The 115,343-nt window shown below is 45.0% G+C and carries 102 protein-coding genes (1 of these 102 running past the window's edge); 37 read left to right on the plus strand and 65 right to left on the minus strand.

The window, feature by feature from the left end:
• Positions 1–1,125, minus strand: a 1,125-nt coding sequence (locus AC1DP6_RS18185) for a DPP IV N-terminal domain-containing protein (protein WP_477056106.1), incomplete at its 3' end; no start/stop codon positions are given.
• 128 nt (positions 1,126–1,253) lie between these two features.
• Positions 1,254–2,213 (minus strand): hypothetical protein, encoded by a 960-nt coding sequence (locus tag AC1DP6_RS18190; RefSeq protein WP_477056107.1) that lies wholly within the window; start codon positions 2,211–2,213, stop codon positions 1,254–1,256.
• Between the two features lie 150 nt (positions 2,214–2,363).
• Here AC1DP6_RS18190 and AC1DP6_RS18195 point away from each other — a divergent pair, with 150 nt between their 5' ends.
• From AC1DP6_RS18195 to AC1DP6_RS18245, 11 genes are all read left to right on the plus strand, one after another.
• Positions 2,364–3,629, plus strand: coding sequence for a dihydroorotase (locus AC1DP6_RS18195; RefSeq protein WP_477056108.1), 1,266 nt, complete (start codon positions 2,364–2,366; stop codon positions 3,627–3,629).
• Positions 3,630–3,635: 6 nt separating this feature from the next.
• On the plus strand, positions 3,636–4,172 hold the full coding sequence (locus AC1DP6_RS18200) for a DUF4199 domain-containing protein (RefSeq protein ID WP_477056109.1): 537 nt from the start codon (positions 3,636–3,638) through the stop codon (positions 4,170–4,172).
• 15 nt (positions 4,173–4,187) lie between these two features.
• On the plus strand, positions 4,188–5,186 hold the full coding sequence (locus tag AC1DP6_RS18205) for a glycosyltransferase family 2 protein (protein ID WP_477056110.1): 999 nt from the start codon (positions 4,188–4,190) through the stop codon (positions 5,184–5,186).
• Positions 5,187–5,217: 31 nt separating this feature from the next.
• A complete protein-coding gene (locus tag AC1DP6_RS18210) occupies positions 5,218–6,351 on the plus strand; it encodes a glycosyltransferase (protein ID WP_477056111.1) in 1,134 nt (377 codons plus the stop codon).
• A gap of 80 nt (positions 6,352–6,431) precedes the next feature.
• Positions 6,432–7,457 (plus strand): GHMP family kinase ATP-binding protein, encoded by a 1,026-nt coding sequence (locus AC1DP6_RS18215; protein ID WP_441573998.1) that lies wholly within the window; start codon positions 6,432–6,434, stop codon positions 7,455–7,457.
• 27 nt (positions 7,458–7,484) lie between these two features.
• On the plus strand, positions 7,485–8,060 hold the full coding sequence (locus AC1DP6_RS18220) for a D-sedoheptulose-7-phosphate isomerase (RefSeq protein WP_477056112.1): 576 nt from the start codon (positions 7,485–7,487) through the stop codon (positions 8,058–8,060).
• Positions 8,060–8,755, plus strand: coding sequence for a nucleotidyltransferase family protein (locus AC1DP6_RS18225; protein ID WP_477056113.1), 696 nt, complete (start codon positions 8,060–8,062; stop codon positions 8,753–8,755). Before AC1DP6_RS18220 ends, AC1DP6_RS18225 begins: the two co-directional genes overlap by 1 nt.
• The gene (locus AC1DP6_RS18230) at positions 8,752–9,273 is read left to right on the plus strand and encodes a D-glycero-alpha-D-manno-heptose-1,7-bisphosphate 7-phosphatase (protein WP_477056114.1); all 522 of its coding nucleotides are present in this window, start codon (positions 8,752–8,754) and stop codon (positions 9,271–9,273) included. Before AC1DP6_RS18225 ends, AC1DP6_RS18230 begins: the two co-directional genes overlap by 4 nt.
• Before the next feature lie 26 nt (positions 9,274–9,299).
• Positions 9,300–10,271, plus strand: coding sequence for a hypothetical protein (locus AC1DP6_RS18235; RefSeq protein ID WP_477056115.1), 972 nt, complete (start codon positions 9,300–9,302; stop codon positions 10,269–10,271).
• Between the two features lie 253 nt (positions 10,272–10,524).
• Positions 10,525–10,896 (plus strand): VOC family protein, encoded by a 372-nt coding sequence (locus AC1DP6_RS18240; protein ID WP_441574004.1) that lies wholly within the window; start codon positions 10,525–10,527, stop codon positions 10,894–10,896.
• A 9-nt stretch (positions 10,897–10,905) separates the two neighbouring features.
• Entirely contained in the window at positions 10,906–11,331 is a 426-nt protein-coding gene (locus AC1DP6_RS18245; RefSeq protein WP_477056116.1) for a hypothetical protein, read from the plus strand.
• Between the two features lie 51 nt (positions 11,332–11,382).
• Here AC1DP6_RS18245 and AC1DP6_RS18250 read toward each other — a convergent pair whose 3' ends face one another.
• The 9 genes from AC1DP6_RS18250 to AC1DP6_RS18290 all read right to left on the minus strand — a co-directional run bounded on the left by AC1DP6_RS18250 (position 11,383) and on the right by AC1DP6_RS18290 (position 24,514).
• Positions 11,383–13,134 carry a RagB/SusD family nutrient uptake outer membrane protein gene (locus AC1DP6_RS18250; RefSeq protein ID WP_477056117.1) on the minus strand — a complete coding sequence of 584 codons (1,752 nt, stop codon included), beginning with the start codon at positions 13,132–13,134 and terminating at the stop codon, positions 11,383–11,385.
• An 18-nt stretch (positions 13,135–13,152) separates the two neighbouring features.
• Complete coding sequence (locus AC1DP6_RS18255; protein ID WP_477056118.1) at positions 13,153–16,623, minus strand: SusC/RagA family TonB-linked outer membrane protein; 3,471 nt, start codon at positions 16,621–16,623, stop codon at positions 13,153–13,155.
• Between the two features lie 137 nt (positions 16,624–16,760).
• Positions 16,761–17,870 carry a FecR family protein gene (locus AC1DP6_RS18260; protein WP_477056119.1) on the minus strand — a complete coding sequence of 370 codons (1,110 nt, stop codon included), beginning with the start codon at positions 17,868–17,870 and terminating at the stop codon, positions 16,761–16,763.
• 51 nt (positions 17,871–17,921) lie between these two features.
• On the minus strand, positions 17,922–18,518 hold the full coding sequence (locus AC1DP6_RS18265; protein WP_477056120.1) for an RNA polymerase sigma factor: 597 nt from the start codon (positions 18,516–18,518) through the stop codon (positions 17,922–17,924).
• Between the two features lie 167 nt (positions 18,519–18,685).
• A complete protein-coding gene (locus tag AC1DP6_RS18270; RefSeq protein WP_477056121.1) occupies positions 18,686–21,223 on the minus strand; it encodes a DNA gyrase/topoisomerase IV subunit A in 2,538 nt (845 codons plus the stop codon).
• A 17-nt stretch (positions 21,224–21,240) separates the two neighbouring features.
• Positions 21,241–21,645 carry a hypothetical protein gene (locus AC1DP6_RS18275; protein WP_477056122.1) on the minus strand — a complete coding sequence of 135 codons (405 nt, stop codon included), beginning with the start codon at positions 21,643–21,645 and terminating at the stop codon, positions 21,241–21,243.
• Positions 21,642–22,544, minus strand: a complete 903-nt coding sequence (locus tag AC1DP6_RS18280; protein ID WP_477056123.1) for a DUF1835 domain-containing protein — start codon at positions 22,542–22,544, stop codon at positions 21,642–21,644. The genes AC1DP6_RS18275 and AC1DP6_RS18280 overlap by 4 nt, the downstream gene beginning before the upstream one ends.
• Before the next feature lie 99 nt (positions 22,545–22,643).
• Positions 22,644–24,413 (minus strand): toprim domain-containing protein, encoded by a 1,770-nt coding sequence (locus AC1DP6_RS18285; protein WP_477056124.1) that lies wholly within the window; start codon positions 24,411–24,413, stop codon positions 22,644–22,646.
• Positions 24,377–24,514 carry a DUF3924 family protein gene (locus AC1DP6_RS18290; RefSeq protein WP_477056125.1) on the minus strand — a complete coding sequence of 46 codons (138 nt, stop codon included), beginning with the start codon at positions 24,512–24,514 and terminating at the stop codon, positions 24,377–24,379. Before AC1DP6_RS18290 ends, AC1DP6_RS18285 begins: the two co-directional genes overlap by 37 nt.
• 372 nt (positions 24,515–24,886) lie before the next feature.
• On the opposite strand from AC1DP6_RS18290, the gene AC1DP6_RS18295 reads away from it, so the two are divergent.
• Positions 24,887–25,036 carry a hypothetical protein gene (locus tag AC1DP6_RS18295; RefSeq protein ID WP_441574014.1) on the plus strand — a complete coding sequence of 50 codons (150 nt, stop codon included), beginning with the start codon at positions 24,887–24,889 and terminating at the stop codon, positions 25,034–25,036.
• A gap of 339 nt (positions 25,037–25,375) precedes the next feature.
• Here the strand turns inward: AC1DP6_RS18295 and AC1DP6_RS18300 are convergent, their stop codons facing one another.
• Positions 25,376–26,044, minus strand: coding sequence for a response regulator transcription factor (locus AC1DP6_RS18300; RefSeq protein WP_079468073.1), 669 nt, complete (start codon positions 26,042–26,044; stop codon positions 25,376–25,378).
• A 47-nt stretch (positions 26,045–26,091) separates the two neighbouring features.
• Positions 26,092–29,193: a sensor histidine kinase gene (locus AC1DP6_RS18305; RefSeq protein ID WP_477056126.1), complete on the minus strand. Its 3,102-nt coding sequence runs from the start codon at positions 29,191–29,193 to the stop codon at positions 26,092–26,094.
• A gap of 146 nt (positions 29,194–29,339) precedes the next feature.
• Between AC1DP6_RS18305 and AC1DP6_RS18310 the strand changes: the two genes are divergently transcribed.
• Together AC1DP6_RS18310 and AC1DP6_RS18315 are read left to right on the plus strand one after the other, a co-directional pair.
• On the plus strand, positions 29,340–30,443 hold the full coding sequence (locus AC1DP6_RS18310) for a WD40/YVTN/BNR-like repeat-containing protein (RefSeq protein ID WP_477056127.1): 1,104 nt from the start codon (positions 29,340–29,342) through the stop codon (positions 30,441–30,443).
• A gap of 237 nt (positions 30,444–30,680) precedes the next feature.
• On the plus strand, positions 30,681–33,083 hold the full coding sequence (locus AC1DP6_RS18315) for a glycoside hydrolase family 31 protein (protein ID WP_477056128.1): 2,403 nt from the start codon (positions 30,681–30,683) through the stop codon (positions 33,081–33,083).
• 670 nt (positions 33,084–33,753) lie between these two features.
• Here AC1DP6_RS18315 and AC1DP6_RS18320 read toward each other — a convergent pair.
• The 19 genes from AC1DP6_RS18320 to AC1DP6_RS18410 all read right to left on the minus strand — a co-directional run bounded on the left by AC1DP6_RS18320 (position 33,754) and on the right by AC1DP6_RS18410 (position 53,561).
• Positions 33,754–34,332 carry a toxin-antitoxin system YwqK family antitoxin gene (locus AC1DP6_RS18320; RefSeq protein ID WP_477056129.1) on the minus strand — a complete coding sequence of 193 codons (579 nt, stop codon included), beginning with the start codon at positions 34,330–34,332 and terminating at the stop codon, positions 33,754–33,756.
• 120 nt (positions 34,333–34,452) lie between these two features.
• Positions 34,453–35,361, minus strand: coding sequence for a DUF4382 domain-containing protein (locus AC1DP6_RS18325; RefSeq protein WP_477056130.1), 909 nt, complete (start codon positions 35,359–35,361; stop codon positions 34,453–34,455).
• A 317-nt stretch (positions 35,362–35,678) separates the two neighbouring features.
• Complete coding sequence (gene glgB / locus AC1DP6_RS18330; protein ID WP_477056131.1) at positions 35,679–37,613, minus strand: 1,4-alpha-glucan branching protein GlgB; 1,935 nt, start codon at positions 37,611–37,613, stop codon at positions 35,679–35,681.
• Between the two features lie 246 nt (positions 37,614–37,859).
• Positions 37,860–39,665, minus strand: coding sequence for a DEAD/DEAH box helicase (locus AC1DP6_RS18335; RefSeq protein WP_441574021.1), 1,806 nt, complete (start codon positions 39,663–39,665; stop codon positions 37,860–37,862).
• A gap of 79 nt (positions 39,666–39,744) precedes the next feature.
• Positions 39,745–41,052: a 30S ribosomal protein S12 methylthiotransferase RimO gene (rimO, locus tag AC1DP6_RS18340; RefSeq protein ID WP_477056132.1), complete on the minus strand. Its 1,308-nt coding sequence runs from the start codon at positions 41,050–41,052 to the stop codon at positions 39,745–39,747.
• Positions 41,053–41,273: 221 nt separating this feature from the next.
• Entirely contained in the window at positions 41,274–42,155 is an 882-nt protein-coding gene (locus AC1DP6_RS18345; RefSeq protein ID WP_477056133.1) for a cupin-like domain-containing protein, read from the minus strand.
• A gap of 211 nt (positions 42,156–42,366) precedes the next feature.
• The gene (gene ftsY, locus AC1DP6_RS18350) at positions 42,367–43,329 is read right to left on the minus strand and encodes a signal recognition particle-docking protein FtsY (protein ID WP_477056134.1); all 963 of its coding nucleotides are present in this window, start codon (positions 43,327–43,329) and stop codon (positions 42,367–42,369) included.
• Between the two features lie 255 nt (positions 43,330–43,584).
• Positions 43,585–43,758, minus strand: a complete 174-nt coding sequence (locus tag AC1DP6_RS18355; RefSeq protein WP_079468085.1) for a DUF4295 family protein — start codon at positions 43,756–43,758, stop codon at positions 43,585–43,587.
• Positions 43,759–43,832: 74 nt separating this feature from the next.
• Positions 43,833–44,015, minus strand: coding sequence for a 50S ribosomal protein L33 (gene rpmG, locus AC1DP6_RS18360; protein ID WP_133810271.1), 183 nt, complete (start codon positions 44,013–44,015; stop codon positions 43,833–43,835).
• Between the two features lie 30 nt (positions 44,016–44,045).
• Positions 44,046–44,282, minus strand: coding sequence for a 50S ribosomal protein L28 (rpmB, locus tag AC1DP6_RS18365; protein ID WP_133810272.1), 237 nt, complete (start codon positions 44,280–44,282; stop codon positions 44,046–44,048).
• 194 nt (positions 44,283–44,476) lie between these two features.
• The gene (locus AC1DP6_RS18370) at positions 44,477–45,064 is read right to left on the minus strand and encodes a carboxymuconolactone decarboxylase family protein (RefSeq protein WP_477056135.1); all 588 of its coding nucleotides are present in this window, start codon (positions 45,062–45,064) and stop codon (positions 44,477–44,479) included.
• Between the two features lie 106 nt (positions 45,065–45,170).
• Entirely contained in the window at positions 45,171–45,725 is a 555-nt protein-coding gene (locus tag AC1DP6_RS18375) for a peroxiredoxin (protein ID WP_133810274.1), read from the minus strand.
• 424 nt (positions 45,726–46,149) lie between these two features.
• A complete protein-coding gene (locus AC1DP6_RS18380) occupies positions 46,150–47,055 on the minus strand; it encodes a serine hydrolase (RefSeq protein WP_477056136.1) in 906 nt (301 codons plus the stop codon).
• Positions 47,056–47,417: 362 nt separating this feature from the next.
• Complete coding sequence (gene bshB1, locus AC1DP6_RS18385; protein WP_477056137.1) at positions 47,418–48,146, minus strand: bacillithiol biosynthesis deacetylase BshB1; 729 nt, start codon at positions 48,144–48,146, stop codon at positions 47,418–47,420.
• A 35-nt stretch (positions 48,147–48,181) separates the two neighbouring features.
• Complete coding sequence (locus AC1DP6_RS18390) at positions 48,182–48,679, minus strand: hypothetical protein (protein ID WP_441574028.1); 498 nt, start codon at positions 48,677–48,679, stop codon at positions 48,182–48,184.
• A gap of 46 nt (positions 48,680–48,725) precedes the next feature.
• Positions 48,726–49,349 (minus strand): DUF4294 domain-containing protein, encoded by a 624-nt coding sequence (locus AC1DP6_RS18395; RefSeq protein WP_441574029.1) that lies wholly within the window; start codon positions 49,347–49,349, stop codon positions 48,726–48,728.
• A 79-nt stretch (positions 49,350–49,428) separates the two neighbouring features.
• Positions 49,429–50,430: an alpha/beta hydrolase gene (locus AC1DP6_RS18400; protein ID WP_477056138.1), complete on the minus strand. Its 1,002-nt coding sequence runs from the start codon at positions 50,428–50,430 to the stop codon at positions 49,429–49,431.
• A gap of 136 nt (positions 50,431–50,566) precedes the next feature.
• A complete protein-coding gene (ccsA, locus tag AC1DP6_RS18405) occupies positions 50,567–53,050 on the minus strand; it encodes a cytochrome c biogenesis protein CcsA (RefSeq protein ID WP_477056139.1) in 2,484 nt (827 codons plus the stop codon).
• A gap of 112 nt (positions 53,051–53,162) precedes the next feature.
• Positions 53,163–53,561, minus strand: coding sequence for a cytochrome c maturation protein CcmE domain-containing protein (locus AC1DP6_RS18410; RefSeq protein WP_441574032.1), 399 nt, complete (start codon positions 53,559–53,561; stop codon positions 53,163–53,165).
• 237 nt (positions 53,562–53,798) lie between these two features.
• Here AC1DP6_RS18410 and AC1DP6_RS18415 point away from each other — a divergent pair, with 237 nt between their 5' ends.
• Genes AC1DP6_RS18415 through AC1DP6_RS18425 form a run of 3 tightly spaced genes read left to right on the plus strand, consistent with a single transcriptional unit; the run spans position 53,799 to position 56,774 of the window.
• Positions 53,799–54,842, plus strand: coding sequence for an agmatinase family protein (locus AC1DP6_RS18415; protein ID WP_477022615.1), 1,044 nt, complete (start codon positions 53,799–53,801; stop codon positions 54,840–54,842).
• Between the two features lie 16 nt (positions 54,843–54,858).
• Entirely contained in the window at positions 54,859–55,446 is a 588-nt protein-coding gene (locus tag AC1DP6_RS18420) for a hypothetical protein (RefSeq protein ID WP_477056140.1), read from the plus strand.
• A gap of 32 nt (positions 55,447–55,478) precedes the next feature.
• Positions 55,479–56,774 (plus strand): radical SAM family protein, encoded by a 1,296-nt coding sequence (locus tag AC1DP6_RS18425; protein WP_477056141.1) that lies wholly within the window; start codon positions 55,479–55,481, stop codon positions 56,772–56,774.
• Positions 56,775–56,871: 97 nt separating this feature from the next.
• On the opposite strand, the gene AC1DP6_RS18430 is transcribed toward AC1DP6_RS18425, so the two are convergent.
• Both AC1DP6_RS18430 and AC1DP6_RS18435 read right to left on the minus strand, forming a co-directional pair.
• Complete coding sequence (locus tag AC1DP6_RS18430; protein ID WP_477056142.1) at positions 56,872–57,753, minus strand: AraC family transcriptional regulator; 882 nt, start codon at positions 57,751–57,753, stop codon at positions 56,872–56,874.
• 111 nt (positions 57,754–57,864) lie between these two features.
• Positions 57,865–59,103: an MFS transporter gene (locus tag AC1DP6_RS18435; protein WP_477056143.1), complete on the minus strand. Its 1,239-nt coding sequence runs from the start codon at positions 59,101–59,103 to the stop codon at positions 57,865–57,867.
• 144 nt (positions 59,104–59,247) lie between these two features.
• Here AC1DP6_RS18435 and AC1DP6_RS18440 point away from each other — a divergent pair, with 144 nt between their 5' ends.
• The 3 genes from AC1DP6_RS18440 (at position 59,248) to AC1DP6_RS18450 (ending at position 63,179) form a co-directional block, all read left to right on the plus strand.
• Positions 59,248–60,135: a hypothetical protein gene (locus AC1DP6_RS18440; RefSeq protein WP_477056144.1), complete on the plus strand. Its 888-nt coding sequence runs from the start codon at positions 59,248–59,250 to the stop codon at positions 60,133–60,135.
• A gap of 133 nt (positions 60,136–60,268) precedes the next feature.
• Entirely contained in the window at positions 60,269–61,777 is a 1,509-nt protein-coding gene (locus AC1DP6_RS18445; protein ID WP_477056145.1) for a DUF5723 family protein, read from the plus strand.
• 112 nt (positions 61,778–61,889) lie between these two features.
• Entirely contained in the window at positions 61,890–63,179 is a 1,290-nt protein-coding gene (locus AC1DP6_RS18450) for a bifunctional folylpolyglutamate synthase/dihydrofolate synthase (RefSeq protein WP_477056146.1), read from the plus strand.
• A gap of 1 nt (position 63,180) precedes the next feature.
• On the opposite strand, the gene AC1DP6_RS18455 is transcribed toward AC1DP6_RS18450, so the two are convergent.
• The 5 genes from AC1DP6_RS18455 to fbp all read right to left on the minus strand — a co-directional run bounded on the left by AC1DP6_RS18455 (position 63,181) and on the right by fbp (position 66,858).
• The gene (locus AC1DP6_RS18455; protein WP_477056147.1) at positions 63,181–63,732 is read right to left on the minus strand and encodes an NUDIX hydrolase; all 552 of its coding nucleotides are present in this window, start codon (positions 63,730–63,732) and stop codon (positions 63,181–63,183) included.
• An 18-nt stretch (positions 63,733–63,750) separates the two neighbouring features.
• Positions 63,751–64,278 (minus strand): YfiT family bacillithiol transferase, encoded by a 528-nt coding sequence (locus AC1DP6_RS18460; RefSeq protein ID WP_477056148.1) that lies wholly within the window; start codon positions 64,276–64,278, stop codon positions 63,751–63,753.
• 9 nt (positions 64,279–64,287) lie between these two features.
• The gene (locus tag AC1DP6_RS18465) at positions 64,288–65,052 is read right to left on the minus strand and encodes an ABC transporter ATP-binding protein (RefSeq protein ID WP_441574043.1); all 765 of its coding nucleotides are present in this window, start codon (positions 65,050–65,052) and stop codon (positions 64,288–64,290) included.
• 141 nt (positions 65,053–65,193) lie between these two features.
• On the minus strand, positions 65,194–65,685 hold the full coding sequence (locus tag AC1DP6_RS18470; protein ID WP_477056149.1) for a CAP domain-containing protein: 492 nt from the start codon (positions 65,683–65,685) through the stop codon (positions 65,194–65,196).
• 162 nt (positions 65,686–65,847) lie between these two features.
• On the minus strand, positions 65,848–66,858 hold the full coding sequence (gene fbp / locus AC1DP6_RS18475) for a class 1 fructose-bisphosphatase (RefSeq protein WP_441574045.1): 1,011 nt from the start codon (positions 66,856–66,858) through the stop codon (positions 65,848–65,850).
• A 140-nt stretch (positions 66,859–66,998) separates the two neighbouring features.
• Here fbp and AC1DP6_RS18480 point away from each other — a divergent pair, with 140 nt between their 5' ends.
• The 3 genes from AC1DP6_RS18480 to AC1DP6_RS18490 all read left to right on the plus strand — a co-directional run bounded on the left by AC1DP6_RS18480 (position 66,999) and on the right by AC1DP6_RS18490 (position 71,127).
• A complete protein-coding gene (locus tag AC1DP6_RS18480; RefSeq protein WP_477056150.1) occupies positions 66,999–68,267 on the plus strand; it encodes an aspartate kinase in 1,269 nt (422 codons plus the stop codon).
• Positions 68,268–68,341: 74 nt separating this feature from the next.
• Entirely contained in the window at positions 68,342–68,617 is a 276-nt protein-coding gene (locus tag AC1DP6_RS18485; RefSeq protein WP_477056151.1) for a hypothetical protein, read from the plus strand.
• 65 nt (positions 68,618–68,682) lie between these two features.
• The gene (locus AC1DP6_RS18490) at positions 68,683–71,127 is read left to right on the plus strand and encodes an outer membrane beta-barrel protein (protein WP_477056152.1); all 2,445 of its coding nucleotides are present in this window, start codon (positions 68,683–68,685) and stop codon (positions 71,125–71,127) included.
• 3 nt (positions 71,128–71,130) lie between these two features.
• Here the strand turns inward: AC1DP6_RS18490 and AC1DP6_RS18495 are convergent, their stop codons facing one another.
• The 22 genes from AC1DP6_RS18495 to AC1DP6_RS18600 all read right to left on the minus strand — a co-directional run bounded on the left by AC1DP6_RS18495 (position 71,131) and on the right by AC1DP6_RS18600 (position 97,377).
• Positions 71,131–72,570, minus strand: a complete 1,440-nt coding sequence (locus AC1DP6_RS18495) for an NADH-quinone oxidoreductase subunit N (protein ID WP_477056153.1) — start codon at positions 72,568–72,570, stop codon at positions 71,131–71,133.
• Positions 72,557–74,008, minus strand: coding sequence for an NADH-quinone oxidoreductase subunit M (gene nuoM, locus AC1DP6_RS18500; RefSeq protein ID WP_477056154.1), 1,452 nt, complete (start codon positions 74,006–74,008; stop codon positions 72,557–72,559). Before nuoM ends, AC1DP6_RS18495 begins: the two co-directional genes overlap by 14 nt.
• A gap of 23 nt (positions 74,009–74,031) precedes the next feature.
• The gene (gene nuoL / locus AC1DP6_RS18505) at positions 74,032–75,921 is read right to left on the minus strand and encodes an NADH-quinone oxidoreductase subunit L (RefSeq protein ID WP_477056155.1); all 1,890 of its coding nucleotides are present in this window, start codon (positions 75,919–75,921) and stop codon (positions 74,032–74,034) included.
• A 15-nt stretch (positions 75,922–75,936) separates the two neighbouring features.
• Positions 75,937–76,245 carry an NADH-quinone oxidoreductase subunit NuoK gene (gene nuoK, locus AC1DP6_RS18510; RefSeq protein WP_133810298.1) on the minus strand — a complete coding sequence of 103 codons (309 nt, stop codon included), beginning with the start codon at positions 76,243–76,245 and terminating at the stop codon, positions 75,937–75,939.
• On the minus strand, positions 76,242–76,772 hold the full coding sequence (gene nuoJ, locus AC1DP6_RS18515; protein ID WP_477022632.1) for an NADH-quinone oxidoreductase subunit J: 531 nt from the start codon (positions 76,770–76,772) through the stop codon (positions 76,242–76,244). The genes nuoK and nuoJ overlap by 4 nt, the downstream gene beginning before the upstream one ends.
• Complete coding sequence (gene nuoI, locus AC1DP6_RS18520; protein ID WP_441574053.1) at positions 76,769–77,284, minus strand: NADH-quinone oxidoreductase subunit NuoI; 516 nt, start codon at positions 77,282–77,284, stop codon at positions 76,769–76,771. Before nuoI ends, nuoJ begins: the two co-directional genes overlap by 4 nt.
• Positions 77,285–77,295: 11 nt before the next feature.
• On the minus strand, positions 77,296–78,246 hold the full coding sequence (gene nuoH, locus AC1DP6_RS18525) for an NADH-quinone oxidoreductase subunit NuoH (protein ID WP_441574054.1): 951 nt from the start codon (positions 78,244–78,246) through the stop codon (positions 77,296–77,298).
• Positions 78,247–78,250: 4 nt separating this feature from the next.
• Entirely contained in the window at positions 78,251–80,944 is a 2,694-nt protein-coding gene (nuoG, locus tag AC1DP6_RS18530) for an NADH-quinone oxidoreductase subunit NuoG (RefSeq protein WP_477056156.1), read from the minus strand.
• Complete coding sequence (gene nuoF / locus AC1DP6_RS18535; RefSeq protein WP_477056157.1) at positions 80,931–82,205, minus strand: NADH-quinone oxidoreductase subunit NuoF; 1,275 nt, start codon at positions 82,203–82,205, stop codon at positions 80,931–80,933. Before nuoF ends, nuoG begins: the two co-directional genes overlap by 14 nt.
• A gap of 2 nt (positions 82,206–82,207) precedes the next feature.
• A complete protein-coding gene (gene nuoE, locus AC1DP6_RS18540) occupies positions 82,208–82,672 on the minus strand; it encodes an NADH-quinone oxidoreductase subunit NuoE (RefSeq protein ID WP_477056158.1) in 465 nt (154 codons plus the stop codon).
• 11 nt (positions 82,673–82,683) lie between these two features.
• Positions 82,684–84,429, minus strand: coding sequence for an NADH-quinone oxidoreductase subunit C/D (nuoC, locus tag AC1DP6_RS18545; protein WP_477056159.1), 1,746 nt, complete (start codon positions 84,427–84,429; stop codon positions 82,684–82,686).
• 114 nt (positions 84,430–84,543) lie between these two features.
• The gene (locus AC1DP6_RS18550; RefSeq protein ID WP_477056160.1) at positions 84,544–85,182 is read right to left on the minus strand and encodes an NADH-quinone oxidoreductase subunit B; all 639 of its coding nucleotides are present in this window, start codon (positions 85,180–85,182) and stop codon (positions 84,544–84,546) included.
• Between the two features lie 50 nt (positions 85,183–85,232).
• Positions 85,233–85,652, minus strand: a complete 420-nt coding sequence (locus tag AC1DP6_RS18555; protein ID WP_477056161.1) for an NADH-quinone oxidoreductase subunit A — start codon at positions 85,650–85,652, stop codon at positions 85,233–85,235.
• 318 nt (positions 85,653–85,970) lie between these two features.
• A complete protein-coding gene (locus AC1DP6_RS18560; RefSeq protein ID WP_477022640.1) occupies positions 85,971–86,414 on the minus strand; it encodes a CBS domain-containing protein in 444 nt (147 codons plus the stop codon).
• Between the two features lie 241 nt (positions 86,415–86,655).
• Positions 86,656–88,470: a glycoside hydrolase family 35 protein gene (locus tag AC1DP6_RS18565; protein ID WP_477056162.1), complete on the minus strand. Its 1,815-nt coding sequence runs from the start codon at positions 88,468–88,470 to the stop codon at positions 86,656–86,658.
• Between the two features lie 154 nt (positions 88,471–88,624).
• Positions 88,625–90,322 carry a GMC oxidoreductase gene (locus AC1DP6_RS18570; RefSeq protein WP_477056163.1) on the minus strand — a complete coding sequence of 566 codons (1,698 nt, stop codon included), beginning with the start codon at positions 90,320–90,322 and terminating at the stop codon, positions 88,625–88,627.
• Positions 90,323–90,406: 84 nt separating this feature from the next.
• On the minus strand, positions 90,407–92,104 hold the full coding sequence (locus tag AC1DP6_RS18575; protein WP_477056164.1) for a GMC oxidoreductase: 1,698 nt from the start codon (positions 92,102–92,104) through the stop codon (positions 90,407–90,409).
• A gap of 32 nt (positions 92,105–92,136) precedes the next feature.
• Complete coding sequence (locus AC1DP6_RS18580; protein WP_477056165.1) at positions 92,137–92,712, minus strand: gluconate 2-dehydrogenase subunit 3 family protein; 576 nt, start codon at positions 92,710–92,712, stop codon at positions 92,137–92,139.
• 190 nt (positions 92,713–92,902) lie between these two features.
• Positions 92,903–93,652, minus strand: a complete 750-nt coding sequence (locus tag AC1DP6_RS18585; RefSeq protein WP_477022645.1) for a L,D-transpeptidase family protein — start codon at positions 93,650–93,652, stop codon at positions 92,903–92,905.
• Between the two features lie 263 nt (positions 93,653–93,915).
• Positions 93,916–94,731: a hypothetical protein gene (locus AC1DP6_RS18590; RefSeq protein WP_477056166.1), complete on the minus strand. Its 816-nt coding sequence runs from the start codon at positions 94,729–94,731 to the stop codon at positions 93,916–93,918.
• Positions 94,732–95,038: 307 nt separating this feature from the next.
• Complete coding sequence (hppD, locus tag AC1DP6_RS18595) at positions 95,039–96,169, minus strand: 4-hydroxyphenylpyruvate dioxygenase (RefSeq protein ID WP_441574068.1); 1,131 nt, start codon at positions 96,167–96,169, stop codon at positions 95,039–95,041.
• Between the two features lie 50 nt (positions 96,170–96,219).
• Complete coding sequence (locus AC1DP6_RS18600) at positions 96,220–97,377, minus strand: homogentisate 1,2-dioxygenase (RefSeq protein WP_477056167.1); 1,158 nt, start codon at positions 97,375–97,377, stop codon at positions 96,220–96,222.
• 120 nt (positions 97,378–97,497) lie between these two features.
• On the opposite strand from AC1DP6_RS18600, the gene AC1DP6_RS18605 reads away from it, so the two are divergent.
• The 6 genes from AC1DP6_RS18605 (at position 97,498) to rpe (ending at position 104,865) form a co-directional block, all read left to right on the plus strand.
• The gene (locus tag AC1DP6_RS18605) at positions 97,498–97,638 is read left to right on the plus strand and encodes a hypothetical protein (RefSeq protein ID WP_477056168.1); all 141 of its coding nucleotides are present in this window, start codon (positions 97,498–97,500) and stop codon (positions 97,636–97,638) included.
• Between the two features lie 729 nt (positions 97,639–98,367).
• Positions 98,368–100,812, plus strand: coding sequence for a bifunctional aspartate kinase/homoserine dehydrogenase I (gene thrA / locus AC1DP6_RS18610; RefSeq protein ID WP_477056169.1), 2,445 nt, complete (start codon positions 98,368–98,370; stop codon positions 100,810–100,812).
• A gap of 75 nt (positions 100,813–100,887) precedes the next feature.
• Positions 100,888–101,814, plus strand: a complete 927-nt coding sequence (locus AC1DP6_RS18615) for a homoserine kinase (RefSeq protein WP_477022651.1) — start codon at positions 100,888–100,890, stop codon at positions 101,812–101,814.
• 20 nt (positions 101,815–101,834) lie between these two features.
• The gene (gene thrC / locus AC1DP6_RS18620; RefSeq protein WP_477056170.1) at positions 101,835–103,130 is read left to right on the plus strand and encodes a threonine synthase; all 1,296 of its coding nucleotides are present in this window, start codon (positions 101,835–101,837) and stop codon (positions 103,128–103,130) included.
• A gap of 24 nt (positions 103,131–103,154) precedes the next feature.
• Positions 103,155–104,165, plus strand: coding sequence for a tetratricopeptide repeat protein (locus AC1DP6_RS18625; protein WP_477056171.1), 1,011 nt, complete (start codon positions 103,155–103,157; stop codon positions 104,163–104,165).
• 34 nt (positions 104,166–104,199) lie between these two features.
• Positions 104,200–104,865, plus strand: coding sequence for a ribulose-phosphate 3-epimerase (rpe, locus tag AC1DP6_RS18630; protein WP_477056172.1), 666 nt, complete (start codon positions 104,200–104,202; stop codon positions 104,863–104,865).
• Here rpe and AC1DP6_RS18635 read toward each other — a convergent pair.
• Both AC1DP6_RS18635 and AC1DP6_RS18640 read right to left on the minus strand, forming a co-directional pair.
• Complete coding sequence (locus AC1DP6_RS18635; RefSeq protein WP_477056173.1) at positions 104,846–105,235, minus strand: response regulator; 390 nt, start codon at positions 105,233–105,235, stop codon at positions 104,846–104,848. The two genes, rpe and AC1DP6_RS18635, sit on opposite strands and share 20 nt — an antisense overlap.
• A gap of 9 nt (positions 105,236–105,244) precedes the next feature.
• Positions 105,245–107,893 (minus strand): PAS domain-containing sensor histidine kinase, encoded by a 2,649-nt coding sequence (locus AC1DP6_RS18640; RefSeq protein ID WP_477056174.1) that lies wholly within the window; start codon positions 107,891–107,893, stop codon positions 105,245–105,247.
• Between the two features lie 262 nt (positions 107,894–108,155).
• Here AC1DP6_RS18640 and purE point away from each other — a divergent pair, with 262 nt between their 5' ends.
• From purE to AC1DP6_RS18660, 4 genes are all read left to right on the plus strand, one after another.
• Complete coding sequence (gene purE / locus AC1DP6_RS18645; protein WP_441574077.1) at positions 108,156–108,611, plus strand: 5-(carboxyamino)imidazole ribonucleotide mutase; 456 nt, start codon at positions 108,156–108,158, stop codon at positions 108,609–108,611.
• Between the two features lie 98 nt (positions 108,612–108,709).
• On the plus strand, positions 108,710–109,666 hold the full coding sequence (locus tag AC1DP6_RS18650; protein ID WP_441574078.1) for a PhoH family protein: 957 nt from the start codon (positions 108,710–108,712) through the stop codon (positions 109,664–109,666).
• Positions 109,667–109,930: 264 nt separating this feature from the next.
• The gene (locus AC1DP6_RS18655; protein WP_441574079.1) at positions 109,931–110,413 is read left to right on the plus strand and encodes a nuclear transport factor 2 family protein; all 483 of its coding nucleotides are present in this window, start codon (positions 109,931–109,933) and stop codon (positions 110,411–110,413) included.
• A 227-nt stretch (positions 110,414–110,640) separates the two neighbouring features.
• Positions 110,641–111,180: an inorganic diphosphatase gene (locus AC1DP6_RS18660; protein WP_208116220.1), complete on the plus strand. Its 540-nt coding sequence runs from the start codon at positions 110,641–110,643 to the stop codon at positions 111,178–111,180.
• An 81-nt stretch (positions 111,181–111,261) separates the two neighbouring features.
• Here AC1DP6_RS18660 and AC1DP6_RS18665 read toward each other — a convergent pair whose 3' ends face one another.
• Complete coding sequence (locus AC1DP6_RS18665; RefSeq protein ID WP_477056175.1) at positions 111,262–112,035, minus strand: C40 family peptidase; 774 nt, start codon at positions 112,033–112,035, stop codon at positions 111,262–111,264.
• 92 nt (positions 112,036–112,127) lie between these two features.
• Between AC1DP6_RS18665 and AC1DP6_RS18670 the strand changes: the two genes are divergently transcribed.
• The 4 genes from AC1DP6_RS18670 to AC1DP6_RS18685 all read left to right on the plus strand — a co-directional run bounded on the left by AC1DP6_RS18670 (position 112,128) and on the right by AC1DP6_RS18685 (position 114,807).
• Entirely contained in the window at positions 112,128–112,703 is a 576-nt protein-coding gene (locus AC1DP6_RS18670; protein WP_441574081.1) for a sigma factor-like helix-turn-helix DNA-binding protein, read from the plus strand.
• On the plus strand, positions 112,693–113,778 hold the full coding sequence (locus AC1DP6_RS18675; protein ID WP_477056176.1) for a zf-HC2 domain-containing protein: 1,086 nt from the start codon (positions 112,693–112,695) through the stop codon (positions 113,776–113,778). The genes AC1DP6_RS18670 and AC1DP6_RS18675 overlap by 11 nt, the downstream gene beginning before the upstream one ends.
• A 73-nt stretch (positions 113,779–113,851) precedes the next feature.
• Positions 113,852–114,433: an RNA polymerase sigma factor gene (locus tag AC1DP6_RS18680; protein ID WP_477056177.1), complete on the plus strand. Its 582-nt coding sequence runs from the start codon at positions 113,852–113,854 to the stop codon at positions 114,431–114,433.
• A gap of 17 nt (positions 114,434–114,450) precedes the next feature.
• Positions 114,451–114,807, plus strand: a complete 357-nt coding sequence (locus AC1DP6_RS18685; protein WP_477056178.1) for an anti-sigma factor family protein — start codon at positions 114,451–114,453, stop codon at positions 114,805–114,807.
• Between the two features lie 98 nt (positions 114,808–114,905).
• Here AC1DP6_RS18685 and AC1DP6_RS18690 read toward each other — a convergent pair whose 3' ends face one another.
• Positions 114,906–115,343, minus strand: partial view of a nucleoside deaminase gene (locus AC1DP6_RS18690; protein ID WP_477056179.1) — the 3' portion only. It continues 42 nt past the right edge of the window; 438 of the gene's 480 nt are visible here — the last part of the coding sequence; its start codon lies off the right edge, out of view; its stop codon occupies positions 114,906–114,908.

The following is a 115,343-nucleotide window of genomic DNA, read 5'->3' on the forward strand; positions in this document are numbered from 1 at the left end:
CACTAGTTCATTTACCACCCAATCACCCGCTGTAATTTGTTTTAACTGCTGCCCCTGGGTATTATAGAGATACAAATGCTGGTATCCGCTACGTTCACTGAACCAGATAAACTGATCTGGCTTGCCAGGTACAAAAGTAAGTGGATGCCTAGGATGTACATATTTGGCGTCTGTTTCTTCAAACAGTGTTTTCACCAGTTCGCCGGTAACTGCGCTGTATTGATTTAGCCACAGATGGTTCTGTTCCCGGTTCAGTAATCCTATATAAACGGATTGCTGGTCAGGCGACCAGGTAACACAGGTCAGGTAATGATCTGCGGGTTCACCTGTTTTCAGGAAAATAGTCTTTTGGGTAGATGGCTGATAAATGCCCAGGGTCACTTCGTGCGACTTACCGCCCGCCATAGGGTATTTAATGTTATTGGCATGTGCAGGCGTAACAGACCAGTCAATGATCGGATAATCATTCACCATGCGCTGATCCATGCGGTAAAATGCCAGCAGATCGCCTTTCGGAGAAAAGAAAATGCCTTTATCGATGCCGAATTCTTCCCGGTGAACGCTTTTACCGTTCACGATATTTTCATCTGCATCGTTGGTCACCGCCTGAACTGCATTGTTAGCAGTGCGAATAAAAAGATTATTTTTTACGGTCCAGGCAATCTGACCGCTTTGTGTATTGACCGTGATATTTTCAGCAGCAGCCGGCAATTCACACCAGTGACTGAATTGCATCACGCCGTTTTGCAGGATACCTTTGAACAGGTCGTTGCCAATGCTAAACCATGCGCTGCTGGCGGAAATCCAATGCAATGGAGGTAATCCGCGTAAGGGTTTGGCCGAGAATAATTGCTGATTAAGATCCGTCAACCTCAGCAAAGTATCTGCTTTAATACTATTGCCTGCGGGTGTACTCTTTACCCAGGCAAAGCTACCATTTGCTGCTACTACGCTGGTGTAGGCGTTTTGCTCCGGAATCCATTCAAATTGTCTTAATCTTTCAGGCGCCAGTTGCTGGCGAAGTCCATTGGTTGCTTCGGCCATCGTATACTGACGTTGCTGGGCCTGTATATACAGCCCACTCATCATCGATCCTGTCAAAAGCAATAGGAAAGCTTTCTTCATCTCTCTTTTTGGGAAGCTAAATTAAGGAATAGCGATTAGCTTTTAGCCATTAGCTTTTAGCTTTTAGCAAAATGCAGCGGAGATGAACATTTATATGTTCTCCGCTGCATTTTGCTAAAAGCTAAAAGCTAATGGCTAAAAGCTACCGGGCTAATGTTCCTTCTTACCCATTCTTTTTCTTCGGGCAACAGGTAATCGGCTCTTTTTTCTGTAATCCAGGAAAAAGTTTTTTTGATATCTGATTTAACGGTACGGAACTTAAAAAGGAATTCCATGCCGAGCATGAGGTCTGTGAACCCATTCTTCACCGTTTCTATGGTCATCCGGGCACTGCTGCGCCTTTTGGATAACAGCTCCGTAATGCGGGCAGTAACGGCTTGAATGGCATTTTCATCCGCATATTTATAAATGGCTTCCATTGCCTCAAATTTCAATTGTCCCCGCAGGAGGTAACGCATGTAAAACATCGCTTCCTTTTCTTTCTCAATATCCGCCATGGCAGCAAAAGCGAGACTTTTAACATCCTGACGGTGATATTCCAGTAAGCGGCGCAAGGAAGGAACACTTTTTTGGGTACCTACTTTATGCAGTAATAAAGTGATATAGTAGATATCGTATTCATTCATGGTCCGCTTTAACAGCGACAGCGCCCAGTCTTCCACTGCCGGATTATTAGTACCCCTGAGGGCAAGCAGAGCGGAACGGCGGATATTATTATTAACAGATAAAGTATTGTTGAATAAGGGCTCCAGATTAATATATCCCGGAATAGTAAGCCCACGTTCGAGGTCCTGTTGAATAGCGGTGATCATATCAGCATCCTGCTCTACTTTGAGGCGATCCAGCAAAAAGCGGATCACTTCGGAATCGTTGGTGTTTCTGGAGAGCTGGGTGATGATAAAAAAGGCGGCGCGGCGTTTATCTTTGTCGGGCTCCTGATCAATATATTGGTACAGCAGGGGAATATAAGCGTGATTAGCGAGTTGTTCCGCTTCGCGAAGTGCCTGCCAGCTGGTTGTCTGGCCATTATGCAATTGTTCCGAGCGGTCGCATATCCGAGCTACGAGGTTRGTAAGGTAGTCAATCATCAGTAGTTATTTTGATCTGCTACCCCTGCATTTTCAATTATCATACCAACCTGAACAACGATCCGAAAAGTACGAACGGCCGGCTTCAACAATTAACAGTTTTATGTTACATTTGCCCCTGTATTTTCGGACAGGTATAGAACGTAAAGCATGCACATATTACTCAAGAACGTAAAGATTATAGCGCCTTCCTCACCCTTGCACGGGCAGCAAAAAGACATTTCCATTCAAAACGGCATCATTCAACAGGTAGCTGATAACCTCGAAGATGCCCGAGCAACGGTCATTTCAGGTAGCAACCTGCATGTTTCCGCCGGATGGATGGATGTTTTCGCACACTTCTGCGACCCCGGTCAGGAACATAAGGAAGATCTGCAAAGCGGCATAAAAGCAGCAGCCACCGGTGGTTATACTACCGTGATGATTGTGCCTAATACCCAGCCCGCACTGCATACCAAACCGCAAATCGAATACGTGCTGAGCAGATCGCGCCATTCGGCCGCTACTGTTCTGCCAATTGGCGCAGCTACCAAAAACCTGGAAGGCACCGGTCTTGCAGAAATGTATGAAATGCAGCAGGCAGGAGCCGTAGCCTTCTCTGATGGCCTCAAACCATTACAGTCGCCCGGATTAATGCTGAAAGCTCTCCAGTACATCAAAGCTTTCGACGGCACCCTCATACAGTTACCGGATGACCAGAGCATTTCTTCACATGGACTCATGAACGAAGGCATCTATTCCACCCAGCTCGGAATGCCCGGCAAACCCGCCCTGGCAGAGGAACTGATTATACAACGTGATATTGAACTCGCTAAATATACCGACTCCCGCATTCACTTTACCGGCATCAGCACCCGCAAATCAGTGGAACTGATTGCTGCGGCTAAAGCAGACGGCATAAAAGTAACCTGCTCCGTTACGCCTTACCACCTGTCGCTGACGGATGCCCACCTGGTTAATTACGATACCCACCTGAAGGTAAACCCACCGCTGCGTACCGCAGATGATGTAAAAGCCCTCCAGGAAGCCGTATTACACGGCACCATCGACTGTATTGCCACCCATCACCTGCCGCAGGACTGGGATGCCAAACAGGTGGAATTTGAATATGCCAGAAATGGAATGATCGGCCTGGAAAGCACCTTTGGTGTGATCAGACAATACCTGCCCCAGTTACCACTGGAACAGCTCATTAATATGCTGACTACCCACCCCCGTAAAATATTCGGTCTGCCTCAGCCTGTGCTGCAGGAAGGCGCTACGGCCAATCTTACTATATTTGATCCGGAAACCAGCTGGCAGTTTACTACCGCCCACATTGCTTCCCGGTCCAAAAATTCAGCGTATATTGGCGAACAACTGAAGGGTAAAGTACATGCCACTGTGAATGGTCCCGTTTTTCATATAAATAATTAACCTGGTATGCAGCAAAAATCTAACCCTGGCCTGAAATGGGGCCTGGTCGGCGGTATTATCTTAGTATTTTTAAATGTACTGACCTATATTGCCGGTCCCACTATATTATTTTCCTGGTGGAACAGCGTTATACAGCTGGCTGTCTTTATCGTGATTGCAGTACTGGCTGGAAAAGAAAGAAAGAAACAACTGGGTGGATATATCAGTTTTAAAGAAGCACTGCAACCAGTGTTTACTGCTTTTATCATTGGTACCGCCATCATTACTGTTTATCAGTATATCCTGTATAAATACATAGATCCGCACCTGGTAGATGCCTTAAAGCAAAACCTGCTGGAATCTACAGAAAAGTGGATGCATAAGTTCAAAGCACCACAGGAGGAGATAGATAAACAATTAGACGAACTGGCTAAAACAGACTTTAATGTAGGCCTTGCAAAATCGTTCATGGATTTCCTGAAAGGAATTATATTCTATTTTGCGGTGGCAGCCATTATTTCACTGATCATACGTAAGAAACCGGCCGAAGGGCAACACTTATAATACTATTCTATTAAGATGAACATATCCATAATCGTTCCTTTAAAAAACGAAGAAGAATCGTTACCTGAACTCGCCGCATGGATTGAAAGAGTGATGGATGCTCATCATTATACCTACGAGGTATGGATGATAGATGATGGTAGCACTGATGACTCCTGGGGTGTCATTCAGCAACTGGCTGCGCAAAACCCATATATAAAAGGCATCAAATTCCAGCGCAACTACGGTAAATCAGCCGCATTAAACGAAGGTTTCAGTGCAGCCCAGGGAGATGTAGTCATCACCATGGACGCTGACCTGCAGGATAGTCCGGATGAAATACCTGAATTATACCGCATGATTATGGAAGATGGTTATGACCTGGTGAGCGGCTGGAAAAAGAAACGTTACGACAATGCCTTTACTAAAAACCTCCCTTCTAAGTTATATAACTTTACCACTACCCGTATGAGCGGCGTAAAGCTGCACGATATGAACTGTGGCCTGAAGTCCTATCGCAAAAAAGTGATCAAGTCAATAGAAGTATACGGTGAAATGCACCGCTATATTCCTGTTATCGCCAAATGGAACGGGTTCCGTAAAATCGGCGAAAAAGTAGTGGAACACCGTGCCCGTAAATACGGCGTTACCAAATTCGGGCTGGAACGTTTTATCAACGGCTTCCTGGATCTGGCCACCATTATGTTTATCGGCAAATTCGGCAAACGCCCGATGCACCTGTTCGGCGCCCTGGGCTCTCTGTCGTTTTTTGTGGGTTTTGTGATTGCTCTTTACATGGCCATTGCCAAAATATTTTTTGATAAAGTGAATATGACAGACAGACCTCTCTTTTACCTGGGGCTGCTGTGCATGATTATTGGTTCCCAATTGTTCCTCACCGGTTTTATCGGTGAACTGGTAACCCGCAATGCTACCGAGCGTAATTCTTATCTCGTGGAAGAACGCATGGACCACACCAGTAATGTTACGGATGACGATTTACAGCTGTCGAATCTTCATGATCGCCGGCTTTAATCCTGTAATTCACTATTCGTAATTTGTAACTATGGCTAACAAAAAGAAAATACTTATTTTAGGTACAGCCTATCCTTTCCGGGGTGGGCTGGCTGCTTATAACGAGCGACTGGCAGAAGAATTACAGCAAACAGATGACGTGGAAATATGGACGTTTACCATCCAGTATCCCAAGTTGTTTTTTCCTGGTAAAAGCCAGTTCTCTACTGATCCTGCCCCCAAACATCTTAAGATCAGACGCCTGATCAATTCCGTCAATCCACTGAACTGGTTAATTGTGGGTCGTAAGATCCGGAAAATGAACCCGGATATTATCATCACCAAATACTGGTTGCCTATCATGGGGCCCGCACTGGGATCGCTTCTGCGACTGGGAAAACGCAGGCATACCAAAGTAATTGCTGTACTTGATAACGTAGTCCCACATGAAAAACGCCCCGGCGATGTAGCTTTTACTAAATATTTCCTGAAGCCGGTAGACGCTTTTGTGGCAATGAGCCAGTCTGTACTTAACGATCTCCGGGTGTTTGAGCCTTCAAAAAAAGCATCACTCATCCCCCATCCTATTTACGATAACTACGGCGCACTCATCACCAAAGAAGCAGCCCGGGCACAACTGAAACTTCAGCCAGGCAAGCGCTATATCCTGTTTTTTGGTTTCATCCGTCAATATAAAGGGCTGGACCTCCTATTGGAAGCCATGGCAGATGAACGCATGAAAAAACTGGATATACACGCTATTGTAGCCGGCGAGTATTATGAAGATGCCGCTCCTTACCTGGAACTGCTGAATAAATTACAACTGGGCGACCGGGTGCTCATGCACACCGATTTCATTCCCAACGAAGCTGTTAAAAATTATTTCTGCGCCGCCGACCTGGTGGTACAACCTTATAAAAGTGCTACCCAGAGCGGTATTTCACAGATCGCTTATCACTTCGAGAAACCAATGGTAGTAACCAATGTAGGCGGATTGGTAGAAATGGTGCCGGATGGCGTAGTGGGATTCCAGGCAGAACCCAACCCCGCTTCTATTGCTGCCGCTATTGAAAAATATTTCCTGGAAAACAGGGAAGCCGATATGGTAGCAGCACTCCGTATAGAGAAACTACAATATTCCTGGAGCCGTTTGGCGAAAGAAATTCATACATTGGCAAGCATTTAGCTATCAGTGGCTGGCTTTTTGATAAATACTGCCAACTAACAGCTAATCTAATATCTAACAGCTAAAAGCTAACAGCTCGCATGATCTACAGAAGCAAAGCACCTTTACGTATAGGCCTTGCCGGTGGTGGCACAGATGTAAGTCCGTACTCGGATTTATATGGTGGCGCCATTCTCAATGCTACCATCTCTTTATATGCCCGTGCATCTATAGAGCCCTCCACTGACGGCAAAATTATTTTTGAATGTGCCGACAGAAGAGAAAGTGCTTCCTATGATGCCGTATATCCTTTACCGTTAGATGGTAAACTGGATATCCTGAAAGGCGTGATCAACCGGGTACAAAAAGATTATGGTTTATTACCGTCTACCGGTTTTAAACTCACCACTTTTGTAGACGCTCCTGCAGGCTCTGGTCTCGGTACTTCTTCTACCCTGGTGGTGGCCGTACTCGGCGCTTTTGCCGAATGGCTGAAGCTACCACTCGGAGAATATGACATGGCACACCTGGCCTATTCTATTGAGCGGGAAGACCTCCAACAGGCCGGTGGTAAACAGGATCAGTATGCAGCTACTTTTGGAGGCGTAAACTTCATGGAGTTTTACAAAGGCGATAAAGTAATTGTAAATCCACTCCGTATCAAAGAGATCAATCTCCATGAGCTGGAAAACAACCTGGTATTGTTTTACACTTCTACCAGCCGCCTGTCTTCTACCATCATCTCCGAACAACAAAAAAATGTAACCGATAAAAAAGATGCTTCCATTGAAGCCATGCACCAGCTGAAAGAACAGGCGGTGATGATGAAGGAAGCCCTGTTACGGGGTACTATCGACAAAATCGGTGAAATCCTGAACTACGGTTTTGAAAATAAAAAGAAGATGGCCCAGGGCATTACCAACCCTCAACTGGATGAAATATACGATGCAGCCCGCAAAGCCGGCGCCAGCGGAGGTAAAATTTCAGGTGCCGGTGGTGGTGGTTTCATGATCTTCTATTGCCCTAAAAACACCCGCTTCGCCGTGGTAGACGCATTAAGTGGTTTTGGTGGTGATGTAAAACGCTATACCTTTACTAATCACGGCATTCAAACGTGGAGTATTTAAGGTTACACCAAATCAAAAAATCTACTGATGAAACAACATATTATCAATAAGCTCCGGGAAAGTATCACTGTAAAAGAAGCCATTTGCCAGGATGAGCCACTATTGAACACCATAAAACTGGTAGCAGATACCATTACGCATAGTCTGCAAACAGATCATAAAATCCTTTTCTGTGGTAACGGCGGCAGCGCTGCCGATGCACAACACCTGGCAGCTGAATTTTCTGGTCGCTTTTATAAAGACCGTATGCCACTGTATGCAGAAGCGTTACACTGTAACTCTTCCTATATGACCGCAGTAGGTAACGACTACGGCTACGACCAGGTATATGCCCGTATCCTGAAAGGGATAGGCCGCCCCGGTGATGTACTGGTAGCCATTTCTACTTCTGGCAACTCCGGGAATATTCTGGAAGCCATCAAAGTAGCAAAGGAACAGGGTATGATTGTAGTGAGCATGACAGGTAGCACCGGTGGCAAAATGAAAGCCGGAAGCGACTATCTGATCAACATCCCTTCCAATGATACGCCGCGTATACAGGAAGCACATATTACCGTAGGACATATCATTTGCGAAATAGTAGAAAATAACCTGTTTGGATAATGACCAGTGAATGTATTGTACTCGCCGGAGGCTTAGGAACACGCCTGCGCAGTGTAGTGGCCGATAAGCCAAAATGCATGGCCCCTTTGGGAGAACATCCTTTTTTATATTACCTGTTACAATACCTTCACAAACAAGGCATTACCCATGCGGTGTTGTCGCTGGGTTATTTATCTGAACAGGTGATCGGCTGGTGCAACAGTATGGATTTACCATTACGTGTATCCTTTACCGTAGAACAGGAACCACTGGGAACCGGTGGTGGCATTCTTCACGCCCTGCCTGCTTTAGAAGGCAAAGAAGTGTTTATCGTAAACGGAGATACTTATTTTGATGTAAACCTGTCCGCATTTCATCAGTTTCATGCGGCACATCAAAGTCACCTGTCATTGGCACTGAAACCCATGCAACAATTTGACCGCTACGGCAGCATCGAACTGGATGCCCGGGAGCGAATCAGCGCTTTTCATGAAAAGCGGTTCTGCGCCGCCGGATTGATCAATGGCGGTATTTATCTCACCACCACTGACTTTTTAAACAGCTTGTCTTTGCCGGAAAAATTTTCTTTTGAGAAGGAAGTCCTGGAGCCTGGCGCCGCTGCCGGCAACTTATACGGCTTTATCAGTGATACTTATTTTATAGATATCGGTATTCCGGAAGATTATGAAGCAGCAAAAAAAGTATTGGTATCATGACGTTATTTCTCGACAGAGATGGGGTAGTAAATGATGAAATCCGTGATGGATATGTACTTCGTCCGGATATGTTTCATTTCAGTGAAGGAGTATTAGCCGCCATGCCATTACTGGCCAAACATTTTGATCGCATTGTGATGGTTACCAACCAACGCTGTATTGGCCGTGGCCTGCTTACTGTAGAAGGTTTACAGGAGATCCACACACAAATGCTGCAACAAATTGAGTTACAAGGTGGCCGTATCGATAGGATCTATTTTTGTCCGGATCTGGATAACAGTAGTCCTTGCCGAAAACCGGCTACAGGAATGGGTTTGCAGGCAAAAATAGATTTTCCGGACATTGATTTTACAAATGCGGTGATGGTAGGAAATACGTTAAGCGATATGCAGTTCGGAAAAAACCTGGGCATGCAAACCGTATTTATTCCTTCTACCCGTCCGGAAGTACCTTTCCCTCATCCATTGATTGACCAGCGGTGTCAAAACCTGTTGGAGTTTGCACAGTCCATACAATAATTCCCGTCCCGAACCGTATAATAGATATGGCAAAAAAATCAATACTGTCACTACTACTGCTACTCGCCTGTTTACTGACCTATGCGCAGCAACCGGATGCTGCGGGCTTAAAACAGCTGAAACATGACCAGGATACCCTGCAGGTACTCAGTATGGATATATTCGGTGGTAAGGGCGATGATGGCAGGGAAAGGGCTAAAGATGCCTTTATTCCGATGCTGGTGCGGGCACTGAAAACAAAATACTCCTTCCGTTTTCCTTTTGACTCACTGAAAACGATTTCTATCCAATATCCGCAAGACAGTACCTTCCGCATATTCACCTGGGCACTGGAACGTGAAAATGGCTTCTACCGGCACTTTGGCGCTATACAAATGAATACAGCAGATGGACAGCTCAAGCTGTTTCCCCTGTTTGATGCCTCAGACTATATCACCAATACAGATACCATTGCAGATAATAAATCCTGGTATGGTTGCCTGTATTATGCAGTCATACACCGCCATTATTTCAACCAGGAATTTTATACACTCTTTGGCTGGGATGCCAATAACCCACGTAGCCAGAAGAAAATAGTAGAAATGCTCACCTTCAAAAATGGTACGCCCGTATTTGGTGGTCCGTTCTTTAGTTTTGCGGAAGACAGCACGCCCAAGCCTACACGTAACCGCTTTATCATAGAGTATAAAAAAGAGAGTACTGCTACCCTTAATTATAACAAGGAACTGGATATGATCGTATACGACCATCTTATCTCAGAAACCAATGAGCCGGCCAAAAAATTCACCTATATATCCGATATGGACTACGAGGGCTTCAAATGGCAGGCGGGTAAATGGATGCACGTAAATAAGATTTTTCACGACGCCATTCCTATGGGAAAAGGTGCTCCTACCCCACAGCCCCTGGATCAGAAGAAAAAGATTATGACCCAGCCGAAATCGGCAGAAGATTACCAGGAGGCGCCCAAAAAACCAGTGCAAAAGAAAAAGCAATAGCCATTAACAGCTGATTACAATCCTTTTTTATGAATACCCATTCATTCCCATATCCATAAGGATGAAGAAATATCTATTTGATAACCAAATATTTAAACCAAAAACATACACCCGCTTTCCATGACCCGGGTAAAAAATCAGCCACTTTTTTACCCATCTCCCAAAAAAAGTTTAACATTTTTTTTAAAAGAACGATCATTCGATTATATTTGCACTATAAAAGAGCGAACATTCATTTATTAACTACCTACTAATGCAACTCAATCACTTAAACCTCACTGTAAAAGATGTGCCTGCAACACGCACTTTTTTTGAAACGTACTTCGATTTTCGCTGTACAGACCCTAAACTCAATGATAGCTTATCCGTTTTAACAGGTCCCGATAACTTCCTGCTTGTATTGATGAACCAACGCTTCAACGATAAGGAAAACCATACCTATCCGGATGCTTTCCATATCGGCTTTTACCTGGAAGATAAAGATGCTGTAAACGATATGTATCAACGCCTGAAAGATGGCGGTATCGTATTGGACCAGGCGCCACAGCCTATGCGTAAAACATTCGGCTTCTACCTGCGCTTCGATACTATCATGATTGAAATTACCACACCTGTCAACGATTAAAACATTTGTATGCAATCCGAAATCAAAAAAAAGCTACCTATCGGCTGGTACCTCAAAGAAGCGGACAGCCTGATTACACAATATATGAATGCCGCCTTCGAAACCTTTGGCATCAGCAGGTTTCACTGGCAGGCAATGAAGAATATTGATACCCACACAAAGATCTCCAAAGCACTGTATTACCACCAGGTGAGCAGGTTCCTTTCTGAAACTGAACTGGAAGAAATGCTTCAATCCCTCGTATCCCGCGGCTGGGTGCAGCAGGACCAGGACATGTATTCCTTTACATCAATCGGAAAAACAAAATTTGATGAGATAGCAGCCAACCAACAGGGAAATCATGAAAAAATACTCACCGGCACCACAACGGAAGAATATCTTTCTACGATCAATTTCCTGGAAACAATTATTAAAAATATGGGAGGCAAAATTTAATATACAATGGTGGTCCGAAGATAATATCATCTTCAGACCACCATTATTTATTTAAAGTCCGTCATTCCAGTTAGGATTCTGGGTAAGATGCTTGTTCAATGTGCGCTCCTGGATAGGCACGGGATACAGGTAATCCCGGTTTTCGTTAAAGCCTTTGGCAATATTCCGGTTCACCATCATAGCGCCGCCGGATGTACCATTTTCAAGGTCTATTTCAGTACCCAGTTTCAGGTAAGCGGGTCCTTTGGGGCCTGAAGGCTTAGTACCTTCGTAAATCACCACATCCACTTTTCCATCATTATCCAGGTCATACTGCCCAAGACCCGGAAAATACATTCCTTTGAAAGGACGGGTAAGCATACTCCCCTCTTTCCATCTGCAGATATCACTCCAGCGGAAATTTTCAATGACCAGCTCTATCCGGCGCTCACGGCGGATTTCCAGTAGCACACCACTAATGGCTTTATTGCTGTACCGTGCAGCCTCATACGGATCAGGATTCCCATTTGCAGCGGCCACATTCAGGTTGGGCATACCCACCCGGTCACGCAACAATTTAATAGACTGATCTATATCACCTTGTGTAAGCTGTCCCAGTTCAGCCTTTGCTTCCGCATAGTTCAGCAATACTTCTGCATAACGGAATACCGGCATATCGTTATCATTCTTTACATAAGAATCCTGCGTTTCATCAGTTACATATTTAATGAGCTGATAACCTGTTACTGCCGCCCCAAAATCTGGCACCAATTTATTGGTATTTCCAATACGCGTATAGCCTGGCGTGCGGATCGTTTGGGCCAGCCGTGGATCACGATCCTGGCATTCTGCATAAAACTGTATTTTATTATAGTCCGGTTTATCTGTAAAACGGCTGCCATCTTTCATCAGGTAACTATTCACAAAACTCTTTTCCAGTCCGGGTTGACCATAAGAAGCAGTAATCGTATAGTAGTTAGCGTTATGATATAATTGTAAACCTGCGCTGTATTTTCTGCTCAATATAATTTCGTCTGTATTTGCCGCTTTCGTAGCAAAAAGGTCGCGGTAAGCATTGGCTGCCGTGCTGGTGTAAATACGGTATTGTCCGCCGGCCATCAGCTGTGCTGCAGCATCTGCAGCTGCCTGCAAAAATTTATTCTCATCCGGTAAATTGAAATTAGCTTCTTTGTGATATTTCCGGAAAGTACCTTCATAAAGACAAATACGTGCTTTCAGCGCGAGTGCCGTCCATTTCGTCACCAGCTCATTACTTTTCAGCGCATCCAGGGAAACAATGGCAGAATCAATATCTGCTATCACAGAATCCATCACCAGTTTACGGGGATCTCTGGCTTTTTGCAGCAATGCCTGATCATTTACATCCATCGGTGTATTATACCAGGGTACGTCTCCAAATTTTTTGACCATTTCAAAATAAAACCAGGCCCGGAAAAATTTAGCAGCACCAACGTATTTCCTTGTAGTGGCATAAGGCAATACTTTATTGTAGTTGATCAGAAAATAATTGATCTTCCGCAATTCCGTCCAGGTCCAGCCACCGCCGGTAACAGGTACCTGCCGTTTACCAGTGAGGAATTCCGATACACTGGACTTCACCACGTTATCCATATCCTCATTATAAATCGTTTCCGCATCCGGTACCATGGTATACATGGAGTTGATATATAGTTTGAGGTCCTTCTCTGTTTTGAAGAAATTCTCAGGAGAAATTTTCGCCAGCGGGTCTCTGTCCATAAATTTATTACAGGAGCTAAACCCCATTACCAGCAGGCATATAACAAGTAGATTAATTTTTTTCATCGTCTTTTCTTTTACAGGTTAAAAAGTGATATCCAGTCCTGCTGCAAATGTTTTACTAAAAGGATAAACGCGGCCGTTAGCATCTGTTCTTACCAGGTTAGGATCACTGGAAAGCTGCTCCGGATCCAGGTATTTGCTTTGCAGCTTGCTGATCGTGAGCAGGTTTTCACCGCTGAAATAAATCCGGCAACGGGTCAGTTTAATCCGCTTCATCAGTGATTCCGGGAGAGAATAACCTACAATCAGGCTTTTCAAACGGATGTAAGCCAGGTCCTGCAGGTATTTATCATTATTTTCTTTCAGTGAACCGTTATCATTCAGGGCAATGTATCCTCTCAACCGCGGGAAGTAGGCATTCGGATTTTCAGGACTCCATAACTTATCCGCAAAATCTGTTGGAATAAAAGACATATAAGGACGTGAGAAAGGACCCCAGAATTTATCCGCATTGTTACCCGGATACCAGTTCTGACGGCCTACGCCCTGGAAAAAGAAGCTAAAATCTATTCCGTTCCAGTCTGCTCCTCCCCTGATACCAAACGTATACCTGGGCAAAGAATTACCAATAACTTTTAAATCACCGTGATCTGCCAGGGTATTCTTTCCTTTGTTGATGGTATTATCTCCATTCAGATCTACGAACTTCAGGTCACCGGCGCGGAGCTTCCCCCATTCACCCGGCGCTGAAAAAATGTTGTTGCCCACTTGTGTCTGATCTACTTTCCAGTCCGCCGCTTCTTTATCTGACTGGAAATAGCCTGCAATACTGTAACCCCAGATATCGCCCAACTGCTGGCCCGCGTAGTAATCACTTAAAATGCTGTTAGGGTTATCAAACCGGGTAATCGAAGCCTTAAAATCACCTACGTTGAAACCAATATTATAATTAAACGGCTTACCCGCTACCTGCAAGGCACTACGCCAGTCCACGTTTACTTCCCACCCTTGGGAACGAAGATCTGCTGCGTTCTGTTTAGGCTCTCCTGCACCAAAAACGGCGGGTAAGGTCATGCCTTTGGTGAGCATGTCTTTAGTATTACGTACATACCAGTCGAAAGTAACATTCAACCTGCTGCGCAAAAAACTCATGTCCGCTCCGAAATTGGTAGAGTTCACCTTTTCCCAGGTAAGGTCCGGAGAAATCGGAGTTGGCAGGGTTACATACTGTGTACGCTTGCCTTCCGTGATATAATCTATCGTTCCCATACCCATAATAGGGATATAAGGATAGTAGTTATTGCGCACATCCTGGTTACCTAATGCACCATAAGAAACACGCCACTTAATATCGTTGACCACATTCCTTACCGGCTTAAAAAATGCTTCCTCACTCATGCGCCAGCCGGCTGAAACAGAAGGGAAAAAGCCGAAACGTTTACTGGAGGGAAAACGGGAAGAACCATCGTAACGCCCATTAAATTCCACCAGGTACTTATCAGCGTAACTATAGGCGGCACGTCCAAAGGTACCCAGCAGGGCCAGTTCCTGGTTATTACTGTTTACGGTAGCATCACCGGTACCCAGCGCTACTTCATTCAGATCTTCTGACAGCAGGTCTTTCCTTCCGGAATACAGCATTTTATATCGTTGCAACTCCTGGTTAATACCCGCTGTGAGATTGATCGCATGTTTACCGAAATGTTTGCTGTAGTTACCATACAGATTGGCTACATGCACGAGGCGACTGTCGTCCTGCTGCCATAACTCATCATTATTAACATAGCTGATGATACCAGGGAAAATAGACCATGGAGACGCTGTTTGCCGGTGGTAGCTGTTGCCATTCGCTACGGTCAGCGTATAATTTGCATTGATATTAAAGTCCGGCGTGATTTTGAAGATAGCCCCTACCGTGTTCACCAGTTCTGTTTGTTTCATCGCCCCCTTGCTTTTACCATGGAGCAGGTCCGCATAAATACCATCACCAATGGTATAGTTGTTTAGCTCTGTTCTATAAGTGGCAGTGCCATCAGGATTTACAGGTACATATGACGGTAACGCATGTACGCTTACAGATACAAAATTACCATTCACGGTACTGCCCGGATACGTATAGTCGTAGGCGTTAAATTGCGTATTGCTGGTTAATGTCAGCCAGGGCTTCACCTGTGCTTCAATTTTAGCCCGGAAATTATAGGAATTATAAATGTCCTGTTGAATACGCATCATACCTTTCTTCTGATATACCCGGCCGGATACCATATAATTTACCTTCTCTGTGCCACCACTTATATTCAGGCTATGCTCCAGGGAAGGCATCTGGTCGCGGAACATGGTATGCCACCAGTCGGTATTACCATAGTATACGTACATATCTTTCCCTTTACGGTTCTGTATTACTACAGAAGGCAGGGTGGGATCTGTTTTTCTTTTCAGCAATTCTGCATAGTCTTCGTCTGTATAACCAGTATAGGTTTTTCCCAGTGAAATTTTAAATGCCTGATCATTCAGCATGGCGGCATCATAACCACTGGTCACAAAATCGGTACGACTGGTATTACCAGCCCAGGCATAGTTGGTGCCGTAACTGATCTGCATTTTACCGGACTTCCCTTTTTTAGTGGTCAGTAATATCACACCAAAAGCGCCACGGGCACCATATATAGCAGCCGACGAGGCATCTTTCAAAACGGTTACAGATTCAATATCCCTTGGATTTACAGTATTGATATCTCCCGGAATACCATCTATCAGTACCAATGGCGCTCCACCAGAGATAGAAGTAAAACCGCGGATATTCAAGGTGGCATTGCCCCCCGGACGACCGTCACCAAAGTTTACATTCAGATTAGGAATGGCGCCCTGCAATGCCTGTCCTACATTGGCTACGGGTCTGCTTTCAATTACACTGGCATCTATCTGGCTGACGGCCCCGGTGAGGTTGACTTTCTTTTGGGTACCATATCCTACCACCACCACATCGTTAATTTTGGCGCTACTGCTTTGCAACGATATTGTAAGAAATGCATCATTGGCGATCACCACTTCTTTTGTAGTATATCCCACATAAGAAACAACCAGTATATCACCTGCCTTCACGGTCGCCAGCGTAAATCCACCGGCTCCATTGGTGACCATTCCTCTTTTTGTGCCTTTCAGGAAAACGGTAACACCTGGCAACGGCTCCCTGGTCGCGCCATCTATTACTTTTCCTTTGAGTCCAAATTCCTGTTCATCTTTAGGATATATCACCAACAAGTCATTTACCGCACGGTAAGACAATGTGGTAGGTGCCAGCAAAGAGTCCAGCAGGTCATCTGCGAAACGCCCGACGGCCTCCAGGGAATCCATACGGTAGTTATCTGCCTCTTTAGCATCATAAACCAGTCGTAAACGTGTTTGACGGGCTATCTGCTTTAAAATGGTATTCAGATTGGTGCCGGTTACTTTCAGGGAGACGTTCTTTTTTAAACTCTGCCCCTCCAGGCTTTTAGCCCATAAAGACAAACTTGCTACGGCAAAACAGGCTGTCAGCAGACTTAGGCGCATAAGATAACGGATTGTAGAATTGCTTACTACATTTTTCATAAATTTGAACAGTTTTTATGTTGAATTAAAAACACGCTGCCTCATCCGGTAATTAGCGTTACGGAAGGATTTGACAGCAAAACAAGTGACCGGTTATGTTAGCGCATAACCGGTTTTTTTATAGATGCATAGATGAAATACTCATTGTTCTTTTTCTCGTACGACAGGCGGTGTACGAGGCATAATGCGTCCAATACGGCTGTTAATGTATGACTCCTGGTAAAATCACCTGAAACGCGATACTGTTGCAATGCCGGTGTTGCCAGCCGGATATGCACCTGGTAGCGGTTTTCGAGTGCTTCTACCACTTCTTTCATGCTGTTCTGATGAAATACCAGCGCTCCATCCCACCAGGAAGTAGTGATGTTGGCAGGTTGGAAAAATGTGCGCACGTTATTGTTGCTGGTATTTATTTCAATGCCCTGCTCCGGCAGCAATAAGCGGCTGCTATCGGGAGAACTATCCACATTGGTGGCCACCTTTACCTTTCCGGATTTCACTACAATTTTCACCGTACTTACACTTTGGGTAATACGGATATTAAAAGAAGTACCCAATACAGTAGTGGCGGTTTTATTGGCATATACCACAAAGGGATGCCCTATACTTTTCTTCACGTCAAAAAATGCTTCTCCGGCGTCCAGAAATACTTCGCGGACACTTTTATCAAAGGGCATATTATAATATAAACTACCGGATCGGTTGAGCATCACTACTGAACTATCAGGCAATATTACTTTACGGATAGCATGGGTAGCTTCCACCCTCACCCGGTATTGTATTGCCGGTGATGGCTCGTTTGCTGCTACGGGCGCTCGTTTGGTTGTAGTACTATGCCGGTAATAAAATAAAGACAGGATACCTATGCAGAATATAACCGCTACGGCTATACGCTGAATCCATGGCATTATACGTCTAACCCTGGTTATTGATGTTTGTTCTTCCGGCTGTTGTAAATACGCCTGATCCTTGAAACCTTCCTGATCCGGCACAGGGGCTTCTTCCCTGCCTGATTCCTGTACATGGCCGTTGTGCTGCCGCAGATGCTGTAACATATCTGTCCGGACGGTTTCCATTTCAGCCGCTGTAAGGTCTACCGGATTATCTTCCGTGGCGGCGAGCCATGCTTCAATCATAGCCTGATCTATGGCGCTGGCTTCTCCTTTCAGATAGCGTTCAACAATACTTTTGAATTCGGATGTACTCATACTATAGTGAAGCGACAAAATCAAGCACGTAGTACCATCCCGGAATGTTAACTAAATGTTAAGGAAGTAAATGATCCCTGGAAACAACAGCGGGATCACGGTAGCCTCTTTTAAATGCATACGCAGGCGTAGCAAGGCTTTGGATAATTGATTTTTCACGGTTTGCTCAGACAAACCCAATTGCTGTGCGATGTCTGCAACAGATTTATGTTGCTGCCGGCTCAACAAATAAATTTCCTTCATTTTAGCAGGCAAATTATTCACGGCAATTGACAAGGCATGCTGCAGCTCCTTCTCGCTTAATAAGTCCACTGTAGTGGCTCCTTCTACCGGCAAAGGCATTAAATCCATTGCTTCGCTCCCGGAAGTCTTCCTGGCGGCCGCTATTTTTTTCAATAGTTCATATCGTACTGCCGTAAAAAGATAGGTACGCAGTGACGCGGTTAATTGCAGGGTACTTCTTCGTTTCCACAGGTTAATAAAAACATCCTGCACTGCATCTTTAGATTCCTCCTTATTCTTCAATCGCTTATAGGCGAAAAGAAAAAGCGGTTGCCAATACCGGTTATACAATACTTCGTACGCAGCTCCGTCATCGGCTGCAACAAGTTGTAATAATTCGGTTTCGGCTAAGTTTTCGTATTTCATTCCAGCAATAAAAATATGGACAGGCGCAAATTAAACATCCCTATTAAGATACTGTTTTATTTAATTGTTAAGAGAAAATATGCGGGAAAATAAAGACCTGTTCTTCATAGCACAAAAAAAGCGGATAGCTACTGCTATCCGCCTCATATATTTATCCGACTTGATGATTAGAACAATTCTCCCTGTCCACCTGCCGGGCCTTCTTCATTTGGATCCGGATCTTCATCTTCAGACAATAATTCCGCACTAATCAGATCATCACCTGCAATCCTTGTTCCTACTGCTTTCCAGCCGGTTACTTCCACAAACTCGGAGAGGTCTATTTCCTCTTCTTCCGGACTCCGCTTCTTGCCGGTTTTCAGCAATACTATGGGCTGGGTATGGGTGGTCACCATCTCCAGGTAGTTGGACGCACCTTCTTTAATGAAGAGGAATTTATTATTCAATGTTTGCGTTTCAATCCTGAAACGTTTTACATTAAATTGCTTTTTATCTGCATCAAAATAAATGGCGGTCACCGTTTTTTCCGGGTTGAATTTCTCAATGTATACTACATCACCGGATTCGTAACGATTGGTAAGATCATAGTTGGTGAGCTCATAGCTACCATTCTTAAAGGCAACAAAGATTTTGTCTTCCCCTTCAAATGCACCGATATATACACCACGCTCTTCCGTATTTAAACGACCGGTTTCCGTATCATACCAGATCTTTTGTCCTGCCAGTGTAGATACGCCTTTCTCTTTGAATTTCACGCCACGGATCGGATACTTCGTTACCACGTTACCCATGGAGCTACGTCCTTTGATAGCAATGGTTTCGAAAAACAGGTCAAATTCCTTGTTACGTGCGCTACAGTTAGGACTGAGTTTGATTGTTACTATTTCCGCTTCACCATTAGGGTTGGAGGAGAAATACTGCACCTTGGAGTTTTTCTCGCCTTTATGTGCCAGCTCGTATTCTTTGTCGCGGGTAACACCTGTTACATTGAAACGCTTGGCATAGCTCACGCCGGTTTTACCTTCCACATAAATCATGTTGTAGGTAGTACGTTCATCATTTTTGCGGAATATATCCACGTGAATGATATCCTTACCCACAAAAGTTTTATCGGCCACTTTCGTCACCAGCATTTTACCATCCCGGCGGAATACGATGATGCTATCAAGGTCAGAACAATCTGCCACAAACTCATCTTTCTTCAGGGAGGTACCAATGAAACCATCTGCACGGTTCACATATATTTTGGTATTGGCAATCGCTACCTGAGCCACCTGTATGGTATCAAAAGTTTTGATAACTGTTTTACGTTCACGGCCTTTACCATATTTCTTCAGCAGGTTATCATAGTAAGCAACAGTGTAATCTACCAGGTTAGCCAGGTGATTCTTTACTTCCTTGATTTCAGCTTCAATATTTTTGATCTGTTCGTTCAGTTCATTGATATCGAGACGGTAAATTCTACGTACAGGCTTCTCCGTTAATTTCACAATATCTTCGCGGGTAATTTCACGCTTCAATTGCTTTTTGTACGGATTAAATCCTTTATCAATAGCTACCAGTACAGCTTCCCAGTCTTTGTGTTTCTGCTCCAGTTCCTTGTAGATCCCTTTTTCGAAGAAGATCTTTTCCAGGGAGGTGTAGTGCCATTTTTCCTGTAACTCCGACAGCTTGATTTCCAGTTCCTGTTTCAGCAGGTCTTTGGTATAATCAGCGGAAGATTTCAGCAAATCAGAAGCGGTGAGGAATTGCGGCTTATCGTTTACAATTACGCAGGCATTCGGAGAGATAGATATTTCACAATCAGTGAATGCGTACAATGCGTCGATGGTAATATCCGGAGAAATACCCGGTGCCAGCTGCACTTCAATTTCCACTTCAGCGGCAGTATTATCCACCACTTTCTTGACCTTGATTTTACCGCTGTCATTCGCTTTCACAATAGACTCCATCAACTGGGTAGTGGTGATACCATGAGGTACATCCTTTATCAGCAGGGTCTTTTTATCTTTCTCTTCAATATGCGCACGTACACGTACTTTACCGCCACGTTTACCATCGTTGTAGCTGGCTACATCCACCATACCACCAGTCGTAAAATCGGGGAACAGTTCAAACTTTTTGCCCCGGAGATACTTCACAGAAGCATCTATCAGTTCTATAAAGTTGTGCGGTAATATTTTGGTAGATAAACCTACGGCGATACCCTCTGCTCCCTGTGCCAGTAGCAGCGGGAACTTCATAGGTAATGCGAGCGGTTCATTTTTACGGCCATCGTAGCTGAGCTGCCAGGAAGTCGTTTTAGGATTAAATGCTACGTCCAGTGCAAACTTCGACAAGCGCGCCTCAATGTACCTGGCCGCCGCCGCATCATCACCTGTTCTTACATCGCCCCAGTTACCCTGTGTTTCAATAAGCAGATCCTTTTGCCCCAGGTTCACAATAGCATCGCTGATGGAAGCATCCCCGTGCGGGTGATACTGCATCGTTTGCCCGATGACGTTAGCCACTTTATTAAAACGGCCATCATCCATTTCTTTCATGGCGTGCAGGATACGACGCTGTACGGGCTTCAACCCATCTTCCATGCTGGGCACTGCCCGCTCCAGGATTACATAAGAAGCGTAATCCAGGAACCAGCTCTCATACATGCCTCCAACGTGGATGACATTGTGCAGAGATTCGTCTGATGTTTTATTTTCCATGTCCATGTATAATACACTTACGGTTTTACGTTAATCATTTTTTCAAAATCCTCCCTCCATATACGTACACTGTCCTTTTGTACATCTTCCAGAGAGTTTAATTCAATAAAGCAACAATCAGTAACAGCAATCAGTTGATGCCATACATTCACCGGCACTTCTACCCTGGCCGGTGCAGTTACTTCCGTTACCACTATTTCGTTTCCTCCCAGCGGGCACCAGTGAATAGCTGCATTGCCGGTAAAAAGATACAGTACTTCCGGATTCTTATTGTCACTTTTACCTTCATGGTAATGCTGGCCACTACTGCTACCGGCATTACGGTAACATACCAGGAAATCTCCTGTGCGGTTGCAATTCCAGAAATAACCGCTGCCGCGGTCATCTGCTCCCAACAGGTCAAGGGATGTTACCTTTATCATAGGGTAGTTGGATTTTCGGTGTTGTCCGTACTCGTTGCGTTATCTGTACTTTCTCCAGGTAACTTCACTTCAAAATCACGGATGGTTTTCAGTTCTCCTCTGCTTTCCAGTTTACCTTCGCGGATCAGCTCTTTCAGCCTCCAGCCCAGGAACTGGTCCATCACAGGGTATTTCAGTTTACCGGTTACCTGTTGTACAATCCGCCATGCTTTCACAAATTCTTTTCCACTCTGCGTTTGCAGCTCTTTATCGTAAAACAGGGTAGGCTCTCCTTTTATCTTTTTACCACCTTCCAGTAAACGGATACCGGCGTTTTCATTCATCAGGCGATGCCATTCATCTCCATCCAGCTCATATTCTGCCAGTGAAATAGGGCGCGCCAGTTTCTTGGCCTTCAGGAATTCCTTGGGCAATATCTGGTGCAGATGAGTAGGATAAAACACGGCTCCCTTCTCATTGAGGAAAGGCAGGTTATTGAGGTAGATAATATGTATGCGTCCTGCAAAATCATACAGCTGACTCACCAGCCAGTAATAGCCGCATACATCCCGGGCATTTTGTCCTGCCCAGATCCATACTTCCTGTTCGGGGTCTTCCTTCAGCTGTGCTTTCAGGGTGTTGAAACGGTCAGCATCTTCCGGATCCTCATCGGTACCAGGCGCCACTACAGGTGCCGGCTCTTCCTCCGCAGGTGTTGGTAACGGTGATATTCCCGCCAGCTGTAGCCAGAACTGTTTACGTCCGGCCCGGCCCTCTTTGGTGTCCAGTATGAACAAGGGTCCAACCGACAGATCATCTTCAAAACAAAGAATGTCTCCGCTCATTTTCTCATCCATCGCTATCGCTTCACCCAGCACAGGAACCGAAGACTGACCAAAAACAATGTGTATTAAGCCCATACCTTGAAATTAATTACGAATTACAAATTACGAATTACGATCATCCGCAAAGATCTTTGAGTATAATCGTAATTCGTAATTTGAAATTCGTAATTCTTTTTATATCGTTTCTTCAACTAAATCCTTTTCATACCGCAGGTTATTAATAATAAACTCCTGGCGGGTCTGGGTATTTTTACCCATATAATATTCCAGCAACTTCTGGACATGAATATCTTTCGATAAAATGATCGGCTCAATACGGATATCTTCTCCAATGAAACGGCCAAATTCGTCAGGAGAAATTTCGCCCAAACCTTTAAAGCGGGTGATCTCCGGTTTGTTGCCCAGTTTCTTCACTGCTTTTTGCTTCTCCTCTTCTGTATAACAGTAAATAGTCTGTTGCTTGTTACGAACACGGAACAACGGTGTTTCCAGGATATATACATGCCCGTTCTTCACCAGGTCTGGGAAGAACTGCAGGAAGAAAGTCAGCAGCAGTAAACGGATGTGCATTCCATCTACGTCGGCATCGGTAGCTACCACAATGTTATTGTAGCGCAGTCCTTCCATCCCTTCTTCAATATTCAGCGCATGTTGCAGCAGGTTGAATTCTTCGTTTTCGTATACGATCTTTTTAGTAAGACCATAGCTGTTCAGCGGTTTACCGCGCAAACTGAATACCGCCTGGGTTTCCACATTGCGGGATTTGGTAATGGAACCACTGGCGGAGTCACCTTCTGTAATAAAGATGGTCGAATCCAAACGGCGTGCTTCCTGTTCAGCTTTATCTTTTCCGGTGAGCTCATCGTTCAGGTGTAAGCGGCAGTCACGCAGCTTCTTGTTATGAAGATTCGCTTTCTTGGCTCTTTCGTTGGCCAGTTTCTTAATCCCTGCCAACTCTTTGCGCTCACGCTCACTTTGTTCAATACGTTTCTTCAACGCCTCTGCAATAGCCGGATTACGGTGTAGGTAATCATCCAGGTGTTTGGACATGAATTCCAGTATAAACGCCTTTACGGAAGGACCACCTTCAGAAATTACCTGGGAACCCAGTTTAGTTTTTGTTTGTGATTCAAATACCGGCTCCTGCACACGAATGGAAACAGCAGCACAAATAGACGCCCTGATATCAGTGGCTTCATAATCCTTTTTATAAAAGTCGCGCACTGTTTTCACAAATGCCTCGCGGAAAGCAGCCAGGTGCGTACCACCCTGGGTAGTATGCTGCCCGTTCACAAATGAATAATACTCTTCTCCGTACTGACTTTCATGGGTGATGGCAACTTCAATATCTTCTCCTTTCAGGTGAATGATCGGATAGCGAAGGTCTTCTTCATTGGTTTTACGCTGTAACAGGTCCAGCAAACCATTCTTTGAAATATATTTCTTTCCGTTAAAGCTAACAGTCAGACCAGCATTCAAAAAGCAATAGTTCCAGATCTGGTTCTCCAGGAATTCCGGTATAAAGCGATAGTTTTTAAATACGGTATCATCTGGCGTAAAAGTTACCAGGGTGCCATTGGGCTCTGTGGTAGCAGTTTCCTTATGTTCTTTTGTGAGTACTCCTCTTTCAAATTCGGCTACTTTCATGCGGCCGTCACGAACGGATTGTACGCGGAAATAGCTGGACAGTGCATTCACTGCTTTGGTACCCACTCCGTTCAATCCTACTGATTTCTGGAAAGCCTTGCTGTCGTATTTAGCACCGGTATTAATCTTACTCACTACATCCACCACTTTTCCCAATGGAATGCCCCTTCCAAAATCACGGATGGTGACATGATGTTCTGTAACCTTGATATCTACCTGTTTACCAAAGCCCATGGTATGCTCATCAATACAGTTATCTGTTACCTCTTTGAGCAGGATATAAATACCATCATCCATGCTTGATCCATCTCCCAGCTTACCAATGTACATACCAGGCCGGAGGCGGATATGCTCCCGCCAGTCCAACGACCGTATGGAGTCTTCCGTATAGGAAGCAAATAGATCTTTGTTATCCGTTTTGTCCGTGTTTGCCATAATATATTAAAATTTCCTAAATATTATTATTTCGTGGGTTAATCAATGATCTGCAAGGATACTAAATCTTTTAGCAAAATCAGATTGCTGGCAAAAATAAAGGATTCATTGAATCATCCCAAGTATAAGTTATGCACTATGCTTACATTATTGAAAGCCAATAAATTAAGACTTATGAAAATTGTATTTTTGGGAGATTTTAGCCTATCCAGGGCATTTTCCGGGGAGATCACATGAAAATGGTATAAAAAAATTTATGTGAAATTAAACTTATATCAATAAAATAATTATATTTACATAAGTCAACTTTTAAGAGATATCCTAACCTAATCCTTATGAAAATACTATTTCTAATCCTGCTATCAGCAGTTATTCTGGTAGCGCTCGCAGCTACTTACTTCATCAAAAAAGAACAGGATAATCGTATCGGCAACAAATTTCTCACCCTTATCCGGAAATTTGATTCGTGGCAGATGATGCGATAATCAACTTATTACAACTTTACAAACGGCTTTACAACAATATTCACAACTAGTCACATCAGCCTGGCAATAGCCATCAGGGAGTATTATGTCTTATACTTAAATGTATTAACCTATTAACCGTATAATCCCTATCCTATGAAAACTGGTTTATTATTTAAACTCGCCTGTCTGTTGATTGCTGCTGTGGTATTGTCTATACACTTGCTGAAAAAGAGCGTAAAACTAAAAGCATAAAGCTAAAAGCGATTGAAGCGAATGATGATAATCATTGTATAATTATGTTTTTCATCATTCGCTTCAATCGCTTTTAGCTTTATGCCTCTAGCTTTATTTTTTGCACTATCTGTTGTAATACTTATTCACTGCATCCGTACGGCTCCGTACATGCAGCTTTTCGTAGATGTTGTGTACATGTCGTCTTACCGTTTCAATACTGATAAACAGATTGCTGGCAATTTCCTTGTACAGATATCCTTTGGAAAGTTGATCCAGGATTTCTTTTTCACGGGTAGTTAATGCCTCGAGTGCTGGATTTGGTTTTGCCTGTTTCTGGAAAAACGCTACCACCCTTCTGGCTATCTGCGAACTCATCGGAGAACCTCCATCGTATAAATCACGAATGGCTTCGAGCAATTCACCCGGAGATGTTTTCTTGAGAATATATCCACTCGCACCGGCTTCCAACGCCATGAAGATCTTATCATCATCTTCATAAACGGTCAGCATCATAAATTGCATGTCGGGATGTTCCCGTTTCAACTGCGCAATACATTCAATACCATTCATACCACCCGGCAGGTTGAAATCCATCAGCACTACATTTGGCATCAATTGAGGGATCTGTTCTACTGCGGTTTCTGCATTATTAAAAGTCCCTACACAGGCATAACCGTCAGAACCATTAATCAGCAATTCCATAGCCGTGCGGATATCATGATTATCTTCTACTATCGCAATAGTGATAGTGTCCATGTTATCCTGGGACTTCTTCTTTGAGTATACCGTCATGTTTAAAGGAATTATAACACTTAAATGTTATTAAAAACAAATGTATGTCAATTTAGTGGGATATCGAGAAAAACTATTGTTCCATTGTTCGAGGAAATATCCGCATTACCCCCTACAGATATCATTCTCTTCTGAATATTTTTCAAGCCATTACCGAATAATCTTACTTTCTCCTGGTCAAATCCTTTTCCATTGTCCTTAATCATTATTGTCATGTTCTTATGCATCTTCACTTCTACAATTACCTCTGTTGCCTTTGCATGCTTCACTACATYATGCAATGATTCTTTTACTGCCAGGTAAATATTCCTCCTGGTACCACCGCTCAGCTTAATATTAGGAATACTTTCCGGAATATAAAACTGATGTGTAATATGCGCATGCTCTAAAAACTCTGCGGCAAAACTTCTCATATAGGCGATGAGGTTAGCCAATGAGTCATTGGAAGAACTCATTGCCCAGATGATCTCACTCATTTTATCTACCATCTCCCCCGCTGTTTCGGAAATACGTTCCACTTCCCGCGTTTGTGATGGATCCTGTATTTTTCGTTTCGCCACTTCGCTCAATAAACGGATAGTAGATAATCCCGAACCAAGGTCATCATGCATATCGCTGGAAATACGCGCCCGCTCCTGATCTACGGCCTGCTCTTTCTCCAGTTTTAATTTCTCATGCCGTATTTTATAATCCAGGTAAAGTGTAGAGAAATAATAGGCAATACCCAATAACAACAACAGCAATAAAAACCGGAACCATAATGACTGCCAGAATGGAATTCTGATCACAATCTCCAACGTGGTAGGAATCGTGCTCCAGATATCATCATTATTAGAACCTCTTACTTTAAAAGTATAACTGCCCGGATGCAGGTTGGTATAACGCGCCATCCTGAAAGTCCCTGCCTGTACCCAGTCTTCATCCGCTCCTTCCAGTTTATACTGTACTTTGTTCTTTAAAGGATTGGTGTACTCCAGCGGCACAAATTCTATCGCAATCGTATTCTGGTTGTAAGGCAACTCTACTTTCTTCAGCAGCGAAATGGCCGTATCCGATTCATAAGGCTTATCCAGCACTTCCATGCGCCGTATGATCACTTTGGCATTAGAGAGGTTATCCCGGAAATTTTTAGGATAAAATCCATTCACCCCACGGATCCCGCCAAAAAATAATTCGCCGTCAATAGATTTATAAAAGGCCCCGGTATTAAATTCGTTCGACTGTAAGCCATCTTCATAATTATAGGTAGTGATCTCTCCTGATAACGGATTAATCTGCGATAACCCTTTATTGTGGCTCACCCAAATTCTGTCTTTATCGTCCAGCAACACACCGTACATGTAATCGTTGATCAGTTTCGGATTGTCGTAACTGTTATAATGCTGCTTGATACGCCCGGCCTCATCTATAATAAACAATCCTTTGTTAGTGGCTACCAGTAACTCTTTATGGGCGTTCTTATTAATAGATTTCACCGTAGTACCTGATGGCAGCGGTATTGATTTCCAACGGGAATCGGATTTGTTTTTTGCATACAGCGAAGATTTCGTACCCACGTACTGGTTACCCATAAAATCTTCGTAGTAGGTAGTCAGTAATTCATCCGCAAAGTTATGGACCACCGATACTTCATACCCTTTATTGGTATCATCAAACAACAACAGATAACCACCATAGTTGAAGTACAGTTCTCCATTGGTACGTTTAAACAGGAATGGCCATGGATCCCGCTGTATTGGCAGTCCCAGCGCGGTTACTTTACTGGTGAGGTCCAGGAAAGATTTGGTTTGTACATTAAACAAACCGATGTACATGTTTGCAAAATGCAGCCATAAATGATCCGCGTTTTCACGGCAAATGGCTCCCAGGTCATTGCCCGGAAATTTACCAGGATATAATTCATTGGAAATACGTTCCAGGAATTTGCCGCCATCTTCATAAATATTCAATCCGTCGCGCATGAGGCCCACATAGAGTTTGCCGTCATCATGCTTATACACCGCCTGCACCATATTATGCGTGATGTAGGGAGACCTGTACAGATTAAATACCTTTTTATGAGGAGAATATTTTTTCAGGCCATCACCATCTGTACCTACCCACATATTGTCGGAGATATCACGATAGAGATAAGAAACATTGTTGAAAGACCTGGTTTCAAATGTATTAAAGCTGACGATATGCCGCAGAATTTCGTTGCGGGTAATACTGTAGATGAGTACTCCATCATTCCCTCCTATCCATACATTTCCAAACTGGTCCACTTCCGATACAGCGGGAATAAAGGGTTCTCCTTTTTCATTCCGCATATCAAAAGTCAGGTCACTGAACTTATTGCGTTGTTTATTGAAGATGGTAATATGCCCCGCACTCACAATGATCATAGAGTCCTTGTTCAGATTGCGGATCACCGGTTGATTACCCACCCCTGGCAAGCAATAGGTAGCCAGCCGTAAATTTTTAATATTCAGTGAAAACAACTCTCCGGGTTCCCCATTCATCCAGATAGTATTACCATCTTTCATCACGGCAGTAGGCAACACTCCTTTTTGCCGGAACTGTGGTGGATAGAGGATAATGCGCCTGATAGCGTAGGTGGTGTTATCCAATACATACAGTCCCTTCATCGGCCTCCACACCCACAATGAATTGGTAGCGGTATCCTCCCCCAGTATAGTGAACTTCACATTATTGTCGCGTTCCTGCGCATTAACATTAGAAGTGTCTTCCAGTAAGGTGCGGAAATTATTACGATACTTATCATACACACTGATCCCGTTGTTATGGGCCAGCAACATCTGTTGACGACTGTCTTTATAAAAAGTAAAACCTTTATATCCTTTGAGATCAAACCGGTTGATCACCGCGCGGTTGCCGGTAGAACCACGGGGTACCAGTTCCCCCTTGCCTTCCCCGGCTTTGTAGAGCGTACTTGGTTTATACCGGTATTCATTAAAGGTATAACCATCAAAACGATTGATGCCATCCCTGGTGGCAATCCACATAAATCCCTGGTCATCCCGCGTAATATCGAAGACGGTGCTTTGTGAAAGTCCTTCGTTAACACTATAGCTGTCGAAAATGTATGGCTTATCCTGTGCATGCAATACCCCGGGGAGAAGCCCCCATAAGCAACATAGGACGAACATTTTTAAGCGATGCGGTTGATGCACTATGATTATGTTATTGAAGTAAGCAGGTTAGGTAATCTGCAAATATATAAATCTGTACCACACTTTGTAGCAATTTTGTAATTTTCTTGCTGGTAACAGATTGGAAATAAATGATATACTCTATGAATTCAGTTAGAACAAATCCGGGCATAAGAGCCTTAGATACTTTACAGTGGCTGTTTATCGCTGGCGGGCGCAGGCGCACTGCCGGGCTGTTGGCCATGATATGCTTTTATTTAGGATATACTGTTTTACCGGCAACTGCCCAGAAAAAGGAAACAGCGTACCAGATAAACGTCATTACATCTGCGCCGGCGAAGAGCATCCGGGGCCTCAGCGTGGTAACGGATGATATTATATGGGCTTCAGGTACGGAAGGTCAGGTAGGTAAAAGTACAGATGGGGGCGCTCACTGGCAATGGACGGTGGTACCGGGTTGCGATAGCTGCAACTGGCGTTCGCTATATGCTTTTGATGCGCGTAAAGCGATTGTATTAAATGCCGGTGCTCCTGCACTTATTTTTTTAACGGAAGATGGAGGCACTTCGTGGAAGCAGGTTTACTACGACAACCGCCCGGGTATTTTCTTCGATGCCATACAGTTTTTTAATGAACAGGAAGGAATCGCTATCGGTGACCCGTTGGATAATAAATTTACTGTCATTCGTACACACAATGGTGGCCGCTCCTGGGAAGGAGATGCTACAGCTACGTTACCTGCTGCCGCCGCCGGGGAGGCGATCTTTGCGGCCAGCGGAACCAGCCTGGTCACATTACCCGGAAAGAAAGTGTATTTTGCCACCGGCGGTAATGTGGCACGACTTTTTGTATCCGGTAGTAACTGGCAAGCCTATACGATTCCGGTAGTACAGGGAAGCAGTACCACAGGCGCATTTTCCATTGCCTTCCGGGATGCCGCCACCGGCATTGCTGTAGGAGGCGACTATAAAATAGATACCGCCAGAAAAGGCAACTGTATGCTTACCAGCAATGGCGGGCGAAACTGGTACGCTCCGGTTACCCCTCCGGGCGGATACAAGTCCGGAGTGGCCTACATCTCCCCCAAAATACTGATAACTACCGGCACGTCCGGCACAGATATTTCGGAAGATGGCGGCAAAAACTGGAAAAGAGTGGGCGATGGATTTAATGTAGTTGCCAGAGCAAGAAAAGGAACGAAAGTATACCTGGCCCGAAAAGATATTGCGGTATTGGGTAACCACTAATAAAAAGGTGCTCCTGGAAAGGTGCACCTACTAAAATAGGTTAAAGCAAAAAGTAAATTTATTAATATGAAGTTAATAAGTAATTTAATCACTTTACGTTATTTTTTGCGAAGCACTGAATTTAAAGGGTAAACGCAGAAATATCAGCATCTAACGCGAATTGACTATAACTACTCTGAATTTTTATGTAATTTAAGACCATGGTAACGCATTACCAGGCATCCAGAAAAAGAGATTATGCAAGTTGAAACCTCGTCAAGTAAATACGGCGCCAAGCACTATCCCGACAGTATCAGGGAATGGAAAAAAGAAGGTAATTATTTTTGTTTTTATACTACAGAAACAATTCTCGAAATAAGGGTCATTGCCGATAAGATCATTCGCTTCAGATACGCCGCTGACGGCACTTTTCAAAGGGACTTCTCCTACGCCACCAGCGATACACTCGAGGAATCACCTATATCATTCGGTATCAAGGAATGGGAAGAAACTTTTGAGATATATACAGATGCCCTCCGGGTATTTATAGCCCGGGATAACCTGCGTATCACGATTTCTGATAAGGAAGGCAAAGTGATTAACCAGGACGAAATGGGTTTCCACTGGCAGCACTACCTGTTGAAAGGCGGTAAAATTCAATACTGCAGCAAACTCGTGCAGGAAGGAGAATGCTTTTATGGATTAGGAGATAAGCCTACCGAACTGAATCTGCGGGGCAAACGCCTGGAAAACTACGGTACAGATGCTTACGGCTATCAGAAAGATACAGACCCGCTTTACCGCAATATCCCTTTCTATTATGGACTGCATCACGGTATCGGCTACGGTATCTTCTTCGATAACACCTTCCGTACCATCTTCGATTTTGGTAAGGAAAGAGAAGATGCCTGCAGCTTCTGGGCACGTGGTGGTGAAATGAACTACTATTTCATTTACGGACCGGAACTGCTGGAAGTAGCCGAGTCCTATACTAAAATTACCGGGACACCGGAACTACCTCCCCTGTGGGCCCTGGGATATCACCAATGCCGCTGGAGTTATTACCCCGATACCAGGGTGAAAGAAATTGCCAAAGAGTTCAGAACACGTGGTATCCCCTGTGATGTCATCTACCTGGATATCGACTATATGGATGGATTCCGCTGCTTTACGTGGAATAAGGAATGGTTCCCCGATCCGGTAGGATTGATAAAGGAGCTGGCTGCAGAAGGCTTCAAAATAGTGGTGATCATTGACCCGGGTATTAAAGTGGATCCCGATTATGCCGTATATAAAGAAGGCATGAAAAACAATTACTTCTGTAAACGGGCAGACGGCGCCCTGATGGAAGGCGATGTATGGCCGGGCAAATGTGTGTTTCCTGATTATACCAATCCGGAAGTACGCGAATGGTGGAGCAGCCTGTTCAAAAGTCTGGCTGAAATCGGTGTACGTGGCGTTTGGAATGACATGAACGAGCCCGCTGTTTTTGAAATGGGCTCCTTCCCTGAAGATGTGCGCCACGACTATGATGGAGAAGAAGTAAGTCACCGCAAGGCACATAATATATATGGTCACCTGATGAGCAAGGCTACGGCTGCCGGTATGAAAAAATACCTGATGCCGCATCGCTCCTTCCTCATTACCCGCTCCTGCTATTCCGGCGCCCAGCGCTGGTCTTCCGTATGGACCGGTGACAACGTATCCAGCTGGGAACACCTGTGGCTGGCCAGCGTGCAATGCCAGCGTTTAGCCGTTTCCGGTATTTCATTTACGGGTAGCGATATTGGCGGTTTCATCGGTGAGCCCGATGGAGAACTCTATACCCGCTGGATTCAACTGGCTGTATTTCACCCATTGATGCGTACACACTCCGCCAGCAATGAAACCGGCTTTAACCAGGAGCCCTGGAGCTTTGGAACCGAGTATGAAAAAGTAGTGACTAAGTTCATTAAGCTGAGATACAAGCTGCTGCCGTATTTATATACCACCTTCTGGCAGTATGCAAACCAGGGTACGCCTATGCTGCGCCCGCTGGCCTTTGTAGCGCAACAGGATGCGGCTACCCACAACTGTTCCCACGAGTTTATGTTTGGTGATGCATTACTGATCAGCCATGTGAGCGAAAAAGGAATGAAAGAAAAAGCAGTATACCTGCCCGCAGGTAACTGGTATTATTTCTGGAATGATCTTAAATATACCGGCGCCCAGGAGGTAACAGTGAATACACCATTGGATGAAATGCCCCTGTTTGTGAAAGCAGGTGCGGTGCTGCCGCAGTACCCTGATATGCAATACACGCAGCAAACACCGGTAACAGAAATGCTCCTGCATGTTTATTACGGAGAACAGGAGGTGAAGAGTGTGCTGTATGAAGATGCAGGAGATCATTACGGCTACAAAAACGGACAATATAATGTGGTCCGCTTCAAGCAACATTCCACGCCGCAACAGTTCCATCTCAGAAAGCAGTTTTATGTTAATTATGAAACGTCCTATAAAAACCATCGCATTATCGTACATGGTTTACCGTTTCAACCTACGTCGTTGCTGGTAGACGGGCAACCTGTAGTGTTATTGCCGGAAAATCTGTTAGCAGACAGTACAGTGTCATTTGTGGTACCAAGAAGCTTTGAAGAAATTAAGATGAGTAAGGACTAAAGTGGGAAAAAAGAAAAGGCACTTCAGATAGAGATCTCGCGCCGGTTTCATAACCTATGCCAACTTTAGAGATACTAAATTAGATGCTTAATCTGAGTGTACAAAATGTCTGACGCCCGGAAAGGCATAATGAACAAAATGAATAACTTGTTAACGTTGAATTAAGAGTGTCTGACGAACATTAAAAAATAAAATCGCTGGTAACGCTTTACTGTAAAGAGTTACAGCACAGAAAATCAATTTAGCAAGTAGAACCGGAAGGGCATAAAAGCGTAAGGCGCAAAGATGATGATCACCTTTGCGCCTTACGCTTTTTGTGTGTTGATGATTGCAACACGTATTGATTGCTTATGCTTAGTAAAAAATAGAAAGGAATATAATTGATGTTAGTGCACAAAACACTAAAAAGATAAAAACTGCCCTAAACAGAATCTCCATCTTGTCCGTCGTGGTATAATCAATTCCATGTAATTCTTGCGGATTCTCCCCGTGGTTGATAATCAGGCTTTTCATACAAACAAATAATTAAAAGGATTAAACAATAAAAATCATTGTGGACTTGGGGTTCCAGAAGATCAACATCCTTTAATGAAATTACAGAAAAAAAGCTAAAATGGACAAATCTTTTTGTTCATTTTAGCTTTTTTTCTGTTCATTTTTATTCCTGTGTTTATCCTTTCTTTTTATGCTTGCCTGCATTTTCATGCGGTAGCTGTAAAACTGCTTTTTTAACAGCAGGTTGCTCATCCGTAGTACTATCTCCTAACTCGCTGGCAGTAACGGTTTCACCACGTTTGTAGTATTCCTTTACGGCCTTCCCCGTTTCCTCATCATACAATTTCCAGACACCATTGCGCACTGAATTTCCTTTACGGATAATTTCTGTAGGTGTTTCTGCATTCGTTACGGGATCAATGATCATAATCGTATCCCGCTGCCCTTCTACCTCAGTAGAAATAAACGCTCCCTCCTCACTCGGCTTTCCATTTGAATAATAGTACTTGCAATAACCATCGAGTACATTATTCTTATACGTCTCTTCCGCTATCAGGTTGCCGATGGAAGTGGTCTTCTTCCATACCCCTTCTTTACGGTCATTCTTATAAGTACCCTCCCAGGTATATCCCGGTTCTCCTCTCACCTCTCCCACTTCCTCCATCCAGTATCCCTGCTTACGATGTTGCTGATCCCGTTGATTGGATTTAACCTGTGCAAAACTGCTGCTGATCATTATAATTTGCAGCAGCATATATAAAAATCCCTTTTGTATCATCTTTGTTTCTTTAGCACAAGTTAAATATTTTATACATATAATTGAAAATCCGGACAGTGATATCTGCTATTAACGCATCACCGTCCGGATTAATTGTTATTTATGCAGTTTGATATCTCCTACCTTCGTGTCTTTACCACGTTCTACTTTCACCCCGGTAATAGTAGTGTCCTTGTAACCATTAGAGGCATTCACAAATATACTCCAGTCGCCTACTTTCAGACCACGCACTTTATAATCCCCATTTCTCCATGGCAACGCATATAAAGTGTCCTTATTGCTGTTGTAAACAGACAGCACAGGATACGCATCCCATGGTGTTACCTTACCAGAAAGACTACCCATTTTCAGAATGGTAAATACATTGATGTAAGGTCTCAGAATGAACTGTCCGTTCCAGGTTCTGATAATAGAACGCTGTATATCAAAGTCTAACCACAATTGCAGATCATCTGTACTCAGCTGGTCCCATTCATTATGACGCACTCTTACAATAATCTTTGACTGACCGGATACGGACTTCAACGGATAAGTAACACCGTCTTTTACCAGTGAGTTCTGGTTACCTACCGTGATACGGATACGTTCCATTGTTCCTTTGTGTACATTACCACCGGCCAGTAAAGTATCTGCTCCGTTACGCAAGGTCAGCAGATCATAAATGCCCGGATGAATACCCAATGAATCCCATAACTGGCAGGTATCAGGTTTGGGGTTCCTGTCGTGATCATGATCCTCATCCCACCAACATCTGTCTTTATCATCCCATCCATCATCATCCGTTTTACCACATGTATCTACCAGCACTTCAACTTTACGGATATCCAGTAATACCTTGTCGAAATAACCCGGATCATCGGAAAGGAAGAGACTTACCTTTTGCTGATTGGGTGGAATATTAGAGACGGAAGCTGAATTATCCTTTTTACAGGCTTCCATCATAGTAAAGGCAACGATTGCTGCCATCACTAAACCAAGCCCCGGCTTACGGAGAAAGTTTTTCATAAATGAATGGTTTTAAGTGTCTAATAAAAGTATGGTTCGATTCGATCTGGCTGAAAGTTCACGTCCTGTATAAAACGCCTTATGCCTGGCATTATTGCTGTTCCGGAACAGTCCGGATAATAGATGGTGCGAATTGCGGAAAGTTTAAAACAAACAAAAAATTAGCCAAAAAAAATGGGCCAGTCTCTGTGAGACCGGCCCTTACCTGGCATTAAACTTTTTCAGCATCGTAAATAGTATACTTGGCTGACCATTGACGGGTAAAGCATTTGCGGAGACAATACCCCACCAAATCGATACCCGATCCTTCAGCAATATTATTGCAGCTTCAATATCGTTGCGCCCAATGGTGGCAAACGCAAAGAAAGCGTATAGTCTCTACCGTTATAGATCTGTTGCGTTGTTTTTAAGATACCTGTGTTCACTACACCACTACCATAATACTTCGGTGCATCACTGTTGAGTACTTCTTCCCACTCTCCTCCTACAGGCAATCCTATCAGGTAATTCTCCCGCACTACCGGCGTCATATTCAACACCACCAGTAATACATCTCCCTGCTCTTTTCCTTTTCGCACATAGGCGATCACACAATTATCATAATCATTCACCGTAATCCACTCAAATCCGGCCGCATCAAATTGCTGCTCGTACAAGGCGGTGGTATTGACATACAACTGATTGAGATCTGTCACAAATGCTTTCAGTCCCTTATGCGTGGTATGTTGCATCAGGTGCCAGTCCAGCTCACCACGGTAATTCCATTCCGAAGTCTGACCAAACTCATCTCCCATAAACAGCAGCTTGRTACCGGGGTGCGTATACATATAACTATACAACAGGCGGAGATTCGCGAATTTCTGCCAGTCATCACCAGGCATTTTATACAACATTGGCGACTTCCCATGCACTACCTCATCATGACTCAGCGGCAGCATAAAGTTCTCGCCAAAGGCATACACCAAACTAAACGTCAGATCATTCTGATACCATTTACGATGTATCGGATCCTTTTTAAAATAGTCCAGCGTATCATTCATCCAGCCCATCATCCATTTCATGCCAAAGCCCAGTCCTCCCATAAACGTAGGCCTGGACACGCCATAATGCGAAGTGGAATCTTCCGCAATGGTCTGAACATCCGGAAACAGGGCATAGATCGTTTCATTCATTTTCTTCAGGAAACTGATGGCTTCCAGATTTTCATTTCCACCCAGTTCATTCGGCACCCAGGCGCCTTTTTCACGGGAATAATCCAGGTGTATCATAGAAGCAATCGCATCTACCCGCAAACCATCTGCATGGAAACGGTCGAACCAGAACACCGCATTACTCAGCAAAAAAGATCTTACCTCGTTACGCGCATAATTAAAAATATAGCTGTTCCAATCCGGATGATAACCCTTACGCATATCCGCATATTCATACACATGCGATCCGTCAAAACGATATAACCCATGCGCATCATACGGAAAATGTGAGGGTACCCAATCCAGTATCACCCCAATATCTGCCAGGTGGAATGCTTCCACCATCTCCATGAAATCCTGTGGTGTACCATGCCTGGAAGTAGGTGCAAAATAACCGGTCAGCTGATAGCCCCAGGAACCATCAAAAGGATGTTCCATTACCGGCATCAGCTCTACATGGGTAAAGCCCATTTCCTTCACGTAAGGCACCAGCATGTCAGCAATCTCCTGGTAAGAATAAACACGCTCCGGATCCGAAGGGTCCGGACGACGCCAGGAGCCCAGATGTACTTCATATACCGCAAAAGGACTGTCCAACGAATTACGCTTTGCCCGCTGACTCATCCACTTCTTGTCATCCCACTCATAATCCAGCGGATATACCACAGAAGCCGTTTTAGGACGCACTTCCCAGTAATTCGCATAAGGATCGCCTTTAATCAGCTCTTCCCCACTATGAGACCTGATAAAATATTTATAGAGAGAACCGGCTTTTACGCCAGGTACAAAACCTTCCCAGATACCGGAGCTATCCCAGCGGGGCAGCAAGGTGTGACTGTAGTGGTCCCACCCGTTAAAATCACCCATCACTGCTACAAATGCAGCATCCGGCGCCCATACGGCGAAATAAGTCCCGTTAGCACCTTCCAATTCCATAGGGTGTGCACCAAACTTTTCGTATAGCCGGTAATGTGATCCGGCCTGAAAGAGGGTAATATCACTGGAAGAAAATAGGGAAAACGGTTCAACATACTGTAAAGCGCGATTAGTATCTCCGATCATAGTAACGTGTGAATTGGGTGTCTAGATAAACAAGGTAGTTAAATTTTGGGAAAATGGCAGATACGGGGAAACAGTTATTTAAAAAGAAAAAAGGCTGCCCGGTACTTTGACAGCCTCTCTAATTGCTCACTGTTCGTGCAGATACGCCCATTTAAATAAATCAAACAAGCCAATGGTCCTTAAAATAAAAAAGCGCCTCAGTATTACTGAGACGCTTTTTTCTATATCGCTACTCCGTTAACCGGATTAGTATTTCTTTTTGTACGGAGGTTTACCACCGCTGCCGAAAGACTCGCGTCTGTCGCCACCACCGGTACGGCTACCGCCTGGACGGCTGCTACCACCTTCAGAGCTCCAGCTTCTTTTACGCGGACCATCTTCTCTGCGTGGACCACGATCTCCACCACCGCCACCAGTGCGTGGGCGTCTGTCGCCATCCTGAGACATTTCTATCCTTACGCTGCGGCCGTTGTATTCCACTTTCTTGAAAGCTTCTGTTACTTTAGGCAATTCTTCGTTCTCTACTTCAAAGAAAGAATAAACTCCTTTCAGATCAATACGACCGATTTTATTACCACGTAAGCCAGTGTTGTCGCACAGGTAACGGAGCATATCGCCACGGTTGAAATCATCTACTGAACCCAGGTTGATGAATAAACGGGTGAATTTGCCATCGCTTCTGCGTGGACCTCTGTCGTCTCCGAGGGTACCTGCACGTCTGTCGTCTTTTGCATTCAGATCAGGTGCGTCCTGGTAATATTCCAGGAACTGGTTGAATTCGAGAGAAGCAAAACGTTTGATCAGATCTTCCTTGGTCATAGACGCAAACTCTTCGTTGATGCGTTCCATGTAAGGTTCAATCTGTTCTTCGTTTACTACTACGTTATGTACTTTATGTACCAGGCCAAACAGTTGTTTTTCACAAACTGCGAAACCATCCGGTACTTCTGCCTTTACAAATTTCTTACCCAGTACTCTCTCGATCTGGCGGATTTTACCGGTATCACGTGCGCTGATGATAGCAATAGAGATACCTGATTTACCTGCTCTACCGGTACGACCACTTCTGTGGGTGTAGTTTTCTACGTCATCCGGTAAATCGTAGTTGATTACGTGTGTAACGTTATCCACGTCAATACCACGGGCTGCCACATCAGTAGCTACCAGCACCTGCAGTGCTCTTTCGCGGAAACGCTTCATTACTTTATCACGTTGCTGCTGCGTCAGGTCACCATGCAATGCATCCGCATTGTAGCCATCCTTAATCAGTGATTCAGCAATTTCCTGTGATTCAATTTTGGTACGGGTAAAGATGATACCAAAAATTTCAGGGTTGAAATCCACGATACGTTTCAGGGCCGCATATTTTTCACGCGGACGAACGATGTAGTATTCGTGTTCTATATTAACGTTACCGCTGTTTTTGCTACCAACAGTCAGTTCAAACGGATCTTCCATGTATTTCTTGGCGATACGACGAACTTCCTGCGGCATTGTTGCAGAAAACAACCAGGTAGTTTTGCTATCCGGTGTGTTAGACAAGATACTGTTGATATCTTCCTGGAATCCCATGTTCAGCATTTCATCTGCTTCATCCAGTATTGCGTAACGCACGTTATCAAAATTAACGGCACCACGTTCTATAATATCCAGTAAACGACCTGGAGTGGCCACTACAACGTGAACACCTCTTTTCAGTTCCCGCAATTGTTGTACAATGCTGGAACCACCATATACCGCTACGATGCTAACATCGCCGAGATATTTACTAAAATTTTTCAGATCACTTGTGATCTGAAGACACAGTTCACGAGTAGGACATAAAATCAGACTCTGTGGTTTATTAATTTTCAGATCCAGTTGCTGCAGCAAAGGCAGGCCAAATGCAGCAGTCTTACCGGTGCCCGTCTGGGCAAGACCTACGAAATCGCGGTCACCTCCTAACAATACTGGTATTGCCTGTTCCTGGATGGGAGTTGGGGAAACGAAGCCCAGGTCCGTAATTCCCTTTAAGATAGGCTCTTGTAAGCCCAGTGATTCAAATGTAGTCATTGATTTGCATTAATCAAGCTCCGTCGGGAGCTGTGGATATAGCTTTTAGCGATTAGCTATCAGCTGTTAGAAATATTATTTACACCAGCTCGCCTTCGAGGTCGTAGTCAAATGCTTTGGTGATACGGACTTCTACTAAATCACCTGGTTTCAGGCGTTTGGTAGTATCGATAATCACTTCGTTATCTACTTCCACCGAATCAAACTCGGTACGGGCTAAATATCTGCCCGCTTCTTTCTTGTCTATTATTACTTTGAAGATCTTTCCTACTTTCTCCTGATTTTTTTCCAGGGAAATTTCCTGTTGAACTTCCATGATTTCCTGCGCTCTTCTCTCTTTTTCTTCTGCCGGAATATTGTCTTCCAGTGCATACGCGCTGGTACCTTCTTCGTGGCTGTAGGTAAACACCCCTACACGATCAAAGCGCATTCTTTCCAGGAAGCCTTTCAGCTCTTCTACATCATCTTCCGTTTCGCCAGGGAAACCTGCAATGAGGGTGGTACGTAAACAGATACCAGGTACTTTAGCCCGGATGTTATGTACCAGCTCTTCTATTTCTTCACGGGTAATCTGACGCTTCATTGCTTTTAACATGGCATTGGAAGCATGTTGCAATGGCATATCAATATAGTTGCAGATATTGGGGAACTCATTCATCACATCCAGAATTTCCATAGGGAACTTCGTTGGATAAGCATAATGGAGACGAATCCACTCCAGCCCTTTTACACCTGCCAGCGCACGCATCAGGTCACCCAGGCGACGTTGTTTGTACAGGTCCAAACCATAATAGGTCAGCTCCTGTGCAATCAGCATGATTTCCTTTACACCTGATTTTACCAGTTTCTCTGCTTCCAGCACCAGATCTTCAATGGGTCTGGAAACGTGTGTACCACGCATCAGCGGAATCGCACAAAAAGAACAGGTACGGTTACAGCCTTCTGCAATTTTCAGGTAAGCATAGTGAGACGGTGTACTCAGTAATCTTTCACCAACCAGTTCTGCTTTATAATCTGCATCAAATTTCTTGAGGATCAGGGGGAGTTCCATGGTACCAAACCAGGCGTCCACACCTTCAATTTCTGATTCCAGGTCGCCACGATAACGCTCGCTCAGACATCCGGTAACATATACTTTATCCAGTTTACCGCGCTGTTTCAGTTCTACCTGCTCCAGAATGGTATTAATCGATTCTTCTTTGGCCTTGTCAATAAAACCACACGTGTTCACCACTACAATATTATGGTCGCGTTTGGCACTTTCATGCACTACATCGATATCATTGGCCACGAGCTGTCCACTCAGCACCTCTGAATCCACCATATTCTTGGAGCAACCAAGCGTAATTATATTAACCTTGTCTTTCTTTAAAGTTTTTGTCTTCAAGCGCGAATTGTTTTAAACAAGCGGTCAAGCATTCTTTGAACCGCTACCGCCACGAAGACACACAGACACTGATTGAATTTAACAGCAGACTTACTGTATGTGACTTGAGTCTTAGTGGGGGTTGAAATAAGGAAGGTGCAAAGGTAGCAAAAAGAATTGACAATTGGAAATTTATGCTAAGTAACTGTTGTTTAGCTACTTAGCATGTACTCATCCTTATATCAGCTCAGTTCCTGCAAGGCCTTGTCTGCACGCGCTCTGGCGAGTCTTCTTTTATAATAGTACCACCATTTGGGGGCCATCTTAATCATCAGGTTATTCATCCCTCTCAGACCAACCAAATGATATAATCCGTTCAATTTACCGAGTAAGGTAGGATCCATTGCCCGTAAACTCATGGCAAACCCGCCATCCAGGTACTCCATATGATGCCAGTAACCTGCCGGCATAAACATGGTATCTCCGTGATTGAGAATAGTGGTATAGCCCCTGGCATGCTTGAGGGCAGGAAACTGTTCAAAGTCCAGGTTCTCGTGCCAGTTGACAAAGTTAGCCGCGCTCTCTACGGTAAAAGGCATGCGGTAAATAAACGGCGCCTGCTTATTTTCCAGTAAAAGCACCCGTTTCCTGCCCAGGAACTGTGTATGAAAGATATGGGACAGGTCAATATCGTAATGCATATGCGCTACTGAACCGGCGCCTCCCACAAACAACATGGGATACTTTTTCAGAAAACCTGTGGACAGCTTATCCGGCCAGGTAAAATCTTCCACCAGCTGAGGTGCGTGCTGAAAAATATTAAAGAGAAAAATGCGGAGGGCTACCGGTCCCCGCTCCACCATAGTAAGGTATTCACCAAAAGAAATGTAATCATCTGCTCCATTAACAAGGGTATTCACGCCGGCGCGCTCATTATTATATACCCCCACTGTCTTGTCTCCCACTATCGATTTGAAATAATCCCACGTCCACTTTGTATAAGCCGGCCAGTTTTTGCTGAGGCCTCCTGCCGAGATGATAACAGGTTTACGTGGATAGTAGTAGTTCTTCTTGAATTCCGCTGGTGTAATATCTTCAACTCGATCTATGTGCTGTACTATCATACTTACGAATTGTTAAAAAGGGTACAAAAAGGGAACAATATTCAAATGTAATAAATGCAGTTTTATTGTATCAAAACAAAGAAACAGGCTGAATGTTGATGAAAACGGCCGGGCTCCGTACAGGGAGCCCGAACAATGATTTTTTATTTAAAGTAAAATATTAAGCAAGCCTTGTGCCAATTACGAAATAACAATTATATTAATCAGATAATCAATCATTTACACTAAAAAGTGAATCTACAAAAGTTTCCTTATTAAACACTTGTAAATCCTCCATTTTTTCACCGATGCCGATGTATTTTACAGGTATTTTGAACTGATTGGCGATGGCCAGTACTACTCCACCTTTAGCAGTGCCATCCAGCTTGGTAATAGCCAGTGCGGTTACTTCTGTGGTAGCGGTAAACTGCTTGGCCTGTTCCAGGGCATTCTGACCGGTAGAGCCATCCAGCACCAGCAATACTTCATGCGGGGCATCCGGAATCACCTTTTTCATCACACGTTTGATTTTGCCCAACTCATCCATCAGATGGAGTTTGTTATGCAAACGGCCTGCCGTATCTATAATAATTACGTCCACATCTTTAGCTGCGCCGCTTTGTACAGTATCGAAGGCCACAGCACCCGGATCGGAACCCATTTGTTGCTTTACAATAGGCACCCCTGCTCTTTCGCTCCAGATAGTCAGCTGATCCACGGCCGCAGCACGGAATGTATCCGCGGCACCCAGCATCACCGATTTACCTGCTTTCTTGAAGTTATATGCCAGTTTCCCGATGGTAGTGGTTTTACCCACACCATTTACACCTACCACCATGATTACATAAGGCTTTTTACCAGCCGGTACATCAAAATCACGGAATCCACTATCCGGTGCGTCTACCAGAATGGCTGCAATCTCTTCCTGCAACATCCTGTTTAATTCGCTGGTTCCCAGATATTTATCCTTCGCCACACGTTGTTCAATCCGATCAATGATTTTTACAGTTGTATCTACGCCTACATCAGCAGAAATAAGGGCATCTTCCAGGTTATCCAATACTTCGGTGTCTACCGTTGACTTCCCTGCAATGGCGCGTCCTATTTTACTCAGGAAGCTCTCTTTGGTTTTTTGTAAACCCTGATCCAGATTTTCCTTCTTCTCCCTGGAAAATAGTTTATTGAAAAAGCTCATAGTTAGTTTAATTGGGTCCGGGTCCTCCCGGTTTATTTGAGTTATCCGGCTGCTTAATCACAGCATCATTACAACAAGTTGCTAAAATACATCTTTTTAGCTTCTAGCCGTTAGCTTTTAGCTTTTAGCAAAATGCAGCGGGCATAAATTATATACCCGCTGCATTTTGCTAAAAGCTAACGGCTAAAAGCTATATCAACACAAAAAGCTGTCCGTTTAACGGGACAGCCTTTCAGTATTATTAGTAAAGCCGAATTACTTTTGTGTCATGTACTCCTGGATCTTGTCCTTGTGTACAATTGCTTCCTTAAAAGTATAAGCACCGGTTTTAGGAGAGCGGATTGCTCTGATCACCTTAGTCCATACTTTTGATTCAGCTGCTGCTTTAGTATCTTTGACTTTCGCGTTCTTTGAAGCTACTTTTGCCATTGTATCTATTGTTTTTATGGTCTAATGGCTAACTGGCTGGTATGCAAATACAGCCATTCACCATCAACAATTACTTATTTAATTTCTTTGTGAACAGTTACTTTCCTTAAGATAGGATTGTACTTTTTCAACTCCAGACGCTCAGGAGTATTCTTCTTATTCTTGTTAGAGATGTAACGGGAAGTTCCGGGTTTGCCAGAAGTCTTATGTTCTGTGCACTCCAGAATTACCTGTACTCTATTGCCTTTTTTTGCCATTGTGTATTACAAATTAAGTGAGTCTTAGAATTAGATTGCCTGACCAGCTGCACGCAATTCCTTCACAACTGCATACAAACCTCTCTTGTTGATGGTTCTGATACCATCAGCAGAAACTTTCAATGATATCCATTTGTCTTCTTCTGCCAGGAAAAAACGCTTCTTTTGCAGGTTAGGAAGAAACCTTCTGTTTGTCTTAATGTTGGAGAAGGAAACATGGTGACCTGTGATCGGCTTCTTTCCTGTCACCTGACATACTCTTGCCATGATCTAAAAATTTAGGAATGCAAAAGTCCAATTTATTTATGGATTTTGCAAATATTATTAAATGAATTTATTCACAAGTACATTTAAAGTCACTTATAAAGCGTCTTTACTTAAGATGTGAACACAATGCAAATTATTGATAATCAAATGATTATCAGACAAATTTTCATCTGTCTTTTATCTAAAAAATAATTTTACAATAATACAACAAGGCTACGTAAAACAGCGCCTAATCTTACCGCTTCCAACACTCTTTGCTGATCCGTACCATGTTTCAACAAGGCTTCTTCGTGGGAAGTAACGCACATTTCGCAACCATTGAGTGCTGATACCACCAGGCTCAACAGCTCAAAAAATTCTTTCCCTAATACCGGGTTGGCCATAATGCTCATCCTGATACCGGCAGGTGTAGTGGTGTAAAATTCCTTATTCACAAAATGCCTGAAACGATAAAACACGTTATTGGCATTCATGAGGGAAGTACAACTAATCACTTCTGCGATATCCTTATCCACTGCACCTTCCTGGACAGCCAGCTTTTCAAAAGCCGCCTGCAGGTCGGTATGCTTCTCATTCACCGCTACCGCCACCCCGATCAGGTAAGCCTCTTTCTTTGTCAGCGTAGCTGCCGCAAGAGAGTTGGATACATTGATCTTCAAATCTTTCAGGTAACGTGCATCCACATTTACCAGTGATTGCAATTTGCCGGATACCTGTTCACTCGTCAAACCCACTGCTTCCAGTAATTGAACTGCGGTATCCTGATTTGTAGTTGCAAACATATAAATATTTTTTTAATTAAAAATTACGAATTAGGAATTACGAATTACGGATTTGTGGGAAGACATACCCGTAATTCGTAATTCGTAATTCGTAATTCAAAATAAATTAAGCAGTCAGCGTAGCTTCGCCTTTAGTCCAGTTGCACGGACACAGCTCATCTGTTTGCAGTGCATCCAGTACACGCAAAACTTCTTTTACGCTACGGCCTACAGACAGGTCGTATAAAGAAACCCAACGTACAATACCCTGAGGATCTACAATGTAAGTAGCACGGTAAGCAACTTTCTCATTTGCTTCCAGGATACCCAGTTCAGTAGCGAGAGATTTGGAAGTGTCAGCCAGCATTGGGAATTGTAATCCACGCAGATCATCATGATCTCTTCTCCATGCAGCATGTACAAATTCACTGTCAGTAGAAGCACCGATCAATACAGCATCACGATCAGCGAAATCCTGTGCATGTTTGTTAAATTCAGCTATTTCAGTAGGACATACGAAAGTAAAGTCTTTAGGCCACCAGAACATCACCATCCATTTGCCGGAGTTCTTCAGTTCTTCAGAAGACAATTCGTAAAATTCTTTACCTTTTTCGATAGAAACAACAGCCGTTTTTTTGAATTCGGGAAACTCTGACCCTACGGATAAGATAACATTTTTCATAATAACTATTCTCTTTTTGATTTACAGACTAATGATTTTTATTCTTTGACGGCGCAAAGATCACATTACATTCATTAGTAATCAAATAGATTTTAAAAATGTGACATTGAGTTTCTCTATATATCACTTTTTTCACCGTGGTAGCAAAGGGAATGGCAACAATCGCCTATATAGTCAAAAAAAATATCCCGGAGTTAACATTTTAATGCTATTTCTGTAACATTTTGGCACGTTATTTAGTTATATAAGTGGACTTTTTTAATACAAATAGCATGGAAATGAAGAAAAAATACTTTTTACTGGTGGTTATAACGATTGGACTTGCTTTGATTCCGTTTATCAAAAACAGCATCATCAAACACGATGAATTTGACGCTACCCGAGATCTGTTCATTTAGTGTTTAGCGGGTCCCATTGACCGTTCCTAAAACTGCCCCAAAGCGGGGTCGGGTTTCCATTGGCTGGCTGGTTCATAGTACTGCCAGAGTGTAAAACCCACCTTCCGCAATAATTGCCATGCCTCATTATCATGGTTCCAACCCTGGTCCTTGTTGTTTTTGGTAATAATACAATACACATAATCACCGTGAGGCGCATTTACCATGATCACCTCCGAACGTGATTCATCCACCGCGCCATTTTTTGACGCGGTGCGAACGTTTGTAGGTACCTGTAGCACCCCTTCCCCATCCCAGTAGTTACGGGTAAGATTCCGGTACATGCGCTCACTTGCGGCAGGGCTAATCACTTCTCCCTTATAAATCATCTCCAGCAACCTGGCCATTTCCCTTGGACTGGTCTGCCCCCATCCGTATTCCTGCCGGTTCGCTTCCCTCCCTTTCGTGCGGGAATTAACCCGCAAATGCTCAAATCCGTGCTCCTGCAACCACTGATTTATTACCAGCCCCCCACCTGCCAGCGACTGCAACCACAAACTGGCAGTATTGTCACTCATTGTCAGCATCAGCATCACTGCCTTATCCAGCGCAATCTGCTCGCTGTCCCGGAAAGACCCCAATATGTCTTCCCCCTTGTATAACAACGAATCCCTGTACACCAGGTTCTGGTGATATTGCAGCTCCCCTTTCGCCAGCTTGTTAAAAATGCCTACCTGTATCGCTGTTTTAATCATACTGGCTGTAGGAAACGTGCTATCGGCATTTATAGCCACTATACGGTCCGTTTTAAGGTGATGCACATAAATACCGGCCTGCCCGTGGAAAGCCTCCAGAAGGGGCGCTAAAATAGCAGTGAGCCGTTTGTCGGTTTTCTGAGCACCGGCAGATAAAGCAACCAGGAGCACGAGTAGTAAGGAGGGTAACTTTTTCATATAACCAAGATAGAAAAATAGCAGGTAAATTTTATATCCCCCACCGAACATCAGATTGAAAAATTGGAGAATATGTTTTCTCAATATGCTCTAAATGCCATCCTCCTCCTGAATTATCTTTATCGGCGCCACTATGGCAGGTTCTGACCTCCGGCCTATCTTCATCATCCCCACCTCAAGTCCACCTCAAGTCCACCTCTACTATAGGTGCATAGCGGGGTTTATGCTTAAACTTACACTATCCACCAAATTTTCAACCTGATCCCAGACAAGCCGGCCACATAACAACAATGCAGCGTACACCGACTGGTATACGCTGCATTTTACTAAAAGCTAATGGCTAAATGCCAACTGCTATATCATCAGGTTGTTTGATTAATCATATCCGCAAAACTCCGCACACCAATCATTTTAGCGGAAGTATATCCCTCAGCATACTCCACCCCTACCATTTTGCCCAGCATTTTGGCACGATACACCACGCTGTCAAAAAAGCCGGAGCCGGAAATATAAGTCTGGGGTTCGTTATCTTTTGGCGCCAGGAACTGAGAGCTGAAGCTTTTGATAGCCTCCAGTTTCCTGTCTATCACTGGTGTAATATCTATAACGAAGTCTGGCTCATGATAACGGTCCTGCAGGAAGTGATATACCTGCTTTGGACGCCAGGCTTCCTGTGGCTGCCCATCTGAAGATGTTTCGATTTTCCTCAAGCCTGCCATGAAACAGCTGTCAGCTATCAGTTTGGCCGCCCGTCCATGATCCGGATGACGGTCATCAATGGCATTTGCCAGTACAATATCCGGGCGGTACTTACGGATAGCCACAATGATCGCCAGTTGTTCCATGGTGTCATTTCTGAAAAAGCCATCAGCCAGACCGAGATTTTCACGTACTTCCAGTCCCATAATCTTTGCTGCTGCTGCTGCTTCCGCTATCCGCAGCTCCGGGGTACCACGGGTACCCAGTTCTCCGCGGGTAAGATCTACCACCCCTACTTTCATTCCCTGTTGCGCATGTACCATCAGTGTGCCTGCACAGCCCAGTTCCACATCGTCCGGGTGCACAGCTATAGCCAGTATATCTAGTTTCATATGCTGTAAATTGAGGTGCAAAGATGGGAAAATATTTAATCTTCTGAGCTGGTAATGACTACGCCTGCCTTCCGGTCCATTACCTGGTACTTATCCTGTACCTCTTTTTCATCAATGATCCTGACAGTGCGAAATGTTTTGCGGTCAACCGTCATTAAACCGGTTTCGTTGGTGGGTGTTACGGGCTTGCCGTTTACGATAAAATAAAAGCTGCTGTCGTTACCGTATTTACGTAACAGGCTGTCGTATGCGGGAGATTGGCTGCTTAACAGTGCATTGACCCTTTTACGGGCAAAGGGTTTGGTTTCTATGTATACAACGCCATTGGCTGCCTGGCTGCCGTATTTCAATACCGCTTTGGAACCTTTGGCAATGGTGATGACACCAATGCGATCCGGTGTTACCTGGCCAATGGCTGTTTGGGTTACTACCACACTGTCCAGCACATACACCGGGTCATCATCTTCTACAGATTGCGCCATAGCGCCTATTGAAATAAACAGTAAGCTGATAAGTAAGATCCTTGCTTTCATAATAGTCCCTTTTTCTTTACAGGCGAATATTACGAAGATAGCAGAATTAATTATAGGCGCGGTAGTGCTGGTACATTTCCAGCTCCTGAACAATTACCTCAATGTCTTTATCTTCCTGCTTGTCATACTCGCTTTTAAGGTTACCACCAAAGAAGAAAGCAACGGTTTGCCATACACGGGCATTAAATCCGCCTTTGAGTTCCTTGATAATTTCAAAGCAATTCTGACCGGTTTCGCGGTCGATTAGTTTCATGAGTACTTTGCCCTGGTATACGGAGAGATTTTCCAGTTTATCGCCAAACTGGGCTTTGAGTTCTTTTTCTTTGGTGGCCAGGAAAGCTTTGCGCTCTCTTTTGTTCATATTAGCCATGCTGGAGTTCACGTCTTTCAGCACTTTTGCGGCAGATCTGGCATAAGGATACGTTACATAAACGGCATTTCGTAAACGACTCCAGCGCTCGCGTTCCTTACGAAGTGCTTTCGGCATTTTTTCTACTACATCGAATATAGCGAGGGTAATAACCGGAATGGTGTCTTTACCCACCACAATTGCATGCAACGGAATAACATCCGCACCATGCGCCTCTTGCGCCATCGCACCTGTGTGACAGAGGGATATGCCCAGTACCAGGAAAACAAAAACGATGATCTGTTTGAAACGAAGACGCATAGATTACTTAACGTTGCTTAAATACGGAATGTTACCACAAGTTAAAAAAGATTTCAGATTTGAAGCCAACTAAATCCTGTTACTGTACCGGGGTCATTTTTAACTTGTTGATAGCGAAGTCACTGATCGCCTTCTCTACCGCCGGCAAATCATGCGAAGTCAGCGACGAACCCATCACGTGTGCACCAGCACCTGGAATGGGGATGGCCTCCTTCTCCATATCAGGGGTACCCAACTCCTCCTGCATCTGTAAAATAGCGCCCACTTTTACAGTGGGGTCCTGGTGTGTTTCATCTTTATAATAATACAGATTCAGTACCGGCTGTTTTATCTTTTCAAATGTTTGTGCAGTCATGGTAGATTCCAGCAGACTTTCTAACTGTACCACCCCTTCCAGGCGATAGTCGGTGTACCAGTATTTCGCCCGTTCCGGGTCTTTATCACTGCCTCGCCTGAAATCCCCCTTGCTAACCGCCCTGGCCAGTTGCAGGCCCCAGGGATTATTGGCCAGGAAGGCAAGGTTATCGTTAATAGCAATATTGGGCGACATATTGATCAGGGCATAAACATCGTCAGGATAAGCAGCAGCCAGTTGCAATGCCAGCGTACCACCGGTAGAAGTGCTCATCAGGATCACCTTTTCGCCCAGTGCCTTGCCTATACTCAATGCTTCTTCTGCATCTTTCCATAAACCCTCGGCGGTCATATGCAACAGCGGATCTGAAGTATCTATTCCATGCCCGTCCAATCTCGATAAATAAAGATTGCAGCCAAAGCGTGCGGCAAAATTGCGGTGTACCGGGTTACCTTCTTCCTGGCTGGCGGAGAAGCCGTGCAGGTATACCACAGCATAAGGTGTTTTGCGATGCAGGGAATCATACCATACAATGCGGGCCTGGTTATCTGGCTTTAAGTGATGCCTTGCTTCCCTGGCATCGATATAGTCATCCAGCGCAGCACCGGCAGCCGGTACGGACGGTAATCCATGATTATATACCGGATCGGCCGGTTTGGGCCCCAGGAGGTATACCACTGAAAGTGTGGCTATAATGATGAGCGCAATACGCAACCACCTACGCATTATAAGGAAATTTAATGACTCTAAATGTAGATAAGAATTCTGAGATGTCGCGCGCACCCTGGTTATTTAATAAAGAAAAAATCCTTCAACAGCGGATGCCATTGAAGGATTTCTACATTTAAAATATTTCTGTTGATTATCTTCTTCTCAATTTCTGATAAATGCTCATCGCAGTACCCAATATAGTAATGAGGATACCCAGCCATAATACGTTGATATATGGGAATATCATGGCTTTCATCACGATATAATCGCTGAAGCCATTGGCTTCTTTTACCTTCAGTTCTATTTTGTTTTCCGCAGGCATAATTTTAGAGAACCTTACATTCAGTCCCAGTGGAGCCAGCGTATCTTCCACACTGTACTGGTAACTGCTGTCGCGGATAAAATAAATCGGCTGTAATTTAAAGTGATCATCTGTTTGCGTATACACTTCCAGTTCAGCACCTACTGCCAGATCTCCGCTCTGTGCAACGTAATTGCGGCTTTCAGGTTTGGTATTCAACCCTTTCAGTACAATGAAGCCTCTGGAGAAAAACACAGAGTCACCTTGTTTCATCAGATGCGTTACATAAGGAGTGGTATCCTGTTTCGCTTCTTCTTCCTTGTTAGGTGCCGCTGATACGTAGGTAAAGATATCCTTGGTCAGATAGTGTCTGGAAGCAGGATTGGAAGAAATCGCGTTCTCTTTCCTGTTCACAAAAGCATCCGGATAAAGGGTAAATTTCTCCACCACATTACCGGTTTCTTTATCTTTTTTCTCGTAGTGTACTTTATAATATGTTTTAGGATCGCCCTGTGCAATGGAGTCACCGCCATAGGTTACATGATAGTCACCCATTTGTACCGGAACATCCTTTGGCAGCATGATGTTTTCGCGTGGATTTTGTTTGCTTTCTTTTCTGAAGAAGCCATCGTTCAGCATTTTCATACGATCCAGTGATATTACTTCCATTTTAGCAGAAGAAATCAGGATGCCCAGCAATACCATTCCAAAACCGATATGTGCTACTGAAGCACCTGCATTCTTCAGTTTACCTTTCAGGCCGATGAATATGTAAGAGATATTGGCAACGACCGCATAGATGCTGGCAAACAACATCAGGTAGATAGCAGTCAGGAAGCCGGCGCCATAATTGTCATAGGTGATAGTACCTTTCCAGGCCACCAGACCAGTTAATAATAAAGCTACCAGTGTGGGCACCGCAAGTTTCTTTGTGATCTCTCCACGTGGGGTATCCTTGTATCTCATGAATTGCACCACTGCTGTTAATACACCCAGTACGATGGCAATCCAGATCTGAATCTTATTGTAGTGGAAAATGCTGTCTGATGGCGGCGCAATGTCGTTCATATTGAACAGTGATTTCAGGCCGGTGAAACTCAGCAATTTATTCCAAACCGGAATAGAGGTGGTAAAGGTAATCTGAATGGCTGCGATGAGCAGTATCAGGGAACCTACAAACAGCCAGAACTCGCGGGAGTAGCTGTTTTCTTCTTTCTTCACTGCCGGAATTTCCTTTCTGCGCATGATCAGCAATGCAATAGATGGTACGGTAAATACCAGCATGGCAAACAGCAGCTGTGCGGTCATTCCCATATCCGTAAAGGAGTGTACAGAAGTATCTCCTAAAACACCACTCTTGGTGAGGAAAGAAGAATAAAGAATCAGTACATAGGAAATAAAGAAGAAGAAGATGGTAGATTTCAGCGAGTGCCCGGTAGATTTATATGCCAGGAGCGTGTGCACACCTGCCACCATGGTGAGCCATGGCACCAGCGATGCATTTTCTACCGGATCCCAGGCCCAGTAACCGCCGAAATTAAGTGATTCGTAAGCCCAGGCAGCTCCCATCATAATACCGGTACCCAGCATCATAATCGCAAACAGGCCCCATGGCTGTACTGGTTTTACCCAGCCGGTATAATCGCGGGTCCAGATACCTGCAAAAGCAAAGGCAAAAGGAATGATCATGGAAGCAAAGCCCAGGAACAGTACCGGCGGGTGGATCACCATCCAGTAGTTCTGCAGGGTTACGTTCAAGCCATTACCGTCGTGGATATGCTGCATATAGTCCGCTGTCTGGAAAATTGGCGCCAGCTGATTTTCAGGTGCCTGTCTCAGCAACATAAACGGATTACTACCTACTTTATAGCCCAGTACAAATATACCCAGCAGCATACTGGCCATAATCAACTGTGCCAGTGAGAAGGTAGTCATCACCGGTGCTTCCCATTTCTTGGAAGTGCGGATCAGGATAATACCTAATATACTGTTCCAGATACTCCAGAGCAGGAAGCTGCCTTCCTGATCGGACCAGAGACTGGATAATAAGTATTGTATTGGCAGGTCGCGGGAAGTATTGCGCCACGCGTATTTATATTCAAAAAAGTGATTATACAGAATATAGTACAGGCAACTGAAAACGCCGATAACAGCGGCTGACTGTATGATGAAAGACCAGCGTGCCAGTCTTTTCCAGGAGTCCTGTAAGGATGGTTCCTTTAATTTAACTACATTATAATAAGCTACAGTGGCTACTATAGATGCTACAAATGCCAGTATGGCAAAGAAGTGGCCTATTTGGCCCGGCAGTAAATGTTCCCCTACAAACTTCATAAAATTCCTCTAGAGATGTGAATATTCCGGCACCTGACGATTTTGATATAGCCGTTTACTACCAGTCGCCCGGGAATAAATGATCAAATATCAAAATGTTCAAATAATTATATTAAAGTTGTTTGTTGCTGATAGCCACCTGGTCGTCCTTATATTTAGACGGGCATTTCATCAGTATTTTGCTGCAATGAAATTCGCCTTTTTCCATTTTACCTGTGAGTACAATAGATTCGGCTTTTTCAAAATCGGTAGGTTTGGCGCCGTAGAATACCACTTTATGTGATTCACCGGTTTTATCGTGGACGTAGAAGCTGAATAAGTTAGCATCTTTCATCGGGTCGTAATTCATCGCCTTTAAAGTGTCCAGTTTCCCGATGACATGGAATTCTTTTCCCTCCTTTTCACGGGCTGTTGCGAAAGTTTCATAGGTACTGAAATCTCCCACCATTGTTACTATCACTCCAATTGCTACCGCAATTACCACCAGCAGAATAATATTTGTTTTTTTCATATGAAAATTATCTTCCCTATTGATTTGATACAAGCTGCAAAACCCTTTACCAGTGCGCCCTTAACGATCCCTGCTTTTTGCCGTACTTTATTTGTTTCCGATTAATCGGCAAAATTAAGTCAAAATGACCTTCTTCGGACAATTTTTATATAAAAGGCAATTCTTTTTATGAGAAGGACGGCTGTAAGTAAACATAATCCTATCTTTGCGCGGAATTTAGAAAAGTACGATTTTATCATGGCAGATTTATCTCAATTTGACCCTAACTCAGTTGGCCTGCTGTCCAACAACGTTTTTGGCTTACCTTTTTCTGAGGAAGAAGCCCGGCTGGTATTGTTACCTGTGCCCTGGGAAGTAACGGTATCCTATAATAATGGTACCGCCCGTGGACCGGAACGTATATTCAGAGCGTCCTTCCAGATCGACCTTTACGATGCGGATGTGAAAGATGGCTGGAAACAGGGGTTTTACATGCGTGAACCAGATAAGCACCTTTTACTGCGCAGCGATTACCTGCGCAAGGAAGCGGAGCTATACCTGAAATTCCTGACTGAAGGGGGAGATATTTCCGAAAATGAATTCCTGAAGAAAACACTGGTAGACGTAAGCAACGGCACCAGGGCCATGAATGAGTGGGTATATACCCAAACCAAGGCGCTGCTGGAAAAAGGCAAGCTGGTAGGACTGGTAGGTGGTGATCACAGCACCCCACTGGGCTTCTTTAAGGCAATTGGTGAACACAAAGGCGACTTTGGTATCCTGCAGATAGATGCACATTGTGATTTACGTGATGCCTACGAAGGATTCAAATACTCACATGCCTCTATTATGTACAATGCCCTGGCAGAAGTACCTCAGCTGTCAAAGCTGGTACAGGTGGGTATCCGCGACTACTGCGAAGAAGAAGTGGATTATATCAACAACAGCGAAGGCCGTGTAGTGACCTTTTTTGATAAGCAAATCAAAGAAAGACAATTCGAAGGGGAAACCTGGAAAGCAATCTGCGACAGCATTGTTGAAACTTTGCCGCAACAGGTATACATTAGTTTTGATATAGACGGACTGGATCCAAAATTATGTCCGCATACCGGTACCCCGGTAGCTGGCGGTTTTGAAGTAGAGCAGATTTATTATCTCTTCAAACGCGTACTGGCCAGTGGTCGTAAGCTGATAGGATTTGACCTGAATGAAGTAAGCACTTCACACGATGAGTGGGATGCCAACGTAGGCGCCCGTGTGTTGTTCAAGCTTTGCAATCTGTTGATCAGTTCTAATTCCTAATCTTACATTTCGGTTCATGCATAGTTTGCGCATCCTGCATCCTAATACCAGTAGCAGAATCCGGTTATTACCGGTTATGCATGGTCTTACGGGCATACTGTTTCTGATAAATGCGATCGGTGTATACCGTAGTCCGCAGCCTAACTGGTTCCTGGTGGTCTTTTTCCTGGTGGTAGGACTGATGGCAATTGCGTTTCCGTTTACTATGAAGCGGTTTAAGCAATTCAGTGAAGCAAATACGGTAGCACGTATGATAGAGGCGCTCATCTGCTTTACCGGCAGTTTATACTTCCTGTCGCACCTGCAGCCGCTGACCAGTTTGCTGTTGTTCCTGACAGGGAGCGGGCTGGCATATGTAGGCTGGATGGAATACAAGATTTTCCAGCCATCGTATGTAAAGATGGACATCACCGGTATTACGCTGCCTACCACCTTTTCTAAAAGGCTGGTTGGCTGGAACGAACTGAATAACGTAATTTTGCGGAACGACCTTCTGACAATAGACTTTAAGAATAACAAGATTCTGCAGCTGGAAATACTGGATGAACCTGGAAAAGAGCAGAGAGAAGTATTAAATACCTTCTTTCAGACCAGGGTTCAATAAGTATTCATCCCAACAGATCATAAAATCACAAAATGTTAAAACAAACACCTTACATATTATATTCTGACGGTGAGGGGAATATTTTTGAAGATACCAGCATGCACGTAACTGGCCGCAGTGGCTGGGATGCGTGGCCGGTAGACGTAGAGGAGTGGATCGAATTACCGGAAGGAGGCAATTTGTATGAGTTGCCAGGTCGCCGTGGTATTGGCATCAACGCCACCACTGGTGATATGCAGCTTTGTGATAAAGGATGGGCTGTAGCTGCCTTCATTCCGCCGGCACATACCGGTTTTTACCTGGCAGCTTACGAAACCATGCCGGATGCGCCTACCCTGCCGCTGTTTTGCTATACTGCAGTGGGTTGGCTGGATGGTRAGTTTTATGTTCCCGCCACCCGTATTGAAGCCGATATCCGCCAGGAATGCGCCGGCTTTGACGACAAAAAAGTGAAACAAGGCGTAAAAACGTTGGTAGAAGCATATCCGCATAACAGGCTGGTACAACACCTGGCAGAAAATTGCGCCTTGACCTACGAATGCCCTGCTGCACGTAATTATTTTATGGGAAGATGGGAATGCCCTATTCCTTCCTCTCCTGCGTGCAACGCCAACTGCGTAGGGTGCATCTCCTTCCAGCCGGAAGAAGAAAGCATTGTTTCTACGCAGGATCGTTTACGTTTTAAACCAACTGCAGCGGAAATCGTAGAATATACTGTACCACATCTCGAAGAAGCCCCCTTCCCTATTGTGAGCTTCGGCCAGGGTTGTGAAGGCGAGCCTTTACTGATGTGGGAAACCATTCGCGAATCCATCATTGAAATACGTAAACATACACCTAAAGGCAGCATCAATATCAACACCAATGGTAGCAAGCCCGATGCGGTAAGAGCCTTGTGTGAAGCTGGATTGAACAGTATCCGCGTAAGTTTGAATTCTGCCCAGGAAAAATATTATACACCGTATTACCGTCCTAACAATTATACTTTTGACGACATCGTTGAAAGTCTGAAAGTAGTACGTGAATTTGGTGGCTGGACTTCTATCAACTACTTCGTATTTCCGGGTATGACGGATAGTGCAGATGAGTATGAAGCACTGCGCAAACTGATCAGGGAAACCGGGCTGAATATGATTCAGTGGCGTAATTTTAATATTGATCCTGACTGGTACCTGGGTAAACTGGGAGTCACTGAAACCGGAGAATGCTTAGGCGTGAAACAGTTACAGGAACTGATACAGGAGGAATTCCCGGATCTTAAATTCGGTTATTTCAATCCACCAATAGAACGTATCACCGGTGATTATATGAGCGACTTCGCCCATTAATACAGGCCGAAAGCATAAAGCAAAAAGCTATTAAAGCGAATGACCAAAGCGAGGAATCAATATCCGCTTTGGTCATTCGCTTTAATAGCTTTTTGCTTTATGCTTCTTCAAAACGATATTGCTTTGCATACGCAGATGGCGCCATCCCCGTTACCTTTCTAAACACCCGGTTAAACGTAATAGGGTTATTATAACCGGTAGCATAAGCTACTGCAGCAATGCTATCAAAATCGCCATTGATAATCTTCTTGCAGGCAACATTAATCCTGATTTCATTCAGAAACTCCAGGTATGTTTTACGGGTATGTTTCTTAAAGTATTTACAAAATGCGTAGGTCGTCAGGTGGGCTACCGCAGCAATTTGTCCGAGGGAAATATTTTCTGCATAATGCTCCAGTGTATACTGGTAAATATCATTCATCCGCAGTCCTTCCGACTCACTGTAAGAGTGCCTGGAGAAGCCTGTGGATAATGACTTCCATTCCTTCACCTGTTTCGAAAAAAAGACCAGCATTCCTACAAATGCCAGCAATCGCTCTGCACCGCTGAGACGGGAGATCTTTAATATGTCTGTTGCAATTTTTTCTGCATGTTCTGACGGTAGTTGCAGACTGTTGGCGGTGAGTTGTAAAAACTTCCTGACCGTTTCCATTTCCTTCAATGAAAATAATCCCTGCAACGCCTGTTCATGATCGAAGAAAATATGGATCGCGTGAATATTCTTCTCCTGTATATTTTCAAAATACCGGGCATCCCCTTTAAACATATGGGGCTGATTAGCACCAATCACATAAATTTCCCCTGCCTTAAATGGCTGGGTATAATTACCGGCAATCAGGGTGCCTTCTCCCTTAATGATGAGTGTTACCTGTGCCTCTTTATGCCTGTGCAGGTAATTATAGAAGTATGGGAGGATGTCTTCCTGTATAACTACAGCTCCTTCATCGGCAACAGGAACAGTAAATTGAATTACTTTCATTAACCAATTTTACTAATTTTTACTCGAAATTAGCATTTTGGAGACAATATTTGTAAAGTCTTTAACAATTTTGAATATGACGGGTGAGCTTCTTTACTGCTTCCATTCCGCCTACGCCAGCTCTGATACGGATCTTGTTGCTTTGCTCGCTGCTATTTTTTTCTGCAACCACCAGAAACCACTCCCTGATATAATACAGCCTACCGCAGTAATAGCCCACCAGGGCTTAAATCCCAGGTGCTGTACCACAAAGGCGCCGGTAGTCGGAGACACAATACTGGCCAATGAATAAGAGATCGTGTACAATGCCGCATACTGCCCACGGTTATGGTCCTTGCTCCGGCCAATCCAGAAACTATTCATGAAAGGCAGACAAAACATCTCCCCGAAAGTGATAATCAGCATAAATAAAGCCGCTACTGCCCATAATGGTGGCAGGAAAGAAAGCAGCAGATAGGAAGAACAGACCATCAACGCGCCGCGCGCCACAAACACCAGGTTAGGCCGGGTGCCATCCAAACGGTATACCATTACCATCTCCACCACTGCGATCAGGATGCCATTGATAGACATGTTCAGCCCAATGAGCCATTCTTCCATGTGCATCACCTCTTTAAAATACAAAGGCACAATACTGGAAAACTGGAACAGGCAGATAGCATTTAAAGTGGCAAAAGCCAGGAACCACAGGTAGATACTATCTTTCCATACCTTATCTTCCTTTATTACCGCTGTTTTGGTCTCCTTTACCGGTGCCTTTACCGGCGGCAGGAAAATCCGCATTAATATCGCTGCAGCCATACAGGTAAACCCATCTACCCAGAAAAGTAACTGGTAGCTGAAGCTGGCCAGGATTCCTCCTACAGCCGGTCCTACCGACCAGCCCAGGTTCACGGCCAGGCGGTTCAGGGCATAGGAACGGGTGCGGTTTTCCGGGGCGCTGTAAGCCGCAATAGCAATACTATTGGCCGGCCGGAAAGCATCCCCTACGGAACTCATCACAAATACACAGACACATATTTGCTCAAAGGTTCGCATCTGTCCCAATAAAATGAATAATAAACCGTTAGAGAAAAGACTCCAGAACTGTACCTGGTAGAAACCAATTTTATCAGATAGCCATCCACCCAGCAATGCGCCCACAATAGCGCCGCTTCCAAAGCAGGCCATTACCAAACCTGCCTGGGCAATGCTGAAGTGCAGATGTTGTGTGAGGTACACCGTCATAAAAGGAATCACCATGGTACCACTCCGGTTGATCAGCAACACGAGTGATAACCACCAGGTGGCAGGTGAAAGACCTGTATAGGCATTCTGATAAAGGCGAATAGTTTGTCTGACGAGGTTCATAAAAAATTGGCGAAAATAAATTCCTTAAAATCGGATTAACAGCACAGTTTTTGCAAAGATCCGGAATTCATCTTTTGATGAGTGATTATTTTTTCTGGATCAAAACATTAACTTTGGTCTAAACAGGCGCTCAATAAGGTTATCATGGAGGAAAAAAACGGTAAAAAAAATATTCAGGCATTAGGCATTACCATCGGCGTTCATGCGTTGCTGTTAGTTGCCCTTGTATTTACCGGATTCTCTGCTCCACCGCCCCTGCCCGACCAGGATCTGGGGATGGAAGTTAACCTCGGCACTTCTGACGATGGTATGGGTGATGAGCAACCACTCAACCCCAATCCACCCAGTGCCGCTGCCTCAGAGCCCGCACCGGCAGAAAGTCCGGCTACCGCCGCTCAAGACAATAGTGAACCACAACAAGACATTGCTACACAGGATGAAGAGGATGCTCCGGAAATAAAAAAACCGGAAAAACCTGTGGAGAAACCGAAAGAGATTCCTAAAAAACTGGAACCTAAACCTGTCAAGCCAGTAAAAAAACCAACAGAAGCGCCACCTAAACCAGCCCCCCCTGCTCCCAAGCCCAAAGCCGTATTTTCCGGTGGTACCGGCAACAATGCCAACAGTGGTAACAATGCCAATGGTTCCAATAATGCTACCGGAGAAGGTAATACCGGCAAGCCCGGAGATCGTGGACAACTGGGAGGTAACCCTAACGGTGGAGGATATACGGGTGGAGGACTGGGCGGAGGCCGTTCCGACTTTCACCTCAATGGCAGAAACCTGATAGGAAGACCACAGGTAACCTACGATGGTACTGAAACAGGCTATGTGGCCATCAATATAAAAGTAGACCAACAAGGCAATGTGACGTCAGCCACCTTCAGTATGAAAGGGTCTACTATCAGCAATTCACAACTGATCGAGATAGCAAAGAAGGCAGCGAGAAGCGGACAACTGAAATATAATGCTAACCCGGATGCTCCTGAAGAACAATTCGGGACCATACGTTTCTATTTCAAAGCAGAGTAACAACAATACAATAACCGGCGTTTTGAAGTGGCGAGTGCAAGATAATTTATCCTGCCCCTGCCTGCCTTAGAAAACCGGACCAGGAATTCCTACATCTCTACCTATGACTTCAAGAGCATATAAGCACGATTTTGTGTCATTTCGAGAAACCTATTTTTTATCGCCAACGATGATTGTAAGACTTAACCGTATCTTTTTCAGCACATCAGTACTGCTACTACTGACGTATGCCGCTATGGCACAAACTTTCCCGGGTTACAACAACAGTAACTATGCAGGTATTTATGGCGTATTTTCCAACCCTGCCAGTGCAGCCGGTTATCGTTATAAATGGGATGTGAATATTATTGGCGCAGATATCAATGCCGGCAATACTTACGTAAGTGTTCCCAAATCATTGCTGTTTAGCGTGCCGGATACCCTACGACGTAACAAGGATTACTTTCTCGATGAAGGCGCCAACAGAAAACAGAATGGATGGGAAATGGCCGAAATAGTATTGCCTTCTGTATTGTATGCCATTGATGAAAAGCAATCGCTTTCCTTTGTATGGCGTATGCGGAGCAGCAGTAATGGTGGAAACGTAACCACTCCTATCGCCAATTTCTTTGGCGTAGATTTCCCAAATACGGGATATAAGAACGTTAACTTAAGTATTCCCCAGGCAGGTGTTACCTCTCACATATGGCATGAGCTGGGGCTCAGCTATGCGCGGGTAATAAAAGAAAGCTATGACAGCCGTTTGAAAGCGGGTATTACGCTGAAACTCTTAAGTGGTGTGGCCGCAGGCTATGCTTCCGTAAAAAATGCCGACTTCCGCCTGAATAATTCCCGCGATGCCAGCATCACCAGCGGCACGCTGCAGTATGGCTATAGTAAAGAGCTGGATGACTGGCAATCACCTGCGCAAAAAAATCTGAAACTGTTTAATAACAATGGCATTGGAATCGACATCGGGATGATTTATGAATACCGCCCTGACAATGGCGGCTTCGGTGCTTACGAAGGTTCTGATGCAGATGATTATAAATTCCGTATAGGCGCTTCCATTACTGATATCGGTAAAATCAAATACACCAAAGGCGCCAACAATACAGATCTCAGCCTGGTGAAAGATCATGTGGTACCTAATGATATCCAGTACAGGAAAAATGAAAGCCTGCAGCAATATGCACGCCGGCTGAATAGATATTTCACGCCACTGGCCACCGATGATTCTACGTTTAACATGACCTTACCTACTGCCCTGAACCTGATGGGTGATTACAATATAGATGGTCGTTTTTTCGTGAGTACCAATGCGGTAATTGCCTTAACAGCGGGTCACAGGGATATCACCAAAACCAATGCGCTGACGCAGTTCAATATTACGCCCCGGTATGAAACACGCGTGTTTGGTGCTTACCTGCCGCTGACCATTAATCATAACGGTCAGGCAGATGTGGGTGCCGGTATTCGCATAGGGCCATTGCTGATAGGCTCAAGTACAATTTTTACCAACCTTTTTGAAAGACGTATCGATCATGCGGGGGCTTTCGTAGCTTTGCGCTTAAATTCAAGCATGTTCGAACGGGGCGATGGCAATGGTGGTGGCATCTTCCGGATGCGTAAGCGCCAGCTGGGCTGCCCGGTTAATTATTAAGAAATTACGAATTACAAATTACGAATTACGGATTTATGGGTAGATGATCCGCTATTACCCACCCACAAATCCGTAATTCGTAATTCGTAATTCGTAATTGTAATTTACAATTATGGCCTCTTACAAAGAAACGCTGGACTATCTTTATGCACAGCTACCCATGTTTACCAAAGTGGGTGCCAGTGCTTTTAAAACAGATCTGCATAATACTATTGCATTGCTGGATTTACTGGAACAACCGCAGCATGCTTTTAAAACCATACACGTTGCCGGCACCAATGGGAAAGGCTCTTCCAGTCATATGCTGGCCGCCATTTTCCAGCAGGCAGGTTACAAAACGGGATTGTATACTTCTCCTCACCTTCTTGATTTCCGGGAACGTATCCGCATAAACGGACAGGTGGTGTCGGAAGATTTTGTCATCCGTTTTACGGAGCAGATGCGTCCGCACATCGCCGCCATACAGCCTTCCTTTTTTGAACTCACGGTAGCCATGGCCTTCCGCTATTTCCAGGAGGAAGCAGTAGATATTGCCATCATTGAGGTGGGACTGGGCGGGCGTCTGGACAGTACCAACGTAATTACTCCCGAGCTTTCGTTGATTACCAATATCAGCTTTGATCATAAAAATATGCTGGGAGATACGCTCCCTTTGATTGCCGGAGAAAAAGCGGGCATTATCAAAGCCGGCGTACCGGTGGTGATCAGTGAAACGCAATCAGAAGTACAGGATGTTTTTATTGATAAAGCCACCTCACTGAACGCTCCCATTCACTTCGCAGATCAGGAATGGATGGAGTCATCCAGCGCTATTGAAGGCAGTCATCTGAATATAACGTTACTGGATACACGCCAACAACAAATGCGGCGTTTACAACTGGACCTGAATGGACAATACCAGGAAAAAAATGTGATGGGCGTATTATCTGCGGTCAAAGTATTACAGCAAAACGGATGGCATATTACCTGGGAACATATCAGCGGAGCACTATCACATGTAAAAAAGCTCACCGGCTTAAGAGGCCGCTGGGAAGTGATTCAGCAACATCCGCTCACCGTACTGGATGTTGGTCATAATGAAGCCGGCATCCGTGAAGTGATGGAGCAACTGGGTCATGTAAACTATCAGCAACTACATATTGTAGTGGGATTTGTAAAAGATAAAGAAGTAGAAAAAGTACTGCCTTTATTCCCGCCCACCGCGCATTATTATTTTTGCAAAGCACAAATTCCGCGTGCCATGGATGAAGTAGCACTGGCGGAAATGGGTGCAGCCAGCGGCTTACAGGGTCACGCGCATGCATCCGTACAAGCGGCGCTGCAAGCGGCCAGGCAACATGCCCAGCCAGATGATATGATTCTTGTTTGTGGTAGCTTTTTTGTGGTAGCAGAGGTGATGTAAACTACTTCATCCCCATTTTGCCAAGGTGCAGCAACGCGTAGAAGATACAGGTGGTATGCAGACTGTGTACAATCTTATTATCAAGTACGAGTTGCTGCAGTTCTTCCAGCGGCATAATCACCACTTCAATTTCTTCATTATGATCCAGTTGCTGCTCCTGCACTTTTACGCCGCCGGTAGCCAGGAACATATATGTATAGTTATTGCTGGAAGCAGTATTAGGCGCAATTTTACCCAACGGAATCCACTCTTTAAATTCGTAGCCGGTTTCTTCCAACATTTCCCGTTGCATAGCAAATAAAGGAGAAGGATCAGTTGGATCCATAGTACCACCGGGAATTTCCAGCAATGTTCTGCCAATACCCTGCCGGTACTGACGTATCATAATCACCTGACCGTCTTCCCGCAACGCCACACCGTTTACCCAGTTATTATATTCCAGTACATAATAAGGTTCCACTATTTTCCCGGCAGGCGTTTCACACTTGTCGGCGCGCGCAGTTAACCAGGCGTCTTTAAACAGGTATTCCGAAGACAGTAATTTCCAATCCATATTCATAATATCAATGCTTTACCAATCCATCCTTTCTTTAAGGCGCAGGATATGCTCCAGATGGTGTTTGCCATGCCAGGCATAATTAGCAGCATGGGTTTTCAGATTATGTTGTGTACCGTTGGCGGGATGTATAAAAGTACGTTCCCAGTCAGCGGCAGTTAAATGTTCCATCAGGCTGGTCCAGCGGGTATGCAGGGCATGTAATAGGGTAATAGACACATTGATGGGGATGAATTTCACATCCGGCAGTTTTGCCCACTCGCCTTCCTCATATGGTTTTATAATGGGTTGTTCTTCTGTGAGGGCGAGTTTCATGCGGATATATCCGTTCATGTGGCTGTCTGCCAGGTGATGCACTACCTGTGCTACCGTCCAGCCATCCGGCCGGTAGGGCGTTTGCAGTTGGTATTCATCCAGTTGCTGCACCGCTATTTCCACCAGTTGGGGTAAATAGTGAATGTCTTGGATGAATCCCTGCAGCATGGTGGGAGTATACTCCGGTAATGCTGTAAAGCGGCCAATAGGATATTTAAGTGCTTCCATCCGGTTTATTTATTCTTCCCGTAGATCTTTACCAGTGAGATGAATGAATACATCTTCCAGGTTTGCTTTCTTCACTTCTTTTGCTCTTTCAAAGCCTGAGGATACCAGTTGATCGATCAGTGTATCAGGAGAGTCGATGGCAATGATACGGCCACTATCTACAATTGCACAGCGGTCGCACAGGAACTCTGCTTCATCCATATAGTGAGTGGTGATCACCACGGTAGTACCCTGGCTGCGTACCTGCAGGATCAGATCCCAGAGGTTGCGTCTTGCCTGAGGATCCAGTCCGGTGGTAGGTTCATCCAGGAATATGATCTGTGGTTTGTTGATGAGCGTGGTAGCAATGGAAAAACGCTGTTTCTGACCGCCGGAAAGCTCTTTGAACTTTGCTTTGGCTTTATCTTCCAGGTTAAACATACCCAGGAGTTTCATCGGTGATACCGGTTGATTATACAGTCCACCAAACATTTCGATGAGCTCTATCAGGTTCAGTCCCGGATAATAACCGGAGCTTTGCAATTGTACACCGATAATCTTCTTTATATCATTAGGATCTTTGTCGAGGTCGTAGCCGCCCACTGTCACTTTCCCTTCCGTTTTATCCCGGAGCGTTTCAATGATTTCCAGGGTCGTTGATTTGCCTGCACCATTAGGGCCTAACAGGCCAAAGATCTCACCTTCATACACCTCAAAGCTGATCCCTTTTACCGCGGTAAATTCCCCGTATTTTTTAACCAGGTTATTTACCTCAATGATCTTTTTCTTTTCCATGGGGCCAAATTAGTAAAAGAATTACGAATTATGAATTACGAATTACGGATTTGTGTGGAGATGATAAACGCGAATATTAACCTTCGCTCTTATCTCCACACAAATCCGTAATTCGTAATTCATAATTCGTAATTCCTAATTCTATTGCTTAATAAACACCTGCGTAAAGAAAGTGATCCTGCCCTTGCCAGCCGTACCAATACCGATCAGGGTGTAATCACCGAGCATGTTTTTACGGTGTCCGGGGCTTTTGATCCAGCCATTTACCACTGCTTCGGCATCCAGGGTACCATAGGCTACATTTTCCGCAGCACCTGCCACGCGGCCCATTTTCTTGGAAACGTAGGCTACGCGCTCTTCAAATCCTTCGTGTCCAAAGCCGGTGCTGCCATTAGCCATATCGCGGCTATGGCTGCGGGCCTGCTGGCTGATGGTGGCATCCAGCTGCAATGGCTTCAGTCCCTTGGACTGACGGAACTTATTGGTGTAGTAAAGGATCTGTTCATCCATACTACCACCGGTGTTACCGCCATCTGCCTGACGGGTGGTGGCATGTGAACATGCACTCACCTGGAAGAAGGCAAAAACAGCTACCAATACCGCAAAGATCCGTTGGTTCTTCAAAATCAACATAGAATTAAAATGGTTAATAATTAGAAATAAATAATAATGAATAACAATTAGACTATTAAATACACTATAGGTTTAGCAACTGTTATACCAGAAATTAAAAACGGTGTATAGTGGATATTTTGTATCCCCAATACACCGTTTTTAGTAATATATTTTTCTTTCTTAATCGTTCATAATATGCTGCCAGGTTTCCATCATGTTCTTTGAACCAATGAAAATAGGCATCCGCTGGTGCAGTTGTACCGGTTTCAGCTCCAGCAGCCGCTGTTTGCCATTGGCCATTGCCACGCCACCAGCCTTTTCCATGATAAAAGACATCGGGTTACATTCATAACAAAGCCTTAACCGGCCGGATGAATATTTCCCGAAAGCAGGATACATGAAAATACCGCCCTGAATTAAAGTACGGTGTATTTCGGCAACCATACAGCCAACAAAACGATGGCGGTAGATCCGGTCGTTTTCATTTCTGGCCATAAAATGGTCAACAGACTTGCGGATCTTTTCCTCATATAAGTGATAATAGCCCATATTGATAGAGAAGATATCACTGTCTGGCGGACATTTCAGGTTAGGGTGCGACAAACAGAACTCACCGATAGACGGGTCCAGGGTAAAGCCCTGCACACTGCGACGGGTAGCATATACCATCATGGTAGAAGAGCCATAGATAATATAACCAGCCGCAATCTGACGGGTGCCAGGCTGCAGGAAGTCCTCCAGCTCACACTCCGTACCTTCCGGTGTAAGACGGCGGTACACAGAGAAAATCGTTCCGATAGATACATTCACATCTATATTGCTCGAACCATCCAATGGGTCCATCAGTACCACGTACTTCGATTTTTTGGAATGCTCATCATGAAAAGGAATGAAATGTTCATTTTCCTCTGAAGCTACCCCACAGCAATAAATACTGGTTTCCAGGGAGTTGATGAATTGCTCGTTGGCAAATTCATCGAGTTTCTTTACGGATTCACCCTGCACGTTGGTCTTGCCGGCTTCTCCCAGGATGTCAGCAATACCTGCCTTATTCACTTCCACATTTACCCTTTTAGCTGCCAGACCCATATCACGGAGTAAACCGGATAGCTGACCGGTTGCCCCCGGGTAATTCCGCAACTCCTGAATGGTGAATTCATCCAGGGTCATTACTTTTTGCTTAAGATTCATAACGTTAGGTTGTACGAACGAAATTAAAGGAATTGAAACTATTTTAAGGGAACTGTCATTTATCTATAAACAGATTTTAAAACAATTCTAAACTTGTCTTACTTTGCCAAATAATTTTTTAAAAGAAGATAAACTATCATATGAAGGTTTTCAAGTTTGGTGGCGCAAGTTTAGAAAGTGTTGAACGTATCCGGCAGGTGGCGCAGATAGTGCAGTCATTTCCGGACGAAAAACTCCTCATTGTTATTTCTGCCATGGCAAAAACTACCAATGAGCTGGAAAAGGTAGCAGAAAGCTTTTTTCTCCGGAAACGGGAAATTGCCTCACAATTGCTGTTCAACATTGAGCAACATCACATCAATGTAGCTGAATCACTGCTGGGTACCCGTGAACACCCATTGTTTACCCAACTCCAGCAATTCTTTACCGAAGCCGAATGGACGCTGGGCGAAAAGCCACTGCGCACCTATGATTATTATTATGATCAGCTGGTGGGCCTGGGTGAATTGCTGAGCACCGCCATTGTAAGTGCTTTCTTTAACAGCATCGGCCTGAATAATACCTGGCTGGATGTCCGGGATGTTTTCCGTACAGATGACAACTTCCGGGATGCTAATATTGACTGGATATATACCCAGAGACAGGTAACTGAAAAGGTGGCTCCCCTCTTTGAAAAAACCAGCATCGTGATTACACAGGGCTTCATTGGCGCTACCGATCAAAACGAAAGCGTTACCCTGGGCAGGGAAGGTAGTGATTATTCCGCCGCCGTTTTTGCCAATATGCTCGATGCAGAAAGCCAGACGATCTGGAAAGACGTGGAAGGCCTGAAGAATGCCGACCCTAAATTGTTTCCCAATACCGTAAATATACCGGAGATCAGTTATGGAGAAGTAATTGAAATGGCCTATTACGGCGCCCAGGTCATACACCCCAAAACCATTAAACCACTGCAGAACAAACAGATACCACTGCTGGTAAAATGCTTTCTGGATAAAAACCTGCCCGGCACTGTGATTAAGGAAACCGCAGATGTAAGACAGCTACCTCCCATTATTGTGCTGAAAAAGAACCAGGTACTGCTGAATATCACCTCCAAGGACTATTCCTTTATTACAGAAGACAAGATCAGCGATATTTACGAGATCTTCCACGCACTGAAGGTGAAAATTAACCTGATGCAGAACGGAGCAATCAATTTTTCCTGCTGTATAGATAATAACCCGGAAAAGATAGAACTCCTGATCAAGACCCTGCACCAGCAGTTCAAAATCGTATATAATGAAGGACTGGAGCTCCTCACCGTACGTTATTACCAGACCAACCTGCTGGAAGAACTCAGTGATGGGCATACCATACTTTTAGAACAACGTTCTCCCGCTACCATACAACGTCTCTGGAAAAAATAAATTTATCCAGCAAAATAATTTGACTCCCCCGTGCAACTTTTTTTGTACCCGTTCGTCTTTAGTAAAAATGCGGTATGAAAAAAGTTGCTATCGTTTTGTGCCTGAGTAYCTTTCTAATGCTTATTTTAGTATTGGGAGGAAAAATGGCAAGCCATGGCCACCTTTCGGCCAAAAACCCGGATGAACTGCCTATATATCTGATTACGCTCGGAAATTTCCGGGAAACACCTGCCGTTCCTGCTACCCAGTCATGTATTGCGAATGAGACAGAAAAAGTACCCCTGGAAACAGCAAAAGACGTCATGAACCTGGCTTTTAAATACATCCAGGATAATTATAGGAAGAAATAATAGTACGGCCCCCTACATATTTATTGGTTATAGCTTTTGAGAACTTATACAACGGAAACGATAGTATGAAAACGATCATCGTAGCCCTGGGAATGCTTTTTTGTTGCACCCTTACGGCGTTTGCACAACAACCCAACTCCTCAGGAAAAATTACACTAACAGTTACAGACAATGCGGGTAAGCCCCTCCCCTTTACCAGCATTATGCTGCGGAAGGTAAAAGACTCCACACTCGTAAAAGGCGAAATGAGCACCGAAAATGGCGGCTGTGCCTTTGATGGCATTGCTAACGGACACTATTTCATACAGGCGTCGCAAATGGGATACACCACCTCCTATAGTACCGCGTTCCAGGTAGATGCCGGCCACAAAACCATTGCCCTGGGTAGTATGAAACTGCCACCACTGGGCAAAAACCTGCAGGCAGTGAATGTAACCGCCCAAAAGCCTTATATCGAAAGCTCCGCTGGTAAAACAGTGATGAATATAGAAAACAGCGTAAGTGCAGCAGGTAATACCGCCCTGGACCTGCTCCGAAGAGCTCCCGGCGTACAGGTAGACAACAACGAAAATGTTACCCTGAAAGGACAAAGTGTTACCGTGATGATAGATGGTAAACTGACCTATTTAAGCGGTGAACAGCTCACCAATCTCCTGAAAACCACACCAGGAGAAAGTATTGCCTCTATAGAAATACTGACCAGCCCTTCTGCCAAATATGATGCTTCCGGTAATGGCGGTATCATCAATATAAAAACTAAAAAAGGGAAAATGACAGGCGTAAACGGTAACGTCAATGCTACCCTTACCCAGTCGAAATACGGTCGCTATGGCATATCCGGCAACATTAACTGGAGAACCGAGAAGTTCAACCTGTTCGGCAACTTCGACCAGGGCGATTATCCCCGGCAGGTGACCCGCGACTATAGCCGCTCTGTAAAAGAAAGCGATGGCAGCACCACTTTCATGCAACAGGACGTGTTCCAGCGTAACCGTTTCAAAAACAACTACCTCAAAGTGGGTATGGATTACTTTATCAACGATAAACATACCATCGGGGTACTGGCCAACGGCTTTAAAAACGCCTTCAGCAACCAGATCTATAGCGCCACCCACCTGGGCAAACCCAACATGCCGCCGGATTCTGTTGTCAACTCCCTCACCGTTAATGACAATAAATTTGACAATATTGCCCTTAACCTGAACTATAAAGGCATCATTGACACCGCCGGAGGCCGCGAAATCAGCTTCGATGCAGATTATGCCCAATTCAATAATCACCGCTTCATGCAACTGAACGACAGTCTGTATGATCCACATTCAAAACTTAGCCGGAATCCTAACAGTATCCGCACGACCGGTGGTACTCAGGTGCTCATTAAAAGCCTGAAGGCCGATCTAAGCTGGCCACTTGGTAAAGAAAGCAAACTGGAAGCAGGTGCCAAAGCAAGTTTTGTCACCACTACCAACGTATTACAGTTCGATTCTCTCTATAAAGGTATTTATCGACCATCACCAACGTTGAGTGACCGGTTTAATTACCAGGAAGATGTATACGCCGCCTATGCCACCTATAAAAAACAAATAAACAAAACGGCCCTGCAATTGGGCTTAAGGGTAGAGAATACCACATCTACCGGGCATTCGTTTACAACGGACACTTATGTAAAACGTTCCTACACCGACTTCTTCCCGAATATCAATGTGGAACAAAAAATAAATGATAAGAATAAGGTGAGCCTGGCGATGTCACGCAGAATAGAAAGACCGCAGTACGGACAGCTAAATCCTTTTATGTTTTACCTCGACAAATACACGTATTTCAAAGGTAATCCTTACCTGAAACCACAATACAGCAATATTGCAGAAGTCTCGTATACCTTTAAGGATAAGTATATTGCTACCCTGCGATACAGTCGTATAAAAGATATGATGGAAGAATTTATAACACAGGATGACAGTACCAAAGCTTCTATCAGCACAGAACGCAACTACGACAAAACGGACATCTATAGCCTGCTGCTAACCTTGCCTATACAAGTCACCAAGTGGTGGAGCAGCGATAACAATGTGGATCTTTCCTACAATAAATACAAATTTGAGGACCCCACCACCAACGAGCCCTATAGCCGTTACAACGTTAATTACTATATCAGCAGTACCAACACGATCACACTGCCCAAAGATGTTAAACTGGAGGTAATGGGGTATTATAATTCTCCCTTTGTTTTCGGTATTTTCAGGGGCTACAGTCAATATAACCTGAACCTGGGCATTCAGAAGATGTTCATGGATAAGAATGCTACTGTGAAACTGAGCGTTAATAATATACTGCGTAATGAAAGCTACCGCGGGGCCGCAGAATTTGCGAACCTGAACATGAGTATTTTTAATACCTGGCAGTTCAGGACCGTGAATCTTTCTTTCAGTTATAAATTCGGCAGCGCCAGCATCAAAGCCGCCAGGGAAAGAAAAACAGGCACCAGCGATGAGCAGAACAGAGCAGGTTGATAGTTAAATCAGTATCCGCATCATTTGTTGTATCAGCTGCATCATAGCAGTAGGATACACACCCAGCCCTATTAACAGTATGGTTAAAATAACCAGGGTGATATTACCGGCCATGGGCAGGGCCGGCACCACCATTGTTTGCTCTCCCTGCGCAGGTACTGTAAACATGGCCGCCACCAGGCGGATATAATAGTATAATCCAATTACACTGTTGATCACCAGCATAAACAACAGGAACCACTGATGCCCGTTTACGCCCGCCATCACCACATAAAACTTACCAATAAATCCGGCAGTGAGTGGTATGCCTGCGAGGGATAGCAGCATAGCGGTAAACACCGTGGCTACCCAGGGATAGCGCCAGAACAACCCTTTATAATCGGCGATCGTTTCTGCATCCTGCAAACTACTCGACATCACAATCACCACACCGAACGCACCGATGCTGGTAATAAAATAGGCTACCAGGTAAAAGGCCAATGCTTCCAGCCCTGTTTGTACACCCGATAAAAAAGCTACCAGGATATATCCCATATGAGCAATGGACGAATAGGCCAGTATGCGTTTAATATTTTGTTGGGTCAGTGCCAGCCAATTGCCCGCAAACATAGAGGCCACCGCAATAATGGCTACAATCCACCATAACATCGGATAGTCGTTACCGTGAATGTCCTGGTAAAAACGGATCAGCAACACCAGCATGGCGCCTTTTGAAACAGTAGCAATGAAGGCGGCCACCGGCAATGGCGCTCCTTCATAAATATCCGGCGCCCACATATGGAAAGGTACAATACCGAGTTTAAAGCCCACCCCGATCAACATCAATCCGAAACCTGCCATCACACTTACCGGCAAATAACCAGCCTGCCRCAAAGCCACCCCAATACCAGGAAAATCCATATGTCCTGTAAAAGCATATACCAGCGCCATACCAAACAGCAGGAAGGCAGATGACAACGCCGCCAGCATCAGGTATTTGATCCCTGCTTCATCGGAACGCTCACGGGCACGCAGGTACGCAATTAATCCGTATAAGCTGATGCTCAGTATTTCCAATCCAAGGAACAATGCCATAAAATGCCGGCTCACCACCAACACCAATGCGCCGATGGTAGCCAATATCAGCAGGATATAATATTCTTCCTTACGTTCCTCTCTTTCTTCAAAATAGTTAAACGACAACAACAGGATAATGAAGCCCGCTATCAGAATAAGCCCTGTATTAAACAGGGAAAATTCATCTATCACCAGTAGCGGAGGATAAGCATGTGGAATATATTTTATGGCCGGTATCACTGCCATCATCGACATAATAAAAGCGATGAGGGTGAAGCTGTATACAATACGGTGATTACGCCATATCGCTATCAGCAACATAGCCCCCACTGCCGCAGCACATAGGGTAATCAACGGTCCAAGGCTTAAAAAATCAGCGAACGACATAGTCTATAATTTGGGAAGTGTTGAGTACCGGTTGCGGATGAAATCCCAACCAGCAAATGACGATAACCAGGGCCACTATAATCACCAGTTCGCGCCCGTTGAGATCCTTCATAGTATATTGCCGGTCGCAGGGCCCGAAAAAAACTTTCTGCATAATGCGCAAAGAATAGGCGGTAGCCACCACCAAACCAATCGTAGCCAATACCGTTAACAGATGATTGGCCTGCCAGCTTCCCAGCAGCACCAGGAATTCTGCCACAAAATTGCCCAATCCAGGCAATCCCAGCGAAGCCATCACAAAAATCATAGCAGCACTACCCATGAGTGGTAAACGCAGCCAGAGGCCGCCCATTTGCCGTATGTTGCGGGTATGGATACGCTCGTACAAAGCACCGGCAATGATGAACAGGGCACCGGTGCTGATGCCATGCGTAATCATCTGCATCACCACGCCCTGGTAAGCAATTTCATTAAATGCAAAAGCCCCCAGTAATACAAAGCCCATATGACTTACACTCGTATAAGCAATCAATCTCTTAAGATCCGTTTGTGCATATGCCAGCATTCCTCCATAAAGAATACCCACTACACCCAGCAACATAGCTATCGGCGCAATATCTGCTGCAGCGGCAGGGAAGAGCGGCAATACAAAACGAAGAATACCATACGCCCCCGTTTTCAGCAACAGTCCGGCCAGCACTACGCTACCTGCAGTAGGCGCTTCTGTATGTRCATCCGGCAACCAGGTATGGAAAGGTACGGCCGGCAATTTTACCAGGAAGGCCACCAGGAAACCCAGCATCAGCCAACGTTCGGTAGACGGCGTCATCGGGGTATTTAACAGATCAAAGTAATCAAACGTATATACGTGTGTGTTAGCTTCATGTACAAAGTAAAGACCCAATATGGCCAGCAGCATCAATAAACCTCCTGCCTGTGTAAACAGGAAGAACTTATTGGCCGCATATTCCCGGTGCTCATGGCCCCAGATACCAATCAGGAAGTACATCGGTATCAGCATCATCTCCCAGAAAAAATAAAATAAAAACAGGTCCATGGTCAGAAAAACACCAGTGATCCCACAAAGCACGAACAACAGATTGAAATGAAAGAAGCCTACCCGGCTATTGATTTCTTTCCAGGAAATCAATACCGACAACGCCCCCAGAAAAAAAGTAAGCGCCAGCATCAGCAGGCTTAAACCATCCATGGCCAAATGCAGACTGATACCGAAATGCGGTATCCAGTCTATCCGGTACTGATACCACCAGCGATCTCCCCCAGCAGGATGATTTATCCAGATACTGATCACAATACCCAGGTTCAGCAACAAACTACAGAGGGCGATCCAGCGGCTCCCTGCATGGCTTTTCGCACCTACTATCCACGATAGCAGCGCCGCAGCGAAAAGGATCAACAATAGTACCAGCAGGATCATATTATTTCGTTTATACGTTTAAGTTATATGTATATTCTCCAGATGAGTACAGACAATATTGCTACTGCACCCAGTACTACACCCAATATATACCACCGCAGCAACCCACTCTGTGTACGTGCCAGCATATTATGACACCACTCCATGGCTGCTGCGAGATGAGTATACATTTTGTCTATCAGATCTTTCTTATTCATGCGTGACAGGTATACATAGGGATATACCAACAGTATATTATATAATTTATCGAAGTCCCATCCCCTGCTCCAAAAACCGCGCAACCAAATAATGGCAGGCATTTCCAGGAAGTCAGACATCCCTTTCGGATGCAACACTACCCATGCATAGGCGAGCCCTATACCGCTCAGCGCAAGTACGGCAGATAATGCCTGGGAAGTCCATTCCAGGGAAACACTCTCCTGCAACACCGTAACCGCCGGYAATACCGGCAGCAACCAGTTACTGAAAAGCGTTACATGCCCTAATGTATGCGGCAGTTCTATAAATCCGGCAATAGTAGATAATACTGCCAGGATATAGAGTGGGATCATCATGCTTTTACCAGGATGATGATGCACCTCCGTTTTAATGTCTCCATAAAACACCAGGAAAAACATCCGGAAGGTGTACATGCCCGTAAGTAATGCGCCCAGCAAGGCAGCCAGCCAGAAACCCATATGTCCGCCTGCGGCAGACCAGGACAACCAGATAATCTGATCTTTACTGTAAAAGCCGGCTGTTACAAAAGGAATAGCCGCCAGAGAAGCACAGCCTATCAGGAAAACCCAGTATACGCCCTTCAACTGTTTTTTCAGTCCACCCATTTTAAACAGGTCCTGCTCATGATGCAGCGCCACAATGATAGCGCCGGCAGCCATAAATAGCAGGGCTTTAAAAAATGCATGTGTGACAAAATGAAATACCGCTGCCGACCAGGCGCCGCAGCCCAATGCCAGGAACATATAGCCGATCTGGCTGATGGTAGAATAAGCCAGCACTCTTTTAATATCTGTTTGCACCAATGCGCTAAAACCCGCCAGCACCAGCGTAATAGCACCTATTACGGCAGTAGTGGTTTGTGCATCAGGCGCCAGTTCAAACAAAGTATGTGTGCGTGCGATGAGATATACGCCTGCTGTTACCATGGTAGCCGCATGGATCAGCGCACTCACCGGCGTAGGGCCGGCCATCGCATCCGGCAGCCAGGTCTGTAGAGGTAGCTGCGCCGACTTACCTACAGCGCCACCCAGCAACAGCAATGCAATCCAGGTAATCACCGGATCGCCTTTGGTCCACAGGTGCGTGCTGCTTTCCAGTATCTCCGGGATACGCAATGTACCGGTATGCTGAAACAACATAAACAACGCAATGGCCATAGCAGTATCGCCTACACGCGTAACAATAAATGCTTTGCGTGCAGCATAACCATTGGCCGGATCTTTATACCAAAAGCCAATCAACAGATAGCTGCAGAGCCCTACTCCTTCCCAGCCCAAATAAAGCAGCAATAAATTATCTGCCATCACCAGGGTGAGCATTGCCCCTACAAATAAATTCATGCAGGCGAAGAAGCGGGCGTAGTCGGGCTCTTCGTGCATATAACCGGAAGCATATACATGTATCAGGAAACCTACTATCGTAATCACCCCTACAAATACTACAGACAACGCATCCATCCGGAGATCAAAGCCTATCTTAAATCCACCCACTTCCAGCCAGTTAGCTGCATGCTGTACAATGGCCTGTTCACCATTGCCGGCAAATTGTATGGCTATCAGTACGGCTACTATAGCGGCCAGACCAATACTGCCGCAGCCAATTACAGTAACGGCTATACGGCTCATACGTTTCCAGCCCAGCATGAGCAGGAAGGCACTTGCAAAAGGAATGAGCGGTATGAGTGCAGGGAACATAGTTATAAAGATTTTTTATCCATTCATTTTTGCGGCTTCATCACTATCCAGTGTTTTGAGCTGATGGTATAACTGTAGTATCAGTGCCAGGCCAACCGAGACTTCTGCTGCTGCCATTGCCAGTATGAAGATGAACATCACCTGTCCATCCGCCGTACCCCAGTGGGAAGACGCGACCACAAAGGCCAGTCCCGCAGCATTGAGCATCACTTCTACTGACAACAACATAAAAATAATGTCGCGGCGTACCAGTATACTGATCAGCCCCAGCACAAATAAAACGCCGGCGAGCAACATACCCGCGGTAGTAGGATGCACGTTCATAGTTCATTATTTTCAAGGAACCGGTGTAGTGTTTTTTCTTTCTGACGCCCCAGGTGATAGGCACCCACAATACCCGCCATCAGCAACATACCTGTAAGTTCTACCGCGAGGATGTATGGCCCGAACAACGCCATTCCTACGGCTTTGGGATCCACTATCTGTATTTCTGCGGCAGGCTGACGATTCTGTAAAACAAGAAACACCAGTTCTCCCAACAGGATGATGCAAAGCAAAGAAGGAAAGATCCATATACGGGGCTTCAGCCATAGCTTCTCCTGCGCCGCAGATTCTTTGCCGAGATTCAGCATCATCACAAAGAATATCAGCAGTACCATAATAGCGCCGGCATAAACAATCACCTCCAATGCTGCCATAAAAGGCGCACCATAGAGATACAATACTACTGCCACCGCCAGTAAGGATACTACCAGGTATAACAGCGCATGCATAATGTTATAGCGTGTAATCACCATAATAGTGGCTAAGATGGCAATAGCTGCAGCGATATAGAATGCGGGTCCGATCATGGCATTAAACTTTTTACATCTACTGGTGGTTCCTCCTGCTGGGCATCTCCTTTATCTTTACCACGTATAGCCATGCCCGCTACATTGTAATAATTATATCCGGGATACTTTCCCTGACTATTGATCAGCAGATCTTCCTTTTCATACACCAGGTTTTGCCGGTTGTACTCCGCCATTTCATAATCGGGTAATAGCTGTATCGCGTAAGTGGGACAAGCTTCTTCACAGAAACCACAAAAAATACAACGGGAGAAATTGATACGGAAAAATTCAGGGTATCTTCTGCCGGATTCATCTTCCGTGGCCTGTAATGAAATACAATCCACCGGGCAGGCGGCTGCACAGAGGTAACAACCCACACAACGCTCGCCTCCGTCCGGATCACGGGTGAGTGCTATGCGGCCACGCCAGCGGGCTGGCAACGGCGCTTTCTGCTCCGGATACTGAAAGGTTTCCCGCTTATGGAACATATGCAGGAAAATCAGCCACATACTTCTTACCAGACTAAGCATTATTTTGAGTTTTAAGTATTTAACCAAAGTTTGATCGCCGCCGTTACCATCAGATTTAATATCGATAACGGAAATAATACCTTCCATCCATACTCCATCAGCTGATCATACCTGGGCCGCGGCATAGACGCCCGGAACAGGATGAATAGCATAATGAAGGCAAAAGTTTTTATAACGAACCATATTACCGGCGGCAGGAAAGCAGGTCCCAGCCAGCCACCGAAATACAGGGTGACCAGCATACCGGAAATAAGGGTGATACCCAGGTATTCTCCTATAAAAAACATCCCGAATTTCATCCCGGAATATTCCGAGTGAAAACCCGCTACCAGCTCACTTTCTGCCTCTGGTATATCGAACGGCAGCCGATGTGTTTCCGCCACTCCTGCTACCAGGAAGATGAGAAATCCGATGAACTGCGGTACAATAAACCATACCGTTCTTTGTGCTTCTACTATTTCGCGCAGGTTAAAAGAGCCGCTCAATACCACAACTCCCATCAACGCAAGCCCCATAAATACCTCGTAGCTGATCATCTGAGAAGCCCCGCGCATAGCGCCCAGCAGCGCATATTTGTTATTGGAAGCCCAACCGCCCAGCACCACGCTGTACACACCTAATGACGACATGGCCAGGAAAAATAGCAAGCCAATATTCAAGTCTGCCACAATAATATTAGGTGCAAAAGGCATCACCACAAAGCTCATGAGTACACTGAGCATGACCACTGCCGGCGCAAATACAAACACTACTTTATCTGCAAAAGGAGGAATCCAGTCTTCTTTAAAAAACAATTTAATCGTATCCGCCAGCACCACAAGCAGCCCGAAAGGTCCGGCCCTGTTAGGTCCGTAGCGATCCTGCCACAGCGCCAGCATCCGGCGCTCTACCCAGATAAGACCGGCCGCCGTATTTAACAGTGCAAACAGCACCCCTCCTATGATCCACCAGAAGTTTGTCATATCGTTATACTTTTATCAGTTGTGGCGCTTCTGCAATCTGTATGCCCGGCAGGCCTACAGGTATACCAGCTACCCCTTGCTGCAATGTATCATTGATGATCACCGGTAACGTATAGTTGTGACCGTTATCTTTAAAATGCAACATATACCCTGCTGCTACCTGCAGCCTTTTCGCATCTTCACTGTGCAGCATAATATAGGGTGCAGGAATACGCTCTGCCACCCCGGGCGTATGCACACTCAGTTCTTCTGATCCGTAAATATGATAAAGTGGTACCAGCAGTAAGTGTTCCGTCATCGCCAGATAGGGTTCAGGCACCTCCGTATAAAACGGCGTGTGTCCGTTAGAGTGAGGAGCAATTAAACGCTTTCCTCCGTTGCCGTCATGCAGGGGACCACCGGTTTCTACCTGGTACTTATTCACGGACTGTACAGAGTTCCATCCCGGCGCCCAGAAGAAAGGAATCATGGAGGAAGGTGGTTCTCCCCGGTATCCTTCCATGGTAAAAGAGAGGGCGGTATCGGTATCTTCCGGCGGTTTGGGTTCACTCACCTGCAGGTTCGCCTGCATAGCCGTGCGGCCACTGTAACGATGCGGTTCTCTCGGTACTTTCTGACCGGCAATACGAAAATCCGCATGCGGAGCCAGTGTATCTATGCCTTCAAAAACCGGCCATGTGGCAGCAACATGACTTACCACGTCATCCAGGTGTTGCAGCTCAGACAGTGTGGCATGCCCGTTACCGGCGGCTATTTGTAACAGCCATCGCCAGCTCTCCTGCACAGCGGTCGTCGCCGAAAATACCTGGAAAAAACGTTGGGCGCGTCCCTCGTTGTTCACCAGTGTGCCATCAGATTCTGCAAAGGTGCCGGCAGGCAATATAATAGTTGCTTTTTCTGCAGTAGCGTTATAGAGATGATCCAGTAAAATCACATCATGTACCTTGCTGAAAAAAAGATCGGCCCTATGCTGATTTAACCGACGATACAGATCGTTTTCGAGAATAATCACCGTATCTGCTTCATTATTCAGGGCGCGGTCTACCGCAGATTCCAGGCGATGACCACCTAACATTTCCAGTCCCATACTATTACATTCAGGAACGGTAAAGGTGAGCATCGCATCGATGCCCAGATCATGCAGTGCCCAGGCTACATTGGCAGCTGATTTGATCACGGCTTCGCTGCCACTGCCATAGCCGGCAATGATAAGCGGATTTTTTGCCGTCTTTAATACGTTGGCAATTTCTACCGCAATAGCTTTACCCTGTTCCGACATGCCGTTGACTACCGGCATTTTATCGCTCAGCAGGTGGCTAACGCCAAAGCCTATACGTGCAATATTATCAGGAGCAGTATGCCAGGCACCTGCTGCCAGTTCGTCGAGTTTTGTTTCCTGTACATTCAGGATATACAGCGGGCCTTTGCTATCCTGTACGGCCTCGCGCACCGCGGCATCCTGCCAGGCGGGCATGTGTACACTGTTGATTACTTCGTTTACCGGAATACGGCGTATGGCCTGTCGTACAGACAGGGCCAGCATAGGCGCCGTGTTGGTCACATCTTCTCCCAGGATCAGCACCACATCTGCTCCTGCCGCTTCCTGCAGCGATGCGGCGCGTACCGGGCCTTGTTGAAGTATTCTGAGGGAAAGGGATACCAGGTCATGATCTGCGGCGGAAACGCCCAGGTAAAAATTGTCTGCTCCTACCAGTTCTTTTAATACCGCATTGGATTCCAATGAAGCACGCGGAGAACCGATACCTATTGTTTTACCGGGTTTCATCCGGTGATGAATATGCTGCAATATCGGGATACCATTTGCCTGTTCGGCAGGGCCGTGATATACCATCGGTGTTTTAATGCGTTGTTCACTATTCACAAATTCATAGCCGTAGCGGCCACGGTCACAAAGAAAATATCCATTTACGGCGCCATTAAAACGATTGGTAATCTGCCGGATGGCGCCATATCTTTCGCCGGCCAGGATGTTGCAGCCAAGGCCACAGCCCTGGCATACAGAAGCGGCTGAAGTAAGATCCCATTTGCGGGTATAATGCTGTTTGAGGGTTTTATCTGTAAATACGCCGGTAGGGCAAATCTCTGCCAGGTTGCCACTGAACTCACTTTCCAGGGTACCATCCTGCTGACGTCCGAAATACACGTGGTTATGCGCAGCAAATACATCGAGGTCTTTACCACCTGCAAAGTCTTTATAAAAACGCACACAACGATAGCATTGTATGCAGCGATTCATTTCGTGATTAAGGAATGGTCCGAGGTATTGGTTATTATGCGTTCTTTTAGTGAAATGATAATCGCGGTAGGAATGCCCGGTCATCACTGTCATATCCTGCAGGTGGCAGGCGCCGCCTTCATCGCATACTGCACAATCGTGCGGGTGATTGGTCATCAGCCAGCCGATCACATGTTCACGAAAATCCTTTGCGTCTTTATCGTCAATGGATAAACGCAGCTGATCTTTTACAGGCTCCATGCAGGACATCACGATTCTTCCTTTGGTATCCTCTTCGTCTTTGAAAACTTTCACTGCACATTGCCGGCAGGCACCCACTGACCCCAGGGCCGGGTGCCAGCAAAAGTAAGGAAGGTTTAAACCAAGYGACAGGCAAGCTTCCAGCAGGTTCTTGCCCTCCTTTACTTCATAGGTTTTATTATCGATGTTAATGATGGGCATATGGGCATTTTTTATCTTTGATGTGTTGCTCAAAATCTTCCCGGAAATATTTCAGTGCACTCTGCAAAGGTTCCATGGCACCAGGTGCCAGCGCACAAAAGGTATTGCCGGGGCCAAGCAGTTTCGTATGCATTTCCAGTTGTTCCAGATCTGCATACGTTCCGTGTCCCTGTTCCAAAGCATATAGTATTTTTTCTGTCCAGGGCAGTCCTTCGCGGCAGGGCGTACAGAAGCCGCATGATTCCTGTGCGAAGAAATGTTCCAGGTTATGTACAAAACCAACCGGGCAGGTACGATCGTCTAATACGACCATAGTGCCGGTACCCAGGCGGCTTCCTGCGGCCGCTACTCCTGCGAAATCCATTTTCACATCCAGATGGGCATCGGTTAGGAAATCAGTTGAAGCGCCACCGGGCAGTGCACCGCGAAAGCGATAACCGGCTTTCATGCCTCCCGCGTGTTCTTCCAGCAATTCCCGCATAGTAACCCCCATAGGTAGTTCCCAGGCACCGGGCTTGTTAACCTTTCCGCTTACACCGTATATTTTCGTACCCCCGTCGGCGGTATGGCTCAGTGATTTAAACCAATCGCCTCCGTTATTCATGATATGCGGTATGTAAGACAATGTTTCTACATTGTTCACAATGGTAGGTTTACCGAATAATCCACTTACCTGTGGAAAGGGCGGCTTGGCGCGGGGTACGGCGCGTTTACCTTCCAGTGAGTTGAGCAGGGCTGTTTCTTCCCCGCACATATATCTGCCTACGCCTGTATGCAACTGCATTTCCAGGCTGTAATTTTTACCGAGTATATTTTTACCGAGATAGCCTGCGGCATAAGCATCTGCAATGGCCTGACGCATGATGTGCGCAGCTTCTTTATATGCCCAGCGCATAAATACAAACGCCTGTGTGGCCTGTATCGCATAAGAAGAAATGATCATCCCTTCCAGCAGCTGATGTGGGTTACCTTCCAGCAGCCACCGGTCTTTGAATGTACCGGGTTCCATTTCATCGGCATTGGCAACGAGGTATTTGGGGCCGGTCACATTCATGGGAACAAAACTCCACTTCATACCGGTGCTGAAACCTGCGCCTCCTCTCCCTTTGAGATTCGCCTCTTTTACCTTTCCGGTTACTTCCTGCGGCGTAAGCTCCTGCAATACCTTGCGCAGTGCGGAGTACCCGCCCACTGCTTCGTACTCCTTCAGATGAAGTGCAGCGCCCGAAGCGGGAATATGTTGTGTGAGCGGACGTTCCATATTCATAAATATTGATCCAGTATTTGTGAAAGATCTTCTTCTTTCAGATCTCTGTAGAGGTCATTATCAATCATCAGTGCCGGTGCATGATCGCAGGTACCGAGGCATGCATTGGGCAGCAGGGTAAAGCGTTCATCGGGTGTTGTTTGTCCATATTTTATCTGCAGCAGATCCATCAGTTTCTGCTTTATTTCCGTATAGCCCATCACGTAGCAACTGATACTGTCGCAGAGCAGAATGACATGGCGACCTACGGGATGTCTGAAAATCAGGTTATAGAAAGTGGCCACGCTGTCTACTTCTGCGGTGCTCATTTCCAGCAGCTGGGCAATATCGGCCACACTGTCGTCAGATACCCAGCGGCGTTGCTGTTGTACAATTTTCAGGGCTTCAATACAGGCGGCCTTTTTTACCGGCACCTGTTGCAGCTCATGTGTGATTTGTTCTATTTCGATAGCAGAAAGCATATGTTATCAGGTTATCTGTCAATATCTGCAAGTACATAATCCATTCCTCCGAGTATAGAAAGCAGATCTGCCACTGTATAACCGCGGCTGATCAGCGGAATCATTTGCATGTGCGGGAACGAGGGCGTTCGTACCCTTACCCGGTAGGCAGAAGTATTGCCATCGCTGACCAGGTAATAGCTGTTCCATCCTTTGGTGGCCTCTGTGACCACCATGGCTTCACCGGCAGGAATAACGGGGCCCCAGCTTACGTTGAGGAAATGATGTATGAGTGTTTCTATGTCCTGCATGGTGCGTGCTTTTACCGGAGGAGTAGCCAGCGGGTGGTGCGACTTATAATCGCCGGATGGCATGTAAGCCACACATTGTTCGATGATGCGGAGGCTCTGTCGCATTTCTTCTACCCGTACTACTGCGCGGTCGTAACAATCTCCGTTGTGAGCAACCGGGATCTCGAAAGCAAAGTTCTCGTAACCTCCGTAGGGCCTTTTCTTGCGCATGTCCCACTCCATGCCGCAGGCACGGAGGCCGGGGCCGGTAACGCCCCAGTCAATGGCTTCTTCCAGGGTATAAATGCCTATTCCTTTGGTGCGGGCTTTAAACAGGTAATTTTTCATCACCATGTTATCGTATTCTTTGAGCTGTTTCGGGAAATAGCTGACGAAGTTTTTCACCAATGGTTCCCAGCCGTTGGGCAGATCCTGGGCTACGCCACCTATGCGGAACCAGTTGGGATGCATACGGCCGCCGCAAATGGCTTCAATGATTTCGAAGATCCGTTCACGGTCAGTGAACATATAGAATACGGGAGATAGCTGCCCGAGATCCTGGGCAAAGGTGCCATACCATACCAGGTGACTGGCAATGCGGAACAGTTCGCAGAGCATAATACGGATTACCTGGGCCCGGAGCGGTACATCAATACCTCCCAGTTGTTCTACCGACAGCAGATAGGCCAGGTTGTTATTCACACCACCGAGGTAGTCAATACGATCGGTATAGGGAATATAGGTATGCCAGGATTGCCGTTCTCCCATTTTTTCGGCGCCACGGTGGTGAAAACCGATGTCAGGTACGGCATCTACAATATCTTCTCCGTTCAGTTGCAGGATAATGCGTAATACGCCATGGGTGCCGGGGTGTTGAGGACCTATGTTGAGGAACATGAAGTCAGCATCTTCGCTATGGCGTTTTAAGCCCCATTCTTCGGGTTTAAACCGCAGGGCCTCCTGCTCCCTGTCCTGCTTCTCGTCATAGAGCTTAAACGGCCCCATTTCAGTAGCGCGTGCCGGGTGCTCCTTGCGGAGCGGATGCCCCTCCCAGGTGGAGGGCATAAGAATGCGTTTTAGCAGGGGGTGACCATTGAACCGGATGCCGAACATATCATATACTTCGCGTTCGTACCAGTTGGCGGAAGTCCAGATGGGTGTAATACTGTCCAGCGCAGGGTATTCGCCGTGGAGACCGGCTTTGATACGCAGGAATTCGTTTCTGTCGAAGGAAAAAAGTGTGTAAACAACGGTAAAATCATAGGGTTTGTGCCCGTTCTGTTGCCGTTTATACGCACGCTCATCAATGGCCGTGAGGTCATAGAGCATGCGATAAGGCATTTGTATTTCAGATTTAAGAAACTGTAGTACGGTCACAATATTCTCCTGTGGCGTCCAGAAGGTAGGCGTCCCATCCCGTGTAGCTTGTGGCTGAAAGGTGATATCACCGAAACGGGAGCTTAATTCCGCTGCAATGCGCTCGGGCATAGAATGGATTTTAGCTGTTAGCTTTTAGCAGGTAGCCGTTAGATTTTAGCGATAGTCTTTGATTATTAGCTTTCGCTACTAATCTAAAAGCTAATGGCTAAAAGCTAAAAGCTATTATATTTCGTCAGGTGTTTTAAATTCCGTCATTTGCTGTCGTTTTTCACGCAGGGTATCTTTCATGGAAATTTTCTCGGGTCTGATCACGCCTTGTTCTCCGATCACCCAGCTGAGTGGTCGTTTCTCTTTACCTACGGTGTCGCGCAGCATCACGAGGCCCTGCATAAATGCGTCCGGGCGCGGGGGGCAACCGGGTACATATACATCTACCGGTAAAAATTTATCTACTCCCTGTACCACACTGTAGATGTCGTACATACCGCCGGAATTGGCGCAGGAGCCCATAGATATTACCCATCGGGGTTCCATCATCTGTTCATACAAACGCTGTATGACAGGCGCCATTTTGATGAACACTGTACCGGCAATGATCATCACATCTGCTTCACGGGGAGTACCTCTGATTACTTCTGCACCGAACCGGGCTACATCATACTTAGGGGTCATAGCAGTTGCCATCTCTACAAAACAACAGGAAAGGCCGAAGTGGAAAGGCCAAAGCGAGTTTTTGCGTCCCCAGGCAAGGAGACTTTCTACAGAAGTAAGCATCACACTTTGCTGGATTACTTCTTCCATAGAAGTATTGCCGGAAACTTTGCCCGATGCATCATTTGCGTTGGTCAGCCACCATTTCATAAAAGAGTTGATTTACGTTATGCGTGAATCATAAAATCAACATGCTACTGTTACGTAAGTGCCTGTGGTGTTGGAGTCTTAATGTCCGTGTAACTGTTAACGTTAGCGGATTTTTTCTTCCGCATTTTTTTGTATGCGCGTAATATTTTCTTCCCATCAGGACCGAAGTCCAATGCGCCGTTACGCCATTCGTAAATAAGTACAGCCAATAAAATGAAGATAAAAATGGAAACGCCGAGAAAGCCAGTCCAGCCTACTTCTTTGTAGGCAATTGCCCAGGAAATAATCAATACTGTTTCAATGTCAAAGATGACGAACAGCATTGCTACCAGGTAAAACTGAGAAGGGAACCTAAGTCGGGCGGAGCCGGTGGAGATAATACCGGACTCATATGCCTCGCCTGTTGCGCGGTCTTTATGGCGTTGGCCTAATACATAAGAAAGGCCCAGTATGATACCGATGAGTATCACAACAATAGCACCATATGCTAAAAATGGCCAAATGGGGGTGATGTCAGAAACAGCGCTTTTCAAAGTGTTCGCCCTCCGAGCGATTTACTTAAAAGTCCGTTATGCCAGTCTTTAGGAAAAACCAGTAGTATGCTTTCCAATCTACTGTAACAAATCTGTTAAACATTAATATACGTCTGTAAACCGCTTAATTCAAAGAGGGAACCAGATATGGATCTGATTTCATAACGTTTCATTCGCTGCATTACGGTAAAGACTATATGAAATTGAAGTTACAAAAATTAGTACGAATCTGCAAAACTGTTTCTACTGCGAAAATCAGGTATGCGTGCCAGTTATATAACATTCCAGACTGGTAATGATATAACGTTGGTCATCTATAATAAATTTCACCACGTCCCCAATAGAAATCAAACCGATCAACCTGTTTTGTCCATCTATTACAGGCAGGTGACGGATTCTTTTATCCGTCATCAGTCCCATACAGTCTTCAATGGAATCTTCTTCAGTAACTGTAATAGGGCGTTCTGTCATGATTTCGCGGATCAGGGTTTCTTTGGAAGCACGTCCCTTGAGGATCACTCTGCGGGCATAGTCACGTTCTGAAAAAATTCCAAGGAAGTGATCTTGACTGTCGACTACCGTCAGGGCTCCTACGTTATGATCGACCAACATTTGAAGGGCTTCAAAGACAGTGTTGTCAGGGTTTATGGAGTATACTGCATGACCCTTAGCCTGCAGGATATTGCGTACCTTTCCCATGGCATGCATTTTAAGAAAGTAAATAAATGAAAAACCACCATTCCTAAGTTAGCAATTTTCGTTGTTAAAAGCAAGGCAGTGAGAAATATTTGTTAGTGTACAAAGTACACAATGGGTGGATGCAGAAAGCGGAAGGCAAAAAGCAAAAAGCTATTGAAGCAAATGCTACACGCGGATTTTACCTTCGCTAATAACATTTGCTTCAATAGCTTTTTGCTTTCTGCTTTAAGCTTTCCGCTATTTACAACGTTGCCGCTCCCGATACCGGTGCTGCTGCTTCCTGGTGTAAATCAAACACTACGATTTCATTAGCGCCTTTCTTCAGCCACGGAGCAGGACAATACAATCTTTTCTGTGGCCCTATTTCCCAATAGCGGCCCAGATTATGACCATTTACCCAAACAATACCCTTTTTGTATGCGGACATATCAATATAGGTATCACCGGTTTTATCAAGGTTAAAAGTTGCTTTAAAGAATTGTCCTGGTTTAGTTGCATTTGTAGCAGAAGCGCTGAGGTCCTGTACAAATTTCTCTGTCATTGGCAAACCATATACTTCCCAGTTCATCAGTGTCATACCATTCAGGACTACACGATCCGTGATTCCTTTACGATCAATGAGTGCATCTGCAAAGTTGATACGGCCCATTCCTTCTACCAGGATCTCCAGTACAGGATTTTGTACATCGCTTACCGGAATGTCAATTGTTTTTTCACCGAGGCGACGGTCAATTTTACCAATGTATTTTCCATTGAGAAATACAGTGGCATAATCATGCAGGTCTTTCACCGACAGCTTACCGCTCTTGTGGCCAATCAGCGTGGTTTTATACAGCATAAAGCCGTAGTCCTGCCCAAAGGCTTCAAATGGTTTAGGTTGCGGAGTATGCATCGCCGTTGGCAGATGATCCCATACAGAAGTAAATGCATTGAGCTTAAACTCCGGGATGGTAATTGTGGGGATGGGTGCCGGAACAGCCGGTAATTTTTTGCCCTTCGGGAGATAACTACCTAACAGTTGACGCAGGGCCTGGTACTTAGGCGTAGCGCTTCCCTGCTCGTTAATAGGTGCATCATAGTCGTAACTGGTTACATCTGGCTCATAACCACCTTTACCGCCTGAATTGGCGCCGGCAGTATAACCGAAATTCGTTCCACCATGAATGACGTACAAGTTAAAAGAGCGTTTGGTATCCATCAGGAATTTTACTTCTTTGGAGATGCCATCAATGCCCGGACGTTGCCATTGTTCGCCCCAGTGTGTTAACCAACCCGGATATGATTCGCTGCTGAACGCAGGTACATTCGGGTTTTGTTTTTTTGCAGCGGCAAAATCAGCTTCAGAGCCTCCGGAATCCAGTCCAATGGCAGCTCCTTCTACTCCACCTGCTTCCAGCATATAGGCAGTAGCACCGTCGGCGGTGTAGAATGGAACATTGATACCATTCTTCACCCACATGTCTTTCAGTGTATTTAAATATTCTTTATCGTTACCGTAACTGCCATATTCATTTTCTATCTGCACCATCACCACCGGACCACCATTGGTAACCAGCAAAGGTTTTACTTCTGCCGCGAGGTGTTCCACATAAGTGGTAACAGCCTGTATATAGCGCGGATCCATACAACGCACTTTGATATCCGGCGTTTGCAACAGGTAAGGTGGTAAACCACCGAATTCCCATTCTGCACACACATAAGGACCCGGGCGCAGCAATACCCACATACCTTCTTCCTGTGCTATTTTGATAAATTCTGCAATGTTGTGATTGCCGTTGCTGAAATCAAACTGTCCCTTTACCGTTTCATGATAGTTCCAGAAAATATAAGCCGCAATGGTATTACAGCCCATCGCTTTCGCCATCTGGATACGATGACGCCAGTATTCATGCGGAATACGGGCCGGATGCATTTCACCACTGATCATCTGGAAAGGCTTACCATCCAGCATGAAATCAGTTTTACTCAAGGCAAAGGAATGTTTGTTTTGTGCCTGCACTGCCTGCCCCATCCAACAGGATAGCGCCAGCATGCCGCTTAGGATTACTTTTTTCATTGTTCAAATAAGTTGCAGATAAGCGTACAAAATACGTTAAATATTAAGAATTACGAATTTCAAATTACGAATTACGGATTTGTGGGTAGATAAACAAATGTTCTTCTACCCACAAATCCGTAATTCGTAATTTGAAATTCGTAATTCCTAATTCCTAAATATTCCCTTTTTTAAGTTCATTAACGGCATGATCACATGCTCTGGCAGTAAGCGCCATATAGGTGATAGAGGGATTCACACAAGAAGAGGAAGCCATGCAGGCGCCATCGGTTACAAATACATTCTTTGCAGCATGTACCTGGTTAAAACCGTTGAGTACAGATGTTTTGGGATCTTTACCCATACGGGCCGTTCCCATTTCATGAATACAATGCCCCGGAGGAGGTGCACTATCATAGCCACCCACATTCTTCAGTCCTGCTGCTTCCAGCATTTCTATGGCACTGGCCTGCATATCCTTGCGCATGGCCTTTTCGTTGTCTTTAAACTCACAGTCGATGTCCAATGTTGGCAGTCCGTACTTATCCTTCTTCGTTTTATTCATCGTTACCTTATTCTCAAAATAAGGCAGATGTTCTCCCCATGAGCCCACGCCCATATTCCATTTACCGGGTTCGGTCTGTGCTTCTTTCAACTGTACACCAATACCTTCCCAGCTGGTACCTCTGTCTCTGCCGGCACCGCCCTGGTAACCAAATCCACGTACATAATCCTTTTGCATGGTTTTGTCGTTGGTATTGCGGAAACGGGGAATGTAAATGCCGTTAGGCCGGCGGCCACTGTTGTAATACTGGTCTTCAAAACCTTCAAACTCGCCACCGGCACCTACGCCAAAGTGGTGGTCCATGAGGTTATGTCCCAGTTGCCCGCTGTCGTTACCAAAACCATTCGGGAAACGGTCAGATACAGAATTCATCATGATCCAGCTGGTACCCAGTGTAGAGCCATTCAGGAAAATGATATCTGCATAGTATTCTACTGTTTGTAAAGTATGAGAATCCATTACCCTTACACCGGTCGCCTTGCTTTTGTCTTTATCGTATAATACTTCCAGCACTATTGAATCAGGACGCAGCGTCATATTGCCGGTAGCAGCTGCTGCAGGCAGGGTAACACCGTTGCTGCTGAAATAGCCGGTATACGGGCAACCACGGGCACACAGGTTACGGTACTGGCAGGGACCGCGATCTTTCAATCCTTTGGTCAGGTGCGCCACACGGCCGATGGTGATGATACGGTCGTTATATTTTTCCTTTACGCGGGCCGCCACATGTTTTTCCAGGCAATTCATTTCCATGGGGGGCAGAAAAACGCCATCCGGCAGCTGGGGCAATCCTTCGGCCTGCCCGCTTACGCCAATGTATCTTTCTACATATTCATACCAGGGAGCAATGTCCTTATAACGGATAGGCCAGTCTACACCGTGCCCGTCCTTTGCATTGGCTTCAAAATCGAGGTCACTCCAGCGATACACCTGTCGTCCCCACATCAGGGAGCGTCCGCCTACATGATATCCACGCAGCCAGTTAAAGGGTTTTACTTCGTTGTAAGGATTCTCTTTATCATCTACCCAGTACTGTTGTGTTGCTTCGTCAAAAGCATAGCAGCGGCTCTGGATAGGATGTTTCTCCCTCATTTCATTAGTGGTGTTGAGGTGATGCGCAAATTCCCAGGGCGCTTTCATGGCGGTGGTGTAGTCCTTGATATGTTCTACATTACGGCCTCTTTCCAGCACCAGTGTTTTCAGACCTTTTTCACTCAGCTCTTTCGCAGCCCAGCCACCGCTGATGCCGGACCCCACCACGATGGCATCGTAGGTATTTTCTTTTTGTGCCTTTATATTAAGATTCATATCATCGCGTGTTAAAAGTATTTAGCGGCCAGGGCATCACCCTTTGTTAAAGGTGTTATTCCCTGACCGCTAAGTACTATAGTTTTAGATATTGCCTTTCTTTAATTCTTTTACTGCATAATCCACTGCACGGGCTGTCATAGCCATGTAGGTGAGGGAAGGATTTACGCAGGAAGCGGATGTCATGAAAGAACCATCTGTTACGAATACGTTCTTCACCGCATGCATCTGGTTGAAGCCGTTGAGCATCGACGTTTTCGGATCGCGGCCCATACGTGCGGTACCCATTTCATGGATAGCCATACCCGGGTAAGAACCGTTGTCGTATGTTTTCACGTTTTTCATACCTGCTGCTTCCAGCATTTCTGCGGCATCATTCATCATGTCTACGCGCATCTTCTTCTCGTTCTCCTTAAATTCTGCATCGAATTTCAGGACAGGCTGGCCCCATGCATCTTTCACGGAGCTATCGAGCGTTACCTTATTCTCTTCATATGGTAAGCATTCGCCGAAGCCGCCTAAACCGATACTCCATTGGCCCGGTTCAGTGAGCATTTCCTTGAAGTCTTTACCCACACCCATTTCAGCAATACCGCGACTCCATCCGGAGCGGCTGGCGCCACCCTGGTAACCAAATCCGCGGATATAATCGCGTTTGTCGTTGCCAATGTTGCGGTAGCGTGGTACATAGATACCGTTTGCACGGCGACCGAAATAGTATTTGTCTTCATACCCTTCTGCAGTACCAGAAGCACCGGTGCGGAAGTGGTGATCCATCAGGTTTTTACCGAGCACACCACTATCGTTACCCAACCCATTCGGGAAGCGGGAAGAGATGGAGTTCATCATCACAAAAGTAGATCCCAGGGTAGAACCGTTAATGAAGATGATTTTAGCGTAGTATTCTACCGTTGCCTTGGTATGTTTATCTATCACTTTTACACCGGTAGCTTTGCCTAATTTTTCATCGTAGATCACTGAGTTTACGATGGAGTCAGGACGGAGCGTGAGGTTACCGGTAGCCCGCGCTGCCGGCAAAGTAGAGGATTGTGTACTGAAATAAGCGCCAAACGGACATCCGCGGCTACAAAGATTACGATATTGGCATTTCTCACGGCCAGGAAGGGGCTGCGTAATATTCGCCACACGTCCCATGGTGATGATACGGCCCTTGAATTTGTCTTCTACACTTTTCTTTACATCTTTTTCCACACAGTTCATTTCCATCGCTGGCATAAACTGACCATCGGGCAGTTGAGGCAGGCCTTCTTTTGAACCGCTGATACCGGCAAATTTCTCCACATAGTCATACCAGGGAGCAATGTCTTTGTAACGGATAGGCCAGTCTACCGCAATGCCATCTTTCAGGTTGGCTTCAAAGTCAATATCGCTCAGGCGGTAAGACTGACGGCCCCACATGATGGACTTACCACCTACGATATCGGGACGATACCAATCGAAGCGTTTTACTTCGTTATATGGACTTTCGGAGTCGTTGATCCAGTATTTTTCGTTGTGTTCACTGTAAGGATAATCGCGGCTCAGTTTAGGATGTGTTTCGCGCTGATCTACGGTAATGCGGCCACGGTGTTTGAATTCCCATGGATCTTTGGTAGCAGTATCGTAGTCTTTTACGTGCTCCAGTGGCTTACCACGGTCGAGCATGAGTACTTTTAGTCCTTTTTCGGTTAATTCTTTGGCTGCCCAGCCACCACTGATACCAGAGCCAATCACGATGGCATCATAGGTATGCTCTTCCTGTGCTTTTATATTCAGGTTCATGTATGATCAGATTTAAAGAATAAAAAGAAGTTTTATACTGCCCAGGCTTTCTCTCCTTTGGTATAAGGGATACAGCCTTCGAACTTACCCGGTACCGGCACATAACGCAACGCTTTGGTCGCACCTTGCTCTGAAGTAAAGTAGCCCAGCAGGGTTAATTCTTTCAGGTACTGGAAGTAATGGGTAGGATCTCCTTCTTTCTTATCTTTACGCTTGTTGTAGTTTACGCGCTCCTCTTCAATGGTAGTGAGCAGTTTGGTGCGTTGTTCCGGAGTAATGTCCATGAAGCCTTTTTTGAATTCCTTGTTACTGGCAGCATCAATTTTCGACAATCCATCCAGGAACACCTGTTGGTCTTCTTTCTTGTAGCAATCGTTCATCATCACAATGATGAATTCTTCTACTTTGGCATCTTTAGCACCGGGAGTGCTGGTTCTGGGTATGATGGTTTCAGCTACTTCTGCCAGGAAGGCTTTCGTTTCCGGCTTTTGCAAATCATAGTTTTTCGGAGCGGAACCTGTACAGCTTTCTAAGGCTGATAACGTGGAAGCGGAAATGGCGGTGCCCAACAAAATCGCCACATTCCTTATTGCGTCTCTTCTGTGCATATTGGTAAATTGATTTGACCTTCGAACAAGTTGGAAAAAAAAACGCTAAAAACCAAATTAAAGTGTGTAAAAAGTACATAAAGAGAAAAGCCTAAAGCAAAAAGCTATTAAGGAGAATGACCAAAGCGAAGATTATCCGCCCTGTTCATTCTCCTTAATAGCTTTTTGCTTTAGGCTTTATGCCTTACGCTTACATAATATATTTCCCCTTGTCGTCTACCAGTACTACCGGCAGGCGATGGTGTTTTTCAAAATAATCGTACGCCCCTCTCAGTTCTGTCCAGAATTGCTTGGAAGAGCCATCTGTCAGTGTAAAAGTACCGAGATAGTTCATGGAACCGGTATTACCGAATTTTACTGGGAAAACATGTACCGGGATAAAATCCTGTCCGGCGTTTTTAGCGTTTACAGCCATGATGTATACCTCGTCAATGAATTCATCTGTCAAAGGAATACAACCCACTGTGATGCAGTTGCCGTGAATATAAATTTCACCACCCGGATTTTTGGCATCGCTCAGGATGCGATCGGAAAAATTGGGATAGTTGATACCGAGTGACAGGTGATAATTACTGTTTGGATTAAAATCGTTGATATAGTAGAAGCCTTCCGGTACTTGTCTGTCGCCTTCCTTGCGTTTTGGCCCCATTTTACCTGATAAGGTGCATACACGGTAGGATTTAAACAAGCGGAAAGTATCCGATGCATTGTTTTTTACCCATATTTCCATCTCACTGTCGAGCTTGAAAGAACGAATGAACATATACTTTGCAGGATAAGTCAACCCTTTCTTTTCGAACTCTTTTTTCAGCAACTCTTCCTTCTCACGGTATGCCTCCCCTACTTTGGGAAACATTTTCTGGTTGTCGAGGAAAGATTGCTGGGCAAATATTTTGCCTGCACCCAACAAAATCAAGACGATTACTACTAGTCGCTTCATATACTAATTCAACAAAATTTTAATGTTTAAACCAGGTTTACGTAAGCAAGATAAAACAATAACAGGGCAATAATAAAATATATTACCATGCTTACTTTCTTGCTGGCAATCTTTAAAATATAGTGCTTGTGCCCCTGATAGATCAATATAGCCGTAAAAGCCTGGAAAATCCCACCTAACAAAAACAATACACCAAACAGTGTTTGCATCCTCATAAAAACGGAACAGTTATTTTAATATTGTAAAGTTAAGTGATTATTGCTTTACTGTAGCTTTATCCATTCCAGTTTTACCACTGCAGCATCCATTCCGGATGTATAAGTACCGCGTACAGGGTATTTACCACCGTTATAGGCATACGAATAGGTACTGGTTACCACGCGGGAAGAATTAACGCTGCTGATATTTTCTGTCAGGATATTGTGTGCAGACAAGTTAGCGGCGCTGAGATCCATCAGGTTGGCCAGTTCCGGTTGTTGTTGCTGAGGATTCTGCTGTTTGTCGTAGGTGTAGCCTATCGCCGATGTATGCAGGAATTTGGAGTATCCTGGTTGTTTACCAAAATTATCGATCTGCGTTACATTTCCTTCTCCGTCCCAGGTAAATTGCTGGTAGCCGGTATTTTCCCAGGTGCCTTTAGCCGGATTCTTTCCAAACTGGTACCGGGTAGCGAGTTTACCGGTTTCGTTATACACCAGTGAATCGTAGGTATACACCGCATTGTCGCGGTAGTAGCTGATCTTAGCCACTTTGTCTCCTGCGTAATCATAGGAAGTATAAAGATCTCCGGTGGTGGCGGCTTCGTTGTCCGCAAAAAGACTTTTCACCAGGCGGCCATTTTCATAAATAGGGAGCTGTACATCACTGTAAGCTGCATTTTCCGTTTTATGAAACTGTACAATTTTCCTGATGGTCTTATCCGCATTGTATTCCAGCACGGTTTGTCCTGCCGGAGAAGATATTTTATGCAGATAAGTACTTTGTTGTGAATTCCGGTCTGAACGGAAGGCCGAAAAAACAACGACAGATGCCATAAGCATGGCCAGGCTAACCCTTTGGGTGGCAGATTTGTTGAGCATAGGTTACAAATATTAAAAATTTTGCATTATATAAAGACGGCATAAAAATATGGCTAATTAAATGGGAAACAAGGAAGATATGGTTATTAAGTTGTTAATAACAAAGGTTTTCATAAAAACAGGCCCTTCCAATCATTTCCATCATATAAATTAAATATACGCATTAAAAATAATAAATATCTATTAAAATAAAAATAAAAAAGCCCGCCGTGGAAACCAGGCGGGCTCTGCATTTAAATTGTTGTAACCATCATAAGGCGGCCTAAAGAACTCCCATCGGGAGTGTAACTAAAGAAAGCATAGGAAACTATAAGTTACCGCGCAATGCCTGTTCTCTTTCTATAGATTCAAACAGGGCTTTGAAGTTGCCTTTACCAAAAGACTGTGCTCCTTTACGCTGAATAATTTCAAAAAATACGGTAGGTCTGTCCTGCAGTGGCTTGGTGAAGATCTGCAACAGGTACCCTTCATCGTCTCTGTCGACCAGGATGCCTAATTCCTTTAACGGGGCGATAGACTCATCAATCTTCCCTACCCTGTCCAGCAATGTTTCATAGTATACCTCCGGCACCTTCAGGAACTCCACGCCCCTGCGCTGCAATTCAGACACTGTTTTCACAATATCATTGGTAGCAATGGCCACGTGCTGTACACCCGGTCCACCGTAGTAATCCAGGTATTCTTCGATCTGGGATTTCTTTTTGCCTTCGGCTGGTTCGTTGATCGGGAATTTCACACGTCCATTACCGTTACTCATCACTTTACTCATCAGGGCAGAGTACTCGGTAGAAATATCGCTGTCATCAAAAGAGATGAGGTTTTTGAATCCCATTACACGTTCGTAAAATCCTACCCAGGTATTCATCTCGTTCCAGCCCACATTACCTACGCAATGATCTACATATAGCAGGCCCGTATCAGCCGGGTTATAGTCTGATTTCCATTCTTTGAAACCAGGGAGAAACAGTCCGTTGTAATTTTTACGTTCTACAAACACGTGAACCGTATCGCCATAAGTATGAATCCCACTGCGCACCACTTCGCCAAATTCATCTTTCTCTACGGTAGGCTCCATATAAGGTGTAGCACCGCGTTTCACGGTTTCCTCATAAGCAGAACGGGCATCTTCTACCCATAGTGCCAGTACTTTTACACCATCACCATGTTTAGCCACGTGACGGGAAATATCTGTATCGGGAAACAGGGAGGTAGTCAGCACAAAGCGTAATTTATTCTGCACTAACAGGTAAGATACCCTGTCTTTGACACCGGTTTCCGGACCGGCATACGCCACTGATTGAAAACCGAAAGCTGTTTTGTAGTAAATAGCGGCCTGTTTGGCATTGCCCACATAAAACTCAACATAGTCTGTGCCGTTGAGGGGTAAAAAGTCCTGCTGACCGGTTAAGTTGTCTGCATTCATTAATGCTGTTTCCATAACATTCAATTGTTTTGGTTTTATAAGTCGTTGGTTGCTGTTATTAATAATTATTCTGCCCAGCTCATTACATAGCTGCCATCTTCAATACCCAATGCTTCTTCCGTGATTTGCAGCGGATGAAAGGTATCTACCATTACTGCCAGTTCTTTTGTTTCCTTTGCGCCGATACTTTTTTCCACGGCTCCGGGATGTGGTCCATGCGGAATGCCTGCAGGATGCAGGGTAATCATGCCGCGCACTACATGTTTACGGCTCATAAAGTCACCATCTACATAATATAATACCTCATCACTGTCGATATTACTATGATTATACGGGGCAGGAATTGCCTGCGGATGGTAATCAAATAAGCGGGGACAGAAAGAGCATACTACGAAGTTGGTTCCTTCAAACGTTTGATGCACCGGAGGTGGCTGATGCACACGACCAGTGATGGGCTCAAAATCGTGAATGGAAAAAGCAAACGGATACTCGCATCCATCCCACCCTACCACATCAAACGGATGATGCTTATAGTGGATCGGATATATTACGCCTTTCTTTTTAATGCGGATCAGGAAATCCCCGGCCTCATCAATAGTTTCCAGGTTTTGCGGCTGCCGGATATCTCTTTCGCAGTATGGTGAATGTTCGAGCAGCTGTCCGTATTTACTCAGGTATCTTTTCGGATAACGGATAGGACTAAACGACTCTACAATAAACAGGCGGTTATCTGCGCTGTTGAACGAGATCTGGTAAATAGTGCCGCGTGGTATTACCAGGTAATCGCCATAACCGAATTCCAGTTGACCGTACTGCGTTTTCAGCACACCGCTGCCTTCGTGTACAAAGATCATTTCATCTGCATCCGCATTTTTATAGAAATAACCTTCCATACTTTTACGGGGGGAAGCGAGTACAATGTGCAGATCACTATTAACCAACACCGCTTTACGGCTCTGCAGAAAATCATCTTCCGGCTTTATATTGAAGCCCATAAAACTGCGGTGTTTCAGCATCTTTTCTTCCGCCACTTTAGGCGCAACGGAGTAAGGTTCATCTACTTTTACAATTTCAGTAGGTGGGTGGCAGTGATACAATAAGCTGGAATGAGAGGAGAATCCTTCAGTAGAAAACAACTGTTCCGAATACAACTGGCCATCCGGTTTGCGGAACTGGGTATGGCGCTTATGCGGTATTTGTCCTAGTTTATAATAATGTGGCATATCAGGTGAATTGAATAAAATTGTTTTGGTGTACAATTAACGATTGAACGGGTGTATGATTCGTACTGGTGTATGATCGAAATGATATATCAATGCGCAACCGGTGAATGGTAATAAATAATGAGATACACATGCACGGGAATAGCAGAAAATTACTATTACAAAGTTACGGTATATAAACACGAAGAATGGCCGGTAGTGGCCGTTGGGAAAGGTTATGCCAAAGTCGAATCCATGGCAAGTGTGGCCATGAGAAAGTAGTAGTTAAGCTGACTGTTGCTTGTATATTTCAGTGAAATGGACAAGTGGCGATTGTTTAGGCAACTAAGTTAAGGATATAATTCTATATTAACCAAAATAAGTAGGCACCTGGAAGGGGCATAGTGCGGTGAAAGAGTAGTGAAAGAGTAGTAAGAGTGTAGTAAGAGAGTAATATAACAGCAGTAAGAGTGCAATGGAACAGTAATAGCAATATAGGGGGAATGTAATAGATAGACGAATCCTAAGTACCGGAGAAGTATTGGAGAAGTATTGGTAGTGTAGTAACAACATGAAGACGGAGCAGTTGAAATTCGCTAATACGTCACAATATTGTCACGAAAACAACATTTTCATTACTTATTGGAATAACAAAAACATACCAACAGCGGCCATTTATTAAATAATAATCACCAAAAATGCATAAAAACAATACAACAACAACGAACAAGCCCATTTTTTAAAATATTTCTAAATATCGCCACTGCACTTTTATTTACCGGTGTAATTATAGACTTTTGTTACACAATCGTCATATTTAAAATAGTGATACCGTTTTACACATATCAATTCTCTGTTAATCCTGCCTCTCAGCCGGACACGGACACTATGGCGACAACGTCCACATTTATTACAACCCCACTGCGGGGTTAGTTTTCACATATTATCCAACGACCACAAAGTGGTACACAACCGGGAGGACCCGGAGTTAACTACGTATAAATTTTCCATATGCAAGTATTAAAATTTGGCGGCACTTCTGTAGGAAGCGCCAAAGCAATAGAACAGGTTTGCAACATCCTCAAAAAATATAAACCTGCCGGACAATATGCTATCGTTGTATCTGCACTGGGTGGAGTAACGGACAAGCTTATACGCTGCGGACAACTCGCAGAGCAAGGCGAGGAAGAATACAAAAATGTATTACAGGAAATTGAAGCCCGACACCTGGATACGATCCGTGAGTTATTCCCCATTACCGCACAAAGCGGACAGATTAGCCAACTGAAGAAAAAATTAAATGCCCTCGAAAACCTCTGCGACGGCATCTTCCAGGTAGCGGAACTCAGCCCCCGCACCCTGGATAAAATTATGAGCTACGGAGAACTGATGTCCTGTACCATCGTAGCGGAGAAACTCAAACAACAAGGCTTCTCTGCCGCCTGTAAAGACAGCCGAGAGCTGATTGTAACAGATAATAACTTTGGCCACGGCGCCGTGAATTTTGTTGCCACCAATCACCATATTACCCAGTACTTTGCACAGTCCACTGTTGACTATGTAGTATTACCGGGCTTTGTAGCTGCTACCGCCGAAGGAGAAACCACTACCCTGGGCCGCGGCGGATCCGACTATACTGCGGCTATTGTGGCCGCTGCTGTTAACGCCGACGTACTGGATATCTGGACAGATGTTAGCGGCATGATGACCGCAGATCCCCGCATCGTATCACAGGCAATTCCTATTTCACATATCTCTTATGTGGAAGCCATGGAACTCTCCCACTTCGGCGCCAAAGTAATTTATCCGCCTACTATCCAGCCGGTCATGAGTAAACACATTCCTATCTGGATCAAAAACACCTTTGCACCGGAAGATCATGGCACCCTTATCCAGGACAGCGCTGACCGCAGTTTCCCCGTAACCGGTATCTCCGGCATACAACATATTGCACTGCTCACCCTGGAAGGCAGCGGCATGGTGGGCATCCCCGGCTTCTCCAAGAGATTGTTTGAATCGCTCTTACGGGAACGGATCAACGTGATCCTCATTACACAGAGTTCTTCCGAACACTCCATTACTGTAGGCATACATGAAACGGATATGCTGAAAGCCAAAACTACCGTTGACAGCGAGTTTGGTCAGGAAATACTGGATAAACGCATCGAACCCCTGCACGTAGAAAAAGATCTCTGCATTGTAGCCGTAGTAGGTGATAAAATGAAAAACCATCACGGCACCAGCGGCAAACTGTTTGGCACCTTAGGCCGCAACGGTATCAACGTAAGGGCCATTGCACAGGGATCTACAGAGAAAAACATCTCCGCTGTCATTAATAAGGCAGATATCAAAAAAGCCCTGAACGTGATGCACGAAACCTTCTTCGAAATACCGCTGAAACAGGTCAACCTGTTTATTGCGGGTGTAGGTAACGTGGGCAGCAAACTACTGGAACAGCTGCAGCAACAACAACAGTACCTCCGGGATGAGCTGGGACTACAGGTAAGAGTGATTGGCCTTGCCAACAGTAAACATACCCTGGTAATGGACGGTGGCATTCCTTTGGATAACTGGCGCGAACAGCTGGAGCAGGGCGACCGTGTAAGTACCACCGATTTTGTACAACAGATTAAATCACTGAACCTCCGCAACAGTGTATTCGTGGATAATACCGCCAGCAGCGACATTGCGGCTGTGTATCATGAATTTCTGCAACATGGTATTTCGGTGGTCACCTGCAATAAAATTGCCTGTTCTTCCGAATATATCTATTACAAGCAACTGAAAGACCTTGCCAGAAAATACAATGCGTCTTTCCTTTTCGAAACCAATGTTGGCGCAGGATTACCGGTTATCAACACCTTGAATGACCTGATCAGAAGCGGTGACAAAGTACATAGTATAGAAGCCGTTTTATCCGGCAGCCTCAATTTTGTGTTCAATCATTTTGTTAACGGCTCCAGCTTCCGGGAAGTGGTGAAAGCCGCACAGGATGAGGGATACACAGAACCAGATCCACGCATTGACCTAAGCGGTAAAGATGTAATGAGAAAGATACTGATCCTTGCCCGGGAAAGTGGTGCGGCCATAGAAATGGACGAAATCACCAACTACTCTTTCCTGCCGGTAGCCTGCCTGGATGCGCCTTCCGTACCTGCTTTCTACGAAGAACTGGACGTACATGCCGGACATTTTCAGGGGCTCCGCGAAACCGCTGCCGCCGAAGGTAAACGCCTGAAATTTGTAGCCCGCTATGAAGATGGCAAAGCCTCTGTAGGATTACAAAGTGTAGCGCCRGATCATCCGTTCTTTAAGCTGGAAGGCAAGGATAATATTGTGCTGTATACTACCAGTCGCTATAAAGACCAGCCACTGATCGTGAAAGGCGCCGGTGCAGGTGCAGATGTAACAGCTTCCGGCATCTTTGCTGATATTATCCGCAGTGCCAGATTATAAACTTTACATTAATGTTTGCCGCATCCTTGCAAACCTTGGAATCAATTATTAAATTAAACTTACTTAAACGGTTATATGGATAGTATAAAAGTATTTGCGCCAGGAACTGTTGCCAATGTGGCCTGTGGCTTTGATGTGATAGGACTTGCACTGGATGCGCCGGGAGATGAAATGATCCTTCGCAGGTCCGGCGAGCCGGGCATTCGCATTACTGCCATCCATGGCGCAGACCTCCCGCTGGATCCCGCCCGTAATGTGGCCGGTGTGGCGGTGCAGGCCCTCTTACAGAAATACGAACAACCGGATATCGGGATTGAAATAGAGATCTTCAAAAAAATCCATCCGGGTAGTGGCATTGGTTCCAGTGCTGCCAGTAGCGCCGGTGCGGTAGTAGGCGTTAACCACTTGCTGGGAGAGCCTTTCACAAAAAAACAACTGGTGCGCTTTGCCATGGAAGGAGAAAGACTTGCCTGTGGCTCTGCACATGCCGACAACGTGGCGCCGGCCATCCTGGGCGGTTTTACGCTGGTAAGAAGTTATCGCCCGCTCGACATCACCACACTGCATACCCCTGAACATTTATGGGTGACCGTTATACATCCGCAGATAGAAGTAAAGACTTCTGATGCCCGCGAAATACTGAAGCAGAAAGTACTGATGACCGATGCCATCCGGCAGTGGGGCAACGTAGGCGCACTCGTGGCCGGCTTATACCAGGAAGATTATGAACTCATCAGCCGCTCCCTGGAAGATGTGATCGTAGAACCGGTAAGGGCCATCCTCATCCCTGCCTTCCATGAACTCAAACTGAAATGTAAGGAAGCCGGCGCCCTGGGCGGAGGTATTTCCGGTTCCGGTCCTTCTGTATTTATGCTTAGCAAAGGAGAAGAAAATGCCCGCAAAGTTGCGGCTACTATGGATAGCGTTTACGCACCACTGGGAGTAGATTATAAAATCTATGTTTCCCAAATTAACACCGCCGGTGTAAAAGTGATTGACTAACCAAAACAAACGTATTATCCATGCAGTATTTCAGCTTACAAAACAAGCAGCACCAGGTAAATTTCGAAACAGCAGTTGTACAAGGATTAGCACCAGACAGAGGTTTATATTTTCCGGAACAGATACCAACACTGGACAAAGACTTCCTTACTCACCTGCACGACTATACGGATCATGAAATCGGACTAAAAGTTATCCGCCCATTTGTAGGAGACGAAATACCCGAAGAAGCATTAAAAAAGATAGTTACAGACACGTTACATTTTCCTTTCCCGGTGCAAAAAGTCACCGGTCATACTTATGCCCTCGAATTATTTCATGGCCCCACGCTTGCCTTCAAAGATGTAGGCGCCCGTTTTATGGCCGGATGCCTGGGTTATTTCCGCCGCAACAGTACAGAGCCGGTAACCGTACTGGTGGCCACATCCGGTGATACCGGCGGTGCTGTAGCCAGTGGATTCTATAATGTTCCCGGTGTAGAAGTAGTGATCCTTTACCCCTCTCAGAAAGTAAGCGTTCTGCAGGAAAAACAACTGACTACCCTGGGTAAAAACATCCATGCACTGGAGATACAAGGTACTTTTGACGACTGCCAGCAGCTGGTAAAAACGGCTTTCCTGGATAAAGAACTGCAGGCCCACCGCCCGCTTACCAGCGCCAACTCTATCAACGTAGCCCGCTGGTTGCCGCAGATGTTCTATTATTTCCTGGCCTACAAGCAAATGAAAGCAGCACATCCCCAGCTGGTATTTTCTGTACCCAGCGGTAATTTTGGTAACATTTGCGCGGGGCTGATGGCCACCGCCATGGGATTACCTGTATCACATTTTGTAGCCGCCACCAATATTAATGATACGGTACCAAGGTTTATGGCCAGCGGTAAATATGAACCCGGCAAAGCATTCCCTACGCTCTCCAATGCCATGGATGTGGCAGATCCCAGCAATTTCGTACGGATATTGGAGTTATTTGGCAATAGTCTGCCTTCTCTCGCTGAAAAGCTGACGGCTTACAGTTTTAATGATAAAGACACTGCCCGTACCATGGAACAGGTATGGAAAGAAAATCACTATATGCTGGACCCGCATGGGGCAGTAGGTTTCATGGGGCTGCAACGTTACCTGGAACATTCTCCTGAGCTGACCGGTGTTTTCCTGGAAACCGCACATCCGGTGAAATTTGAAGACACGGCGCCTAAGTCTATCCGCGAAGAAATATATACACCAGCGAAGGTGATGTCTTTATACGGTAAAGAAAAAGAAGCCACCTTACTGGCGGCAGATTATACTGTGTTCAAAAACTGGTTAATGCGATAAGGATTCTGTAGTTTTGGCGTCTGTATGAAGTATTTATCTATCCTCCTGTTATTAGTGGGTGCCCTGGCATGTAACAATGCCGGCACCCGGCAGCCAGCAGCTGCAGGCAATGCAGACACCGTACTACAAAGTGATATTATCCGGCCGGTAACGGACTCCATCCGGCAGTTTCCGGATAATCCGGAATTGTATTACCGCCGCGCATTATTGCTCTTTAATACCAATCCCGCTTTTGCGCAGGCTGATTTTGAAAAAGCTGCGAAATTGATGCCTGCCAACACCGACTACTGGGCAGGCGCCGGAGAAGCGGCCCTCATCGTAAACGATTACAAAAAGGCAGCTGGTTACTTTCAGCAGGCCCTCACCACCGCTCCCGGCTACACCTACCTGGAGTACCGGCTGGCGACTGCGCTCATAGAAAATAAATCATATGCTGCTGCCGACAGTATCGCTAATGTGCTCGCACAAACGAATGAAGGGCGCGACAAAGCTTTTTACCTGAAAGCCCGTATGGCAGAAGATAAACAAGATACCGTTACTGCCATCCGGCATCTTACCTCCGCTATTCACGCCGCCGGCGCACAACCCGAATTTGAAGCCGTGATGGAACTGGGTGACCTGCTGCGCAGCCGCAAAGCTCCGGCCGCGCTGACCTATTATACACAGGCATGGCGACTCGATACCACCAATGCCCACCCTTTATATGAAGCGGCACAATTCCAGGAAGAACTGGGAGATGAACCGGCAGCACTCCTCACCTACCGGAAATGCATCATTGCTGATCCGGGATTTGAAAAAGCCTACCTGGCACTGGGAAAAATTTACAGTAACAAAAAAGCCTGGAAAGAAGCATATACCTATTATAACATGGCCGCTAAATCAGCACCTACAGATGCCTGGGCCTATTATTACCGCGCGCAGACACAGGAACAACTGGGCAATAAAACATTGGCGATAGAAGATTATACGAAGGCTTCTTCATTTAAAAAAGATTTCAGCGAAGCTAAAGCAGCCTTGCAAAGACTGAAGCCTTAATTACTTAAATTTACATGACTCAAAAATACTGCATTTGGAAAAACATCCTGTTTTAGTGGCGCCATCTTTACTGGCAGCGAATTTCCTGGAGCTGGGAAAGGATATAGATATGGTGAACCGTAGTGAAGCAGACTGGTTTCATCTGGATGTAATGGATGGCAGATTTGTACCTAACATCAGTTATGGCCTGCCTGTTATTGCCCAGATAAAGAAAAGAGCCAACAAGCCCTGTGATGTTCACTTAATGATCGAAGAACCGGAAAAGTATGCGGCAGACTTCAAAAAAGCCGGGGCAGATATCTTAACCGTGCACCTCGAAGCCTGCATTCATCTTCACCGTAATATTCAACAGATAAAAGGACTTGGCATGAAAGCCGGTGTGGCACTGAACCCACATACACCTGTAAGCATGCTGGAAAATGTAATCAGGGATATTGATGTAGTGCTGATCATGAGTGTAAATCCGGGATTTGGTGGTCAAACCTTTATTGAGCAAACCTATCATAAAATCCGGCAACTGAGAAAGCTGATCACCGATACCCATTCACATGCGTTGATTGAAGTAGACGGAGGCATAGGAACGGAAAATGCAGGACAGCTTATTGATGCAGGCGCCAATGTACTGGTGGCAGGCAGCGCGGTGTTTTCTTCCGCAGATCCTGAAAAGACCATTCATGCACTTAAGACAAGTGCGAAATAATTTCTTTTGATAATGGCTTGGTGAGATAGCCTGTTACGAAATCGTAAGCGCTTACCCGCTCTCTGTCCTTTTCATCGATAGAAGAGGTGAGCACAAATATCCTGATGTTCTTAGGCAGCTCATCGCAAAATGCGGCGTACTCCTCCAGGAACTCCCAGCCATCCATCACCGGCATATTGAGATCCAGTAAAATAAGATCGGGCAGGGCATGCGTATCTGCTGCGTTTTCACGGAGATAGTCCAGCACGTCCTGTGCATCGGAAAATACACGGATATTATTGCTGATTGCCTGACGTTCGATCATGATTTTAGCAATCTGCTGGTGTATAGGATCATCATCTACAATAAAAATCGTATCGATCAACTTCATAAAGGGGGTTTATTCTGATCTAAATGTAATAATAAATTTCGTTCCCTCTCCAGGATGGCTTTCTGCCCTTATATTTCCACCCATTGCTTCTACCTGGGTTTTAGTAATGAACAGGCCTATTCCTTTAGCGTCTTTATTCTTATGAAATGTTTTGCGGAACCCAAATAATTTGCTGCCGAAGCGTTCCATATCTATCCCTACGCCGTTATCCTCCACACTTAATATGATGTTTTCATTTTCCTTCCAGGTCTGTAAATGTACAGCTGGCGTGCGTTCTGAAGAACGATAACGGATGGCATTGGTAATAAAGTTCTGTAAGATACTATCCAGGTATACCCTTGGATACTCAATCACCGGCTCTGCTCCAAAGTTATAGGTAATCTGAATATTACTGGTTTCAATGTCTACCAGGAGTACATCCCTTACTTTTTGTAACCGCTCTGCAAACTGTAATTTTTCTTTCTCTACATTCACATCTTTCCGGATCTGTACTACTTCTACCAGGTCGTTCAGGGTTTCATCAATCTTTTTAATCACCTCATGTACCATTCCCAGGTACAGGTCTCTTTCCTGCTGAGCCACCGCCTCGTTATGCATTTGCATCAGCGCCTTCAGATTGGCAATAGGCGCCCGGAGGTTATGGGAGGTTATATGGGCAAAGTCTTCCAGCTGCTTGTTCTGGTTGATGAGGTTTTTATTAAGATTCGATAGCTGGTCATTGGCCTTTCTCAGCTCCTTCTGCATTTTCCGGCTATCTGTTATATCCCGCATGAACACGGAAATACCGCCATCCTGCATAGGTGTAAGCAGGAAATCATACCACTTGTCTACTCCCGGAAAGTAAATACCAAAAGATTGAGAAGTTTGCTGCAGAATACATTCCTGCAGCCGCGCATAAAATACAGTACCACTAAGCCGGGGGAACTCTTCAAAGATGTTACTGCCCATGGCTACCGGGTGTCCGATCATTTTCTCTGCCTTCCGGTTGAGGAAGTTCACGTTCCCGTTTTTTTCCATGGCCGCATAGCCCATATCGATGGTATCGAAGAAAAGGCGCATCAGCTCAGTGTTCCGTGTGAGTGCGTCTCTTATTTCGAGTTGTTCTGTAATATCCTGTATTACTCCGTACATCCTTACCAGGCGCCCATCTACATAGCCGGGCTGCCCGATGGAGCGGACCCTTTTCAGCTGTTGCTTTGCGGATACAATCGTTAGTTGTGCATCAAAAGGTTTACCGGTATCTATACATTGCTGAATGAGTGCCTGCAGGCTTTCCCTTGCTTCCGGGGTGTAGAAGGCCATTGCCTTCTCAAAGTTTATTTCCGTATCAACGGGGCAGTCGTGGATATAATAGGATTGATCTGTCCAGCGTACCTGCTGATTGTCGATATCCATTTCCCACCCGCCTATTTTGCCTATACTGCCGGTTTGCTGGAGGAATTCCTGGTTTTTCCTGTTTTCCAGTTCCTGCATTTTTTTGTCCGTAATATCATTCACCAGCGCCACCACAATCATTTCCTTGTCTATCGGTTCTATTACCGGGAAAACGGTCAGGTCGAGATATACTTCACGGCCAACGGTTGTCCAACGTTTATCCTGGGAGAAGTCGATCCTTTTTTCCACCCGCAGGGATTTGTTTTCTTCCAGTGCCTGAATAAACAGTTTATCCAATTCAAACATGGTGGACAGGTCGTCGTTCATGACATTGAAAGGCTGCCGTACAGCGGGATATGGCGAATTAAAGAAGAAGCGTTGGGTTTGATTGATGCGGCGTATAAAGCCGAAATTATCAAACTGAATATATCCTATGGGCAGGTTTTCGATGATATTGTCGAGGAGTCTTTCACTTTTTTGCAGGCTTAGTTCAGAGAGTTTTTTCTCTGTAATATCATCCAGTATCAGGAAGATATTGACCATATTCCGCTGCTGATCGGTGAGCGGAAATATCGTGGCTTCAAAGTAAACCGGGTAAAGCCGGGTAACGTTCTCGTTTCTTTTTTCGCGGTAGCTGAGTAATATTTCGCGTTTCAGTGTTTTTCGGGTGCTGAGGGCTTCCTCAAACATTTCAGAGAGTCCATTGAGGCGATAGAACGGGTCCTGCAGCCATTTATAGGCTTGTTTTGTAAAAAACGGATGGGCCTCGCCCCATATTTCCCTTTGGCGGCTGTTCATATCCATGCTATTGCCATCGGGTGAAAACTGTTGCAGACCCAGGGGGAGGTTTTCCAGTACCTGGCTGTAATAGATTTCATTTTGTTCGCGTTTTATTTCATCGAGTTTACGGGAGGTGATGTCTATACCAATGAGTATGCAATGTTCCATGGTGCCGTCCTCGTTCATGAGGGGGCTGATACCGGCTTCCAGCCAGAGCGGGGTGTCTTCCTGTTTAAGAAAACAGCATTGTTCCTGCACGGGATTGCCGGTCAGTAAGGTGGTCCATATTTTTTGCCACCGGTCCGTATCTGCGGGTCGGAGGATATTAGTGAGCGGTTGACCGATAAGTAGGTCGGATGATTGCTGCAATGCGGCTACCACCTGCGTATTTACCGCAGTTACCATCCCCTCGGCATCTATTGTGACAGAGAGTGCACAGGCATTAATAGCGGCTTCAAGATGCTGTAAGTGCCGGTAGTGCTGTTCCAGCATAACTACATTCATATGATAGCAGAATCTAAGATCGTTGTGTCAGGAAATACCCAAAGTAGGCATTATATAATAAAAAACACTATTGTGCTGGTAAAAGTAATAAAATGTTGGATAAAGGTCAATTCCTTTACAAATGCGCCTTCAACGGGCGGATGAGTGGTTATAAGGTATCATTTATCCACGTGTTGTGGATTTTCAGTTTTCTGAAATTGTTAAACGATCAATATCTTTGGGCTGTCTATATAAATTATCATTTTTTAAAATACTATTTGAGATGAAAGTTTTGATTATCATGGGTTCCGAGAGTGACAAGCCTGTAATGGAAGAATCACAGAAACACCTCCAACATTTTGGGATTGAAAATGAGATGGTGGTAGCCTCTGCACATCGTAATCCGGATAAAGTACGTGAATTGTGTATCACCGCTCAGGAGAAGGGATTTGGCGTAATTATTGCCGCAGCGGGCATGGCAGCAGCCTTACCGGGAGTTGTATCAGCTTACACTTCGCTGCCTGTTCTGGGAGTTCCTTTAGAAGGTGGTTTACCTGGCGGTATTGACGCATTGTATTCAATTGTACAGATGCCTGCAGGCTTACCTGTTGGTACATTGGCAGTAGGAAAAGCAGGAGCGCGCAATGCAGCAATTCTGGCCGCCCGTATCATTGCTTTGAGCAACAAGGATATCGCCGCTAAAGTGGAAGCCTTCAAACAGAACGGGTACAGAATTTAGTGATAGCTTAACAATTGCGTCTTCCAGGTTGTACAAGATTTAAATATATTCGGATTGAAAAATACCGATCATTTCCTGGACAATTAAATCAAGAATCATTGACTGAATCCATTATCAATTTAGACAGTATTAATCCCATTGAGTTTTTCGGAGTTAATAACGGAAAACTAGATCTGCTGAAAAAGAAATTCCCATTGCTTAAGATCCTGTCCAGGGGCACCCAGTTAAAATTGAGTGGGGCACCGGAAGAAGTGGCTACAGCGGAGGAAAAAATCGGTCAGATCGTTAAGTACCTGGAACGAAACGGTAATTTGACGGAGAACTATTTTGAACAGATTCTGGGAGATGAGGAAGGCACAAAAGTCGATAATTTCAGTGAGCGTAACCCCAATGAAGTATTGGTATTTGGTCCTAACGGTCGTACGGTAAGAGCACGTACATCCAACCAGAAAAAGATGGTAGCCCTGGCGGAGAAAAATGACATTATCTTCGCGATAGGTCCTGCCGGTACCGGTAAAACCTATACTGCTGTAGCTTTAGCGGTACGTGCGCTCAAAAACAAAGCTGTTAAAAAGATTATCCTGACACGTCCTGCGGTAGAAGCGGGTGAAAGTCTTGGTTTTCTGCCGGGAGATTTAAAAGAAAAGATTGATCCATATCTGCGGCCATTGTATGATGCGCTGGATGATATGATCCCTGCGGAAAAACTGAGTTATTACATGACCAACCGCGTAATTGAGATTGCACCACTGGCGTATATGCGTGGTCGTACCCTTGATAATTCGTTCATTATCCTGGATGAGGCACAAAACGCCACTGATCTGCAGATCAAAATGTTTCTAACCCGTATTGGAGCATCTGCCCAGGCCATTATTACCGGTGACCTTACGCAGATAGATTTACCTAAAAATCAGCAATCCGGTCTGGAAAGGGCTTCGCGCATCCTTCGTAACATTGAAGGCATTGCTCATGTGGAACTTGATGAAGAAGATGTTGTAAGACATCGACTGGTGAAAGCCATCATCAGGGCATATGAAGCCAATAAGGACAAATAGACCATTTTATCGTTTGGCTATTTTGTTATTTTGATGTTTTTTCAATGGCAGTAGCCATTCCGGGAGAAATATCTATATAACAAAATAGCCAAATGATGAAATATTAACTCTTTGTTAACGGCGATTGCTGTAAGTTCACCTGTTTTTATCCAAGGGAGATATTCAGTCCGAAAGCCTGTGAATGAGCCACACCATAGTTGATGACTTTGCAGAATTGAAGTTTACCCCTATTTTTGTTGTGATATATAATAATTTATCGACCGCATGACCAATTTTTTTCGAATCATGACACTGGCATTGACTACAACTTTGCTGTTGGGCAGTTGTAAGAAAAGGGCTTCCCCCGAAGAGGTAGCGCTGGCGTTTATGCATGCGATTCAGGATTCGAACTACGACCAGGCAAGGGACTATGCCACCAAAGAATCTCAGCAGGTAATACAGATCTATGCTATTTTTGACGGCCGCCGCAGTGGCCCGGAAAGGGAAAAGATTAAAAATGCAAGGATAGAGGTAGTCAACATTGAAGAAAATGGCGATAAAGCCGCTGTAACTATCCTGAACTCCTCCGCACACCAGAAAGAAATCCTCCAGATGGTGAAGGAAAACGGACAGTGGAAAATTTCCCTGACATTCGACAGCATTATTCCCAACTACGCACCRCAAACGGGTAACGCATTTGATTCTACCGGGGTTTTACCTACAGATACTACTTCTGCCACCGGTATTGTCATGCCGGAAACTAAATAAATTTTCCCCCTTTTTGTCTTTTTACAAAAAGGAAGGGATAATTTTTAGCTATTAACGGGTAGTTCCCTTAATTTTGCCACGCATTAATGATCCGAATGTGTGGCGCATTTCCTGTTTATTTACCGGAAACCTAACCATATCTTCATGAAAAGTGAGGTGAGTACTTTATTCACTTTTCTACATTAAGCCAATATTGAACAATAAACCTTAAAGTAAAGTAGATTATTATGATGACAAATCCCTGGCACAGTGTGAGTCCCGGCTCTGAAGTGCCAAATGTTGTAAATGCAATTATAGAGATTCCAAAGGGATGCCGTGCCAAATATGAACTGGATAAAGAAAGCGGTTTGCTGAAACTGGACCGGGTTTTATATTCTTCTGTATACTATCCTGCCAACTACGGTTTTATTCCACAGTCTTACTGCGATGACCATGATCCATTGGATATCCTGGTATTATCTCAGATTGAATGTGTACCTATGTGCATCATCGAGGCTAAAATCATTGGCGTAATGCAAATGATTGATGGTGGTGAAGCAGATGATAAAATCATTGCAGTAGCAGCCAACGATATGAGCGTAAACCACATCAACGATATTTCTGAACTGCCTCCTCATTTCATCGATGAAATGCGTCATTTCTTCGAAGAATACAAAAAGCTGGAAAAGAAAACCGTTGTGGTAGAAGAATTCCAGAATAAGGCCAAAGCAGAAAAAATTATTATGCAGAGCTTTGAAGATTATCGCAAGATTTTCAAACAAAGCTGATACAGCTTTTAGCCATTAGCTTTTAGCTTTTAGAAGAAATGCAGCGGAGATACTTCGCTGCATTTCTTTTCTACAAAAAGGCTAAAAAAATCTTCTTATAATGCGCAGCTGATGTGTGCGAAGCCCCGTTTCTGCATTGATAATACCCTGGTTGTCGATCGGATCAATACGAACCTTCCCCGAAGCATGGATAATTTCGTGATCGTTCAGCAATATCCCAACATGCGTAATCCTACCCTCTTCATTATCGAAGAAGGCCAGATCACCCAGCCGCGCTTCCTGTAAAAAATCGACAAGATGTCCCTGTGTGGCCTGCTGATACGCATCCCGCCACAGGGAAATACCGGATAACTTAAAAACATTTTGTGTAAAACCAGAACAATCGACCCCGAAAACACTGGAACCACCCCAGAGATAACCCGTATTTAAAAACTGCCCTGCAGCGTTCTTTAAAGCCGTTATATCGATTGCAGCAGTATTAGTTAAGGGAAGTGGCTTATCTTCGAATTTTACGACCATATTTCCCCATTGCGTGGAAGTATCGTTATTGCTCTTCACCAGGCATCCAAAAGGTACCAGCATCAGCTGATCATTCATGGTAACCCGGTTCACCCAACCAGGTAAATACCAGGCAGCCGGTGCCAGGAACAATGTTTCATCAATGGGTTCCAGGTGAGCAGCAGTGGCCCAGCCTGTATATTCGTCGTATTGATTTTTTATTTGTACCCAGCCGCCGGGAGCTGTTTCCGTAATTTCAACACAAGCTCCCCATAGTAACTGGGAAATCATTTCACTCTTGTGTGAGGCAGTTCCCCTTAATGGCGCAACTGGCACAATAACAATGGCGTATGGCATATTAATTGTATAAATCCATTTTATTATTCAATAATCTTATGCGCTAAATGAACTTTTTCCGCTTTTGTACGTAAATATAAAGTAATAAGTTTATGCAACAACAGTTAACCAATTTATCCGACAAAGAGCTGATATCCCGCGCCAGGAAACAGAACGACCGCGAGGCAGAAGGCGTATTGATGGACAGGTACAGTCATTTACTGGTAGCTGTTACCATTCCCCATTTGAGTAATAATTCCAACCTGGACCCCAATGTTGTATTTCCCGCCCTGCTACAGAGATTAAGTGCCAGTCTTAAAACGCAGACCATCTACAAAGCCAATGAATGGATCTTACATATACAGAAAGGATACCTGGGTAAACCGGAAAAAAATACTCCTTTTTATCCATCACGCGATGGAAGAGATTTGTTACATATCGAAAACACAGTGGACAAAGCCGCTACCAATATCATTGACCGGCAGGATCTGATTGTCCGGCTGGAACAGGCCTTACAACGGCTACAGGCAGACGACAAAGCCATTATTACACAGTTTTATCTTGAGAATAAATCTTTTGCAGACCTTTCAGCATCCACCGGATTATCACGGGAAAAGTTGAGATCCCAACTGAAAGCAGCCAAAGGAAAACTTGCCAAGCTATTTATGAACCAGGGATATGTTAAGTAGTAAACCGAATAATGATAAAGTACTGAAGATTTTTTCCGCTATCCGTTGCCTCAGCAGAGATCAGCTACCCCGCTATCTGGATGGGAGGCTCACAGACGTGGAAAGACATCTGGTAGAACAGCATCTCACCGATTGTGATCTGTGTTATGATGCCCTGCAGGCATTGGAGAAAGAAGGGAATACTGAAAATTACCAGGATCTGACCAACAAACTGCAACGCTATGTACACAATAGTGTGCAGCCGGTTTCACATGGACATAAAGTAGCGCAATACACCCGCAAGGAAAAGAATAAGGAGCATATGCTGACTTATTTCTGGGTAGTAGCCTTTATTGGCTTAGGTATTGGCAGCATATATGTTTTACGTGGTCACATGCGGAACCAGCCCCCGGTAAGAATAATGGCCGCCAGTTTGCCTGCAAAGGATTCTGCCCAAACCAGTGCTGTAACAACCGGCCCGGTGGTATCTCCTGTCAGCAATGACCCGATAGTAGCACCACCGCCCGTTACTCATAAAACAGAAACACCCGGTAAGCCCGTGATAGCAGTAGCCGCCAATGCTACCCACCCGGATTCCATCGCCCTGAAAAAAGCGGCTGCATTGAAAGCATTGCAAAGGAAAGCAGCTGCAGACAGCGTAAAACGACAGGCACTTTTGCTGAAGCAGGCCGATTCTCTGAAAAAAGCTGCGGCTGATAAAGCCAAAGAAAAAGAAGAGGATAAAAAGCCTGATCCAAAACCAGATAATAAACCAGCACCCAAAGAAGATAAGCCTGATCCAAAACCGGATCCCCCTAAAAAAGAAGCACCGGTAACGGCTGTCAACAGCGATGAGTACCTCTATAAAGCAGCGATGGTATACCAGCAACAGGGTAACCTGGGTGAAGCAATAGACCGGTACAGAAGAATTGAATCTGTCAGCTCCGGCAAATATGTAGAGATGGCGCGTTATCAACTGGCCATCTGCTATCGCAGCAAAGGACAAATGGGTAAAGCCCGCCGTATGTTCCGGGAAGTAGTACGCATGGATGGTTCTATGAAAAGTGCAGCCCAACAAGCATTAGATAGCATGTAATAAAAAAATATCAAAAATATTATGGACTTTTGCGAATGCTGCATCTCATATGCAGCATTCCATTTATTAGCCTGTGAATAATCCAGACATACAACAACTAACAGACCAGGAGCTACTGCAACGGTTCAAAGCTGATAACAACAGTGATTGGATAGGTGTGCTGTTTGACCGATATGCCTTGCTATTGCTCGGTATGTGCATGAAATACCTGAAGAATGAAGAAGATGCACGCGACGCCGTGCAGCAAATCTTTCTCAAGATGTTATCCGACATCAATAAACATGAGATACAGTTTTTCCGGGCCTGGATTTACCAGGTAACCAAAAATTACTGCCTGATGCAGTTGCGGCAAAAACATATGAAATACAAGGAAGAAATTTCTGACAAACATATGAGTGCCATCGCAGCTGAAGAGGAAGATAAGCGGGTATACCAGGAAAAGGATATCTTGCTGGAAAATATGGAACAGGCCATGAACCTGCTAGTTCCTGAACAGAAAGTTTGTGTACAGCTGTTTTACCTGCAAAAGAAATCATACCAGGAAATTGCTGATCAAACCGGATATAGCCTGCTACAAGTAAAGAGTTATATCCAGAATGGCAAAAGGAACCTGAAACTTTTACTGGAAAAACAACAACGCGCAAACAAAAGTTAATTTGCATTAATAGTGATATGAACGAGCATTTCAACGATATCTTTGTAACTACAGGCTGTCCTACACAACAGCAGCTGCTGGACTATGTGCAGGGTAAGCTGACTGCTGAAGAACAACATGAGGTAGAAATGCACCTGTCCGACTGCGAGCTTTGTAGTGATGCACTGGAAGGTCTGGCTGCTATAAAAGATAAGGAAAAGATACCCGGATGGATCATTGAGATGAAATGGGATCTTCTTAAAAAACTACGTAAACGTTACCGCACCAGGAGAAAATCAGATAATAATATCTACCTCACCGTTATCATTCTCATTATCCTGTTTCTACTGCTGGCCCTATTCTGGATATATCACTTTGCAGCTATTAGGCATTAGAAACAGCTGTTAGCTGTTAGCTGTTAGTAAATGCAGCGGAGATAAATATATGATGTTATTCGCTGCATTTACTAACAGCTAAAAGCTAATAGCTGTTTCTAATATAACGTTCTGTCTCCCCGTTCTTTCCAATCACGGAAAACTTCCAAAGCTGCTTTATCTGGCATCGCAATCAGCGGAATTTTTTTATGGGCATGGTCTTCTGCTATTTCCCTGTAAATAAATGAATCATCAAAATCAATAGCCGCCGCATCTTCCTTGGTATTGGCGTAGTAAACACGCAATGGCCTGGCCCAGTAGATAGCTCCTAAACACATAGGGCAGGGTTCACAGGAAGTATAGATTTCACAATCCTGTAACTGGAAAGTACCTAGCTTTTTGCAGGCCTGTCGTATCGCCACCACTTCTGCATGTGCTGTGGGATCTGTATCGGCAAGTACCTGGTTCCAGCCTTCTCCTACAATCTCCTCTCCTCTTACTACAATAGCTCCAAAAGGTCCGCCTTCGCCATTTTCCATGCCCTTACGGGATAAAGC

This window comes from Chitinophaga sp. 01L420 (genome assembly GCF_056399985.1).

Bases quoted from the DNA above. Each gene is read 5' to 3' on its own strand.
- AC1DP6_RS18225 (WP_477056113.1), top strand. From the start codon at position 8,060: ATGACCAGTGAATGTATTGTACTCGCCGGAGGCTTAGGAACACGCCTG.
- AC1DP6_RS18585 (WP_477022645.1), bottom strand. From the start codon at position 93,652: ATGAAGCGACTAGTAGTAATCGTCTTGATTTTGTTGGGTGCAGGCAAA.
- rpmG (WP_133810271.1), bottom strand. From the start codon at position 44,015: ATGGCAAAAAAAGGCAATAGAGTACAGGTAATTCTGGAGTGCACAGAA.
- AC1DP6_RS18335 (WP_441574021.1), bottom strand. From the start codon at position 39,665: ATGACTACATTTGAATCACTGGGCTTACAAGAGCCTATCTTAAAGGGA.
- AC1DP6_RS18470 (WP_477056149.1), bottom strand. From the start codon at position 65,685: ATGTTGATTTTGAAGAACCAACGGATCTTTGCGGTATTGGTAGCTGTT.
- AC1DP6_RS18435 (WP_477056143.1), bottom strand. From the start codon at position 59,103: ATGAACCTCGTCAGACAAACTATTCGCCTTTATCAGAATGCCTATACA.
- AC1DP6_RS18420 (WP_477056140.1), top strand. From the start codon at position 54,859: ATGCATAGTTTGCGCATCCTGCATCCTAATACCAGTAGCAGAATCCGG.
- AC1DP6_RS18590 (WP_477056166.1), bottom strand. From the start codon at position 94,731: ATGCTCAACAAATCTGCCACCCAAAGGGTTAGCCTGGCCATGCTTATG.
- AC1DP6_RS18200 (WP_477056109.1), top strand. From the start codon at position 3,636: ATGCAGCAAAAATCTAACCCTGGCCTGAAATGGGGCCTGGTCGGCGGT.
- AC1DP6_RS18250 (WP_477056117.1), bottom strand. From the start codon at position 13,134: ATGAAAAAAATTAATCTACTTGTTATATGCCTGCTGGTAATGGGGTTT.
- AC1DP6_RS18480 (WP_477056150.1), top strand. From the start codon at position 66,999: ATGAAGGTTTTCAAGTTTGGTGGCGCAAGTTTAGAAAGTGTTGAACGT.
- nuoI (WP_441574053.1), bottom strand. From the start codon at position 77,284: ATGCTTAGTCTGGTAAGAAGTATGTGGCTGATTTTCCTGCATATGTTC.
- AC1DP6_RS18320 (WP_477056129.1), bottom strand. From the start codon at position 34,332: ATGCTGCTGCAAATTATAATGATCAGCAGCAGTTTTGCACAGGTTAAA.
- AC1DP6_RS18205 (WP_477056110.1), top strand. From the start codon at position 4,188: ATGAACATATCCATAATCGTTCCTTTAAAAAACGAAGAAGAATCGTTA.
- AC1DP6_RS18625 (WP_477056171.1), top strand. From the start codon at position 103,155: ATGAAGTATTTATCTATCCTCCTGTTATTAGTGGGTGCCCTGGCATGT.
- AC1DP6_RS18410 (WP_441574032.1), bottom strand. From the start codon at position 53,561: ATGAAAAAAACAAATATTATTCTGCTGGTGGTAATTGCGGTAGCAATT.
- AC1DP6_RS18375 (WP_133810274.1), bottom strand. From the start codon at position 45,725: ATGAAAAATGTTATCTTATCCGTAGGGTCAGAGTTTCCCGAATTCAAA.
- nuoJ (WP_477022632.1), bottom strand. From the start codon at position 76,772: ATGATCGGACCCGCATTCTATATCGCTGCAGCTATTGCCATCTTAGCC.
- AC1DP6_RS18280 (WP_477056123.1), bottom strand. From the start codon at position 22,544: ATGGGCTTAATACACATTGTTTTTGGTCAGTCTTCGGTTCCTGTGCTG.
- nuoH (WP_441574054.1), bottom strand. From the start codon at position 78,246: ATGACAAACTTCTGGTGGATCATAGGAGGGGTGCTGTTTGCACTGTTA.
- nuoK (WP_133810298.1), bottom strand. From the start codon at position 76,245: ATGAACGTGCATCCTACTACCGCGGGTATGTTGCTCGCCGGCGTTTTA.
- AC1DP6_RS18430 (WP_477056142.1), bottom strand. From the start codon at position 57,753: ATGAAAGTAATTCAATTTACTGTTCCTGTTGCCGATGAAGGAGCTGTA.
- AC1DP6_RS18380 (WP_477056136.1), bottom strand. From the start codon at position 47,055: ATGAAAAAGTTACCCTCCTTACTACTCGTGCTCCTGGTTGCTTTATCT.
- AC1DP6_RS18270 (WP_477056121.1), bottom strand. From the start codon at position 21,223: ATGGAAAATAAAACATCAGACGAATCTCTGCACAATGTCATCCACGTT.
- AC1DP6_RS18260 (WP_477056119.1), bottom strand. From the start codon at position 17,870: ATGAGTACATCCGAATTCAAAAGTATTGTTGAACGCTATCTGAAAGGA.
- nuoE (WP_477056158.1), bottom strand. From the start codon at position 82,672: ATGCTTTCTGCTATCGAAATAGAACAAATCACACATGAGCTGCAACAG.
- AC1DP6_RS18460 (WP_477056148.1), bottom strand. From the start codon at position 64,278: ATGGAAGCACTTAAATATCCTATTGGCCGCTTTACAGCATTACCGGAG.
- AC1DP6_RS18570 (WP_477056163.1), bottom strand. From the start codon at position 90,322: ATGAATCTTAATATAAAGGCACAAAAAGAAAATACCTACGATGCCATC.
- AC1DP6_RS18220 (WP_477056112.1), top strand. From the start codon at position 7,485: ATGAAACAACATATTATCAATAAGCTCCGGGAAAGTATCACTGTAAAA.
- AC1DP6_RS18660 (WP_208116220.1), top strand. From the start codon at position 110,641: ATGATGACAAATCCCTGGCACAGTGTGAGTCCCGGCTCTGAAGTGCCA.
- AC1DP6_RS18490 (WP_477056152.1), top strand. From the start codon at position 68,683: ATGAAAACGATCATCGTAGCCCTGGGAATGCTTTTTTGTTGCACCCTT.
- AC1DP6_RS18275 (WP_477056122.1), bottom strand. From the start codon at position 21,645: ATGATAAAGGTAACATCCCTTGACCTGTTGGGAGCAGATGACCGCGGC.
- AC1DP6_RS18670 (WP_441574081.1), top strand. From the start codon at position 112,128: ATGCAACAACAGTTAACCAATTTATCCGACAAAGAGCTGATATCCCGC.
- AC1DP6_RS18215 (WP_441573998.1), top strand. From the start codon at position 6,432: ATGATCTACAGAAGCAAAGCACCTTTACGTATAGGCCTTGCCGGTGGT.
- AC1DP6_RS18295 (WP_441574014.1), top strand. From the start codon at position 24,887: ATGAAAATACTATTTCTAATCCTGCTATCAGCAGTTATTCTGGTAGCG.
- AC1DP6_RS18210 (WP_477056111.1), top strand. From the start codon at position 5,218: ATGGCTAACAAAAAGAAAATACTTATTTTAGGTACAGCCTATCCTTTC.
- AC1DP6_RS18600 (WP_477056167.1), bottom strand. From the start codon at position 97,377: ATGCCACATTATTATAAACTAGGACAAATACCGCATAAGCGCCATACC.
- nuoF (WP_477056157.1), bottom strand. From the start codon at position 82,205: ATGGAACGTCCGCTCACACAACATATTCCCGCTTCGGGCGCTGCACTT.
- AC1DP6_RS18665 (WP_477056175.1), bottom strand. From the start codon at position 112,035: ATGCCATACGCCATTGTTATTGTGCCAGTTGCGCCATTAAGGGGAACT.
- AC1DP6_RS18565 (WP_477056162.1), bottom strand. From the start codon at position 88,470: ATGAAAAAAGTAATCCTAAGCGGCATGCTGGCGCTATCCTGTTGGATG.
- AC1DP6_RS18635 (WP_477056173.1), bottom strand. From the start codon at position 105,235: ATGAAGTTGATCGATACGATTTTTATTGTAGATGATGATCCTATACAC.
- AC1DP6_RS18245 (WP_477056116.1), top strand. From the start codon at position 10,906: ATGCAATCCGAAATCAAAAAAAAGCTACCTATCGGCTGGTACCTCAAA.
- AC1DP6_RS18640 (WP_477056174.1), bottom strand. From the start codon at position 107,893: ATGAATGTAGTTATGCTGGAACAGCACTACCGGCACTTACAGCATCTT.
- AC1DP6_RS18415 (WP_477022615.1), top strand. From the start codon at position 53,799: ATGGCAGATTTATCTCAATTTGACCCTAACTCAGTTGGCCTGCTGTCC.
- AC1DP6_RS18195 (WP_477056108.1), top strand. From the start codon at position 2,364: ATGCACATATTACTCAAGAACGTAAAGATTATAGCGCCTTCCTCACCC.
- AC1DP6_RS18580 (WP_477056165.1), bottom strand. From the start codon at position 92,712: ATGCACAGAAGAGACGCAATAAGGAATGTGGCGATTTTGTTGGGCACC.
- rpmB (WP_133810272.1), bottom strand. From the start codon at position 44,282: ATGGCAAGAGTATGTCAGGTGACAGGAAAGAAGCCGATCACAGGTCAC.
- purE (WP_441574077.1), top strand. From the start codon at position 108,156: ATGAAAGTTTTGATTATCATGGGTTCCGAGAGTGACAAGCCTGTAATG.
- AC1DP6_RS18605 (WP_477056168.1), top strand. From the start codon at position 97,498: ATGAGATACACATGCACGGGAATAGCAGAAAATTACTATTACAAAGTT.
- hppD (WP_441574068.1), bottom strand. From the start codon at position 96,169: ATGGAAACAGCATTAATGAATGCAGACAACTTAACCGGTCAGCAGGAC.
- AC1DP6_RS18455 (WP_477056147.1), bottom strand. From the start codon at position 63,732: ATGGATTGGAAATTACTGTCTTCGGAATACCTGTTTAAAGACGCCTGG.
- AC1DP6_RS18355 (WP_079468085.1), bottom strand. From the start codon at position 43,758: ATGGCAAAAGTAGCTTCAAAGAACGCGAAAGTCAAAGATACTAAAGCA.
- AC1DP6_RS18575 (WP_477056164.1), bottom strand. From the start codon at position 92,104: ATGAACCTGAATATAAAAGCACAGGAAGAGCATACCTATGATGCCATC.
- AC1DP6_RS18395 (WP_441574029.1), bottom strand. From the start codon at position 49,349: ATGCGTCTTCGTTTCAAACAGATCATCGTTTTTGTTTTCCTGGTACTG.
- AC1DP6_RS18315 (WP_477056128.1), top strand. From the start codon at position 30,681: ATGCAAGTTGAAACCTCGTCAAGTAAATACGGCGCCAAGCACTATCCC.
- AC1DP6_RS18440 (WP_477056144.1), top strand. From the start codon at position 59,248: ATGGAGGAAAAAAACGGTAAAAAAAATATTCAGGCATTAGGCATTACC.
- AC1DP6_RS18265 (WP_477056120.1), bottom strand. From the start codon at position 18,518: ATGAAATACGAAAACTTAGCCGAAACCGAATTATTACAACTTGTTGCA.
- AC1DP6_RS18465 (WP_441574043.1), bottom strand. From the start codon at position 65,052: ATGGAAAAGAAAAAGATCATTGAGGTAAATAACCTGGTTAAAAAATAC.
- AC1DP6_RS18675 (WP_477056176.1), top strand. From the start codon at position 112,693: ATGTTAAGTAGTAAACCGAATAATGATAAAGTACTGAAGATTTTTTCC.
- AC1DP6_RS18230 (WP_477056114.1), top strand. From the start codon at position 8,752: ATGACGTTATTTCTCGACAGAGATGGGGTAGTAAATGATGAAATCCGT.
- AC1DP6_RS18450 (WP_477056146.1), top strand. From the start codon at position 61,890: ATGGCCTCTTACAAAGAAACGCTGGACTATCTTTATGCACAGCTACCC.
- AC1DP6_RS18400 (WP_477056138.1), bottom strand. From the start codon at position 50,430: ATGCGTAGGTGGTTGCGTATTGCGCTCATCATTATAGCCACACTTTCA.
- AC1DP6_RS18345 (WP_477056133.1), bottom strand. From the start codon at position 42,155: ATGATAGTACAGCACATAGATCGAGTTGAAGATATTACACCAGCGGAA.
- AC1DP6_RS18235 (WP_477056115.1), top strand. From the start codon at position 9,300: ATGGCAAAAAAATCAATACTGTCACTACTACTGCTACTCGCCTGTTTA.
- AC1DP6_RS18255 (WP_477056118.1), bottom strand. From the start codon at position 16,623: ATGCGCCTAAGTCTGCTGACAGCCTGTTTTGCCGTAGCAAGTTTGTCT.
- AC1DP6_RS18240 (WP_441574004.1), top strand. From the start codon at position 10,525: ATGCAACTCAATCACTTAAACCTCACTGTAAAAGATGTGCCTGCAACA.
- AC1DP6_RS18370 (WP_477056135.1), bottom strand. From the start codon at position 45,064: ATGTTTGCAACTACAAATCAGGATACCGCAGTTCAATTACTGGAAGCA.
- ccsA (WP_477056139.1), bottom strand. From the start codon at position 53,050: ATGAAGTTTGTAGGGGAACATTTACTGCCGGGCCAAATAGGCCACTTC.
- AC1DP6_RS18300 (WP_079468073.1), bottom strand. From the start codon at position 26,044: ATGACGGTATACTCAAAGAAGAAGTCCCAGGATAACATGGACACTATC.
- AC1DP6_RS18325 (WP_477056130.1), bottom strand. From the start codon at position 35,361: ATGAAAAACTTTCTCCGTAAGCCGGGGCTTGGTTTAGTGATGGCAGCA.
- AC1DP6_RS18615 (WP_477022651.1), top strand. From the start codon at position 100,888: ATGGATAGTATAAAAGTATTTGCGCCAGGAACTGTTGCCAATGTGGCC.
- AC1DP6_RS18685 (WP_477056178.1), top strand. From the start codon at position 114,451: ATGAACGAGCATTTCAACGATATCTTTGTAACTACAGGCTGTCCTACA.
- AC1DP6_RS18310 (WP_477056127.1), top strand. From the start codon at position 29,340: ATGAATTCAGTTAGAACAAATCCGGGCATAAGAGCCTTAGATACTTTA.
- AC1DP6_RS18285 (WP_477056124.1), bottom strand. From the start codon at position 24,413: ATGGATGATGGTATTTATATCCTGCTCAAAGAGGTAACAGATAACTGT.
- AC1DP6_RS18560 (WP_477022640.1), bottom strand. From the start codon at position 86,414: ATGGGAAAGGTACGCAATATCCTGCAGGCTAAGGGTCATGCAGTATAC.
- nuoC (WP_477056159.1), bottom strand. From the start codon at position 84,429: ATGCCCGAGCGCATTGCAGCGGAATTAAGCTCCCGTTTCGGTGATATC.
- AC1DP6_RS18550 (WP_477056160.1), bottom strand. From the start codon at position 85,182: ATGAAATGGTGGCTGACCAACGCAAATGATGCATCGGGCAAAGTTTCC.
- ftsY (WP_477056134.1), bottom strand. From the start codon at position 43,329: ATGAGCTTTTTCAATAAACTATTTTCCAGGGAGAAGAAGGAAAATCTG.
- bshB1 (WP_477056137.1), bottom strand. From the start codon at position 48,146: ATGAAACTAGATATACTGGCTATAGCTGTGCACCCGGACGATGTGGAA.
- AC1DP6_RS18390 (WP_441574028.1), bottom strand. From the start codon at position 48,679: ATGAAAGCAAGGATCTTACTTATCAGCTTACTGTTTATTTCAATAGGC.
- fbp (WP_441574045.1), bottom strand. From the start codon at position 66,858: ATGAATCTTAAGCAAAAAGTAATGACCCTGGATGAATTCACCATTCAG.
- thrC (WP_477056170.1), top strand. From the start codon at position 101,835: ATGCAGTATTTCAGCTTACAAAACAAGCAGCACCAGGTAAATTTCGAA.